This window comes from Photobacterium alginatilyticum (assembly GCF_009910675.1).
Classification (GTDB): domain Bacteria; phylum Pseudomonadota; class Gammaproteobacteria; order Enterobacterales; family Vibrionaceae; genus Photobacterium; species Photobacterium alginatilyticum.
Map to the genome: position 1 here is coordinate 1 of NZ_RSEJ01000031.1, position 109,651 is coordinate 109,651.

At 45.6% G+C, this 109,651-nt stretch carries 111 protein-coding genes and 2 pseudogenes; 35 read left to right on the forward strand and 78 right to left on the reverse strand.

Annotated features, from left to right (window positions below):
• Positions 1 to 173, forward strand: a pseudogene (locus EIZ48_RS29525) (IS5/IS1182 family transposase); the annotation flags it as partial.
• Positions 174 to 212: 39 nt separating this feature from the next.
• Here EIZ48_RS29525 and EIZ48_RS23185 read toward each other — a convergent pair.
• From EIZ48_RS23185 to EIZ48_RS23205, 6 genes are all read right to left on the reverse strand, one after another.
• A complete protein-coding gene (locus tag EIZ48_RS23185; protein ID WP_160656972.1) occupies positions 213 to 881 on the reverse strand; it encodes a glutathione S-transferase family protein in 669 nt (222 codons plus the stop codon).
• 9 nt (positions 882 to 890) lie between these two features.
• On the reverse strand, positions 891 to 1,436 hold the full coding sequence (locus tag EIZ48_RS23190) for a thioredoxin family protein (protein ID WP_160656975.1): 546 nt from the start codon (positions 1,434 to 1,436) through the stop codon (positions 891 to 893).
• Positions 1,437 to 1,610: 174 nt separating this feature from the next.
• Entirely contained in the window at positions 1,611 to 2,177 is a 567-nt protein-coding gene (locus tag EIZ48_RS23195) for a carboxymuconolactone decarboxylase family protein (RefSeq protein ID WP_160656977.1), read from the reverse strand.
• A gap of 631 nt (positions 2,178 to 2,808) precedes the next feature.
• Positions 2,809 to 3,726, reverse strand: a complete 918-nt coding sequence (locus EIZ48_RS23200; protein WP_160656979.1) for a methyl-accepting chemotaxis protein — start codon at positions 3,724 to 3,726, stop codon at positions 2,809 to 2,811.
• Entirely contained in the window at positions 3,723 to 3,974 is a 252-nt protein-coding gene (nrtS, locus tag EIZ48_RS29110) for a nitrate/nitrite transporter NrtS (RefSeq protein ID WP_192928707.1), read from the reverse strand. The genes EIZ48_RS23200 and nrtS overlap by 4 nt, the downstream gene beginning before the upstream one ends.
• 32 nt (positions 3,975 to 4,006) lie before the next feature.
• On the reverse strand, positions 4,007 to 4,273 hold the full coding sequence (locus EIZ48_RS23205; protein WP_160656982.1) for a hypothetical protein: 267 nt from the start codon (positions 4,271 to 4,273) through the stop codon (positions 4,007 to 4,009).
• 255 nt (positions 4,274 to 4,528) lie between these two features.
• Between EIZ48_RS23205 and EIZ48_RS23210 the strand changes: the two genes are divergently transcribed.
• The gene (locus EIZ48_RS23210) at positions 4,529 to 5,143 is read left to right on the forward strand and encodes a TetR/AcrR family transcriptional regulator (RefSeq protein ID WP_240153073.1); all 615 of its coding nucleotides are present in this window, start codon (positions 4,529 to 4,531) and stop codon (positions 5,141 to 5,143) included.
• A gap of 113 nt (positions 5,144 to 5,256) precedes the next feature.
• On the opposite strand, the gene EIZ48_RS23215 is transcribed toward EIZ48_RS23210, so the two are convergent.
• Entirely contained in the window at positions 5,257 to 6,753 is a 1,497-nt protein-coding gene (locus EIZ48_RS23215; RefSeq protein ID WP_160656985.1) for a carboxypeptidase M32, read from the reverse strand.
• A gap of 484 nt (positions 6,754 to 7,237) precedes the next feature.
• Here EIZ48_RS23215 and EIZ48_RS23220 point away from each other — a divergent pair, with 484 nt between their 5' ends.
• Positions 7,238 to 8,407, forward strand: coding sequence for a D-alanyl-D-alanine carboxypeptidase family protein (locus EIZ48_RS23220; RefSeq protein WP_160656988.1), 1,170 nt, complete (start codon positions 7,238 to 7,240; stop codon positions 8,405 to 8,407).
• Positions 8,408 to 8,620: 213 nt separating this feature from the next.
• Entirely contained in the window at positions 8,621 to 9,514 is an 894-nt protein-coding gene (gene ttcA / locus EIZ48_RS23225) for a tRNA 2-thiocytidine(32) synthetase TtcA (protein WP_160656991.1), read from the forward strand.
• Between the two features lie 69 nt (positions 9,515 to 9,583).
• On the opposite strand, the gene EIZ48_RS23230 is transcribed toward ttcA, so the two are convergent.
• Together EIZ48_RS23230 and EIZ48_RS23235 are read right to left on the reverse strand one after the other, a co-directional pair.
• Positions 9,584 to 9,973 (reverse strand): GFA family protein, encoded by a 390-nt coding sequence (locus EIZ48_RS23230; protein WP_160656994.1) that lies wholly within the window; start codon positions 9,971 to 9,973, stop codon positions 9,584 to 9,586.
• 20 nt (positions 9,974 to 9,993) lie between these two features.
• Positions 9,994 to 10,401: a hypothetical protein gene (locus EIZ48_RS23235; RefSeq protein ID WP_160656998.1), complete on the reverse strand. Its 408-nt coding sequence runs from the start codon at positions 10,399 to 10,401 to the stop codon at positions 9,994 to 9,996.
• Positions 10,402 to 10,814: 413 nt separating this feature from the next.
• On the opposite strand from EIZ48_RS23235, the gene EIZ48_RS23240 reads away from it, so the two are divergent.
• On the forward strand, positions 10,815 to 11,204 hold the full coding sequence (locus tag EIZ48_RS23240; RefSeq protein ID WP_160657001.1) for a PTS sugar transporter subunit IIB: 390 nt from the start codon (positions 10,815 to 10,817) through the stop codon (positions 11,202 to 11,204).
• Here the strand turns inward: EIZ48_RS23240 and EIZ48_RS23245 are convergent.
• From EIZ48_RS23245 to ccoN, 11 genes are all read right to left on the reverse strand, one after another.
• Positions 11,201 to 11,992 carry a carbon-nitrogen hydrolase family protein gene (locus EIZ48_RS23245; RefSeq protein WP_160657003.1) on the reverse strand — a complete coding sequence of 264 codons (792 nt, stop codon included), beginning with the start codon at positions 11,990 to 11,992 and terminating at the stop codon, positions 11,201 to 11,203. The two genes, EIZ48_RS23240 and EIZ48_RS23245, sit on opposite strands and share 4 nt — an antisense overlap.
• A 97-nt stretch (positions 11,993 to 12,089) precedes the next feature.
• Positions 12,090 to 13,031: a universal stress protein UspE gene (gene uspE / locus EIZ48_RS23250; RefSeq protein WP_160657006.1), complete on the reverse strand. Its 942-nt coding sequence runs from the start codon at positions 13,029 to 13,031 to the stop codon at positions 12,090 to 12,092.
• Positions 13,032 to 13,257: 226 nt separating this feature from the next.
• On the reverse strand, positions 13,258 to 14,013 hold the full coding sequence (gene fnr, locus EIZ48_RS23255) for a fumarate/nitrate reduction transcriptional regulator Fnr (protein WP_075768028.1): 756 nt from the start codon (positions 14,011 to 14,013) through the stop codon (positions 13,258 to 13,260).
• Positions 14,014 to 14,087: 74 nt separating this feature from the next.
• Positions 14,088 to 14,765 carry an urease accessory protein UreH domain-containing protein gene (locus EIZ48_RS23260; protein ID WP_160657009.1) on the reverse strand — a complete coding sequence of 226 codons (678 nt, stop codon included), beginning with the start codon at positions 14,763 to 14,765 and terminating at the stop codon, positions 14,088 to 14,090.
• On the reverse strand, positions 14,762 to 14,956 hold the full coding sequence (gene ccoS / locus EIZ48_RS23265) for a cbb3-type cytochrome oxidase assembly protein CcoS (protein WP_160657012.1): 195 nt from the start codon (positions 14,954 to 14,956) through the stop codon (positions 14,762 to 14,764). The genes EIZ48_RS23260 and ccoS overlap by 4 nt, the downstream gene beginning before the upstream one ends.
• Positions 14,949 to 17,342, reverse strand: coding sequence for a heavy metal translocating P-type ATPase (locus tag EIZ48_RS23270; RefSeq protein WP_160657015.1), 2,394 nt, complete (start codon positions 17,340 to 17,342; stop codon positions 14,949 to 14,951). Before EIZ48_RS23270 ends, ccoS begins: the two co-directional genes overlap by 8 nt.
• Positions 17,339 to 17,830: a FixH family protein gene (locus EIZ48_RS23275; RefSeq protein WP_160657017.1), complete on the reverse strand. Its 492-nt coding sequence runs from the start codon at positions 17,828 to 17,830 to the stop codon at positions 17,339 to 17,341. The genes EIZ48_RS23270 and EIZ48_RS23275 overlap by 4 nt, the downstream gene beginning before the upstream one ends.
• 120 nt (positions 17,831 to 17,950) lie before the next feature.
• The gene (gene ccoP / locus EIZ48_RS23280; RefSeq protein ID WP_160657020.1) at positions 17,951 to 18,931 is read right to left on the reverse strand and encodes a cytochrome-c oxidase, cbb3-type subunit III; all 981 of its coding nucleotides are present in this window, start codon (positions 18,929 to 18,931) and stop codon (positions 17,951 to 17,953) included.
• The gene (locus tag EIZ48_RS23285) at positions 18,928 to 19,110 is read right to left on the reverse strand and encodes a cbb3-type cytochrome oxidase subunit 3 (protein ID WP_160657025.1); all 183 of its coding nucleotides are present in this window, start codon (positions 19,108 to 19,110) and stop codon (positions 18,928 to 18,930) included. Before EIZ48_RS23285 ends, ccoP begins: the two co-directional genes overlap by 4 nt.
• A gap of 9 nt (positions 19,111 to 19,119) precedes the next feature.
• The gene (gene ccoO, locus EIZ48_RS23290; RefSeq protein WP_160657028.1) at positions 19,120 to 19,731 is read right to left on the reverse strand and encodes a cytochrome-c oxidase, cbb3-type subunit II; all 612 of its coding nucleotides are present in this window, start codon (positions 19,729 to 19,731) and stop codon (positions 19,120 to 19,122) included.
• Between the two features lie 12 nt (positions 19,732 to 19,743).
• On the reverse strand, positions 19,744 to 21,171 hold the full coding sequence (gene ccoN, locus EIZ48_RS23295) for a cytochrome-c oxidase, cbb3-type subunit I (protein WP_075768020.1): 1,428 nt from the start codon (positions 21,169 to 21,171) through the stop codon (positions 19,744 to 19,746).
• A 276-nt stretch (positions 21,172 to 21,447) separates the two neighbouring features.
• On the opposite strand from ccoN, the gene EIZ48_RS23300 reads away from it, so the two are divergent.
• The gene (locus EIZ48_RS23300) at positions 21,448 to 21,891 is read left to right on the forward strand and encodes a hypothetical protein (RefSeq protein ID WP_160657031.1); all 444 of its coding nucleotides are present in this window, start codon (positions 21,448 to 21,450) and stop codon (positions 21,889 to 21,891) included.
• A gap of 73 nt (positions 21,892 to 21,964) precedes the next feature.
• Here EIZ48_RS23300 and EIZ48_RS23305 read toward each other — a convergent pair whose 3' ends face one another.
• Positions 21,965 to 22,690: an SDR family oxidoreductase gene (locus EIZ48_RS23305; RefSeq protein ID WP_160657035.1), complete on the reverse strand. Its 726-nt coding sequence runs from the start codon at positions 22,688 to 22,690 to the stop codon at positions 21,965 to 21,967.
• A gap of 156 nt (positions 22,691 to 22,846) precedes the next feature.
• On the opposite strand from EIZ48_RS23305, the gene EIZ48_RS23310 reads away from it, so the two are divergent.
• The 3 genes from EIZ48_RS23310 to EIZ48_RS23320 all read left to right on the forward strand — a co-directional run bounded on the left by EIZ48_RS23310 (position 22,847) and on the right by EIZ48_RS23320 (position 27,174).
• The gene (locus EIZ48_RS23310; protein WP_160657255.1) at positions 22,847 to 24,025 is read left to right on the forward strand and encodes an FIST signal transduction protein; all 1,179 of its coding nucleotides are present in this window, start codon (positions 22,847 to 22,849) and stop codon (positions 24,023 to 24,025) included.
• Positions 24,026 to 24,028: 3 nt separating this feature from the next.
• A complete protein-coding gene (locus tag EIZ48_RS23315) occupies positions 24,029 to 26,113 on the forward strand; it encodes an ATP-binding protein (protein ID WP_160657038.1) in 2,085 nt (694 codons plus the stop codon).
• Positions 26,114 to 26,703: 590 nt separating this feature from the next.
• On the forward strand, positions 26,704 to 27,174 hold the full coding sequence (locus tag EIZ48_RS23320) for a phage protein (protein ID WP_160657041.1): 471 nt from the start codon (positions 26,704 to 26,706) through the stop codon (positions 27,172 to 27,174).
• Positions 27,175 to 27,201: 27 nt separating this feature from the next.
• Here EIZ48_RS23320 and EIZ48_RS29115 read toward each other — a convergent pair whose 3' ends face one another.
• From EIZ48_RS29115 to EIZ48_RS23420, 22 genes are all read right to left on the reverse strand, one after another.
• Complete coding sequence (locus EIZ48_RS29115) at positions 27,202 to 27,342, reverse strand: hypothetical protein (RefSeq protein ID WP_192928708.1); 141 nt, start codon at positions 27,340 to 27,342, stop codon at positions 27,202 to 27,204.
• Between the two features lie 2 nt (positions 27,343 to 27,344).
• On the reverse strand, positions 27,345 to 27,758 hold the full coding sequence (locus EIZ48_RS23325; protein ID WP_160657044.1) for a hypothetical protein: 414 nt from the start codon (positions 27,756 to 27,758) through the stop codon (positions 27,345 to 27,347).
• A gap of 100 nt (positions 27,759 to 27,858) precedes the next feature.
• Positions 27,859 to 28,371, reverse strand: a complete 513-nt coding sequence (locus EIZ48_RS23330; RefSeq protein WP_192928709.1) for a virion protein — start codon at positions 28,369 to 28,371, stop codon at positions 27,859 to 27,861.
• Positions 28,368 to 29,465 (reverse strand): hypothetical protein, encoded by a 1,098-nt coding sequence (locus EIZ48_RS23335; protein WP_160657046.1) that lies wholly within the window; start codon positions 29,463 to 29,465, stop codon positions 28,368 to 28,370. The genes EIZ48_RS23330 and EIZ48_RS23335 overlap by 4 nt, the downstream gene beginning before the upstream one ends.
• Positions 29,462 to 30,097 carry a hypothetical protein gene (locus EIZ48_RS23340; RefSeq protein WP_240153074.1) on the reverse strand — a complete coding sequence of 212 codons (636 nt, stop codon included), beginning with the start codon at positions 30,095 to 30,097 and terminating at the stop codon, positions 29,462 to 29,464. Before EIZ48_RS23340 ends, EIZ48_RS23335 begins: the two co-directional genes overlap by 4 nt.
• Positions 30,098 to 30,276: 179 nt before the next feature.
• Positions 30,277 to 30,888, reverse strand: coding sequence for a chemotaxis protein (locus EIZ48_RS23345; protein ID WP_160657049.1), 612 nt, complete (start codon positions 30,886 to 30,888; stop codon positions 30,277 to 30,279).
• The gene (locus tag EIZ48_RS23350) at positions 30,888 to 31,298 is read right to left on the reverse strand and encodes a hypothetical protein (protein WP_160657052.1); all 411 of its coding nucleotides are present in this window, start codon (positions 31,296 to 31,298) and stop codon (positions 30,888 to 30,890) included. The genes EIZ48_RS23345 and EIZ48_RS23350 overlap by 1 nt, the downstream gene beginning before the upstream one ends.
• Complete coding sequence (locus EIZ48_RS23355; protein ID WP_160657057.1) at positions 31,298 to 31,504, reverse strand: hypothetical protein; 207 nt, start codon at positions 31,502 to 31,504, stop codon at positions 31,298 to 31,300. The genes EIZ48_RS23350 and EIZ48_RS23355 overlap by 1 nt, the downstream gene beginning before the upstream one ends.
• Entirely contained in the window at positions 31,504 to 31,656 is a 153-nt protein-coding gene (locus EIZ48_RS23360; RefSeq protein ID WP_160657061.1) for a hypothetical protein, read from the reverse strand. Before EIZ48_RS23360 ends, EIZ48_RS23355 begins: the two co-directional genes overlap by 1 nt.
• Positions 31,653 to 31,922 (reverse strand): hypothetical protein, encoded by a 270-nt coding sequence (locus EIZ48_RS23365; protein ID WP_160657064.1) that lies wholly within the window; start codon positions 31,920 to 31,922, stop codon positions 31,653 to 31,655. Before EIZ48_RS23365 ends, EIZ48_RS23360 begins: the two co-directional genes overlap by 4 nt.
• A 12-nt stretch (positions 31,923 to 31,934) precedes the next feature.
• Complete coding sequence (locus EIZ48_RS23370) at positions 31,935 to 32,786, reverse strand: major capsid protein P2 (protein ID WP_160657067.1); 852 nt, start codon at positions 32,784 to 32,786, stop codon at positions 31,935 to 31,937.
• Between the two features lie 270 nt (positions 32,787 to 33,056).
• On the reverse strand, positions 33,057 to 34,250 hold the full coding sequence (locus EIZ48_RS23375; protein WP_160657070.1) for a DUF6035 family protein: 1,194 nt from the start codon (positions 34,248 to 34,250) through the stop codon (positions 33,057 to 33,059).
• A gap of 123 nt (positions 34,251 to 34,373) precedes the next feature.
• Positions 34,374 to 35,030, reverse strand: coding sequence for a type IV secretory system conjugative DNA transfer family protein (locus EIZ48_RS23380; protein WP_160657073.1), 657 nt, complete (start codon positions 35,028 to 35,030; stop codon positions 34,374 to 34,376).
• 3 nt (positions 35,031 to 35,033) lie between these two features.
• Positions 35,034 to 35,528: a hypothetical protein gene (locus tag EIZ48_RS23385; protein ID WP_160657076.1), complete on the reverse strand. Its 495-nt coding sequence runs from the start codon at positions 35,526 to 35,528 to the stop codon at positions 35,034 to 35,036.
• A gap of 26 nt (positions 35,529 to 35,554) precedes the next feature.
• The gene (locus EIZ48_RS23390; RefSeq protein WP_160657079.1) at positions 35,555 to 36,031 is read right to left on the reverse strand and encodes a hypothetical protein; all 477 of its coding nucleotides are present in this window, start codon (positions 36,029 to 36,031) and stop codon (positions 35,555 to 35,557) included.
• Positions 36,024 to 36,191, reverse strand: coding sequence for a hypothetical protein (locus EIZ48_RS29120; RefSeq protein ID WP_192928710.1), 168 nt, complete (start codon positions 36,189 to 36,191; stop codon positions 36,024 to 36,026). Before EIZ48_RS29120 ends, EIZ48_RS23390 begins: the two co-directional genes overlap by 8 nt.
• Before the next feature lie 14 nt (positions 36,192 to 36,205).
• Positions 36,206 to 38,383: a hypothetical protein gene (locus EIZ48_RS29125; RefSeq protein ID WP_192928711.1), complete on the reverse strand. Its 2,178-nt coding sequence runs from the start codon at positions 38,381 to 38,383 to the stop codon at positions 36,206 to 36,208.
• Positions 38,370 to 38,558: a hypothetical protein gene (locus tag EIZ48_RS23400; protein ID WP_160657082.1), complete on the reverse strand. Its 189-nt coding sequence runs from the start codon at positions 38,556 to 38,558 to the stop codon at positions 38,370 to 38,372. Before EIZ48_RS23400 ends, EIZ48_RS29125 begins: the two co-directional genes overlap by 14 nt.
• Positions 38,558 to 39,058 (reverse strand): hypothetical protein, encoded by a 501-nt coding sequence (locus EIZ48_RS29130; protein ID WP_192928712.1) that lies wholly within the window; start codon positions 39,056 to 39,058, stop codon positions 38,558 to 38,560. The genes EIZ48_RS23400 and EIZ48_RS29130 overlap by 1 nt, the downstream gene beginning before the upstream one ends.
• Positions 39,055 to 39,258: a hypothetical protein gene (locus tag EIZ48_RS23410; protein ID WP_160657085.1), complete on the reverse strand. Its 204-nt coding sequence runs from the start codon at positions 39,256 to 39,258 to the stop codon at positions 39,055 to 39,057. Before EIZ48_RS23410 ends, EIZ48_RS29130 begins: the two co-directional genes overlap by 4 nt.
• Complete coding sequence (locus tag EIZ48_RS23415) at positions 39,255 to 39,542, reverse strand: hypothetical protein (RefSeq protein WP_160657088.1); 288 nt, start codon at positions 39,540 to 39,542, stop codon at positions 39,255 to 39,257. Before EIZ48_RS23415 ends, EIZ48_RS23410 begins: the two co-directional genes overlap by 4 nt.
• Positions 39,539 to 39,757 (reverse strand): hypothetical protein, encoded by a 219-nt coding sequence (locus tag EIZ48_RS23420; protein ID WP_160657091.1) that lies wholly within the window; start codon positions 39,755 to 39,757, stop codon positions 39,539 to 39,541. Before EIZ48_RS23420 ends, EIZ48_RS23415 begins: the two co-directional genes overlap by 4 nt.
• 145 nt (positions 39,758 to 39,902) lie before the next feature.
• Here EIZ48_RS23420 and EIZ48_RS23425 point away from each other — a divergent pair, with 145 nt between their 5' ends.
• Entirely contained in the window at positions 39,903 to 40,163 is a 261-nt protein-coding gene (locus EIZ48_RS23425; protein WP_160657094.1) for a transcriptional regulator, read from the forward strand.
• Positions 40,164 to 40,183: 20 nt separating this feature from the next.
• On the opposite strand, the gene EIZ48_RS23430 is transcribed toward EIZ48_RS23425, so the two are convergent.
• Positions 40,184 to 40,552, reverse strand: a complete 369-nt coding sequence (locus EIZ48_RS23430) for a DUF3693 domain-containing protein (RefSeq protein WP_160657097.1) — start codon at positions 40,550 to 40,552, stop codon at positions 40,184 to 40,186.
• 119 nt (positions 40,553 to 40,671) lie between these two features.
• On the opposite strand from EIZ48_RS23430, the gene EIZ48_RS23435 reads away from it, so the two are divergent.
• The 11 genes from EIZ48_RS23435 (at position 40,672) to EIZ48_RS23485 (ending at position 50,382) form a co-directional block, all read left to right on the forward strand.
• Entirely contained in the window at positions 40,672 to 41,256 is a 585-nt protein-coding gene (locus EIZ48_RS23435; RefSeq protein ID WP_205298612.1) for a 3'-5' exonuclease, read from the forward strand.
• A gap of 2 nt (positions 41,257 to 41,258) precedes the next feature.
• Complete coding sequence (locus EIZ48_RS23440) at positions 41,259 to 41,468, forward strand: hypothetical protein (protein WP_160657103.1); 210 nt, start codon at positions 41,259 to 41,261, stop codon at positions 41,466 to 41,468.
• Positions 41,452 to 42,900 carry a replication initiation factor domain-containing protein gene (locus EIZ48_RS23445; RefSeq protein WP_160657105.1) on the forward strand — a complete coding sequence of 483 codons (1,449 nt, stop codon included), beginning with the start codon at positions 41,452 to 41,454 and terminating at the stop codon, positions 42,898 to 42,900. The genes EIZ48_RS23440 and EIZ48_RS23445 overlap by 17 nt, the downstream gene beginning before the upstream one ends.
• Positions 42,888 to 43,190, forward strand: a complete 303-nt coding sequence (locus EIZ48_RS23450) for a CTX-RstB family phage integration protein (protein ID WP_160657108.1) — start codon at positions 42,888 to 42,890, stop codon at positions 43,188 to 43,190. The genes EIZ48_RS23445 and EIZ48_RS23450 overlap by 13 nt, the downstream gene beginning before the upstream one ends.
• A gap of 130 nt (positions 43,191 to 43,320) precedes the next feature.
• A complete protein-coding gene (locus EIZ48_RS23455; protein ID WP_160657111.1) occupies positions 43,321 to 43,518 on the forward strand; it encodes a hypothetical protein in 198 nt (65 codons plus the stop codon).
• Between the two features lie 24 nt (positions 43,519 to 43,542).
• Complete coding sequence (locus tag EIZ48_RS23460; RefSeq protein WP_160657114.1) at positions 43,543 to 43,791, forward strand: hypothetical protein; 249 nt, start codon at positions 43,543 to 43,545, stop codon at positions 43,789 to 43,791.
• Between the two features lie 659 nt (positions 43,792 to 44,450).
• Entirely contained in the window at positions 44,451 to 45,500 is a 1,050-nt protein-coding gene (locus tag EIZ48_RS23465) for a hypothetical protein (protein ID WP_160657117.1), read from the forward strand.
• A complete protein-coding gene (locus tag EIZ48_RS23470) occupies positions 45,500 to 45,898 on the forward strand; it encodes a DUF2523 family protein (protein ID WP_160657120.1) in 399 nt (132 codons plus the stop codon). Before EIZ48_RS23465 ends, EIZ48_RS23470 begins: the two co-directional genes overlap by 1 nt.
• 3 nt (positions 45,899 to 45,901) lie before the next feature.
• A complete protein-coding gene (locus EIZ48_RS23475) occupies positions 45,902 to 47,344 on the forward strand; it encodes a zonular occludens toxin domain-containing protein (protein ID WP_160657123.1) in 1,443 nt (480 codons plus the stop codon).
• 991 nt (positions 47,345 to 48,335) lie between these two features.
• Positions 48,336 to 49,043 (forward strand): phospholipase D family protein, encoded by a 708-nt coding sequence (locus tag EIZ48_RS23480; RefSeq protein WP_160657126.1) that lies wholly within the window; start codon positions 48,336 to 48,338, stop codon positions 49,041 to 49,043.
• A 361-nt stretch (positions 49,044 to 49,404) separates the two neighbouring features.
• A complete protein-coding gene (locus EIZ48_RS23485) occupies positions 49,405 to 50,382 on the forward strand; it encodes a hypothetical protein (protein ID WP_160657129.1) in 978 nt (325 codons plus the stop codon).
• 82 nt (positions 50,383 to 50,464) lie between these two features.
• On the opposite strand, the gene EIZ48_RS23490 is transcribed toward EIZ48_RS23485, so the two are convergent.
• Entirely contained in the window at positions 50,465 to 50,830 is a 366-nt protein-coding gene (locus tag EIZ48_RS23490) for a DUF3653 domain-containing protein (RefSeq protein ID WP_160657132.1), read from the reverse strand.
• 207 nt (positions 50,831 to 51,037) lie between these two features.
• Here EIZ48_RS23490 and EIZ48_RS23495 point away from each other — a divergent pair.
• Positions 51,038 to 51,988: pseudogene (locus EIZ48_RS23495) on the forward strand (ISNCY family transposase); the annotation flags it as partial.
• Positions 51,989 to 52,367: 379 nt separating this feature from the next.
• On the forward strand, positions 52,368 to 53,963 hold the full coding sequence (locus EIZ48_RS23500) for a BCCT family transporter (protein ID WP_160657135.1): 1,596 nt from the start codon (positions 52,368 to 52,370) through the stop codon (positions 53,961 to 53,963).
• A gap of 164 nt (positions 53,964 to 54,127) precedes the next feature.
• On the opposite strand, the gene EIZ48_RS23505 is transcribed toward EIZ48_RS23500, so the two are convergent.
• On the reverse strand, positions 54,128 to 54,334 hold the full coding sequence (locus tag EIZ48_RS23505) for a YodC family protein (RefSeq protein ID WP_160657138.1): 207 nt from the start codon (positions 54,332 to 54,334) through the stop codon (positions 54,128 to 54,130).
• 338 nt (positions 54,335 to 54,672) lie between these two features.
• Here EIZ48_RS23505 and EIZ48_RS23510 point away from each other — a divergent pair, with 338 nt between their 5' ends.
• A complete protein-coding gene (locus EIZ48_RS23510) occupies positions 54,673 to 55,071 on the forward strand; it encodes a response regulator (RefSeq protein WP_160657141.1) in 399 nt (132 codons plus the stop codon).
• A 157-nt stretch (positions 55,072 to 55,228) separates the two neighbouring features.
• Here EIZ48_RS23510 and EIZ48_RS23515 read toward each other — a convergent pair whose 3' ends face one another.
• The gene (locus EIZ48_RS23515) at positions 55,229 to 55,948 is read right to left on the reverse strand and encodes a PilZ domain-containing protein (protein WP_240153075.1); all 720 of its coding nucleotides are present in this window, start codon (positions 55,946 to 55,948) and stop codon (positions 55,229 to 55,231) included.
• Positions 55,949 to 56,274: 326 nt separating this feature from the next.
• Between EIZ48_RS23515 and EIZ48_RS23520 the strand changes: the two genes are divergently transcribed.
• Positions 56,275 to 56,520, forward strand: coding sequence for a hypothetical protein (locus EIZ48_RS23520; RefSeq protein WP_160657146.1), 246 nt, complete (start codon positions 56,275 to 56,277; stop codon positions 56,518 to 56,520).
• Between the two features lie 94 nt (positions 56,521 to 56,614).
• Here EIZ48_RS23520 and EIZ48_RS23525 read toward each other — a convergent pair whose 3' ends face one another.
• From EIZ48_RS23525 to matP, 4 genes are all read right to left on the reverse strand, one after another.
• Positions 56,615 to 57,097 (reverse strand): PaaI family thioesterase, encoded by a 483-nt coding sequence (locus EIZ48_RS23525; protein ID WP_160657149.1) that lies wholly within the window; start codon positions 57,095 to 57,097, stop codon positions 56,615 to 56,617.
• Between the two features lie 57 nt (positions 57,098 to 57,154).
• Positions 57,155 to 57,568, reverse strand: a complete 414-nt coding sequence (locus EIZ48_RS23530) for a PPC domain-containing DNA-binding protein (RefSeq protein ID WP_160657152.1) — start codon at positions 57,566 to 57,568, stop codon at positions 57,155 to 57,157.
• An 87-nt stretch (positions 57,569 to 57,655) separates the two neighbouring features.
• On the reverse strand, positions 57,656 to 57,961 hold the full coding sequence (locus tag EIZ48_RS23535) for a DUF3634 family protein (protein ID WP_160657155.1): 306 nt from the start codon (positions 57,959 to 57,961) through the stop codon (positions 57,656 to 57,658).
• A gap of 91 nt (positions 57,962 to 58,052) precedes the next feature.
• Entirely contained in the window at positions 58,053 to 58,511 is a 459-nt protein-coding gene (gene matP, locus EIZ48_RS23540; RefSeq protein WP_160657158.1) for a macrodomain Ter protein MatP, read from the reverse strand.
• 318 nt (positions 58,512 to 58,829) lie between these two features.
• Here matP and EIZ48_RS23545 point away from each other — a divergent pair, with 318 nt between their 5' ends.
• Positions 58,830 to 60,539 carry an AAA family ATPase gene (locus EIZ48_RS23545; protein WP_160657161.1) on the forward strand — a complete coding sequence of 570 codons (1,710 nt, stop codon included), beginning with the start codon at positions 58,830 to 58,832 and terminating at the stop codon, positions 60,537 to 60,539.
• 69 nt (positions 60,540 to 60,608) lie between these two features.
• A complete protein-coding gene (gene fabA, locus EIZ48_RS23550; RefSeq protein ID WP_075767995.1) occupies positions 60,609 to 61,124 on the forward strand; it encodes a bifunctional 3-hydroxydecanoyl-ACP dehydratase/trans-2-decenoyl-ACP isomerase in 516 nt (171 codons plus the stop codon).
• 249 nt (positions 61,125 to 61,373) lie between these two features.
• Here fabA and EIZ48_RS23555 read toward each other — a convergent pair whose 3' ends face one another.
• The 11 genes from EIZ48_RS23555 to pepN all read right to left on the reverse strand — a co-directional run bounded on the left by EIZ48_RS23555 (position 61,374) and on the right by pepN (position 80,143).
• A complete protein-coding gene (locus tag EIZ48_RS23555; RefSeq protein WP_160657164.1) occupies positions 61,374 to 61,790 on the reverse strand; it encodes a GNAT family N-acetyltransferase in 417 nt (138 codons plus the stop codon).
• Positions 61,791 to 62,081: 291 nt separating this feature from the next.
• The gene (gene rmf, locus EIZ48_RS23560) at positions 62,082 to 62,255 is read right to left on the reverse strand and encodes a ribosome modulation factor (protein ID WP_075767993.1); all 174 of its coding nucleotides are present in this window, start codon (positions 62,253 to 62,255) and stop codon (positions 62,082 to 62,084) included.
• 171 nt (positions 62,256 to 62,426) lie between these two features.
• Positions 62,427 to 64,499: a DUF3466 family protein gene (locus EIZ48_RS23565; protein ID WP_160657166.1), complete on the reverse strand. Its 2,073-nt coding sequence runs from the start codon at positions 64,497 to 64,499 to the stop codon at positions 62,427 to 62,429.
• A complete protein-coding gene (gene uup, locus EIZ48_RS23570) occupies positions 64,499 to 66,424 on the reverse strand; it encodes an ATP-binding cassette ATPase Uup (RefSeq protein ID WP_160657169.1) in 1,926 nt (641 codons plus the stop codon). The genes EIZ48_RS23565 and uup overlap by 1 nt, the downstream gene beginning before the upstream one ends.
• Positions 66,411 to 66,659, reverse strand: a complete 249-nt coding sequence (locus tag EIZ48_RS23575) for a glutaredoxin family protein (protein WP_075767990.1) — start codon at positions 66,657 to 66,659, stop codon at positions 66,411 to 66,413. Before EIZ48_RS23575 ends, uup begins: the two co-directional genes overlap by 14 nt.
• Entirely contained in the window at positions 66,660 to 68,798 is a 2,139-nt protein-coding gene (gene rlmKL, locus EIZ48_RS23580) for a bifunctional 23S rRNA (guanine(2069)-N(7))-methyltransferase RlmK/23S rRNA (guanine(2445)-N(2))-methyltransferase RlmL (RefSeq protein ID WP_160657172.1), read from the reverse strand.
• 1,104 nt (positions 68,799 to 69,902) lie between these two features.
• Complete coding sequence (locus EIZ48_RS23585) at positions 69,903 to 70,442, reverse strand: cell division protein ZapC (protein WP_160657175.1); 540 nt, start codon at positions 70,440 to 70,442, stop codon at positions 69,903 to 69,905.
• 238 nt (positions 70,443 to 70,680) lie between these two features.
• A complete protein-coding gene (gene pyrD / locus EIZ48_RS23590) occupies positions 70,681 to 71,691 on the reverse strand; it encodes a quinone-dependent dihydroorotate dehydrogenase (protein ID WP_160657178.1) in 1,011 nt (336 codons plus the stop codon).
• Positions 71,692 to 71,948: 257 nt separating this feature from the next.
• Complete coding sequence (locus EIZ48_RS23595) at positions 71,949 to 76,778, reverse strand: NAD-glutamate dehydrogenase (protein WP_160657181.1); 4,830 nt, start codon at positions 76,776 to 76,778, stop codon at positions 71,949 to 71,951.
• A gap of 417 nt (positions 76,779 to 77,195) precedes the next feature.
• Positions 77,196 to 77,417 carry a DUF2835 domain-containing protein gene (locus tag EIZ48_RS23600; RefSeq protein WP_160657183.1) on the reverse strand — a complete coding sequence of 74 codons (222 nt, stop codon included), beginning with the start codon at positions 77,415 to 77,417 and terminating at the stop codon, positions 77,196 to 77,198.
• A gap of 101 nt (positions 77,418 to 77,518) precedes the next feature.
• A complete protein-coding gene (pepN, locus tag EIZ48_RS23605; protein ID WP_160657186.1) occupies positions 77,519 to 80,143 on the reverse strand; it encodes an aminopeptidase N in 2,625 nt (874 codons plus the stop codon).
• 498 nt (positions 80,144 to 80,641) lie between these two features.
• Here pepN and pncB point away from each other — a divergent pair, with 498 nt between their 5' ends.
• On the forward strand, positions 80,642 to 81,838 hold the full coding sequence (gene pncB, locus EIZ48_RS23610) for a nicotinate phosphoribosyltransferase (RefSeq protein WP_160657189.1): 1,197 nt from the start codon (positions 80,642 to 80,644) through the stop codon (positions 81,836 to 81,838).
• 90 nt (positions 81,839 to 81,928) lie between these two features.
• Here pncB and EIZ48_RS23615 read toward each other — a convergent pair whose 3' ends face one another.
• The 4 genes from EIZ48_RS23615 to EIZ48_RS23630 all read right to left on the reverse strand — a co-directional run bounded on the left by EIZ48_RS23615 (position 81,929) and on the right by EIZ48_RS23630 (position 86,065).
• The gene (locus EIZ48_RS23615; protein WP_160657192.1) at positions 81,929 to 82,582 is read right to left on the reverse strand and encodes a lipocalin family protein; all 654 of its coding nucleotides are present in this window, start codon (positions 82,580 to 82,582) and stop codon (positions 81,929 to 81,931) included.
• 252 nt (positions 82,583 to 82,834) lie between these two features.
• A complete protein-coding gene (prc, locus tag EIZ48_RS23620) occupies positions 82,835 to 84,835 on the reverse strand; it encodes a carboxy terminal-processing peptidase (protein WP_160657195.1) in 2,001 nt (666 codons plus the stop codon).
• Positions 84,836 to 84,852: 17 nt separating this feature from the next.
• Complete coding sequence (proQ, locus tag EIZ48_RS23625) at positions 84,853 to 85,497, reverse strand: RNA chaperone ProQ (RefSeq protein ID WP_160657198.1); 645 nt, start codon at positions 85,495 to 85,497, stop codon at positions 84,853 to 84,855.
• Between the two features lie 109 nt (positions 85,498 to 85,606).
• Positions 85,607 to 86,065: a free L-methionine (R)-S-oxide reductase MsrC gene (locus tag EIZ48_RS23630; RefSeq protein ID WP_160657201.1), complete on the reverse strand. Its 459-nt coding sequence runs from the start codon at positions 86,063 to 86,065 to the stop codon at positions 85,607 to 85,609.
• An 84-nt stretch (positions 86,066 to 86,149) separates the two neighbouring features.
• Here EIZ48_RS23630 and EIZ48_RS23635 point away from each other — a divergent pair, with 84 nt between their 5' ends.
• The 5 genes from EIZ48_RS23635 (at position 86,150) to EIZ48_RS23655 (ending at position 94,600) form a co-directional block, all read left to right on the forward strand.
• The gene (locus EIZ48_RS23635; protein ID WP_160657203.1) at positions 86,150 to 87,976 is read left to right on the forward strand and encodes an ABC transporter ATP-binding protein; all 1,827 of its coding nucleotides are present in this window, start codon (positions 86,150 to 86,152) and stop codon (positions 87,974 to 87,976) included.
• A 72-nt stretch (positions 87,977 to 88,048) separates the two neighbouring features.
• Positions 88,049 to 89,245, forward strand: a complete 1,197-nt coding sequence (locus tag EIZ48_RS23640; protein WP_160657206.1) for a paraquat-inducible protein A — start codon at positions 88,049 to 88,051, stop codon at positions 89,243 to 89,245.
• Entirely contained in the window at positions 89,226 to 91,853 is a 2,628-nt protein-coding gene (locus tag EIZ48_RS23645; RefSeq protein WP_160657209.1) for an MlaD family protein, read from the forward strand. Before EIZ48_RS23640 ends, EIZ48_RS23645 begins: the two co-directional genes overlap by 20 nt.
• A 178-nt stretch (positions 91,854 to 92,031) precedes the next feature.
• On the forward strand, positions 92,032 to 93,462 hold the full coding sequence (gene rsmF / locus EIZ48_RS23650) for a 16S rRNA (cytosine(1407)-C(5))-methyltransferase RsmF (RefSeq protein ID WP_160657212.1): 1,431 nt from the start codon (positions 92,032 to 92,034) through the stop codon (positions 93,460 to 93,462).
• Between the two features lie 544 nt (positions 93,463 to 94,006).
• Positions 94,007 to 94,600: an FMN-dependent NADH-azoreductase gene (locus EIZ48_RS23655; protein WP_160657215.1), complete on the forward strand. Its 594-nt coding sequence runs from the start codon at positions 94,007 to 94,009 to the stop codon at positions 94,598 to 94,600.
• Positions 94,601 to 94,703: 103 nt separating this feature from the next.
• Here the strand turns inward: EIZ48_RS23655 and EIZ48_RS23660 are convergent, their stop codons facing one another.
• Together EIZ48_RS23660 and EIZ48_RS23665 are read right to left on the reverse strand one after the other, a co-directional pair.
• A complete protein-coding gene (locus EIZ48_RS23660) occupies positions 94,704 to 95,318 on the reverse strand; it encodes a lytic transglycosylase domain-containing protein (RefSeq protein WP_240153076.1) in 615 nt (204 codons plus the stop codon).
• A 126-nt stretch (positions 95,319 to 95,444) separates the two neighbouring features.
• On the reverse strand, positions 95,445 to 96,704 hold the full coding sequence (locus tag EIZ48_RS23665; RefSeq protein ID WP_338046944.1) for a MipA/OmpV family protein: 1,260 nt from the start codon (positions 96,702 to 96,704) through the stop codon (positions 95,445 to 95,447).
• A 784-nt stretch (positions 96,705 to 97,488) separates the two neighbouring features.
• Here EIZ48_RS23665 and EIZ48_RS23670 point away from each other — a divergent pair.
• Complete coding sequence (locus EIZ48_RS23670) at positions 97,489 to 100,356, forward strand: C25 family cysteine peptidase (protein WP_160657217.1); 2,868 nt, start codon at positions 97,489 to 97,491, stop codon at positions 100,354 to 100,356.
• Positions 100,357 to 100,545: 189 nt separating this feature from the next.
• Here the strand turns inward: EIZ48_RS23670 and EIZ48_RS23675 are convergent, their stop codons facing one another.
• The 10 genes from EIZ48_RS23675 to EIZ48_RS23720 all read right to left on the reverse strand — a co-directional run bounded on the left by EIZ48_RS23675 (position 100,546) and on the right by EIZ48_RS23720 (position 108,414).
• The gene (locus EIZ48_RS23675; protein WP_160657220.1) at positions 100,546 to 101,202 is read right to left on the reverse strand and encodes a hypothetical protein; all 657 of its coding nucleotides are present in this window, start codon (positions 101,200 to 101,202) and stop codon (positions 100,546 to 100,548) included.
• A 428-nt stretch (positions 101,203 to 101,630) separates the two neighbouring features.
• A complete protein-coding gene (locus EIZ48_RS23680) occupies positions 101,631 to 101,975 on the reverse strand; it encodes a carboxymuconolactone decarboxylase family protein (RefSeq protein ID WP_160657223.1) in 345 nt (114 codons plus the stop codon).
• Between the two features lie 145 nt (positions 101,976 to 102,120).
• A complete protein-coding gene (locus EIZ48_RS23685) occupies positions 102,121 to 102,450 on the reverse strand; it encodes a c-type cytochrome (protein ID WP_160657226.1) in 330 nt (109 codons plus the stop codon).
• 2 nt (positions 102,451 to 102,452) lie between these two features.
• Positions 102,453 to 102,929, reverse strand: a complete 477-nt coding sequence (locus EIZ48_RS23690; RefSeq protein ID WP_160657228.1) for a TlpA family protein disulfide reductase — start codon at positions 102,927 to 102,929, stop codon at positions 102,453 to 102,455.
• Entirely contained in the window at positions 102,922 to 103,491 is a 570-nt protein-coding gene (locus tag EIZ48_RS23695) for an SCO family protein (protein ID WP_160657231.1), read from the reverse strand. Before EIZ48_RS23695 ends, EIZ48_RS23690 begins: the two co-directional genes overlap by 8 nt.
• Before the next feature lie 22 nt (positions 103,492 to 103,513).
• Positions 103,514 to 104,623, reverse strand: a complete 1,110-nt coding sequence (locus tag EIZ48_RS23700) for a YncE family protein (protein ID WP_160657234.1) — start codon at positions 104,621 to 104,623, stop codon at positions 103,514 to 103,516.
• Between the two features lie 50 nt (positions 104,624 to 104,673).
• The gene (locus EIZ48_RS23705) at positions 104,674 to 106,332 is read right to left on the reverse strand and encodes an Lcl domain-containing protein (RefSeq protein WP_160657237.1); all 1,659 of its coding nucleotides are present in this window, start codon (positions 106,330 to 106,332) and stop codon (positions 104,674 to 104,676) included.
• Complete coding sequence (locus tag EIZ48_RS23710; protein ID WP_160657240.1) at positions 106,333 to 106,944, reverse strand: cytochrome c3 family protein; 612 nt, start codon at positions 106,942 to 106,944, stop codon at positions 106,333 to 106,335.
• 13 nt (positions 106,945 to 106,957) lie between these two features.
• Complete coding sequence (locus tag EIZ48_RS23715; RefSeq protein ID WP_160657243.1) at positions 106,958 to 107,422, reverse strand: copper chaperone PCu(A)C; 465 nt, start codon at positions 107,420 to 107,422, stop codon at positions 106,958 to 106,960.
• Between the two features lie 11 nt (positions 107,423 to 107,433).
• Positions 107,434 to 108,414 (reverse strand): porin, encoded by a 981-nt coding sequence (locus tag EIZ48_RS23720; protein WP_160657246.1) that lies wholly within the window; start codon positions 108,412 to 108,414, stop codon positions 107,434 to 107,436.
• A 221-nt stretch (positions 108,415 to 108,635) separates the two neighbouring features.
• Between EIZ48_RS23720 and EIZ48_RS23725 the strand changes: the two genes are divergently transcribed.
• Positions 108,636 to 109,523, forward strand: coding sequence for a LysR family transcriptional regulator (locus EIZ48_RS23725; protein ID WP_160657249.1), 888 nt, complete (start codon positions 108,636 to 108,638; stop codon positions 109,521 to 109,523).
• Positions 109,524 to 109,651 lie beyond the last annotated feature (128 nt).

A 109,651-nucleotide genomic window follows, 5' to 3' on the forward strand; every position in this document is an offset into this window, starting at 1 on the left:
GCTATCACTCTCGGTCAATATCCGAAACGGCAATGTCGAGATATAAACGTCTTCTTGGTTCAAGCCTGAGTCTACGAGATTATGATGCTCAAGTAGGTGAAGCCTACGCAGCTGTTCGAGCTTTAAATAAGCTGTCGAGTCTTACCATACCTCAAACAACTAGAGTTGATTAATCCCAAACAAATGTTGAGTCCGTTCAGCTTAAATTCGATTTACGCAACAAAGCCCTTTTCAATCGCAATGTTTCCTCTTTCAGGTTTATTAAAATTGGTTTCATGGGGTATAGCGGCACCACGGGCTAATGCAGGTCGTGCTTCTAACTGCTCATGCCAGCGCTTCAACCCTTCAAATTCGTCGAGGTTTACGCCGGCGAAGTTGTGTATGCGTACCCAACTCCAGTTGGCTATGTCCGCAATTGAATAATTACCAGCCAGAAATTCATGTTCGGAAAGCTGTGCATCCAGAACACCATAAAGTCTGCGAGTTTCATTCTGATAGCGCTCTATAGCTGCAGGGATTTTCTCCGGAAAAAAACGCGTAAAAACGTTGGCTTGACCCTGCATAGGACCAACACCTCCCATTTGAAACATCAGCCATTGAATAACGTTGTAACGATCTTTAGCATTATCAGGTATAAGTTTGCCTGTTTTTTCAGCTAGGTAAAGCATAATTGCTCCTGACTCAAAAATTGTTAGTCCGTTAGCATCATGGTCAACGATAGCTGGGATTCGACCGTTCGGATTAATTGCCACATACTCCGACTCTTTTTGAATACCGGTACTTATGTCGATGGGTTTAACGGAATAAGGCAATTCTAGTTCTTCAAGAGTTGCTGATACCTTCCAGCCGTTGGGGGTTGCCCATGTGTATAAATCAATCATATTTTCTCCTTATTTCCATTTAATTGAACAGCCCATGCTCGGGTGCTGTTTTTCTGGCCCTTTGCCTGTATTGGCAATAAGACGCATCGCGTCTATGAGCTCTCGAGAGCGATTCTGAGGGGGGGCCATACGAGCATCATCAAGGCGGCCTCGATACTGAAGTTCCCCATTTTTGTTGAAGCCGAAGAAATCTGGAGTACAAACAGCTCCATATGCTTTTCCTACGGCTTGGTCCTTGTCGACCAAGTAAGGGAAGGAAAAGTCATGCTGCTTAGCGAATTGTTTCATATATGGCGGGCTATCAATCTCAACATAACTGTAATCATTGGACATGACTGCCAGCACGTTGATGCCTTCAGCCTGTAACTCTCTGGCATCCTTCGCAAGACGGTCAGCAATGGCCTGGACATAGGGGCAATGATTGCAAATGAAGGCAATCAGTAAACCTTGCTCACCCAAGTGTTCGGACATGGTAAAGCTATTCCCGTCCGGATCTGCAAGCGTAAACTCTGGGGCCTTCCATCCAATTTGGACTTTTGGTGTATCTAATAACATGATGACTCCTCTCAAAGATCTGGTAACTGTTATGAACTAATTTATTATTTTGTTGTTATTCAAATGGAGACGGTTTGCTCAATGGTGATGGGTAGAGCTTCTTGTCCAGAAATTAACTGCTTCGGTTTGGAGGTGGCAGCTCAGTTCGTGTGAACCGAGCTGCCACCGATTTAATTAAGCAGCTTCACTTTCGTCAGCTGACCAAGCATTGGCCTTAAAAGCCGAGTCGACAGGAGTTTGGGTGATATGATTGGTATAGTTGGACATGACTTTAAGGCTCGTACCTAATATTACTTCGAGCACGGTTTGCTGGGTATAGCCAGCAGCGAGAAAAGCATCCAAATCATGCTGTTTTACCCAACCTCGACTTTCATTGACTGCAATCGAAAATTGGCGCAAAGCTTCCAACTTAGGATCTGATATTGCAGTGTTGTTGCGCAGTGCAGCAATAACATCTTCGGCTACCTTGGCACCTTGTGAGATTGTAGTATGGGCCGCCATGCAATATGTACAACCGTTTAAACGATTGTTTGTCATCATAATTATCTGCCGCTCAGTTTCATTGAGCTCGGTTTTATTGAATATTCCAGCCAGTGTCATATAGCCTTCTAACAGAGCTGGGGCTTCTGCCATTCCGGCTAGGAGATTAGGGATAAAGCCATAGGCTGATTTTGCTGCGGCAATAAGTGGTTTGCTCGCATCAGAGGCTGTCTCAGCGGTGTGGAAAGTAAAATCAGTCATTTAATTTTCTCCGGATAAATTGGTATGTAGTACCTGGCATGCCTTGTCTGTACCAGTCGGTATAGACTATAATTCACTAGACCAATTGGTCAAGACAAATTGCGAAATAATTTTCACATATGAAGTTAGTGCTATATTTTGGCTGGATTTTTTGTTCTTATTAACGTGCACTTAGGAAGAAAACTAAGCAGTGGTTTGCCTTGATATCAAGAATTGTACGTATCGAGTGTAGTGGTGAGGTTAAGAGGCTCTAAAGGTTGTGAATAGACGCGGAGAATTAATTTAACAGGATTTGTATATATGCACTTTACAGCAAACATATTTTGCATTGTAGAGAAGAGTATGAAAGTTAACCCTCCCTAGGTATCTGAGGAGCCATGTTGTAATAATTTTGATTGGTTTAATATCCGGTCAAAAATAATTGACTGAAAAATGGTTAATTCACTGGTGTTACTTTTTATACCAATAAAACTGTTCTTTTGTTTACTTATCCAGTACAGTCATTTATTAATGTCCCTATTAGAGAATTACCAAATAGATGGTACTGGAGTGCGACCTTTTTTCGCACTCCTGAACTTAATGAAAATGCAGCTCTGCTCCTAAATAGTTGTTTAAAAGTATGATTAATAAATCAGTGATGAATTGATTTATCTTCAATAACCTCCAGAGAGGAAACAATTTGTTGTGCTAGTTTATGGTTGTTCCCAGAAAGCTCAATAGATGTTTTCGTATCTTCTACGAGTTTTTCCATATGTGTTTTTACTTCATTTGATTCTTCTAATTGTTCACTAATTCGGTCGATAACTCTCTCAACAGAATTCTTACTATCAAACGACATATTCATTAATATTTCCATATCTATCATACTTTCGCTTGTCACAACAGAGCTATTTATAATTACATCCTCAACTTCTTTTTGCTTATTAAAAATATCTTCCGAAACCTTAGTTATTGACTGCATTTCGATGTTGATGTTTTCGGCTGACTGGCTTGCTGTATTTGCAAGTAAACGCACTTCGTCTGCAACAACAGCAAATCCTTTTCCATGCTCGCCAGCGCGCGCAGCTTCTATCGCGGCGTTAAGTGCTAGTAGGTTAGTTTGACCTGCTATTCCTTTAATGGAGTCAACTAATTTGCCTACATTATTGTTGATTTCCTCAAGAGAAACTAATAGCTCGCTAAATTGACATATTTTCTCTTTGGACTCTTGTATTTGCATTGCCAATTGGCTAAGTTTTTTTATGGTGTTTGAAGCCGTGTCAGAGGTTTTACTGGAAAATTGATGAGATTCACATGATAGGTTTTTAATTTCTTCTGACTGACTAATAAAACTATTAATTAATTCATAGCTTTGCTGTATAGATTCAAATCGACTCTTTGAAGCTTTGTGAACATTTCCTGCATTTACAAAAATTTTTTGTGCATAATCTGTAGGGTTATTATGACGAATGTTATTATATTGAGTCTCTATATCAATCAGTGCTTCATGTCGTGATCTCTCAATAGTTACAGTATCTTGCGTGTGTTGTTTTTTAAATATTTTTATCATTTGTGAATCTCTTTGTTACGGGCTTGCAGAGTAGCGAATACACTGGCTTGAGTTGAAACACAAAAGGGTACACAATAGGTTAATACAATTTTAAAGAAACGTGTTTTATCAAGATGACCACTCAATAGCATGTCCCCATGGTTAATGAACATAAGAACGGTACCCACGAAAAGGGCAACTTTTATAGAGCGTTTTAATATTAACGTCTCACATGCTGTTTTGAGAAAAATCTGAATTGAATGAGTCATATTGTACCCTTTATCTAATGAATAGTTATTTGCTACATGTAATCACTCTGTGTTGTCGTTATGGGATTCGTTGTATAAAAAAGTGCTCGTTCAAAAGAATGCTTGCCATTGAAATGATCTTGGCAACCAGTGTTGTTAGATATTACGAGTGGTTTGATGTAGCCCTCAAGCTGTGCTGGCATTTCAGTTAACTCTGTAAAATTGTTGAGGGAAGAGATGAAGCCTGACGTTACTGCAGAAATAAGGTGTTTACTTGTATCAAGGACAGCCTCGACGATATGGAAAGTAAATTCACTCATTTCATTATCCCCAGATAGATGGTCTGCAATACCTGGTAAGGCTTGTCTGTATCGATTGGTATAAAATATATTTTATAAACCAATCGGTCAACACAAAGATGGTGTTTTTTTATAATTAGGAGTAATATTTTAGTTCAATATTCGTAGGTGCTTGTTTAATAACGGTTAAAAATAAATGTTAGTAAGCTTGATTAGCTCAGATTACTACCATTGTTTGTGTTGGTTGGTATAATCGTGCTACATTTAAATTGCTCAATGAAAGAGGAGATTACAAAAATGCCCTGGGAGAAATCATTTGATGAAGATGCGGCAGTTGACAAAGCTATGCATTTATTTTGGGAAAGAGGTTTTGAACCTACCTCTTTAGCCAATCTCATTGAAGCTACTGGTATTAATCGAGGTAGTCTATACAACGCCTTCGGAGGTAAGCATCAGCTGTTTGTTCGATCTCTTGTAAAGTATGATAAAGAGAATCGGAAGGCTGTTTTGGGAGAGCTGGAAGCGCTTGATAATCCTAAAAAAGCGATCTTGGGACTTTTTGATGCCATAGTTGAAGAAATGCAAATGGATTCTCAGCGTAAAGGGTGCTTTTTGATCAACACTGCTCTAGAGGTCATGCGGCATCAGGATGAGGTTGCTGAAATAGTAACCAAAGGTCTGCGTGAAACCGAAGCTTTCTTTCGGCGGAGTATAGAGGTGGGTCAGGCTAGAGGTGATATTTCTAAAGAAATTGACCCGGAAGTTACGGCAAAAAATTTGATGGCATTGTTAGTCTCAATACGAGTCTTGGGCAGAGGCGTTTTTTCTAAGGAAGAGCTTGATATTATTGCTAAACAAGCCTCTCGGTTAATTTCGCAACCTTTTCTGTAAATGGATAGAGGGAGCCCCCAACTATCCATGTTTTCTTTTGGATTGGTACGATGGTCAGGTATTCCACCATACCGATCCTCGATACCTCATATAACACCAAGTGCAATTAATTTTTAATCAACTGAGCCCTTCAGATATCGGTTCATTAAGTGCTGTTTGAAGTACTTAGCATTTAACCGTTCACCCGTTGCATCAATCAACAATTGGTCGGTCGATACGGTCGATGCCTTCTTCCAAACATGGCGGTCAAGCCAGTTAAATATTGGCGATAAGTTACGCTCTCGGATCAGGTTTTCGACGTTCATTTCTTTGTGCATCGCTGCCATAAACTGAGCGGCGTACATGGCGCCCAAAGTATATGACGGGAAATAACCAAAGCTGCCGTCGGTCCAGTGGATATCCTGCATACAGCCGTCGGTGTAATTACATCTTGTCGACAGCCCGAGATACTCAGTCATTTTCTTGTCCCAAAGCTCAGGGATATCGGCAACCTCAATGTTACCCTCAATCAAATCACGCTCAATTTCGTAACGCAGAATGACGTGGGCAGGATAGGTCACTTCGTCGGCATCAACGCGGATATAGCCGGGTTTTACACGGGTATTAAATAGCGTTAGGTTCTTGCTGGATAGTGCAGGATCGTTCCGGCGGTCGAAAGCATCAGACGCAAGCGGAGCCAATAAGTCGATGAATGTTTCACTACGTGATAACTGCATTTCAAAAAATAAACTTTGCGACTCATGAACCCCCATTGAACGTGCCTCACCAACAGGTAGGCCACGCCATTGAGCGGGTAAACCTTGTTCATAACGAGCATGCCCAGTTTCGTGGATCACACCCATCAGTGCCGAGGTGAAATCTTCCTCATCATAGCGGGTGGTAATTCGTACGTCGGTCGAAACACCCCCGCAGAAAGGGTGCACGCTGACATCCAGTCGGCCGTGATTGAAGTCAAAGCCAAGCTTGGTCATTACCTCAAGACTCAGCGCCTTTTGCTGCTCAACTGGGAACGGGCCTGCGGGAGTAAGAACGGCTTCGCTTTGCTGCTTCTCTTGAACCTGTTGTATCAAGCTTGGAAGCCAGCTTTTTACATCACTAAATAGCTGATCCAATTCTTTAGTGGTCATTCCTGGCTCATAGATATCGAGCAGGGCATCATAACGGCTTAAGCCGGTAGCCTCGGCGCGAATCTGCGCTTCCTGGCGTGAAAGTTCAACCACTTTCTCCAGGTTCTTACTGAATGCGTGCCAGTTATTATCATTACGTTGTGATCGCCAGGCGTGTTCGCATTTTGACCCCGCCAGTGATTTTTTTTCAACCAGATCGGCAGGCAGTAAGTTACTCATCTGCCAAGCGCGTTTCATTTCTTTCAGACTTACAGCTTGCTCTTTGGTTAATGACTCTGCTTCAGCTTGCTCAAACCACTCTGCCAAGTGAGGAGCAGTAGCGAGCTCATGGTGCATGACTGCGAGTTCAGCCATCGCTTCCGAGCGAGCTTCATTACCGCCAGTTGGCATCATGGCTGCCTGATCCCAACCACATATGGCACTTAGGTGGTCAAGCCTTGAGAGTTTCTGTTGATGTTGCTCTAGCTTTTCATAGAAAGTCATTACCAATCCTTATATTGACTATCAATTGGCAGATAAACATCTTGCCAAGTGTTGTCACCTAGCATAAAAGTTTTTCTCGATTAAGACACGGAATGAGAAGAAAAAATTTAAATTTGCTGAGTAAAATGTGCGACGCAGCATGATCGTTATGCCATTAGTCGATGGTAAGCGCTTGATTTAGTTAATTGTACTTAGGTGCTATCGAATACCAGCAAGTACTAATACATTGAACTGATGTTTATTAGCGTCAATTTCTGCCCATTTTTATTTGCCGGCCACGCCTAGCTTTGAGCTGATTATTCAATCGAGTCAAATTTCGGTAAGGATGCTGAAAACGAACAGTAAGTGTGATATTGGTAACTGGTAATGACAGCGATATGTGTAACGAAATTTACAATATCGTAAGACTTCGTAAAGGTCGCAAGCAATGCTAAGACGGTTAGATATACTGCTTGCATCATCAAAGAGGGCTAGTTACATCATCATGCAAAAGATTTTTAAATTAAATGTTGTACTTGCAGGTGCAGCATTGTTCTCGTCCGCTACGTTTGCGGCTCCTACCGTTATACCAGATGCACCGACTCTTGGCGCAAAAGGGTATGTATTGATGGACTACCATACCGGCCAGGTATTGGTAGAAAGAAATGCCCATGAGCAACTTAATCCGGCCAGTTTAACCAAGCTAATGACAAGCTATGTGGCCGGACAAGAAATGAAGAGCGGCAGTATCAGCAAAGATGACAAAGTAGTGATCAGCCGTAATGCCTGGGCTAGGAATTTTCCTGATTCGTCGAAGATGTTCATCGAGGTCAATACTGAAGTGAATATGATGGACTTATATCGTGGTTTAATAATTCAATCGGGCAATGATGCCAGTGTGGCGATAGCCGAGCACGTTGCCGGTTCGGAGGGTGCGTTTGTTGGGCTGATGAATTCATGGGCAAAGAAGCTGAATATGAACAACAGCTCGTTTGCCAATCCGCATGGGCTCGATAGCAATGAACTTTACTCCACACCCTATGACATTGCGTTATTGGGTCGTGCGCTGATTACCGATTTACCTGATATTTATTCGCTGTATAGCGAACGTTCTTTTACATATAACAAGATTACGCAACGCAACCGGAATGGTTTGTTGGCGGATAAAAGTTTGAATGTTGATGGGATGAAAACCGGATATACCAGCGGAGCTGGCTATAGTCTGGCAAGTTCAGCGACCCAGGGTGACATGCGTCTTATCTCGGTAGTAATGGGGTCAAAGAGTGCGAAAAGCCGAGAAGCTGAGAGCAAGCAGTTGCTTAACTATGGCTTCCGATTCTTCGATACTGTATCTCCTCACAAGAAAGGCGAAGAAGTGCTCAATGAGCGCGTATGGATGGGGGCTACAGATAGTATCTCATTAGGAACAAAGGAAGACTCCTATGTGACATTGTCACGCAATGATGCTAAAAAGCTAACTGCAAATGTGGCACTAAACGACGACTTGGTTGCTCCTATCAATAAAGGTGATGTGGTTGGTAAGATTTTCTACCAAGTTGACGGTGAAGATATCCATGATGTTCCACTCATAGCATTGGAAAGCGTAGAAGAAGGCAGCTTCTTCAGTCGGATGTTCGACTACATCAAGCTGTTTTTTATGGGCTTGTTCAAATAACACAATCTGATAGTGCAAAGAACAAGAAGAGTCGCCAGTTGCGGCTCTTTTTTTGTTTGCCAGTAAGCTATCCTGCTAGGTGTCATCAGAGATTGGCTGACATCACTTCACAGAGTGTTCCCACTTAATACAAAAATCCGTATAATCCACGCCCTATAAAGAATCCATCTAGGAAATCTACAGTCGAATTAATCGACAGTGTGAGAAGTCGCAATGAATCAGAATGATATAAGAAAAGAGACACTTGAATTCAACAAACTCCAAAAACGTCTAAGGAGAAATGTTGGAAATGCCATTATCGACTACAACATGATTGAAGAAAATGATGTTGTCATGGCATGCATCAGTGGCGGTAAAGATTCATTTGCGATGTTGGATATCCTTTTGAATCTTCAAAAAGCGGCACCAGTTAAATTTGATGTCGTTGCTGTCAATCTTGACCAAAAACAGCCAGGTTTCCCTGAGCATATTTTACCTGAGTATTTTGAGACGCTGAATATTCCTTACTATATCGTCGATAAGGATACGTACTCAGTGGTTAAAGAAAAAATCCCTGAAGGCAAGACAACATGTGGCCTGTGCTCAAGGCTGCGTCGTGGTACGCTTTATTCGTTTGCTGAAAAGATTGGAGCAACGAAAATTGCGCTAGGCCACCACTTGGACGATATTGTTGAAACCATGTTCCTAAACATGTTCCACGGTTCTCGTCTAAAAGCGATGCCTCCAAAGCTACGTTCAGATGATGGGCGTAATGTTGTGATCAGACCGCTAACATACTGCCGCGAAAAAGATCTGATCAAGTATGCTGAACACAAAGACTTCCCGATCATTCCTTGTAACCTTTGCGGCTCTCAGGAAAATCTTCAGCGTCAGAGCATTAAAGCGATGCTGATCGACTGGGATAAGAAAACACCAGGCCGTGTGGAAAGTATCTTTAAGTCAATCCAGAACGTTAGCCCAAGCCAGCTGGCAGACAAAGAGCTGTTTGATTTTGTAAACCTGCCACTGGACCGTGAAGGTGAGAGGGCAGAATATGCCTTTAGTGAAGCCATGGTATCCTCAACAAACATCGATGAGTCAATGTTTATTGATGTAACTAACGTATAGTCTAGAGTGAGTTAGAAGCAAGGGCAGCATTGAGCCGCCCTTTGTTGTTTTGGAGAGGCACAATAACTATTAATGTTCATTCTGTGGCAAGCCATCGTCAATTTCGTAGTAATCGCCTTTCTCTGCAACAAAGATATGTTGGCCCAGAGTTGTTTCTGTCGGAGTATCAAAAGACCCCAAGGCAATGCCAGTCCAGTTATGCTTTGTTGTATCGAGGGGATCAAAAAATAGTGAAGAACCGCATTTTGAACAAAATCCGCGTCTAACTTTATCCGATGAATGATGCCAGGAGATATATTCCGAGCCATGAATTAACAAGGAATCACGGGGAACCTCAACACTTGCAAGAAAGTGTCCTGTCCATTTACGGCATTGCTTGCAATGGCATGCATCGGTTGCTTCGAGAGAGCTTGAAACTTCAAATTTCACGGCACTGCAAAGACACGATCCTTTGTGCATTATTAACTCCATTTGTTAGGCTATTTCTGTGTATCCGAAGGGCATGCATCTGAATTCCAAGGCCCATACGAGTCGACACCATTGTCATCTAAGTTAAATTGCATCCCTATGCCATTTTCTCGCATGGCAGTATAAAAAGGGTCTTTTCCATTACAAAATTCATCAAAATATCCAATGCCAGTTCCGGTTTCAAAATAAAAACGATCATCATCGTTGATAATAGTGATCATTAATAGAGATTGGTTTTCGATAAACTCAAATTTAACATCATCGCTGTTAGACTCTTTGGCCAAATTATGCATTGCATCAACTAACTTAGGAGATAACGCCTTTGGCTTATAAGTGTAGTTTTCGTTCGGTGTTGTAGCACAACCAGATAATAGTAAGCTTCCAACGGCAAAGCTGGCCGCTATTATCTTTTTCCTCATGAGGTCATCCTCTGTAATAAAATTGTTATTGCTTGTTTTGAATCAACAACATCTATGTTCAGCACAGTCCTTCTTTGCGTAGACATAAGGGGGGAGAATACTGATTTTAATTGATTGATTTGACTATTGTATAACAATGAATAGGCATACAAATCAGATCCTTATCACTTTTTTTGGAAAGCGTATGAAAGAGGTATGCTAAAACTCAACATATCGCGTTATATTTCACGTTTTCAGGGTTTCCAAATACCAGAAAATCTCAGTAAGAAAATGGGCATTTATCATGTTTATTTCACTATTTTTTTGAAGTATTTCTAACTAATGTGGTTTGGATAAATGCATTGTATATAAATGTACATTTATCTTATAAATTTACTCATATTAAAAATTGGCTCTCTGATAATGAGGTACGAATGAGCATATTTTTTGACCGTCATTTAACTGAAGAGATAAATGGCAGAAGAATAATATCTATTGTTTGTGGTGGAGGTTTAACTTCAAGCATGATGGCACAACGAATGCAAAAGTTTATTGATGAGTCTGAATTACCTTATTATGTTATGTATTCTGGCATTCCAGCCTTGGAAGATACTGACTTTTTAAATTTATATGCTGATAAAATTGAGATGGTGTACGTCTCTCCTCAGGTTCATCACAGTTACCAACAAGCAAAAGAAAGTATGGCATCTTATAACATTCCTGTGTTTAAAATTGAGGGGAAAGTCTTTGGTACCATGGATTATAAAAGAGTTGTGAGTGATGCATTGGCTTGTATCAGAAGCCGTGAAGTGTCCGAAACTTAATTTTTTAGCTGGCTTAAGATTGCATCGCGCTCATGATTTAAGTCTACCTCGATGACTTGCTTGGGGGAGCTTATGTCAACATCAAGTTCCACTGTCGCCAGTGTGTGCGCATCATTAAGTCTGAGGAGATAATTTCCATCAGGAGAGCAGATTTGACTGCACCCACGGTAAACACCTGTCAGATCTTTAGTAATATCTGAGCCAACTCGATTACATGTCACTACATACATACTGTTTTCTATAGCGCGAGCTCGAGAAATTTGGAGGCTTTGTTCGCCGCCAAAGTTTGACGGGTGCAATAAGATATCAACACCAAGTCGAGAGTATTCTCGTACAATCTCTGGAAACCAAAGGTCAAAGCAAACCGCGACTCCAAAAGTAACACCTTGGTGCTCGAAAGTGGTAAGTTGATTACCTCTTGAGAAATACTGCGTATCAATATTGGTTTGACTGATCTTTCTATATCTATCTATTAAGCCGCTCTCATCAATAACCGCGATAGAATTGAAATATTTGCCATTGTCTTCCTCGGCAATGCCGGCAACAATTACAGTATTAAACTTCTTTGCCAGGCTTTGTAAGGACTCGATAGTCTGACTGCCAGCAAACTTTTCAGATAACTCATGTATCTCACTTGCTTCATTAAATATGTAACCAGTGGAGAAGAGCTCAGGCAGTAACACAAGATCACCAATCTCTTTTGCAGCAGTAAGTAAGCTGGATACACGGCTGATGTTCTCACGCTTATTCTTATAACTTACCTCTGTTTGAATGATTGATATCTTCATATTTCCTCTAAGTTGGTGACCGTTGCGTGGTGTTTTTTAAGTTAGTCAGCATAGAAAAACAGCCCCAGAAGGGGCTGCTTGGTAAGCATCAGTTCTATCACTCTGGTTGAGGGCTTAACGGGCTAACATAGCCCTCGGGTTTAAGAGCCAGCAAATCACAGTTAAGGCTGTCAATTGTATGCTCCGCGGTATTGCCGATAAAGACAGCTGACAGCCCGGTTCGACCTGTCGTACCGAGAATGACAAGCTCTGCATCCAGATCTTTCGCTACACTAGGAATAACATCTTCCGGCAACCCTTCAATGACGTGAGTTTGCTCTTCTGGTAGCCCATGCTTGTGACGGAGCGCCTTCATGGAAGTTAAGTGATGTCCTCGTACAGCATCACTGTATGAGGCCGGGTCAAACTCGGGAAGCTCGATAGTAATGTTAACTGGCGTTGCAGGGTAGGCGTTGACCAGGTTGACTTCGGCCCCGAGAATTTCTGCCATCGTTTTCGCTTCAGACACGATTGTGTCGTTTAGCTTTTCATGGGTTTCACTGTCGGCGGCCAAGTTTACGCTGGCAACGATCTTACCATTTTCCGGCCAGCTATGTTCTTTGACCATCAGTACAGGGCAGGGGCACTTACGCAATAAATGCCAATCGGTTGGAGTGAAAATAACCGAGCCTAGCTTGTCGTGATCATGAGTGGCCTTGATAAGAAGGTCATGGGCATTGCTGAATACTTCGGCAATAATGGCTTCATAAGGTCGGTTGTGCCACACCACGGTGATATCAATGTTAAAGCCATCATCCACATAGGGCCGAGTGATATCTTTTAGCCACTCTTCTCTTTGTACTATCACGCCTTTACGCATCGCTAGCCGCTCGTCGGAAGAGAGCATGGAGGTCATTTCATAAGAGAAATCATAGATAGCGAGGAATAGAGTGATTTTTATATCTTGCGATCTTTTGGCCAGATCGACAGCGCGAGACAACGCTGGCTGGTGATCCTGAGCCGGATCGGCAACGACGAGAATATTATTGTACTTGGTCATAATTGCCCCCTTACACAAATCGTGTTGGCATCAAAACCAGTCTCTGATCCCTGTAGTAAGGATACTATCTATTGCCCTGAATACCATTTAAAGCAAGTAGATAAATCAGATTGGCCTATTAACTGTAACGTATAGGAGGAGTTATGGGGAGCTCAGAAAGGCGATAAATATAAAAAAAGTGATACGGCTCAAGCTCGTATCACTTTCTTTGTAATGGCTAAATCACTTATGCAGCAGTATTTTTGCTAACACCTGCAAGACGCGCTAACTCTTCGTGATCAAGAATTGTGATGTACTTTCCTTTTACACTCAGCATTTCAGACTTTTGGAAGCGCCCCAACAAGCGGCTGATAGTTTCTACAGTCAGGCCTAGGTAGTTACCAATGTCACCGCGCGTCATTGTTAGACGGAATTCACGAGGTGAAAAGCCACGCTGAGAGAAACGAAGCGATAGGTTGTATAGGAAAGCAGCAAGGCGCTCTTCTGCATTCTTCTTGGAAAGCAGCAAGATCATTTCCTGATCACCTTTAATCTCATTACTCATCAAACGCATAATTTGTTGACGAAGTTTTGGCATTTTCCCTGACAAGTCATCAAGGATCTCAAACGGAATTTCACACACCATTGATGTTTCTAGTGACTGAGCGAAACTCGGGTGCATCATTTCGTTGATAGCATCAAAACCCACAAGATCGCCTGCCAGGTGGAAGGCCGTGATCTGCTCATCACCTTGTTCTGTGATGGTGTAGCTTTTGATAGTACCTGAACGAATTGCGTACAGTGATTTGAGTTCATCACCCGCTTTAAAAAGCTCTTGTCCTTTCTGGATTGGCTTCTTGCGTTCGATGATTTGATCTAGCTGATCGAGCTCAGACTCATTCAAAGTAAATGGAATACACAACTGACTAATACTGCAATCCTGGCAGTGGATTGCACATCCGCCTGACTGGATACGTTTGGTTGTAAGTTTGTCTGAAATCATAAGCCTGTCTAACCAATTTGATGTAGGTCAATATTTTAACATATTATGAAGCAATATGACGAGTATTAAAAAGCCTACAACATTTGTTTGATTGCGATATAACCAGTATGAACCCCATAGAGCAATAACAACAAGGCACTGGCACGTTTGAAATAAAGGTTTCTCAGCAGGTTCTGCAGTTGCTGGGCCATTGACCCTACTGCAATCATTGCCGGAAGTGTCCCTAAACCAAAGGCTAGCATCATGGCTGCGCCGGATAGGGCGCTACCGGAAACAGCGGCCCAGCTTAGGGTTGAATATACAAGTCCACATGGCAGCCACCCCCATAGCAAACCGAATGGTAATGCCGCAACAGGCGACTTCAGCGGCAGCAGGGACTTAGCCTTGGGTGATACAAAACGCCAGAGATACTGGCCAAGGCGTTCTATTTTGGTGATGCCCTGCCACCACTGTCCGATGTATAGCGCAAGCAAAATCATCATGATGGCAGCAAACAACCTAAGTGATACAAGCCCTGTCGAGTATCCACCGAAAGAGGCGATGCCGGCAAACGCACCACCAATGATGGCACCTGCAATGGCGTAAGAGATAAGACGACCGGTGTTGTAGCATAGTAAGTATGGCCAACGGCTTGCCTGCTGCTGCCCTGGCATACCCAAGGTAAGTGCGGCAGCTACTCCGCCGCACATCCCGAGACAGTGACCAGCACCCATTAAGCCGATAACAAAAGCCGCGTAAAAATCAATATTCACGACACGTTTTCACTTTCTTTCTTGTTTGCTCGAGGCTTGCTCTGTTCGGGGTCATCCTCGTCAAACAAGATGTCATAACCCTGTCGCTCCAGATCTTCAAACTGTTCACTTCTGACGGCCCAAAGAAAAATGCCTACAGCGATACAAACAAATACGATCGCAATTGGTATTAACAAGTAAAGACTAGCCATTTTCTTTTAATAACCTTAAAGAATTAGAAACAACAATGATCGAGCTTGCCGACATACCTACAACCGCAATGTATGGAGCGACAAAACCAGCGACCGCCAATGGCAAGATAACGAGGTTGTAGCCTAGCGCCCAAGCCAGGTTTTCTCGAATAATCTTTCTGGTTTTTAGTGCTAGCTCTCGAGCACGTAAAATACGTAATAGCTGATCACCTAGCAATACCATATCTGCTGAGGATTTGGCAACATCAGTACCGCCGCCCATGGCGACAGAGAGATGGGCTCCGGCCAGAACAGGGGCGTCATTAACACCATCACCAATCATTAAGGCAACGTTGTCTTTATCAAGGCTGCGAAGATACTCAAGCTTGCCTTCCGGAGTGGCTCCGGCAATTAAGTTATCAACGCTTAGCTTATCAGCCACAGTCTGAGCATTAGCTGAATGGTCGCCGGTCAACATGGTGACCTTGATACCGGATGCCTGGAACTGCTCTATAAGCTCTTTGCTGTCTTCTCGGATAGGATCATCAAGCTTGAAACCGGCAATAAGCTGGTTATTGCAAGATAGCCATACCTGAAAACGGTTGTCGCACAGCTTTAATTGCTCTGCTTTGTCTGGGTGATGCTCAAGAACAAAAGCGGCCTGACCAATGCGCCATTCGTCACAGTTTAAAGAACCTTTTAGGCCACAGCCGATAACATTTTCTACTTCATCAAACGCTTTGCTACTGTCGCGATAACCGCTAAAGGCTCTTGCAATAGGGTGGTTTGCAAAACGTTCCATTTCAGCAGCATAAGCCAGTGCTTCTGTTTCTGTTAAATCGCCAAGTAGTTGTGTTTCGACAAGTCGGATATTGCCCTCGGTCAGCGTGCCTGTTTTGTCGATGACCAACTGGTTCACTTTACAAAGTGTCTCCAGAACATGCCCGCGTCGAAGCAGGATACCCAGACGTCCAAGGCTTGATGTCGAGCAGGTGAGGGCTGTTGGTGTAGCCAGAGAAAGAGCACATGGGCATGTTGCTACAAGCACCGCCAAGGTGATCCACAGGGCATCTTCAGGTTTCTGCTGATGCCAGAAAAGCCAGGTACAAGCCGAAATAATCAGAATACCTGCGACAAAGTAACGGGCAACGATGTCAGCTACTTCAGCTACTTTAGGTTTGGATGACTGAGCTTCGTCCTGCAGACGTACAATGTTGGAAATAAGGGAGTTCTGCCGATCTTTGGTTACGCGCAGAGTGATATTTCCATCACCGTTAATGGTACCTGCGAATACGGAACTACCTGAGCTTCTTGGAACCGGCATTGGCTCGCCGGTCAGCATCGATTCATCGACAGCTGTTTCACCTCGGATGATTTCACCGTCGGCAGGCAGGCTTTCACCTGGCAGAACAGTAATAATGTCACCGACTTTTAGCGTTTTTGCAGCAACCTGAGAGCCATCTTCTAGTGTGGCCATAGTCGGGACTAACTTGAGCAGGTTGGCACTTGCAGCCGCAGCCTGCCGGCGTGCACGCATTTCAAGGAAACGCCCCAAGAGCAAGAAGAAGGTGAACATCGAGATTGACTCGAAGAACACCTCGCCTTTTTCCATAACGGTGGCATAAAGGCTGGCAACATAGGCAAAGAGTAAAGCGATAGAGACGGGAACATCCATCCCTAATGTTCGGGCGCGCAGGTTACGCCAGGCATTGAGATAAAACGGTAAGGCAGAATACAGAAGAACAGGGGTGGCAAAAATCAGGCTAACCCAACGAAGGTAGTTTTTAAATTCCGCATCAAGGTCTCCAAAAATCTCAAAATACAGGGCGACGGCCAACATCATCACCTGCATGGTGGCAATACCTGCAATACCAAGTCGGTACAGGTAGCTCTTCATTGTTCTGTGGTATTGCTGTTCCTGGGCATCAGCCTCAAAAGGGGCAGCTTTATAACCAAGCTGATGGATCACAGAAAGAAGGTGGCTAAGTTTGGCTTGGGTTGGATCCCAGTTAAGTAAAGCCCGGTGAGTTGTGGTGTTAACGCGGATGGAGATAACGCCGGGTTCTCGTTTTAATTGCTTTTCTATCAACCATGCACATGCTGCACAGGATACGCCATCGAGTGAGAGGGAAACTTCTTTGCTGTCATCAAACTCACGAACAAACTCTTGCTGAATTTCTTCGTGATCATAGAGCAATAGAGATTGGAGTTGCTGAGGAACTAAATCAGCTTTCTCGGCTGGCGCCGTTCGGAATTCGTAATAAGAGGTGAGGCCGCTCTCAACGATAGTTTGCGCGACCGCTTCACAACCCGGGCAACACATGTCACGCGTTTCGCCCAGTATTTCTACTTGATGCTGGCAATCCTGTGGAACAGGATCGCCGCAATGGTAACAGTCTTTTGTCATTCCTTATCCTGCCCGTACAACGAAATCGGGTCGAATGTCGGTAGGTTAACGCGTCCTTGCAACATCCAGTCGCCATCAAATGGCTCTACTTCAACAAACCATGGGCCTTCAAGTTGCTCAGGAGAGTTGAAACGATAAGCGCCACTTAAATCGGCACTGACCATTTGCGTAAAGTCTTTATTGGCTAGGGTACGATGCGTAAAAGTGACACGCAAGTTAGGGTTAGTCTTGAGATCACCTTTATCAAAATTAACCACAATATCGGTATCGGCAACACTGACTGATGCTTTTAAATTCAGCGCATCAGCAACGCGGAGACGAGAAAGGTCTAAATTTATCGCTTTGCCTTTTTTATAATAATCTTCTGCAACAAGGTCGACTTGGTTCTGAGAGAATATGTAAACAGCTGTCAGGCTGTACATTATTGAGATTGCAGGAATGGCGAAAACGAACCAAGGCCAAAACTGCTTATACCATGGTTTACGCATAATGATTACCTTTGAAGCTTTGATGGAAAGAGCCCCTGAAATTAACAGGGGCTTGGTCTTATGTCTCAGTTTTTATTACTAATTTTTCAATCAATATGTAACCGAGTATTAACCATGTTGTTACTTGTCGGTGTCGTTACCCAAACCCCAGACATAGGCAGAAATTAGCTGAACTTTATCTTCACCTAGAATATCTTTCCATGCTGGCATTACACCCAGACGACCGTGAGTAATAGTGGCTTCAACCGCACGGCGAGAGCCGCCGTATAGCCATGTATTATCTGTTAGGTCAGGTGCACCAAATGCTGGGTTACCTTTACCGTCAGTGCCGTGACAAGCCGCACAGACAACGAAACGTTGCTTACCGGCAGCGGCTTCTTTGGCGTTGACTTTACGTCCTGACATACCAAGTACATAGGTAGTGACTTCTCTGACACCATCTTTTCCTAGAGAGTCAATCCAAGCTGGCATAACACCTTGGCGACCTTCCATGATGGTTGTCTTGATAGTTTCTGCTTCACCGCCGTACAGCCAAGCGTTATCAGTTAGGTTAGGGTAACCTAGCTGACCACGCGCATCCGAACCATGGCACTGTGCACAGTTTTGGATGAACAGACGCTGGCCCACTTTGATCGCTTCAGAATCAGCTGCGATTTCAGTGATAGGGCGAAGATTATTACCAGACTCATCATAAGCCAATGTTTTAAAGGTTTCGCCAAACTTAGCTTGCGCTTCGTCTAGTTCTCGAGCGTACTCGTCCAAACGTTTCTCTTTCTGAGCATTAGCAATCGCTAGTTTCGATTCTTCAACAGAACGAACTGTTTGGTTTGAGCTCTGCCACCCCAAGAAACCTTTATAGTTACCTAGACCTGGGTATAGGAATAAGTAAAAAAGGCCAAAGATGATGGTGGCCCAAAACATGTAGGACCACCATTTAGGCAGCGGGTTATTGATCTCACGAATACCATCGTATTCGTGACCCATATCCTCACCTTCCTCGACACCCATCTTGTCTTTGCTGCACCAGACGAGCATAGCAGCAATACCAGCAATAGTGCCGAGTGTGATGATTGTAATCCATAGACTCCAAAATGTAGTCATGCTTCCGAGCTCCTGTCTTTCTCACGCGTTGCCAAATCTTGCTCTTCATCAGCAAATACAAGGTTGGCAGCTTCTTCGAAACGCGATTTTTGGCGTTTACTGTAAGCCCAAAGGACGATACCAATAAAGCTTGCGAACAGGATTATTGTCCAGATGCTATGAATGGTTCCAATATCCATTGTGCCCCCTTATTTCATTGCGTGACCAAGTGACTGAAGGTAAGCAATAATTGCATCCATTTCAGTCTTGCCTTTCACTTCCTCACCAGCATTCGCAACTTGCTCTTCGGTGTAAGGAACACCAAAAACGTCACGGAAAACAGCTAGTTTGTCGGAGGTCAACTTGCCATCAAGCACGTTTTCTTCCAACCAAGGGAAACCAGGCATATTTGACTCAGGAACTACGGCACGTGGATCGCGAAGGTGGACACGGTGCCAGTCGTCAGAATAACGATCACCAACACGCGCCAGATCAGGACCAGTACGCTTTGAACCCCATAGGAAAGGGTGTTCCCACACACTTTCACCCGCAACAGAATAGTGCCCGTAACGCTCTGTTTCAGAACGGAATGGACGAACCATCTGGCTGTGACAAACGTTACAGCCTTCGCGAATGTAAATATCACGACCTTCCATTTCTAACGCCGTGTAAGGGCGTAGATTTTCTACTGGTTCAGTAGTTTGGTCTTGATATAAAAGCGGCGTAATTTCTACCAGTGCACCGAAGCTAATAGCAATGACGATTAGTATCGCTAGAAGGCCGACATTTTTTTCTACAATTTCATGACGATTATTAGCCATTGTCGGAACTCCTTATGCTGGTTGCTCAGTTGCTTTTAGGCTTTCTTTTGGTGCAACAATTGTCTTATATGCGTTGTATGCCATTAGGAACATACCAGCAAGGAAGATTGCACCGCCCAGGAAGCGAACAAAGTAGAATGGATAAGAAGCCTGTAGAGATTCTACGAAGCTGTAGGTTAATGTTCCGTCGGTGTTAACCGCACGCCACATCAGACCCTGCATCACACCTGAAATCCACATTGCTACGATGTAAAGAACCGTACCAATCGTTGCCAGCCAGAAGTGAACGTTGATCAACTTGATAGAGAACATACGTTCCTGACCGAATAGCTTAGGAATTAGGTGATAAACGGCACCAATAGAAACCATTGCAACCCAACCTAACGCACCAGAGTGAACATGACCGATTGTCCAGTCAGTATAGTGAGAAAGGGCGTTTACGGTCTTAATTGACATCATTGGACCTTCGAAGGTAGACATACCGTAGAAAGACAATGAAACAACCAGGAATCGTAGGATTGGATCGTAACGTAGTTTGTGCCATGCACCCGACAGCGTCATGATACCGTTGATCATACCACCCCAAGAAGGAGCAAACAGGATCAGAGACATCACCATACCAAGAGACTGAGTCCAGTCAGGCAGGGCTGTGTAGTGCAAGTGGTGAGGACCAGCCCAGATATACAGAGATACCAGCGCCCAGAAGTGTACGATAGACAGACGGTAGGAGAATACCGGACGGCCTGCTTGCTTAGGTACGAAGTAGTACATCATACCCAGGAAACCGGCTGTCAGTAGGAAACCTACTGCGTTGTGTCCATACCACCATTGAATCATCGCATCCACAGCACCGGAATAAATCGAATACGATTTAGTCATCGATACAGGGATAGCCATGCTGTTCACAATGTGAAGGACAGCTACCGTTAAGATGAAGGCACCAAAGAACCAGTTCGCAACATAAATGTGCGACGTGTTTCGTTTGATCATGGTACCGAAAAAGACAATGGCATAGGATACCCAAACAACTGCAATCGCGATATCAATCGGCCATTCCAGTTCTGCGTATTCTTTACCAGATGTCCATCCCATTGGCAGCGAAATAGCTGCTGCTAGGATGATGGCTTGCCAACCCCAGAAGGTGAACGATGCTAACTTTCCACCGAATAGCCTTGTTTGACATGTGCGCTGTACTACGTAATAAGACGTAGCAAATAGTGCACTAGTACCAAATGCGAAAATCACTGCATTGGTATGCAGTGGACGCAAACGGCTGTATGTCAACCAAGGTAGGTCGAAGTTTAGCGCCGGCCACACCAGTTGAGCGGCAATCAATACACCAACGCCCATTCCGACAATTCCCCATAGTATGGTGACCAGGGTGAATTGACGAACGACCGTATAGTTGTAGTTTTGTTCAAGCTGCTTTACTTGGCTCATGTTGCATGCTTCCAATTTGAATTGTTCAACTACACTCTCTTTCCTTGTGCGAACAACAAGTTGTCGCAATGCCACCCAAAGCTTACTTAACTGCCATGTTGTTTTTTTAAACAACTCAGCATTTAAATTGCTATTTTGTTGTAAAAGTGGCATTTTCACTGCACATAATACTTTACTTAACAAGTGATTGACAGAGTTAAGCCCACACAATGTTTACGGTTAAGCAACATTTATGTGAAAAGTTTGAACTCTGTAACACGGGAAGCACGGTAAATCATGGCTGCGGAGAAGTTAACAAAGGCAAGATTAATCCAGATTTTAATCTTGATGGCAGTATTAATAACGGCATTTGTATGGAGAACAGTCACCTATGAAGAAAACATATCCATAGATGATAGTGCTACCAAGTGCCAGATCACAGCAGAATATTGTGCTGTTGATGGTTCAAATAAAAAGCTCGGGTTATCAGTAAACCCATATCCTGTAGTCGCTAATTCGGAAGTCACTCTACGAATTAGTAACACAAATGTAAAACCAGTTGCTAAAATAGAAGGTGTCGATATGTTTATGGGGACCATTCCTGTCATATTTGAGCAACAAACCGATCACTGGGTAGGCACGTTTAGTGTACCTGAGTGTGTTCACGACACGATGGAGTGGGCTATAACGGTGCAGCAGGGAAGTGAGACTATAATTGCAAAGTTTACTGTACAAAAGTGACTGTTAATTAGTCACTTTTTATTGGAAACTGATCGTTTCATAGGCTTGATGGCTCAAGCCTATCATTTCATGTTTATTCAGCATATATCATCTTTTTTGTGATCCCGCCATCAAGAGTAAAATTCTGACCACTGATAAAGCCTGCATTAGTACTTAATAGGTACTTTACCATAGACGCAACATCCGCAGGGTGTCCGACGCGGCCAGTAAGATGCTGACTGTGATCGATATCTCGTAGCTCTTCATTACTTGTATCAATCCAACCAGGTGATACGCAGTTTACTCTGACATCAGGTCCAAGGCTAACAGCAAGTGCATGGGAAAGGCTCACTAATCCACCTTTAGATGCGCTATATGCTTCTGTATTGGGCTCGGACTGTTTTGCACGGGTTGAGCTGATATTAACAATAGCACCTTTAGATGCCTTAAGCAGAGGGAGACATAATTTTGTCACTAGCATAGGCGCGGTTAGGTTAACCGCTATGATCCGATCCCAATCATGCATTTCCAGGGATTCGACAGGTGCGTTATAGGGGTTAGCAATGGCAGCATTGTTAACCAGACCATCAAGTCTGCCAAACTGTGACTGTAGCTCCTCTACCACAGCAGCAACTTCGTTCTCGCGGGTAACATCCGCTTGGCGGAAACGGATCATAGGGTTGTGTGCCACCAACTCAAAACCGGCTTCTTCATCAATATCTACCGCAACAACGATAACTTCTTTGCAGGCCAGCATTTCACAAATGCCCCGACCAATGCCCCTGGCACCGCCTGTTACCATAACGACTTTGCTAGTCATGCTTCCCTTCATCATTCCAAAATAAGTAATTGTATAGTTTAGCGGTCATTAGCAGTCTGACTTTAGCCACAAAACCATAAAAATGGTATCAGTTTGCTGATTACAAAAGCAAAAATGTCTATGATGAGAGCAACTCATAACAATAAATATGAAAATATGGATATAGCCACAAGTTTTTCTGCTTTCCATGCTGCAGAACATGCTGTTTCGGATGCAATTCGCAAACTAAAAAGTAAAATCATCAACCCCAAGCTGATTCTTGCTTATTTTTCCGAACACTATGATGAGCAGTTTATCCAGCAAGTGTTGGCGGCTGAATTTCCTAATTCTCAGATACTTGGATGCTCCTCGTGTCAGGGCGTAATGACAGATGAAGGGTATAATCGCGGTGAAGGCATTGCCTTGTGGGCGATGTGTGATTATGAAGGTGCATTCGGGAGTGCGATCGTTTCAACAAATCAAAGTCCGTATGACATGGCGCGCCAAGCGCTTTTACGTGCGATTGAGAACAGCGGTCGCCCTGGAGAACTTCCGGCATTGATTTTGCTTCATTCTAGCCCTGGGCATGAAGAAGAAGTTATACAAGGTATAGAAGATGAGCTGGGTATTCCTGTGCCCATTATTGGCGGGAGTGCGGCGGACGATCATGTGAGAGGGAAGTGGAAACTGTTTACCCACGAACAACGGTGTAAAGAGGGGGTTGGGCTCTGTGTCTTTTATCCTTCTTGCAACGTTAGTTACTCATTCCACTCCGGTTATGCCAGTTTAGGAACGAGTGCGATTGCAACGCGCACAGAGGGGCGAGAATTAATCGAGCTTAATCACAGGCCCGCTATAGAAATTTACCAGGAATGGATTGGTCAGCCACTCTCAGGTGAAAATAGCATAGTTTCGAGAAGCTGTTTAAATCCGCTAGGAAGAATTGCTGGCAAAGTTCACGGCTTACCGTACTTCAAGTTGTCACATCCGTTAAAAGTGACACAAAGAGGCGGAATCGAACTGTTTGCAAACGTTGAAGAAGGTGAAGAGCTGTTCTTTATGGAGGGTACAGAAGAGCGGCTTATCACACGGGCGGGCAGGGTAATCGACTCCGCCTTTGACATCGGTAGTGCGAGTCAGGAATTAGACCCGATTGGTGGAATTACCATTTATTGTGCGGGTTGTATGTTACAGGTACAAGACAGGATGGAAGAAGTGGCACAGTACGTGAATAAAGCAATGCATCATACGCCATTTGTCTGCCCCTTTACGTTTGGTGAACAGGGACAGTTTGTCGGTGGTGAAAATGCACACGGGAACCTCATGATATCCGCAGTTTTATTTCATAGGGACTAGTTAATGCCAGGCATTGAATCAGAAAAACTTCAAGAGACATTGCTTGATCTGTTGCGAAGTCAGGAACGCGAAAAGCAGCTTCGGGATGAAAATGCCGCTATTCTGGCAGGTATGTCAGCCATGGCTGGTGCCAACAGCAAAAGACAAGTTTTCAATGGCTTATTGTCGGTATTACGAAAGTACATCGGCTTCGAACATGCGTTGGTCTTAACGAGAGAAGACGAGAATGCACCATTGCAGGAACTTGTTACAACGTGTCGTTTTTTCGAGTCAAGTACCTGGCCAGTCGGCAATACGTTTGTTCGTTCGATGAACGGGGAAAGCATTGCGCTGTTTGCTCCAAGCCAGGTATCAGAGTTTCAGGGGCTACCGCATGAGATGTTTCAGTATTGCCATTCTGTGTTGCTAACAGGAGTTAAAGTCAGTTCAGGCGATGCAGTATTGTTATTCCTGCATTCAGAGCGCGGACAGTTTTCACCCCAATGCCGACGGGTACTTGAGCGATTCAGACCATTACTTGAACGGGCTATTATCGATATTGATTACCGTGAGAGGCTACAATCGTTAGTAACGGCACGAACTCAGGAGCTTATTCACAGCCAGCAGCGGTTTAAAGATTTTGCCAAAACGGTTGGTGATTGGTTTTGGGAAGTCGATACGGATTTACGGTTTACTTATATATCGTCACCGAATCTTGCCAACCATGTTGTCGATAATGACAGCATCCTCGATATATTTGACGAGCAAGAGGCGTTAAAGAAAAAACTAAAAATAAAGTTTGGGATGAAAGAACCTTTTGAAGATCTCGAGTGGCAGTTGCCAGAGAGTGAAGGGGGGTTATGGATTAGTTTTAGCGGAACTCCGTACTTCTCAAAGCAAGGAAAACTATTAGGCTACAGGGGAACGGCAAAAGATATTACAAACCGCAAAAAACGGCTTTTTGAACTTCAGGAAGCCAGAAAACAAGCGGAGTCGGCGAATAAAGCCAAGTCGCAATTCTTGGCAATGATGAGCCATGAGATAAGAACCCCCTTAAATGCGGTTTTGGGCTTTATGGATACGTTGGCGGAATCCGGGTTGAGCAAAGAGCAGGCTCGCTGGGTTAACCAAATGGATCAATCAGCTCAGCTATTGTTAACGATTATCAATGATATTCTTGACCTTTCAAGAATCGAATCGGGTAACTTTGAGCTTTATAATACAGAAATGCAATTGGATGAGAGTATTAATCTCGTTGCAAGCCAACTGCATGAGCAAGCGGTTAAAAAGAATATAGCCCTGAGTGTAAATATATCGCCATCGGTTCCCAAGAAGATGGTCGGTGATAAAAACCGGATATCTCAGGTAATGTTCAATCTGATAGGAAATGCGATTAAGTTCACCAACCAAGGTTCCGTTTCTGTTGATGTTAAGCGAGACAACCAATATGTATCGATAGCAGTGACAGATACAGGCATAGGTATTTCGCAAGAAGCTCAAAGAAACTTATTCAATCCGTTTATTCAAGCCGATGGCAGCATTACAAGGCGGTATGGCGGCACGGGTCTTGGTTTGGCAATTAGCCAACATTTGATTGATAAAATGAACGGAAAGATAACGTTAGAGAGTACACTGCACAAAGGCAGTTGTTTTACTGTTTATATACCGATAACGCAGGCGCTTGATGAATCACAGCTTTATGAGCCTGTTATAGAAAACAGCCTTGATCATTCGCTAAGTATACTGTTAGCAGAAGACAGTAACACAAACCAATTAGTTGCTAAGCTAATGCTGGAAAAACGAGGCCATCAAGTGGTGATTGCCAATAACGGTAAAGAAGCGCTCGATATACTTGAGAATAACCAGCATCAGTTTGACATTGTGCTAATGGATATTTCGATGCCAGTGCTGGATGGGCTTCAGGCAACTAAACAGTTACGACAGAAAAATATAAACATACCGATTATTGCATTAACGGCTAATGCAATGCATTCAGATCAAGTCGAATACAGAAAAGCTGGTATGGATGGATTCTTGGCAAAGCCGATTCTAACGCCAGAACTAAATGCCATGCTCAACAAATACCAGGCGTTAGCCACGACTGAGTAGATTAAAAAGACGCTAGGCTTATAAAAACGCTTAGCGTCATCTTTTTTGTTCAAACTAAAAATAACTAGCTTGGTTTGATTAAACCAAGCTGTAATTAACAGCTGATTTTGAATCACCAGGCAAACTGAACATTTGCAGCAGTGCTTAAAAATAGGTGTTAATTACCTATTTTATGGTAAATTACCAATACTGTTAAATTGTACAGTATTAGAAAAGCAAAGAGAGTAATGCAAAAAGGCAAAGGGGAAAGAGAGTTAGGGAATAGTTGTTTGGATATAAATATCGAACATCTTATTTAACATAATATACATAATGCGTACTGAAGGGTTAAATTTTAACAAATTTTGGCGAGTCTTGAGTCACCCCGGAAACCTTTGTTTTTCATCGGTAAAAATCCTTTGGAAACAGTTATTTAAATTGGATTTTCGTGATTTATCAGAACCTTGCAAAGCTGTATTCATTAACGGGTCACGGCAAACGGTTTGTGTCGTTGATGTCTTTTCGCTTCGATTGATAGCTATGCTCGATTGCATTTGCGCATATTAATCGGAATAAACTTTTATACAGCGATGAATTTTGCGAGGTATATCATGCTCCACGAATCGTTTGTAAAACTGTTTTGGCAGAATTTCACGGCTATTCCTGAGGCTGCTGCTTGGTTTCATGTTCGGCCTGTTACCATCAAGCGCTGGCTTTCCGGTGAAGTTGATGTGAATCCTATGGCTGAAAAGCTGCTGATTATCCGTGCTCGTGGTTACCTGCCGGATGATACCCGCTGGACTGGATTTCACATTGATGAACAGTATTGTGTGATTGTCACCCCGGATGGTCGTCGGTTCAGCCCCCGCGAACTGATGTCATGGTCGTTGAGGTTTGATGAGTATCATGCCCTGAAACGAATGTATGAACTGGACTATATCCCGGCACGTTCAAATGTGGTCACGCCGTTGCCGTTCCGCGGTGGTCGCCGGATTAAAGATATACAAAGTGACACCGTGACAAAAGAAAAGAAGAAGGCTTATCGCAAGGCACGGGCCAAACGTGCGAGCCGACTTCCCTAGCCTCCGGGCATGAAAAAGCCGCCTGAGTCAGGCGGCTTTGGCGTTTATCTGTTTCCAGACCGTCTCCAGTATCGTCAGGCGTTTGTCCATCCGGTACAGAAACAGCAGCATGACCACGCTATCAGGCGATATTCCCATGCTTGCCAGCTCTTTCAGTAATTCTGCCATTGTCAGCCGCTCCCGAACCGTTGCTCAATCCAGCGCTCGACCGCCACGCGCACCATGCGCCGGAAGCCGAACGTGTCGATATAGACCATGCCCAAGCCGTACCAGTAATACTCCGGGATGGTATTGAGCGCCTCAAACCCGAGCGCCACATATTGCGCATAGTCCGGCACAAAGGACAACACCAGCGGTACGGTGGTAATGACCAGCAGATATTCGTCCTTCCAACCACGCTGGGCAATACTCAGCTCGTCGAGCTTGGCGGCATTGGTATCACCTTGCTCAATACGCCGGATGGTCGAGGTGGTCTTGGCCTCGCTGATACGGTCTTTCCGTTCCTGCTCCTTGGCCCGCCTATCCTGCCGCTGCCGGAAAAGCCCGATGCCGCCCGAGACCAGTGTGGTGATCAGCCCAATCATAGCCACCCCACAGAACGCAGTCCCTTGATGGCATACGCGCCGATAACCATCCCGGCGACGCTGACGGCAATCTTGGTTGCAATGACTTTGGTTATAGGACTCATGCCAGCGCGACTCCTTCCATGACTTCACCCATGGTATAGCGGCGGCCGACTTCCATCCGCGCCATGGCCTGAATCAGTACCGCGGCGGTGTTGTCGTTGCGCACGTCGAGCAAGTCATGCTTGCCGTAACCTGTCCAGTTAGAAACCAAATCGGCATAACGGTTGCTGTCGTTTTCGTGGCTCGGGGCAAAGGTATGCACGATGCTCTCGATAGTATTGATACCGCGCTTCTGGTAGCTGCGCAGCACGCGGGTGCCTGCCCGGAAGCCCCATTTATCATCCTCGAAGATGCAGAAACGGCCGTCGCTGCCGACCTGCCCGCGCCAGTTGTTGCGCTTGCTGTATTCGATATTGAGCGGGTTGTTGTTGCGAATCCCGCGGTTTTGTCCTGATGCCATAGTGTCAGTCATCCCTGTGAGGTGTTGCCATGAAAGGCCACCCGGACGGGCGGCCTGTTTGCGGCTGTTGAGCCAAAGTAATACGAGGGCCAACGCCAACAGCCATTTCATCGGTAGAACCCGAGCCCGACAGGCATCGAGCTGTATTGCAGCCAGAAGTTGTACCCGAAGTCGCCCATCCCGTTCAGCTTGGTGTAGTCCGCCTGGCTAAACTCGATGGTGAACGAATCCGGCTTGATGTCCGTCACCTTGGCACTCTTGTAGTCCCGGCAGTTGATAATCAGATGCTGCCGCGGGTCGTACATGTACGGAAAATGGCGGTTGAAGCTGTACTTGATGGTATTGGGGGCCACCGTTTCAAACTTGGCAGCGCCGGATAAGGGGTCGCTGTCAATGAAATGGCCGTAACTGTCAGGCTGGCGGCGATTGATAAACCGGGCCGGACTGTCACCATGCACCCCGCTATGCCAGAGCGCCGCGTCATAGATGTACGCGCTGCCGCCGTTTTCGACCTTGAGGAACAGCGCAAACATACCGGGGCCGGAACGGGCATACTGGTATAAATCAACGCTTTTGGTCTCTACAGTAATCGGTTCATCGATATGATGGTCTTTGTCCATGACATAGGTGTTTTCGCCATATCGCCAGCTCAAGACCATGCTGTTGCTGTAGGGGCTCAGCTTGGCAATCCCCACGGTGACCGTCGAACCTTTCACCCCGGTCAGGGTGAAGCGCCCTTTCAGTGCTGTATGGTCCATGCCGTTCATCGGCACCGTGACCACCTGATACAGGGTAAAGTCCCGGCACAGTACTTGTAACGCGCCGCTTTCCCGGTCTACGGTCTGCTTCCAGCTCATCGGGCGGCCGTTGGCAACCAGTGCCGGATAGCTCTGGGTCTTGTCAAAAGGCACTTCCATGGCCCAGCCATTGGTAACCAGCATCGAGCCGCGGCCGTTGCCCACGGTCAGGGACAAATCCGGCTTCACGCCTGCGGTCATGTGCATGCTGCGGACCATGTGCGCCAAGGCACCAGACTGCGAGGTCCAGCCCTCATTGAACTTCGGATTGACCAGCAGGTTTTCGGCCCCGCCCAGCCCGGCGATTTTCTCGTACAGCTCGGCAACGGTCATTTCCATTAGCTCGGCCAGAAACTCAATCTTGTTGCGTGCGCTGCCCGCGGGCAGCTGATCTTTCAGTGTGCTCATCGGCTCACCTCGATAATTTGAATGGTATCGCCGTCGGTCCCGGCAAAGGTCAGCTCGGCGGTGGTTTCCAGTTTCAGCGGCTCGCCCGGTGTCAGCTCCCAGTCACTGCCGAGGGTCACGGCGTGGGTGTTGGTGGTCGGCACCTTGACCAAAACGTGACAGCGTGACGTATTCTTTGCCAGTACCGCGGCCCCGGCAGAGAGCGTCAGCACTTGGCTGGCAACGCTATCGCCGCCGACAGGCTTGGTTAGTAGCGGCGTGGTAGCGTAGACGCGGACCGCTTGCCCGGTCTCCAGTTTGACCTTGGGCAGTTCGGTAACCCCGACCTGCTGGCCCGCAGCCAGTGCTACATCCGGCAAGTGTGTTACGGCCAGTTGCTGATTGGCAGCCAGCTGGATAGCCGGAAGTTGTGACACGGTCACCTGCTGGCCGTCGGCAAGCTGGACTTTCGGCAGTTGGGAGATAGCAATCACCTGCCCGTCTGCCAGCATCACGGGGCTGGCAATATCAACCTGCTGCCCCGGTGCGAACACCACCGCGGGCATCTGGGTAACATCGACTTTCTGCCCGTCCGTCGGCGGGATATAGCGGCCGAAACCGCAGATAATGGATACTGCCCCAGCCTCGCCCAAGTTCTCGACCGTAATCCGTCCGGTTAACTGGCTGTCGATGATTTGAGCGCCCGGCTTGAGGCGGTATTCGCCGCGTTCGGTACGGATGAGCACGCTATCGGGACAGCTCTCGATATAGAGGAACTCCCCGATTGCCTGAAACTGCTCCTGCTGGCGCGGTTGCATTACGCGGTAGAAGGTCATTTTTTACCCCCGAAAATCGCCATCATGGCCAAGAAGAAGAAAATCAGACCGACCATCATGGTCATCTGCTTGGAGGTGGAAACCTGACCGCCGTCGGCCTTTATCGCCGCGAGGTCTTTAATGGTCGCGAGGTTCTCGGCATTCTGTGTCGCTTGGTTGCCCGCCAGCCCGGCAAGCATCTGTAGGTTTTCACCGTGGGCTGTGCTGACATGTTTCATCGCATTGTTCGACACCTCGGCATTGGCCTTGAGGGCATCCCTGCCGAAATCAAACGACTTGCCGAGTGCCGCCTCGTTCGAGGCCAGTGCATCGCGGCCGAAATCCATGGCCGAATCGACGGTCTCCTTGCCCATGTTCAGGGCCGCTTTGGACACGTCGGCATTGCTGTCGAGTGCCGCCTTGGTCACCTGGGTGTTGCTGGTCAATGCCAGCTCGCCCAACTCGGAAGCCCGTGCCATGGCTCCGTGGTCCGTCATATTGACGTTGATGTTAGAGCCGTTGACACCGGAAATCGCTACGCCGAGGTTATCACCGTCAATAGCGTTCTGGCCGCTGGTATTGGTTGTGGTCGTGGTGTTCTTGCTTGAGCTTTTGCCGCTGCCTCCCATCAGTCGCCCTCCAACAATAAGGACAACACGGTGTCATGGGCCGTCTTGTCAGTAATTGAAAACCCGAATCGCGTGAGGATACGAGTCATCCCCCGGCGCACGGTGTGATATTTGATTTGGCGGTAGCCCTGCGATTTCACCGCCTCAATAATTGTCGGGGCGGCCGCAACCAGCCCGCGCCCGGTCATCGCCAGAATCAGGTAGCTATTGTCATCCGTGACCATGCCCACAAAGCGGACCGAGACGCCTTTACCCTTGAGGTGATACAGACTGGCCTGTTTGCGCCTTACTGCATCGCAGCAAAATTCAAACTCCGCCTTGGCCTGATTCACCCCGTTGAACGCCGGACGCAACAAAGCAAACTGGGCATTGATGTCGGCACGGTTGGGCCGTATCAGTTGAAAACGCATCAGCCCCCCTTGCCCATCAGAAACCACATACCCACGAGGACAACAACCAGCAGCAGCAACAGGTTCGAGCTGCCGCCGCCCATGTTGATATCACCGACACGAAAGCCGGACTCGTTATTGGCTTTAACACCGGATGGCCCGGCAGCCCCGCCGCCCGCGTTAATCGGCATCGAGCCGGAATTGGTAATGCCCGGAATTCCCATCATTACCGCTTCCCCCACACGATGTTGTAGAGCCAGAGGCCCATCACAACGGCAACCAGAATTTTGAGGGTGCGGCTGAACGCCTCACCCGTGAACAACCCGCCGACAAAGCCCACGGTGCCAGCGAGCAACGGCCAGAATAGTAATGGCATCATTTCCCCCTTAGCATCAGGAACATGAGCAGCATCAACAGCGCGAAGCCGCCGAACATCAGGTTGGTCGGCATGGCGTTCACCGGGTAGATTGGCTGCCCGGTCGGTTGCTGCGCTGGCTCCTCGTGGGTGGTGGTGCGGTTTTCTTCCGGTGCGGCCGACGCGACCTTGTCGGCCTCGTTGTCAAACCAAGAGTCGATAAGTTTTTCACCACCGCCGAGAATCGAATCGGTCAGGCCGCCCAAGCTTTCACCTAAGCTGTCAAGCATATCTCCCGCCCCTTATGCCGCTTGCGGCAATGCGTTCACCTGCTCCACTGCCTCGACAATCACCGGCACACTGCCCACGGCGTTTTTGTCCAGCTCGAAGGCCAGCTGCTTGCGGGCCGCCGTATTGAGCATGCCGTCGGCACCGAAGCCGTAGCGGATAAAATCGAGGCTGAACCAGCCCGCACACTGCTCTTTTTTCGACTGGGCCAAATCAAACGCGTTATCTTCCTTGATAACGTTCAACTCTTCGTAGTCGTCACGCAGGACGCGGACACGCTCGATAGAGTTATCCTTGAAATGGATGCGCTTGAGGTTTAAGGCCGGGCTGCGCTCGGAGAAATCAAACGGGGTGCGGCCAGTGGCGGCAGCATGCCAAGTGATTTCATACAGGCGCGGCATGTAATAACGCACGCTCTGTGCAGGCAGTACGTGGGCACGGGCACGGATAGACGGCGGCAGAATTTGCTTGCCGTTTTCATCTACAGCAGGCTTGCTTTTCAGGGTGATATAGACAAACCAGATTTCACCGCCCAAGGTGACAAGGTCGGTCTGGCGGACGCCGATTTTGGTCCGCAGCGTCGGGTCACCGAATGACAGGATATAGCGCCCCGGCTGGGCGTAGTTCTTGCGGTGGGCCTGCAATTCGACCAGTGTTTCGCCGCTGACGCTGTACTTGGGCGAACCGTTTAGCGTTACTTCGACGCGCTCGATATCTTTGGGGTCGAGAATATCGGTCACCAGCTCGATACTGTGGTATGTCGGGCCAGCAACCAGACGCAATGATGCACGGTTGCCCCAGCCGACACCCTCTACCGGGTCAAGCTCTTTGGGGCGCGGGGCAAAAGGAGTATTCAGTAATTCCATGTTTTCCCCTTAGCCAATGGCATCTTCGACGGCGTCGACATTGTTGGATGCCCAAATCATGCCAGCGGCGACCAATCCGGCAATTACAGCCGTAATCACATAGCCTTTCGTTTTTGCACTCATGTTATTTGCTCTCTGTTGTTGAACGTGATGAATTGCCCAACAGAAAAGCAAGCGATTCGGCTTTAAGGCAAACGAAAAAAAGCCCGTAAACCTATAGGTCTACGGGCTTAAAGTAATTTGATTTAACTCACATTAGGAATGCCAATATCAATACTTAACTTCGCTTCGGCAAACCTGACAGTAAACAAAGCAGGCTTTATAGTAAAAGCTATCGTTATTATTACATTTGGGGCAGCACAGGCTATCTAAGCTTTTTGACTTCTCAAGAGTATTAAATATCCGAGTAGATAGTGTCTCCTTGAGGCGCTTGCGCCGCTCTGAAGGGGTCTTTGGTTTAGAGTGAATTGGAGGGTTTTCTTTTACTATAAAAGAAAGGCTTGCCCTCGCTTGAACTCTCAGCTCTTTTTCTTTTAATTGTTGCTGTCTCAGCGCTTCTGCTTCAGCTTCTTTTTGCTGTCGTATTTCCGCCCTACGCTTCATTACAAACGATTCAGCATCTTTTTTTAGCTGCTTTGAATCAACGAAATATAGTTTGCCTTCTGCTTTATCGAATTGAAGCTCCCTTACTGGGACCATGACATGTTCCCAGTAATCATTTATGTATACAGTGTCACTATCCTCAATGATTTCCGGCTTCTTGTAGAAACACTTCAGTATAAGCTCATTAGCTTGTTTGCTGGCTTCTATGGCGTCTTTATCAAAGACTAATGCATTCCCCCTATTAGCATAAGCAATGTCTAGTTCAGAGAATGTCCTCGCTTCAAAATTAAGGAAAACCCAAGCAATATACGCATTGTTTTCTTTGTAAAATTGCTCACGGCTTATGATTACATCAATAAACGTCGTTGATACTTGTAACTCAAAAGCAACCTTTTGATTTGCGGCAATGTATGTTGCTGCTACATCTGGTCTGCGCCATGATTTGGCAATCCCTGTCGGGTTTTCCTCTCGGAATGTTTTCTCAACATTAATATCCTCAAAGGCACTATCCATGCTTAATAAGTTAGCCAATTCGTGCTTGTTATCCCTATGCGTTCGCCCTTCTTTTTGGCCGTTATATTGAATGGCAAGCATCTGCTCTTGAGTAAGATTGCAGGTGGTTTTTATTGGGCAGTCGTCAGAATCTTTTACATGTCTAAAGTAAAAGCCGCCCCCCTTTTTTCCGGCAAGGATTAGGGGTTGAAAGCAAGTTGGACATAAAAGGGTTAACTCTTTTACTTTTGGTCTTAGCTTTCTTCTAATCTCAAACAACTCTTCTTCAGGCTTATCCAGATAGGTTGAAGTATTAACAGTCTCATCTGTATCTGGAATAAATATTTGACTAATGGCTTGAGTAATCACGCCCCCTCCCTTAAACAAGAGTCAACAATAGACACACAGGCTTACAGTTAAGCAACTGGATGTCTATTGTAGTTTCTTGTTGGATGGTAATTCCGTGATATATCCTTAATTATCCTAACAGTGCTACCAGCGAATACGCCCTTTCTCTGTATCTGTGCCGACCTGTTTAATGTAGTCGAAATTATCAAGCAAACTTTGCTCGTTAACCGGAATTCCGGTCAAATCTTCAAGATACTTTCGGCTCTTGGGGGTCTTGGTCTTCATAAGGTACCCAAATTCACAGTTATCGATAATGGTCTTCGACACCTCCTGCCCACGCTGGAACAGGTTAATCGTGTGGATATTGTAAGAGCGCCCTAGCCTCAGTAATTTCCCGTGGTAGCCAGTGGCTTTACCCGGAGATGTTGAGTTCTCGGCCACCTCCTCAAGAATGGCCTTAACAGGCTTGAGGTGCTTGCCGTTACCCACGCTCCAAACGACTTTGCAGAACGCGTCAAAGTCCTTGGCGCTCATCTCTTTGGGCTGATAAGCAATTTTGAAACCTTGGCGTGTTTTTCGTCCGGCGATTGCCGCACTGGCGAAACTTCGCAGGTCTTTATAAACGCGAACGACACGACCTTGTAGCCTGCCGTCATATTCGCGCTTGGGATCATAAATTACGACCTGGTCGGTTGGTTTAATCAGCAGTTTCTTTGCCAGTGAAGATTTACCGGAGCCCGACATGCCAACGACATACGCATGGTTATTATTCAGCTTGTTATTGTTGTTGACGGGCTCCATGGTCTAAGCGGCCTCCTGTTGCTGGTCATCGTTGGCGGCCTGCTTGGTCCTTTCCTTGGCGTCGGCAATATCGGCAGCCTTGAGCTGCTTGACCTGCATCCAGCTGGAGAAGCCGAGCATACCAATAGCGGCAACAGCCATGATTTCATCCATGTAGGCCGCCAGCCAAGGCGGCGGATTGCCACCGTATTTCACAATGAGCGGCGCAACCTTATAGGCAACGCTCTCGGCCTGCTCCGGGTCAAAGGCAAAGTCCGGGTGTATCATGGCTTTCATGGTTTGCTCTACGGTCATCAGACCGATAAACACCATTCCGGCCGCCGCTTCGGTTTCTGCTTTTTGGCTCTCTTCTTTGGCCTTAATCGATGCCGGGTCAAAGTCTTCGTTGTCATCGGCCAGCGTTGACAAAAATGCCTTTTCGTCTTGCTCTGAATGGCTCTCGATAACCGGGTTACCGTCCAGTTCGGCGTCATTTACGGCTTGGTCTTTAGTTTCCATACCTATTTCCTTTGGTTTATGTTTGTTTAAAAACGGGCGATAGCACCGCCGCAAATTGCGCCCAGAACGATGCCGCGGACAATTGCCCACCACGGTTTAGTTTCGGTTTGGGGGGCGGTTGCTGTTCGGCTTGTTGCCTCAGTGTCAGAAGGCGCCTTTTCTTCAGAATCGCGGCTTTCACTGCCTGTTTCTGGCAGTGTCTTCGATGCTTTTTCAGTGATGCTTTCGGGTTCGTCTTGATGCCCATCGGTTAACGGCTCCGTGTCGGCTTGCTCGCTGGCAAGCAATTCATCCATGGTGGCGAAATATTGTGACCAGTTGTCCTGTAGACGCTTGCCTGTACGCTGGTCGGTACCGCAGATATCACAGGTGGTATACAGGAACTTTCCCCGTTTGCCGCGGGCTTGGTGGACTGTTATCACATTGCCACAGCGGCAGCGCTTACCGCCCAGTGTCGGGTTGGTGCTTTTACGAACGGGCCAGCCGTTTACGTCCTTAGCCATGTTTCCCCCTTTGCTCCAGCTCACTCAATTTTTCGTTAACGCCGTTCATCCATGCCAGCACCAAGCGCAGCGGGGCCATGATTTTGCCTGCCATCATGCTGCCCTTGGCCTTGTCGACTTCCTTGCCTAGCTCAGACGTTATCTGCTTCAATTTATCCATTTCGTTTGGTTCCCTTAGACTACTTTCCATTGTTCGTATTCATGGCGAACACGCATATGCTTGGCGTGCTCAGCCTCGATATCACTTTCCGGTGGTATCAGCGGGTCAGTCAGTACGCTGTGCCAGTAGGCCCGCTTGTCTTCAAACCGTCGGTACTGGCTGGCAAACTCGCTGCGGGCGATGGCCTTGGCCTCGCTGACTGATTCGACGTACTCGGTATTGTCATCCACGGTCACGGGGGTCATTGACCAACCGCGTGCCCCAGCCGCCCAGAGCAGAAAATCATAGGCTCTGGTTTCGGCCTGCTCGCCATCGAATGACAGACAAAAAATGTTCTTGGTGTGGGCGTAGACCTCCCGGCTTTTGGTTTGGTCCCGGACCGCCTTCGCTTGGTGCTCAAGCCGGATAATCCGGGCGGTCAGCTTGTTGACGGCCTGCTCGGGTTTATTGGCTTGTTTTGCTATCGCTTTGGCCTTGATGGTTTGGTCTATTTGCTTTTCAAGCCGCTTGAGTCGGCGGTTTAGCGGTTTGCGCCACTGCTCCAGCTTGTAGCCGCATTCCTTGATAATGGCGGTGATGTTGTCGGCCTCGAAGCTGGCAAGACAATCCCATGCCGGAGCACGGCTGCACTGGGCAATGTTGTAACGGTTGCCCTTTATCAGGCCTTGGTCGGCGTTATCGCCCTTGGCGGCATAGCCCACCGCCTTGATGATGTAAGAGCCTGCGGCCATCGGCTTGCGGATTCGCTCCAAGTGGGCAAACCCATTGCCCCACAGCTTTTCGAGCCGTTGCGCCCATGCCGGGAACAAGGGCTCAGGCACTGCCCAGTTAAGCAAAACGTGAACATGGGGATTTGGTTCGCCGTCCTCGTTGGCCGGGCATTCTGCCACCCAGATATAATGAAAATCGGCGGTGTCCTCCGTGGGGCCGAACTCGCTGGGTTTGCTGTGGCCGGGTACATGTTTCTCCGTCTTGTTGCACTCTTTCAAGCCTGTTTCGGGGTTTGTCTCGACGGTATGGCTGGCAACCCAACCGCGCTGATACATTTTCTTTGCCCCGTCGAGGAACCGTGAAACTTCGCGGCCGATAGTAGTCTCGGCTTCTTTGGTGATAGTGAACTCTTGTTCCGGCTTGAGGAATATCGGGGTATATGGCCCGGCAATCTCGCCGCCTTGGTTCATGACCTTGACCATGCCGTCATCCAGAATATCGACGGTTGCCGCGGGGTCTGCGGCTTCGGTATCGATATAGCAATAGGGTCCGGCAATGTCTTCGACACTCGGTGCCATGTTGCGCCGGATTTTGACCGGGGTATTGGTGCCGTCGGTACATTTGAGCTGCGGACGGCCCGACAGCATCGAGCGCGGGCCGCGGGTTTTACTGGCTGGCAGTGGCGGCTTGGGTAAGGTGCAATACGGGGCGGCATCGCCCTCGACCACACCGCCCATAATCCGGTGACGCTGCTCCTTGGAAAATGTCAGGGTCAGGAAGGTACAGAAACCGCCGTGACAGGTAGCAACGTAAGCACCGGATTCAAAAATCTTGCTGACCGCCCGCTTGGTCAGTTTCTCGGTGTAGCGGTCACCTTCCTGCGGAGCCGGCGCACCGCTGCTCGGGGTCTGGGTGTAGAACTGGAGTTTGCATTGTCCCGACCAATCCCGCTGCATCAGTCGAACCATGTTCGGGGTGATTTTGGGCTCAACGACCTTGGCCCGGCCTTTGGGCGACAAAACACGGGCGCAATTCTCGCCCCCAGAAAGCGCGTACAGGGTTTCATGATTGTAGGCGGCCTCTGTACTTACCAGTACGGTATCACCGCGCTGTAGCTTACGCTCCTGTCGCAGAATCTTGTCTAATTGGGCTTGTTGTGGGTGTGTCGGACTTTTGCGCCCTTGGACAAGCCTATTGTTCCCGGCCCTGCGTGCCGCCGCTTCGCGGAGGTGTTCGGCATTAACTTTCGGCAAAGAGCGTTCGTGCGCTTTTTGCATCTCGGCAAGAAAATCGACCTCCCGGCCGGAACGCTCAAGCGCCCAAGCGGGTGAAATAGCCTGCGATGAAATGGCCCCTTCGGGTTGCGGGCCACAAAAATGGAATCCTAAAAAACCGCTATCATAAGCGGCTTGATTGGTGAGAGTCTGGTCATGGGGCTGGACAGCGCCAGCCACATACAGCAATTCATTAGTTTGGAGCATGAATCGCCCCCATAATCCAACTCATCACACCGACAACGGCCCATGCATAAAAAATCGCATCCCCGAATTCATAAGGTGCAATTTCCTTGGGTTTTTCATTTCGTCCGCCTAACCAACCAAAAAAGCAGGCTATAAACCAACCGAAGGCGAACCAGCCAAAACCGAAAGACTCCATTACAGGCCCCCCATCACGTTAACTGCCTGACGGAAGGCGGCAAAGATACGGCGAAACTCAGCGGCATCATTGAGGAAGAAAGCCGCACCTTCACGGTCTCCCTCTAGGCGACGATATTTAGCCAGTGATAGCGACTCTTTCCACTCATCAAGAGCATGTTTTGACATGAAGTCAGCCGTTACTGCCTTGTCTAGCGGAATGGTTACCTCATGTAGCGGCATAGCAGAAACCGCCGCCCCCGAAGGGGCTTTGGTCACTTGCTTTGGGATTCTTTGAATTGAATCATTAATCTGTTGAACGGGAACAAGGCACTTATTCCAGAATTGAACCGGGATACCGTCTGCAATAAACGCCCTTGCGGAATTTGGTGTTAGTTCCAAGGCTTCTTTTTCTATATCAGGCGGCAATGGGCTTTCGTCCTTTGGAACTGCGAAGATGACCTGAAGGTTTTCTCCGTCTGTCAGCAGGAGGTATTTAGTGTTGAAGTCTGCAAACATCATAGCTCCACCTCCAACGCAACGATTAGTAGTTCTGGCTTTTTGCCTTTAGCTTCCAGTTGCTTCGTTATTTTTTCGGCAGCGGATGAATTAAAGAACAGCTTTCCACCTCTGAGGCTCCAAGCGGTTAACACACGCTCGTCTTTGCCAAAGGCATAGAAAAATCTGTCACCTATACGGATAACTTGGGCCTGAGCTTTCATAGCGCACCCCCTTCGACACCGTGAAACTTCTCTAGGGCCGCCGTGAGCTTTTCCGACTGCTCGAAGTCAGGTTTTCTTTTATTGATAGCTACCTTATTTGCGGAACCAATTGCCTTAAATAACCGCGTCAGCATAAGTTCCGGCATTGCCTCGGCATACGCAAAGTTGATTCCTAGAAACAGCGCTGTATGCGCAGACGAAGCTCGATCATTGCTGGCTGCGCGTTCAGCGCGATATGCGTACTTAAATAGCCCTTTTTGTGAAACTAAGTCTGAATATTTCATTGCGCCCCCCCTAACCCAATGCCCGCGATGTAGTGCTTGTATTCGACCTCTTCGGCCTGACGCTCCTCGGCGGTCTTAAAATTGAATTTCTCCCTTAGCTGTTCAATGGCAGCGAGGGATTTCTTGAGTAGTTTCGGGTCGGGGTTCGAACAGCCTGCCATATCCGGACAGGGTCGATGTATCGGACTGGTGACAATATGTTGCTGATTTTCCATAATCTTATCTCCCAATAAGCAAGTGTTTGCATGTGCACTATTAGGATTAGTCAACTTAAAGGAAGCGTCAACCTCACGGAAACTATAGATATGACCAAAATGATCGCCTAGAATTTAACAATCATTGGGATATTTTGGATTCAGAATGACTTATACAAATGAACTATTAGACTTAGTTAAGGATAAGTATTCCCTAGCTTCTGACTATAAACTTGCTCAAAAGCTGGGTGTAAGTCGTTCTCGTTTAAGCAAATGGCGTAACGAAATAAACTCAATGGAATGGGAAATTGCTTTTCAAATCGCCGACCTATTAGAAATCGACGACCAAAATGTTGTTTACGGTTTATTGGAAGATAAATACGAAAACCCTCGCCTAGTCAATGCCTTAACTGCACATCTTTCCTAAAACAAGGCTTTCGACGAATTTTACCCTACTATACATAATGCGCACTCATATATATTCCCAAGTACAGATGTCACTACCAAGCCAGACGCCAAAAAAGCCATGCTAAACGCCTGAATTCCTTGGCTATTGAGCTTTTTTGCAATATCCGCCCACAACTGCTTCAGCTTCGGATTGTCGTTGCGGTCACTGTGACAGCCCAGCAAAGCTTCCCTCGGGTCGATGTTTGCATGTTCCGCCATAAAAACAGCTTCACTATCAGAGATATAGCGTTTGCCTTTGCGCATTTCAGAGATTCTCTGCTGCGGAATATTCAAATCATGGGCAATCTGCTTGTCTTGTACGTAGTTCATGGCCTTTTTATAGCTATCTAACAGGTAATTTGCGTACATAAAAAAATCCTCCTAGCGTATATCATAGCGCTTTAATCACGAAATTTCGTGTATTGCACACACGATGAATCGTGTTTATATTCGATTTCAATCTCTTACAGGTATTGGATTGAATGCATATGAACGGCAAATCACCTGCTCAACTGGCAAAACAATGGCTTGATTCGAACTGCTTGATTTTGGATACCGAAACCACTGGCCTTTACTCTGAGGCGGAAATCTGTGAGTTCTCAGTTATTGATGCGCAAGGCACTGTATTGCTGGATACGCTGGTTAAGCCAACTCGTCCGATTCCTGCCGATGCTACAGCAATTCACGGCATCACTAACGAAATGGTCGCTGATGCACCATCTTGGTTTGAGATTTATCAAGATGTTGTGACGTTGTTGGCTGGTCGTTGTGTGGTTATCTATAACGCGGCTTATGACACTCGATTGATTTCTCAATCTACATATCGTGCTGGCTACAAGCTTAATGACGTTATCACTGACCTTGATGCAATTGATGATAGTGCTGAATGCGCCATGCTCGCCTATGCCGAATTTTACGGTGACTGGGATGAATACCATGAAAACTATCGCTGGCAGCGTTTGACCAATGCAGCAGTCCAACAAAGTGTTGTTGTTGATGGTAAGGCTCACCGTGCATTAGCTGACTGCCGTATGACGTTAGGTGTTCTACGGGCAATGGCTAAGGAAGTCTAACCATGTCTGAGCAGCTCTATTACGAAATCAACGACGACGGTACGGGGTTCGCTTTTATCAGCGGCGAACCTGAGTATTTCCGCTCGTTGGCAGAGCTGCATCAGATTGGTGCTGAATTTTACCCGTCCGGTTATGAGCTTCATCAAGTGACATCGGACAACTGGCAATTACTTTATGACGAGGGGGTTTTTGATAATGAAATCATTAATTGATTACCTCTCGTTTACGTGGTGTCCGGCTGAGCTTGGTCAGATTATTGAGCTGGCAAGAATGGGCGCATCACTAAAGCGTCTGCATAACTCGCTTGAATGTTCAGATGATGATTTTGGTGTTATGGCTGAGTCAACCAACAACAAGTCATACCCTGTTCATATTGTTGAGTTGACCTCCTCTGATATTGCGGTTGAGGGTGTCTATAAACCGTTTAGTTTCCAGTCCGGTGAGGTCGATGTGATGACCTGCGGATATAGCCATCAGAATTTCGATGTATCGAAAGAGTTACGCTGTCACCTGTCAGAATCCGAATTTGTTGTGGGTGAAGACTCTCGCAAGTTTCATGAGGTCAAGCGAGATCTGCTCGACCATTTTGGCCTGAATACGGTTGATGCTTTGTGTCACGGTGAGGTTGACCGCTTTGTCAATCGTCTCAATTTTGGCCTTGGTCTAAACGAGAATGAATGGACTTACTCGCTGCGTCCCGGTGGCTTTTCCGGTTATCCACATTCGGCCAATATTCTCGTTAACGGTCAGCAAGCTGGTTTGTGTGCTTGGGGGGCCAAGAATCACGGCTGCTATGTGTCTTTCTCCGGAGCTGGCTGTGTGGCGTTAGATATGCTGGCCATGCAGGAAGCTATACAGTCCCTGCCCGGCGCTAAAATCACTCGTCTTGATATTGCCTACGATGATTTGGCTGGCAAGAAAAACATCGATACGGCCCGAGAGTTAGCCGAGGAAGGCCAGTTTATTACCCGTGGGCGCCCTTGTTCTTACTCCTACATTGAATCGGGTCATATGGCCAAGGTTTGTGACTATGTAAAAGAGTCTGGCAACACGGAGTCTCTCAAGAAGCGCTATGGCATGATTCCAAGCTTGGGACGCTCGTTCTATGTCGGAAGTCGTGACGCCGGAAAAATGTTGCGGGTATATGAAAAAGGCAAGCAGCTTAAGTCAGAGCAGTATCCTGACTGGGTTCGCTGGGAGCTGGAATTGCGCTCTAAGGACAGGGTTATCCCGTTTGACGCCCTGACCAGTCCAGATAAGTACATCGCGGGTGCATACCCTGCCCTTGCTCATATCTGCGAGGATGAACAATGCACGATTGCTACACACAAGCGTACCTATTTGACCAGTGTCGAGAACGCTGTCAAGAACGGCTCTACCCAGTGTGGCAAGCTGGTTAACTATATGCGCCACTGTCTTGGCCTGACAGCTGAACAAGTGGTTCATCAGCTGACTAATCATCTTGAATTTCACGAGATACCGGACAGGCTGAACACACCGATATATCAAGATTCTGCCGAGTCCGAGGAAATAAAGACTTCTGAAATGATGGTTCTGCATCGTAACGGCCATCAGGAAAATATATTCAACCGCCTGGCACTGGCGGACTTTCATAACAAAGAGGAAATAACATGTCTGGTTTAACTGTATTAGCTTCAGCGGTAACAAAAGGGTCAGGAATTTCCAAGAAGACGGGAACGCCCAAGCCATATTCATTTGCTCAGGTACATTATCTGGTTCCTGCCAAAAGTTTTGTCAATGATGACAACAATATCCAGAAACTGGGCATGGAAGAGAAAACTATCTCGATGAAAGATGATGGCGCCCTATTCGCTCAGTTCTCGGATATTCAGTTTCCATGTAACCTCAAGTTAATATTGGACGCTGACCCTGAAAACCCTTCACGAAATATAGTCGTCGACTTTCAGGCTTAATATGACCAATAACTTTGAGGTTAATTATTATATTATCCAGTCCGAACATGGGAAATCACTTCCAATTTGGATTTGGGATAAATACATACTGCCTAATGTGAAGGGCTAATTTAAAAATCACGGAATCCCGATGCGTTGCTTATCTGAAGGCCAAATAACCGATACCCCAGTACAGGAATGTGCCGGATATATATTGTTTCAGCCTGATGATGTTGCCATGTATCAAAACTTCGATAAAGACTTATTTAGCGAAGTTACTGGACTTCTCCTGCTCTCGTTCTTTGTGGGTCATGCCGCAGGTCGTTTAGTTCGCTGGCTGGGGAAATAATCACTCTTAATAAGGAAATGAGTTATGAAAACTGCACTAATGAACATCCAACAGAATGCCACTCGCAAAGTTGTCAAATATGCGCCTCGTGTCAGCGCTGCTGTGGCTACCTCCTTCTATGCCTTCGCAGCAAACGCGGCCGACTACACAGAGCAACTGAATGCGGCGGGAGTTGAAGCTCAGACCAACCAGAGCACAGTGGTTTCACTGGTTGTCGGTATTGCTGTTATCGGCTTCGGGGCAACAATGTTCCTGAAATGGCTGAATAAATAATGTCTAGTGTATCTCCTGAAATATTATTCGGGATTGCACATTCCATGGCCCTTATTTACGGCTTTGTTTCAGGGGTGCAAACCCACTAATTACCAAGGGGCTTCGGCCCCTTTTTTTATGGCTGACTAAGGGATTAGTTATGCGGTATTTAGTCTTCATTTTGATTTTTTTAAGTTTTAGCTCTTTTGCGAATGCGAAAATGTGGGAGAAGGTTTCTTATTCATCCGGTGGTTTTTATCAAAAAGATTGCGCAACAAAATATGCAGATTTTCAACTTAATGTTATAACAACTCGCCCAGGTTATTCTGGCATTAGTTTTGTTAATCATGGTTGTTCTGCTACTGAAGGTTCTAAGTGGCATTTTTTTGAAGCTTATGGGGCTTTATTCACTTGTCCCGATGGTACTGTTGTGCCTGAATATCCATCAGAAGAATGTGAACCTGAAGAAAATTATTGTTCTTCAGAGCAATATAACCAAGATAAATCGGCTGCTGAGCAACAATGTATTGCGAGTACACCTGAAGATCATAATATGAACTTCAATGCCTCTTGTGATGCCGATACTCAAACAGCTAATTTTCAGTGTGACCATACGCCTATTAATGGCTGTGTCGGTGATGCCTGTCCGAACCCTGACCCCGGTGGTGGTGACAATCCCGGTGGCGGTGACAATCCCGGTGGTGGCGGTGATACTCCCGGTGGTGGCGGTGATACTCCCGGTGGTGGCGGTGATACTCCCGGTGGTGGCGGTGATACTCCCGGTGGTGGCGGTGATACTCCCGGTGGTGGCGGTGATACTCCCGGTGGATACTCCCGGTGGTGGCGGTGATACTCCCGGTGGTGGCGGTGACAATCCCGGTGGTGGTGATGATAATGACCCTTATGCATTTTGTAAGGAGTACCCAGCCCTATGCGAAGACTATGGCGATTGCCCAACGCCTGAAGCGCCTTGGCTTTGTGATACGCGACCTGAATGCGACCCGTCCAATGGGGATATTTGTCTCGATTGTGACCCTGCTGTAGACGGCAGTTGTACTGATACTGACAGTATTATTGCTGCTATTAATGAAGTGAAGTTTGCCGTTCGAGACCACAACAAAACCACCTTTGATGTGAAGAACAACACTAAGGCCGTTGCCGACAATACCAAAAAGGCCAACAATCTGTTGGCTGAGATTCGGGACTTGAACAAGGCTGGCAATGACATCCTCGATAACAAGATGGTCGAGATGATGACCAACCTTGACGGGATTCGAGCGGATATAGCCAAAGGCAGTGGTGACATTGTAACGGCCATCAATAGCAAGGGCTCTGCTGATCCTGACGACTTCATCCGAAGTGATTGCGAGATAGCCGACAACCAAGACCGTCTTATGTGCCTGCGCCTGAATGGCAAATTACCTGACAAGGGAAAAGATCCGTTTGAGGATGTCTTGGGTGAAAAAAGCCTGAAGAAACTCGATGACGATATCGAAACCCTACGCGACGAAATTACCTCTTTGATGGACAAGTTTGCCAATGACCTGGGCACGGTGTCATTACAGGAAGATGGCGCAGTTCCAGTCTTGTCCGCCACATTCACCAAGGCCGGAAGAACATTCAGGGCTGACAACTCAGTTTGGATTGAGCAAAGCGGCACTATCAGGTCGATAGTCCTTGCCGTAGCTGCGCTTGTTGCTTTCGGCATCATTATTTTAAGGAGAAGATAATGAAGTACGTAATCCTAATAACGCTTGTAGGCCTGTCGTTGCCCGCCTTAGCCAATACCTCAAGTGATAATGTTTTCCAATGGTTTATCGGTGTGGCCGACCGCATCGATAACTTCTTTGAGTATGCGCCCTCGTTTATCGAGCGCATGTACTCCTACATCATCCGTTATTCCATCAAGCTGAAACTGGCCATGATGGTCGAGAGCATGCAGTTTGCCTATGGCGTAGCCAAAGAACTGCTTAACGACCTGTCGGTTTATCAGTTCATTGATGCCGCCTTTGCGTCGCTGGACCCAGACATCAAAAACACGATTGCGGCCTATGGTATCGGCTCGGCGGCCATGCGGGTTATCGAGGCAATGACTACCCGCTTCGTGATGGACTTTATGGGAGTGTAACGGATGGCTACGATTATTCGACATGGTCCGGCAGGTTCTTACAAGTCAGCCTGCGCAGTCTGGTTTGATGCCCTGCCCGCGTTGCGTGAAGGCCGCGTGGTTGTCACCAATGTGGAAGGTATGCAGGACATTTCAACCATCGAAAAGCGGCTGGGTGAACGGTTTCCGATGACAGCCAGAGTTATCCGTATCTCTTCGATGAACGAGAACGGTATCCGTCTCTGGCAGCACTGGTACAACTGGTGTCCTATCGGCGCCCTGATACTCATCGATGAGGCGCAGGATATTTACAACAAGACGGCAGGCTTTGATATAGCGAAAAATGTCTATCTGGGTATCGAACCATTCGGCCAGCTGCTGCCCAAAGGTCACGTAGATTTCTATAACAAGGTACTGAACGAATTCCAGCCGGATGAGGTTGCCTTCGATGACACGGGCGAATCCATCGTTGACGAGTCCGGCAATGTTATCCTGCCGAAAAACTTCAATATGGCGTTCATGCGCCACCGAAAATACAATTGGGATATTACCCTGTGTACGCCTGATATCCGGCAGATACCCGCAGAAATCAAAGGCGTTGCCGAGCTGGCCATACACCACAGCTCGAAGGATTCACTATTCCTCACCAAACGCCGTCCGAGACTGTGGGAACATAACCCGAAATCGTCAGCAACCAAACCAACCAAGGATGACACCACCAAAGGCGTTCGCGTGCCCAGGGCCGTTCACCTTATGTACTCGTCCACGGTCACGGGCCAGATAACCAAAAGCGGTGCCGGCTCCTCAATCCTTAAAGAGCCAAAGTTCGTTATCTTTCTGATCACCTTCGTTGTTTGTCTCTTCTTCCTTGGGAACTCTGTGTATGAAATTGTTAACCGTGATTCTGTTAATGCTCCAGTACCGTCTGGAGAAGCTCAGCCAGCACAAGCTGATTCGAATGATCATCAAACTCCTGTGTTACCTGCTCAAACTGGCGAGGCCCGTAGCCAAATGGCTGGGCACTCGCCTACTGATATTCGTATTGGTGTCACTAGTTCTTCGGATAGCGCTCAGTCTGGGAAGCCGCGTCCTTATGTGGATTTGACCGTAACGGCATGGCCTTATGATGTCAGCAAGCTGTATGTTTCGGGGGTTCATTTTCGGGTTGTCGGCGAGCAACGAAAAACCCAGACAACCATTATCTTCGAACAGCATCTAACCGACGGTCAGCGCGGTTATGTCTATAGCGACCAGCTCAAGCCGCTCGGCTTTGAGTTTGTTGTCTTAGACCCCTGCTTGGTACAGGTGGCCTATGGAACAGACATGCAAGTCATTATGTGTAACCCGGTCAACGAGATGACCGACTACCGAGAGGAACGCCAGCAGTTAGCCAGTACAGATGATATGGATTTCAATGTAACGCCGCTGGCAGGCCTTGTCAGCAACGATGAGAACGGAGCAATTTGATGTGGAAGGTATAACACTAACTCCTGAGCAATTTTCCCAGTTGCTTGATGTGATCTTAATTTATTTCTTTGCAGTTACTCTTCTTGCAGTTTTTATAGGGTTGATGCTGTGGGATGCATTTTCATATTTGATAGGTAAGTTGTATGTTTGGTTGAGAGTCAGGCATATAAAAAGGGTGCGCAATATATCTGCCTGATTAATTCAATCAGCGCCACTGCCTAGTGGCGCATGAGAATGGAGGCTCCACCTCGGAGGGCGTCGCTGGGCAGCGGCGCCCTCTTTTTGTTGGTTGATTCGGCTTATTGTTGAACATATAATTATTTTAGTAATGATTATTTTATTATTAGTTTTAGCACTAAAGTCACAATAATATTGTAATTCAAAAACGTTAATTTCATTTTGACGTAATTAACGTAATTTTTTGGTTGCAATTCCTGTAATTAAATCTGAGGGCTTGTTTTTATCCCTTTATATTAATAAAGGGCATTTTTTGAGTGGCTTAAATTGGATTTAAGAGCGTTTTTGAAAATTGCAATGAATATTTCATTTTAAAATATCGCAACATATAAGCAGCTTTGCTGCGTGGCACCTCCTCCAGGTGCGCCGAGTGTAACGGTCTATCCGTGCGGAGCTATCAACATAACTATCAGCAACGTGAAAACACTTCTTCTTGCCAGGCTGGCTTTTGGGTTCAGGGCTCTTCTGCCTATCGGTTCTTTCGGTGAAATATGGTGCGCAGCGTCACCCCGTCTAGTAATACGGGGTGAAAGGTTTTAGGCATACCATGCCCTTCAGCGCGGTCCTGAACTCCCGAAATGTATCACGCGGGTAGATACCTATCATGTCCTTCGGCGTGCAAAGTTGCTCAGCGAGTACAGTTCTTATTTGGACTCCACCGCATTGATCAAAAACACATTTTTATCATGAAGAATTGATTCATGGTCGTGATGTAATATGCTACCAAGCTCATTACTATATACGGATGTCTGTCATGGCTAAGTTTTTGAATACAAGCGCTACAAATTACTATCTCGAGGAACTTATCAAAGGAGCATCAGAACGGTTGATTCTGATTAGTCCTTTTTTGAAGTTGAACGACCGTATTAAGGAATTGCTCGAAGATAAAGATCGCTTAAAGATAGATGTGCGCATTGTTTATGGAAAAAGTGAACTTCAACCTGAAGAGATTAACTGGCTAAAAGAGCTTTCCTTTGTCCGTACTAGTTTCTGTAAGAACCTTCATGCAAAATGCTATCTAAATGAAGATTCATGCATCATTACCAGTTTGAACCTATACGAATTCAGTCAGGTGAATAACAACGAAATGGGTATCTATGTTTCGCGCGATGCTGATTCTGAGGTTTATAAGGATGCATACGAAGAAGCACAAAGGATCATTCGCATCAGTGATGAGGTTCGTATCTCACTTGAGAAGATTACCGAACCTACTTCGTCTGCAGATGAAACTCAGCACGATGATGTTGAACACACTAAGCTAACGACTTCAAAACTAGCCAAAAGCCTTGGTCTGAAAACGAATGAATTGCTAGATAAATTGCTAACTGCTGGTTACTTACAGCTAGTTGATGAAAGACACTTCTTAACGGATGACGGGAAATCTGTTGGTGGTGAGTTTAAATATAGTAAGCGTTTCGGCCCTTACTTTCTCTGGCCCAAAGATGTACTAGACCACGCATAAGTGTACTTTCCTGCTTACAGCTCATTACTAACCTCTTGAGCTGTAGTACTTCATCGTAATAGTAGTAAAGCTAAATTTATGAGCTGTTTAGCCCGGTATTGGCATCAAACGAGATATGCTCTAGTTACTGTCATTTTAGCCTTCAAACTGTAGCAAACTTTCACGGCATAACTGCATGGTTTTCTTATCATAACTGTGTAAAATGTCAGGCAGCATACGATATGAAGCTGAGTTGATAGTTTTACTATGCAAAATCAGCTATTTAACGTAATTGGTATAATGACTTTTAATGTTGGCAATAGTTGTTATACAAACTAAGTTCGTTTGATATAGCCTTAAGTTACAAAAGGATAATTAATTGATGTTTGAGAGCTTTATTCCATCGCCCAACGTTGTAGTAGGTAGTGTCATTGCTGCTCTTATTGTTGCTGGCATAATGGCTTATATAAATAGAAGGGCTTTATTTGTTATTGTTCCTAGATCTTTTTCATATTCAGATTTGTCGGCAGGTCAAATTGTCGAGCTAACGATTATCAATAAAGGTAATAAAAGTGAAGAGAATGTAGAAGTTCAGTTACAATCGAAGCTGAGATACACATTAATAGCTAGTACATTGCCAAGTTTAGATCTTTCACAAGATTGTATGATTAGCCTCCATCGCCTTCCTAAAGGAGAAGACGTTAGTGTTATTTTGAGTGTAGAAGAAGGTGAATTTTCTCAAGATTGTGTATTATCTGTTTCTTCAAAAGAAACAAAAGGAAAAGTAAAAAACAATATTGAGGAGAGTCAACAAACATCATCATTAGAAGTTGCTTTTTTCCTCGTTTTAATTTTTGTTGGTATGCCTGTGTTTGGTTACTTTGGTGGTAATCTTTTTGTTCAAGACATACTTCCTCGACTATCGTCTAGTACTAAAGCTGAAGTTGAGACTGTAGCGAGATTAGAAAATCAAGGTTGGGAGAAAATAAACAAGTTCGTAAAAGCTGTAGGCAGTGATATGAACGCATCAGAATGGCCTATAACAATTTCATTCCCGAAAAGAAATGGTGATTTGCTTTCATTTACTGTAAATATTAAGAATAGGTTACCGGAAAGAGCTCAGTACAATGTATCGCTCACCTCAACTTATGATCAAAATAAATACATTCTTAGTCATAGTATTTTGCCAAATCTAAGAGGTGAATACCTATTGTTACCTAATCAAGATACTTCTGAGAAACTAGAGATATATTTGCCATATGAAGCAAAGAAAAAAATTGTTGTATTTGAGTTCTTTGTTAAAGATTTGAATGGAATCTATACATTTAACTATGTATGGGAATATGACGGCAAGCAGTAATTGCTAGTAGTCAATTAAAACCATCTACAGTTTTGATTGACTACTATAAAGCAGTAAGCAGAGCCGAAGCCCTGCTCTTTTCTTATCGGGAAATCAACCTAGCCACTTTGATGATCTGACTAAGATTTTTTCTATCTGGTTCGGCTCCGATTTCTATCAATGCATTACCTGTGATGATTCGGTTTGGAGTTAATGACCATCGATTCGGTGTAATTAACAAGCCTTTTCTGATACTCCAGCCTCTCCACTCATCGGCTAATGGATCGAGTTCAAGGCCACAATACATTCGCATTAACCTTCTACATTCTGGCGGGATTGGTTTTCCTTCATCCCAAGATGTGACAGTTCTCACACTCTTAAAACAAAGTTTAGCGGTATCTTCTATACTTAATCCGCATCTGAAAAATCGGAAAATATAGTTTTCTGTGAGTTCATGTGTATTTCGCATCAAATCCTTCTTATCACAAAGAAAGGATTCTAATTGATTGTTTTATAGTTGGTTTTTAGTTTTAACATAAGCCAGCATAATGCGCACTCATATATGTAGCCGCAAAGCTAAAATGTCTCTTTTCTGCAAAGTGAAAATGTCCTGTTTTTCCTACGGTGATCAGACTCTATCTGGTCTGTGTGAGATTAACAAACGATGTTGGTAACCATGAATGACAAAGAGATTTTACGCCTGAGTGCTATCCGTGATGTTTGTGAAAAACGTATTCGACGCTCAGATGCTGCAAGTGTTCTTTCATTAAGCGTCCGTCAGATCCAACGTCTGGTGACTCGCTTTCGCCAGCTGGGCGCAGCAGGAATTGTCCATCAGCGTCGAGGCAAACCGTCACCAAACAAAATTCATGAAGATATTCGATGCCAGTGCCTCAGTATTATTCGTGAAATCTATCCAGATTTTGGCCCGACCTTGGCGCATGAAAAACTCACTGAACACCACAATATTTCTATCTCATTAGAAACACTGCGCCAATGGATGATCGCCGACGGCCTGTGGGTTCCTCATGCTAAACGTAAGCCCCGTGTCTATCAGCCTCGTTATCGTCGAGATTGTTTGGGTGAACTCATTCAAATCGACGGTTCACACCATGACTGGTTTGAAGAACGCAGCCCTAAATGTTGCCTACTCGTTTATATCGATGATGCAACTGGCCGCCTGATGAACCTACGGTTCAGTGAAACGGAATCGGCTTTCGATTATATGGTCGCAACTCGTGAGTATCTTGAACAACATGGCAAACCGACGGCGTTTTATAGCGATCGCCATGCTGTCTTCCATGTCAGCAAACGAGATGCTAGCACGGAACGTTTAACTCAATTTGGCCGAGTCTTGAATGACCTCAATATCGAGCTGATCTGCGCCAACAGTTCACAAGCCAAAGGTCGCGTTGAGCGCGCGAACAAAACGTTACAGGATCGCTTAGTCAAGGAAATGCGGTTACAAGGTATTGATACAATTGAACAAGCCAATGCCTGGCTCCCCGACTTCATTGCTGATTTCAACCGCCGCTTCGCCAAGCCGGCACGTTATCCCAAAGACATGCATCGCATCGTCAGAGAAGCACCGGAAGATTTGGACGATATCTTTGCCTGGCAAGAGCTGCTCTGACTTCCCCACTCTACAGCCAATAATCATTTGTAAAAGTCTGCATATATGAACTGAACTAAAGCCCTTGGTTAATAGCAAATGAATCTCACCTGAAATACTTAGAGGACAATTGACTTCTATCTAGAGAACCTTCCTTCCTTGCCTGACAAATAATTAGATATCTAACATTTTAGTCTAAAAGAACAACCAATCGCATGCATAAATACGCGTTTTTATTAGACAATTTCAGAGTAAATTTGGTTTTTCTCGTCATTCTTGTTACTATCTTTCAAAATTTCATTAAGTACTCTAAAGAATTCACCGTTGAGCCATTGGAAAAAAACGGCTCAAAGCCATTGGGAATGCTTAGTGTGCTAATCGAATAAGGATCAAAATGTCACAAATTAGGGACAAATACAGTATCGACAATACTGACTATACCGTCGGCCAGGACAACATCCAGAAATGGGGATTTGATGTTCACAATCCGGTTTTTGGTATCAGTGCAGGACTGATCATTTTCTTTATCGTTGCGCTTCTTGCAACAGAGCCTTCAACAGCCAAAGCAGCACTAGACGGGATCAAATGGCAAATCATCAATAACTTTGATGGTCTGATCATGTGGTCTGGTAATATCTTTTTGATTTTCAGTTTAGCTTTGGTTATCTCTCCTTTTGGTAAGATCCGCATCGGCGGAAGAGACGCTAAACCTGAGCACTCTAATAGTTCATGGTTTGCGATGTTATTTGCTGCAGGTATGGGCATCGGCCTTATGTTCTGGGGCGTCGCAGAGCCAGTGGCTTACTATACGGGTTGGTACGAAACGCCGCTGGGTGTAGAAGCTAATACACCTGAAGCGGCTAAAGTTGCCTTGGGAGCAACAATGTTCCACTGGGGACTTCACCCATGGGCAATGTACGCAATAGTCGCGCTTTCACTTGCATTTTTTGCCTATAACAAAGGCCTTCCGCTTTCAATGCGCTCCATTTTCTACCCTATCCTTGGTGATCGTACCTGGGGGTGGTTTGGTCACATCATTGATATTTTGTCGGTTATCGCAACGCTGTTTGGCCTTGCGACATCGCTGGGCTTAGGTGCGCAGCAGGCCGCAAGCGGAATTAGTCACGTATTTGGTGTCGATGTGGGGATTGGCTTGCAAATTGGCGTGATTATCTTTGTTACCTGTCTGGCTGTAATTTCAGTTATTCGTGGTATCGATGGCGGTGTCAAAGTTCTTAGTAATGCAAACTTACTCATTGCATTCGCCCTGCTATTGTTTGTTGCCCTTGTTGGTTTTGCTATTACGCTGAATACACTACCAACAACTCTCATGGGCTACATTGAAAACATCGTGCCGCTCAGCAACCCGCATGGTCGTGAAGATGAAACCTGGATGCATGGCTGGACTGTATTCTACTGGGCTTGGTGGATTTCCTGGTCTCCATGTGTAGGTATGTTTATTGCGCGAGTATCAAAAGGTCGTACCATACGTGAATTTATCATCGCAGTGATCTTCATCCCTACTCTCATTACGCTAGTTTGGATGTCAGTATTTGGTGGTATTGCCATCGATCAGGTAGCCAATAAAGTGGGTGAACTTGGTGCAAACGGTTTAACAGACATAACTCTGTCTCTGTTCAATGTCTATGAGGCACTACCGTTAAGCACGATGCTTTCAGTGATCTCAATCGTTCTGATCATGGTGTTCTTTATTACCTCTTCAGACTCCGCTTCTCTGGTTATCGACAGCATTACAGCTGGCGGTAAAGTCGATGCACCGGTTCCTCAACGTATTTTCTGGGCAACTATTGAAGGTGCGATCGCTGCTGTTCTGCTCTGGGTCGGTGGTACAGAGGCCATCCAAGCGCTACAAGCAGGAGCTATTTCTACGGCTCTGCCATTCACTATTATCTTATTGACAATGTGTGTGAGCTTACTGATGGGAATGCGAACTGAAATGGCTTACTACAAGGTAGCTTATAGCAAGTAGTAATCGCCGTTAAGACTAAACAAAAACTCCACCATAGCGGTGGAGTTTTTGTATTAACCCTCAGAGCAAACAATCTTTCAGTCAAAAGTTACACGGTAATGCTTCGCGGTATTGTGAATCAATGTCGCCCAGTCTTGCGATTATTCTCAAGTCTGCTGAACCATTTAAGCCATCGCTTCTTGTTGCGCTTCCTCTTGAGGCAAAGGCCCGGCATAGAGACTTAATGCTTGCGATGGAAACTCACACTGCTCTGGGTTCGCGTTGTTTACAAACCATTTGCAACTTATTCGGCTGGAGCCAGATATGCCGACTACAGTCATTAAGGGGCTACCGCTTTTTAAGCGAACAACATCACCGATTTTAAAAGCCATAATCACCTCTCATTAAATTCCTGTTTTTATCATAACAGCTTCAATGTATTTCTATCCGATGGGTTTATCACAGAAAAAAACTTTATATATCTGATATATAGCATGATGACTAGTCATGATATGAAGAAATCACGGCATCACATTTGGTGACAATGTCACCCCTTTCAGAGCCAAATGAGTAATGCATACATTTTCTAAAGTGCAAAAATGAAATTCAAGGTAATGAGTGTTTTGTTACCTATGCATGAATCCTTAACGAAGAGGCTTGTTTCACAACTGTGAGTGTTCTATCTTTATATGCATGTGAATCAATATGATGTGATCAGAGTTGGTTTTAGATGAATAGATTCTTAATTATTGAAGATAATAAGTTAATGGCTGAGGTTTTATCTCAAATCATACGAAAATGTATCTCGCCGAAAGAAATCATCAAGGTGAGCAACATTGCATCAGCACAAAAACTAATTATCGATTCAAGCTATAAGATCGATGCTATTTTTCTAGATTTGAATATTGAAAAACCACTGGATGGTTTAGATCTTCTTAGCTATATCAAGCGTACCTTACCTAACATGCCTGTTGCTATTATTACCTCAGAAAATGAAACTGAAGTTGTTAAGAAGGTACTATCTCACCAGCCGAATGATTACTTGATGAAACCACTATCTGTTCAGAAGGTACAACGCAGTCTGGCAAAATTTAAAGCAAACTCAGGAACCGTAGAGACTGGTTCATAAGCTTAGAGTGAATAGTTACACGGTCACATATTTGTTTGGCTATCTGTTATTTTTCAAAATTGGTAAGTATTAGTGATGATAGATAATTATTTTTTGTAATAAGACTAAAAGTTATAGTGCATTAGGTTGTGAGTAGAGATGATCCCTGTTGCTTCATTTACTGATAATGTTTGAATGATAATTTTGAACCATCAAAAATCAGCTGAGCTAACAATGCTTTTGCTTGCTTCTGGCCATCAAGATCAAACAACATGCCGTAGTAATTCTGAGAGCCTGAGCGATGCACGCTTTTTACCAATCCGGTCAATGTGAACACTTTCCCGCTCGCCGGGTTCTGAATCATAACCACAATAGCCATGTCTTCACGAAGCTGCGGGCCATTAATATCTTGATAGAAACAGCACCCGTTTTTCGATAGATCTTTAAAGTCCACCAGCAGTTCACGTTGCGCTAGTGCTATCTTTCCTTGCAGCTTAACGTCATAGCGAGGCTCGCTGCGTAATTGTAACAGCCCCATTGTTCGTGGAAGCTCTAAAACTAATAAACGTGTTGGTTTTAGTATTGTATACATGATTTGTGTTTTGAAATTGACGATCGCTCCCTCGCCTTTCTCAGAGATAGCCTTAACGGTTAACCAGAAACCTTGATCAAAATATTCATCTATAACAGACTTACTGACTTCTGGGAGCTCAAAGAAAATCTCATCACTACTGTTACTGCCGATAAAAACCGTCTCAATTCGATATAGTCGCCCTAACGGAGTTTTTATACTGATGGTAACCTCACTACCATGCCTCACCATAGCGATTCCCTGGTTGCCGGAAATGGTTTTTTCCCTGCTCTTGGTGGACAACAGATGCTTGTTGAGCTGATTCAATTTCTATCCTGAAATGGTTTTATCATTGGTATCAATGGATTCTAATACCAATAGATAATATTACAAGCACCTCTGTTTTAAGCTTATTCTATATGTTGATTTCTTAACCAACACAAAACTCTCTAATAAAGTGCTATTTATTACTTTTGATTTAAAAGTTATAGTGCATTAGTTTTATAGTATATATCGCGACAAGGCTCATATCGCAATCAAAACCGAGAGATGATTTTTATTCCCTCCCGTAGAGATGCAATCAAATGACTTGATGTAACTAACAAATCAATTAAAATGCCATCTAACTGATTTTCAACGAACAAGCTCCAGATATGGCAATAACCATTCGAGATATCGACAAGCACTATTTCATGATTGAAGACTTGAAAGCGCTAACCAACAGTAACGTAACGACCAAAGCACTAATTAAAGGCGGCTATATGGCCGTAGAGCTGGGCAAACAATACGAAGATGAAAAAGAGCGCCGGTTAAAAGCAGAGGCTGAATTAGCAGCCCTAAGGGAAACCATTAAACAATATTTATCTAGCCAGCAAGCTTTGATCAGTGCAGTAAAATAACAGGTCAATAACAAAGTCTAATTTGGCAGCGTTTGGGGTTGTTACTCTCAGCTAAAAGGAAAGTAACAACCTCGCTCGGTTTACCCAGGCAGGATCATTTATTTTGCTTCATCCACTCTTCGCTGACCGCAATGGCTTCTACCATCGCTTCGACACAAACCGTATCGTCAACCTTTAATAAACAGTCAACCTTAGCCTGTTTCTCGCTATAGCCCGAAACAGTGGCTTCCAAAAGTATCCGACGATTAATATTCACCGGACGTTTGTAGCGAAGGGACAAGGCCCCTGTGGCATACCATAATGGTGTCCCCTTGCCTATTTCTCGCCCCTGTTGCTGATAGGCATAAGCGATTGCAGTACATATACAATGACAATCAATAATTGTCGCAATCACCCCACCATTGAGAAAATGCGTGGGAGCTGCCGTATGAAACGACTGAGGGACAAAATGGCACGCGGCCTTGTTCTCTGCCATCCAGTAGCTCTTGATATGTAGCCCATGGTCATTTTCAGTGCCACAACCAAAGCAATGGTTACCAGATAGTTTATCCTGGAAGTATTCTGGGGTTGAAGCCATCACGATATCCTATGACAGACCGATATCTTTCAGTATATACCATAGGGAATCAACAGCTTACTCGCTTTGCAAATGAGTCTTTTCGACAACAAGCTCGTCAAAACCAGTCTCAGGATCCAGCTTTCGATTGAATGCTAGGTTCCCATAACTAGCCAAGCAGACTTCTGCAGTATAGGAAACTTCTGACCCATCCATTAGATGGCCGCCGTATACAGCACCATTCTTATCTGCAACAGAGATATGCAAATGTACATGTGTCGGCGTCAATGTACCGGACAGGGTCAAAATTTCTAGTGGTCCAGCCAAACTCAATGACTGGCTTTCATCGGCAAGGCGAATATTGGCCGAGACTAAGCAGCCAACACAGCTAAGTATGGAGCCTGCCTGGATTGACTCACGTTTAACGTAATCGAAAATAGCCTCTTTGAGGTCTGCGCCTTGTGTCAAACGGAAAGCATGAGGTATGAGCATAATAAAGCCTGATCAAATACAGTGATAACCACGAAATAAAAATGGCCTCCGAGGAAGCCATTTCTTAAGAATCCCATAAAAAATAGATTAAGCGCGACGACCACGCTTTTTCGGAGAGCTTGTATGAGGAAAAACGTTATGGATACGCTGTTTCACTTTGCTTGGTACACTCTTGGAAAAAACAAGCTTGGTTGCGAAGCGATTCCGATATACCTTTATTTTTCCGGTAAACGGTTGCTTGTGCGCAATGTCTTTACAGCCGATCAGGAATCCATGCGGAATGTTGCCCTTAGACTGAGTTAGCTCGCCATCTTCAAACTTCAGTACCATGATTGGGCGATCTTTGAAAACGAGAAAGATCACAGCAATGGCTAGTACAATGACATATTCCATTCACTTACTCCTTTAAGCGGTTTTCTTTAAGCGTATATTAAAATCTTACATCTGGCCGTTATGCCAGTCCTAGAAAAGCAACAGACAGGTATCATTCGAGATCAATATCTAACAGATCATGCAGGTCATTCTTTATGTCCAGCACCTTCTTGCTTGCCTGTTCGGTCTTATTACTTTCACTCAAGAGATATTCGATTGTATCGGATAGCGTGCAGTCTAGCTCTCTGGATTTCTCTGCCAGTTTCTCCCAGACACGATAATCAAGATCAATGGACTTTTTACGGGTATGAACCTGTTCGGCATTGAAATGTCGTTTCCGCTTGGCACGTATAGCCTGCTTTAGCTTCTTATCAAGGTCCGGCGACATATGCTTGCCGATCCACTTAATGACCTTGGTAGGCTCGTGTTCTATGGCGAGTAAGTCTTGTACAGCCGCTTCGGCCTCACTGGTATCGATGTAGCAGGTGATAGCATCACCTTCCTTCCATTTCTTTACCAAGTACTTCCATTTCCAACCGGCTTCAAGGTTTTCAAGCTGCTGATATTTCATATTCGTAGGAGATTCTCAAAAAAGACTACACTTAAACTGTGACAGTGTAACTGTAGACGGGGAAAAGCTCAATTACCTATTTGATATATTACTGATTGTTTTCAGAGTGTTCCGGACCATTATCATCTTTTCTTGCAACAAATGATACAGGCGAACTCTTATCCTGCACTCTAATCTGAAGCCAGGGCGATAAAAACGAAACGGTACCGATACTGAAAAGCGACAACCCGAAAATATCGTCAATCTCTGCCTATTATGCGGCCATTGATTCCTTTATACTGCTGTCCTTTTCACAGTAACGAAATAAAGCTAAAGCCCATGCATGAAGAATCCTGGCGTACAATGACTCCAGACTACTCAAAGTATCAAGCCATCTTAGAGAAATATGACGATCTAACACCAGCGAAAGCTGGTATTTTGCAAGATCGCCTTACGGATGCCGTACGCCGATTTACCTGTGTTGAATTGCAACCCCGGGTTCTTCGCATTACCGCGCCTGATAACAAGGTCTATCGCGATTACGTTATCGAATTACTGACGCAACATGACGCTCAAAACAAGCAATCCAAGGGCGGTCATCTTGATGCTAGCCCTATTGTGATCGGCGAGAATGTAACAGAACAAAGCCTCTTTGGTGCTGTCTACCCGCCGCTCGACGACAGCAAGCTAGCCAAGCAACAAATAAAACATGGGCTGGTACACCAGGCAAACAATGGCTACCTCGTCTTATCGGTTACCAGCATCCTTAGCAACCCTAGCCTGTGGCCGCGCCTCAAAAGTGTTCTGATGAATGGTAAGCTCGAGTGGCAAGCCTCATCAAACAAGACCCTGTACCCGCTTCCCGCTGCCGAGCAGCTAAACGTAAAGCTCATCCTAATCGGTGATCGTTACCTGATGGCCGAACTTGAAAATGCCGAACCGGATCTCTCCTCTGGTTTTTCAATGTACGGTGAGTTCGAACAAGATTTGGTAATTAGTGAAGAGAGCCTTCCTTTATACCTCTCTTACCTCAAAGCCATTAGCCGTAATGCGCAACTGCCAGATCTGGCCGATCATGACGCACTAACAATCCTACTCAAAACAGGGGCTCGCCACGCCGAGGACCAGACACGTGTTCCTCTGTGCCCTATCTGGCACCAGAGCCTGCTGTGTGAAGCTGCCATTGAGTCTCAGGGACAGAAGATCACCGCGCAGCACCTGGCAGACTCACTCAAGGCCCGCGAATTCCGTGAATCATATTTGCCAGAGCGTGCAATCGAAGATATTCACCATGGCCAGGTTGTTATCAACTGCCAGGGTGAAGAAATTGGCCAGGTGAACGGTCTGACCGTTGTTGAGGTACCCGGCCACCCTTGTGCATATGGCGAGCCGGCCCGAATTTCATGTGTCGTCCATTTTGGCGACGGCGATATTTCGGACGTTGAGCGTAAAGCCGACCTTGCGGGTAACATCCATGCCAAAGGTATGATGATCATGCAGGCATTTGTCAGTACCGCGCTAGATCTAGACCAACCGCTTCCATACTCCGCTTCAATCGTGTTTGAGCAGTCTTACTGTGAGGTTGATGGCGACAGTGCCTCGCTCGCTGAGCTATGCTCATTAGTATCGGCGCTTGCTATTCAGCCAATCAACCAACAGATTGCTGTCACAGGCGCGGTAGACCAATTTGGTCGTGTACAGGCAGTTGGCGGTATCAACGAGAAGATTGAGGGTTTCTATAAGGTGTGTGCCTTCCGCGGCCTGACAGGCAAGCAGGGTGTCATACTACCGAAAACAAACCAGAGCAATCTATGTCTCAACGATGAGGTTATCGAAGCGATCAAGGCGGGTAAATTCCACCTATGGACCGTTGAGAGCGTTGATGAGGCCTTGCCTTTGTTAACAGGTAAAGCTTTCCGAGGTGAAGAAGACGACTCTGAAACCTTACTGGCTAAGATTGCACAGCGCATAGATCACTTCCACCATGGTGATCTTGATAGTGAAGTCAGTTGGTTAGCACGTATCCGTAACTGGTTTGTCCAGAACTGATCCGAGTTGTTTGGCGTACATGTGTAAGCTAAATTGCCTCCATACTTTTCAAGGAGCTAAATAAGTCTGATGAAACGCCAGCAATCTTATAATTACGAAGAACTAGTTGCATGTGGTAAAGGCGAACTACACGGTCCAGCTTTCCCATCTTTGCCATCTGACAACATGTTGATGATTGACCGTATCATTGAAATCACTGACGAAGGCGGTGAGCACGGAAAAGGTTTCATCCACGCTGAGTTGGATATCAACCCTGACCTTTGGTTCTTTGACTGCCACTTTAAAGGTGACCCTGTAATGCCAGGTTGCCTTGGTCTTGATGCAATGTGGCAGCTCGTTGGTTTCTTCCTTGGTTGGGCCGGTGGTGAAGGCAAAGGCCGCGCACTAGGTGTAGGCGAAGTGAAGTTCACAGGTCAAATCCTTCCAGATGCGAAGAAAGTGACTTATGACATTCAGCTTAAGCGCGTTATCAACCGTAAGCTAATCATGGGCGTTGCTGATGGCCGCGTTCTGGTAGACGGTAAAGAAATCTACGTCGCGAAAGATTTGAAAGTCGGTCTGTTCAAAGACACGTCTACTTTCTAAGTCAAAACTCATTGATAAAAGGCCGCTCATGCGGCCTTTTTTGTTACCTCGTAACGGGATTCTTTTCTACTTAACACCCCACTACTTTACAGCCCAACTAGTGACAGCGTCACAGCCGGAGGCAAAAAAAACCACCAGCCAAATCATTAGTTTACTCATGTTGCATCAAACAGATAGCTCACTTAAAGCGGGCTAAGCCATTGAATTATTGAGTTGTATTTGTGTTACAGTGTATCGCCCTGGCACCTATCAAATCACGAGCTTATTGATATCAGATAGAACCCAGGCACTATTACGGGCATCAAAACCTATCTTCGGGTAGTACTCTTCAGCTAAAGGCGCCGCTAACAATACAATCTTACACTCAGGCTTCAGCGCTTCTTTTGTTTTCTTGATGAGATACTTCCCAATGCCCATCGATTGAACACTTTCATCAACGGCTAAATCTGACAAATAACAGCAATAATGATAATCCGTTAGCGACCGGGCAAGACCAACCAGTTTGCCGTCTAGCCAGGCTGTCACCATTAAACTCGCGTTATCAAGCATCCCTTTGACGATAGCCTCACTTTCAAGTGGCCTACGCTCCCCAAGCGATGTCCTACTCAGTAACTCTATAAACTCTTCAGATGTAATTGGATGATTTACTTTATAGTCAACTTCCATACTGCTTCCTCTGAATCTAACAGGTTGCTCTCTTCAGCATTTTTCGAATTGAGAGCGTATACCTGAGTCACATATCAATCCTTGCACTTGTTCAAAGTTCTCAATAAAGCATGTGATTCAAACACAAGAGCTTTGCTCTTGGTGATTCAAGTGAAGGTGCTTTTGATTAAGGGAGTAGATGAAAAGTGAGAGAAAAAAGAATAATGAAAAACGAAATGTGATTTGTCAGAGACTTATAAAGCAAAAGCCCCTTCTCCTGAGGGGCTTAATAAGGGTGATATGAAGGGAGTGTTATTTATAGAGGCCGGTCTGCCGTTCTTCTCTTGCTTCTCGCCAGCCACCAAGCCAATTAGTACGGGCATCCGGAGATTGATACGGACATTCTTCACTGGAACGACCATTGATACCAGCTTTATAGCCTTGAGCCTGTGCGCGTTCCAAACGATCCCGCTTTTGTCTCTTCATAGTGCGATCCTCATCCTTATCAGAGTTTCTTTCATTACAGTTTCATAATGATGGAGTTTTTGTGACTCCACTTATAAGAATTAGCCAAACAGAACTATTGATCAACCCCAGATACAATTCAGGCTCACAAATTGTGAGCCTGAGTAAAAAATAAGCAATTTTAACAAAAAATTACTTTCTGCGTCTGAAACCAATCAAACCAAGCAGTGTCAAAGCAAACAACCCTAGGGAAGCACCTTCACGCTTGATAGTCGACTGCTCCTCAGGACGCTGTTCAATGGTACCACCGACAATAGGAACTAGTTTAACGGCAACTACCTTCTCGTCTGTTGAGCACTGCGATTCTTTAGTCAGACTTTGATAACCGCCCTCACACTTGAATGCTGTTGCTGAGATAATGCCAGCATCATTAACATCCGTCGCATGTGCAATACGGAAAGCGTTATTCTCGGTACTTACGCTTCCACCATTGGTCAAATCGTCCAGCATCCACGCCTTGTTGGACTGAAGCGGCGAACCTTCAATATCGGCCCCAGCCATATAGGTAAATGCACGCTGGCGACGCTGGCGACCATTAACCTGATTGACACTCTCTGAATCCACCCAGCCAACAACCTGATCTTTATTATTGATCGAAGACGGGAACCCGTTAGCACCTTGGAAGAAAATAGTTGAGTCAATCGAGGTGTCAAGTTTCTTCAGCGTTCCAGCAGTATTATCATAAACAAACATCGTTTCAGCATAAGAGCGATTTTCAGAGCTAACATTTTTACTGAAACCAATCACCTTATTGTTGCTGTTAATGTCTGTCGCCATAGAGAACCGAAGTTTACGATCATTGCCTTCTTCAATATCAAGGCCCGGAATAATCGTTCTCTCCCATTGGCCAGAATCTACACTAAAACCTGATTTTGGCTTATAGATAGCAGCTCGTACGGCGTAATAGTCACCTTCGGTCGTATTTACCGAGTTATTGGCAATAGAGTCTGTCGAGAAGCCTGCCGCAACTGGCTGTCCACCAACCAAGGCCACAGCGCGAGCCGATGCCTGGAAAGAACGAATTTGATCATTGTCAGGATCAAGCGCCGGGTAAGTTCTGTTCTGGCTATCAACTCGCTCAGCCAGTGGTTTTGCATTTGCAGAGGCTGCACCTGTATTGTCAACTGTCCAGAAAGCTGCATCATTGGCAAATACCGAGAACTGGCATTCTTTTGTCGTAAACAGGTTGTTCACATCACTGGCAGTAGTCGCACAATTCTCAAATAGACCATCATTGAGTGACAAGCGATCTTTAGCATCGGAATCTGACGGAAGCTTATTATCGTCTGATAGCTTACTGGTACTGAATGACGCACTACCTACAACCAGCAACTGACCGTTGTATTCCACTGCATCCCAGGCCAGAGTCTGCCCCATCTGAGTAACCAACGCTTCGGAGGTCAATACCGGATTCAAGACCGATTTAGTCGGTGTCGCACCGGCATTAACAAAACCACGCTTATTAAACTGGCGAGCATAACGGTTATTGCTTTCAAAATACGCCGAGCTAGTGATACCTAGCTGAAAATCGTTACCAGAGAACTGACCAATACGGTTAACAACACCATTGGTTGTTTCATGAGTGGAAACTTTAGTACCCAGTGCTGCAACTGTTGCCGGATCATAACTGGATGCATCTTCAGCAAAAGTAGTGACTCGTGATAACGCGCCAGCAGTTGCTTCTGTCAACGGGAAAGCATTGGAGTAGAAATTCTCGTTCCAGGCAACATGTTCACGATGAAGACCGCCAAAACCGCTTCCGTCCTGAACATTTTCTTCATTGAAATTAAGACCGTAATAAGCTGTATTTGCCCAGTCATCACATGTATTAAAACCAAGGTTGTTAATACAGTATGAACGCAGGCTAAAGTAATCATTCGATTCCTGACGGTTATCACTGATGAACGGCACTTCATCTCGATAATTAATCCCGTCGCTACCCAAACGGCTTTCGCCGAAGATGGCATAAGTAGAAGCGTCACAACTTTGGGTAAAGCAGTTTTCCGAGCCTGAGCTCGCGACACCCTGAGCATAGAACTCGACACGGCTCTGAACATCAGACGTGTTCTTGCTGTAATACTGAAGCGAACCGACACCACTGCTGGCACCGTCTACTTCTACAACCTGATAAACAGCTGCATTTGCCTGAGTAACACTGGCTATAAGTACTGCCAGTGTCGATAACTTTAACGTCTTATGTTGCATTAGGATTCCTTCTGCATTGCCTCTAGCTCTTCCCAGCGTTCAAATGCTTGCTCAAACTCTTCTTCAGCTTCCGCTAAGCGGCCCAGAGTTGCCTGAGTATCATTATTCACATCCTGGAAGAACGCAGGATCATTGATTGACTCCTGCAGCTGCGCAATTTCATTTTCCAGTTCTTCGATTTTTTTCGGCAGGTCTTCAAGCTCTTTCTGAAGCTTGTATGACAGCTTCTTACCTGAGCGTGAACGTGTTTCCTGACGCTGTTTGTTCTCTTCTTTCTTCTTGGCAGCTTCAATCTGTTCTGCCTGCGCCTTCGCGATTTGTGTCAGCGAGTTTGCACGTTGTTCTTGGGCATCATGGTAACCACCGACGTATTCATCAATGACACCGTTACCTTCGAAAAGCCAGCTCGTTGTTGCTGTGTTATCAACAAATTGACGATCGTGACTAACTAAAAGTAATGTCCCCTGATAATTGGCAAGTATTTCTTCCAAAAGTTCCAACGTTTCGATATCTAAATCGTTTGTTGGTTCATCGAGTACCAATAAATTATTTGGCTTAAGGAACAATTTTGCCAATAACAGGCGGTTTTTCTCTCCACCAGACAAGGCTTTAACCGGTGTACGGGCGCGACGCGGGTGGAACAAGAAGTCCTGAAGATAGCCCAACGCATGGCGAGTACGGCCATTTACCGTGACTTCCTGCTTACCATCTGCCAGGTTATCCATGACCGTTTTTTCAGGATCAAGCACTTCACGATACTGGTCAAAATACGCCGCTTCAATTTTAGTCCCGCAATGGAAGTGACCCTGTGACGCCTCAAGCTGCCCTAGCATGACTTTTAGCAAGGTACTCTTACCACAGCCATTAGGACCAATCAGCGCAATACGGTCACCACGCATCACATTAAAGCTAAAGTCTTTGATAATTGGCTTATCGCCATAGCTATAGGAAATGTGCTCAGCTTCGAAGACGATTTTACCGGAGCGGTTGGCTTCCTGAAGCTGCATGTCCGCTTTACCAACGACTTCTCGGCGCTCACTACGTTCACGGCGTAGTTGCTTCAACGCACGGACACGACCTTCATTACGGGTACGTCGCGCTTTGATGCCCTGGCGGATCCAAACTTCTTCCTGGGCAAGCTTTTTGTCGAACTCGGCATTTTGTTCCGCCTCGACACGCAGCATCTCTTCTTTGGCATCGAGATACTTGTCGTAATCACCAGGGAAAGAAGCAAGCTTACCGCGGTCAAGATCGATAATGCGCGTTGACATCGAACGAATAAATGCACGGTCGTGGGAAATAAAGACGATCGAACCACGGAACTCTTTCAGGAAGCCTTCCAGCCACTCAATGGTTGAGACATCCAGGTGGTTAGTCGGCTCATCGAGAAGCAGAATATCAGGGTCACACACCAAAGCACGCGCCAATGCGGCTTTACGCTGCCAGCCACCAGAGAGGTCTTTTAGCAACGTTCCAGGCTCTAACTGGAGGTGCTCTAGAACCGAGGCAATTTTGTTGTCGAACTGCCAGGCATCGGCATGGTCAATTTTACCTTGAGCACGCGCCAGCTTATTGATGTTCGATTCAGACGGGTCGCTTGAGATGAGATCCAGCAAATGGTGATATTCACGAAGCACCTGACCTATTTCGGCAAGCCCTTCAGCCACATAGTCAAATACCGTTCCCTCTGCATTACGTGGAGGATCCTGTTCAAGACGTGACACTGTAAGTTCTGACTGACGTTGAATGCTACCGTCATCAAGCAACACCTCACCGTCGATGACTTTCATCAGGGTCGATTTACCCGCACCGTTGCGGCCAACCAGACAAACACGTTCGTTTGGCTGAAGAATGAACTCAGCACCATCAAGGAGTGCGTGATCGCCATACGCTAGTTGCGCGTTACTAATTTTAATTAATGCCATTATTGTTTAACCATACTGCAAGCTCGGCTGCATCGAATGGCCAGCCAAGTTCGGAGATTGAATCGGGATGTTGAATTGATAGCACTGGGATGGTGACGCCGTAACGTGAAAAGAGCACGTCATCAAAGGCGATATCCACCACCTGAACGTGCTCCTGTACACCCGCGTCAATGAGCAGGCTATAAGCCTGCTCACAGAGATGACATCCTTCCGTGCTATATAGCGTAATTAGCACTTAGTCTTCCTTGTGTGTAATTATCCAGCAGTTATGGATCTGCTTATTACGCGCAAAATCCATAGGAAGCGTTTTATCAGAAATGTTCTTAGCCTGAAGACCAAGTTCTTCCAGCTTGTCGAAATCCATCTTAAAGTGACGTTTATTGTTCGAGAAAACAATTTGCCCTTCGGGACGCAACATACGCTTCAGGTTTTCCATCAGCATAATGTGGTCACGCTGAACATCGAAACTCTGGTTCATACGCTTAGAGTTCGAGAATGTTGGAGGATCAATAAAGATCAAATCAAAACTCTCGTCCACTTCCTGCAGCCATTGCAGACAATCTGCCTGCACAAACTGGTGCTGACGGCCAACCTGACCATTGAGCTCCATGTTCTCCTGGGCCCAACGCAAATAAGTGTTTGACATGTCAACGGTTGTCGTTGATTTAGCCCCGCCGCAAGCCGCATGAACCGATGCAGAACCTGTATAGGCGAACAAGTTCAGGAAGTCTTTACCCTTGGCCATCTCACCCAACTTACGGCGGGTAACACGGTGATCAAGGAACAGACCAGTATCAAGATAATCGTAAAGATTGACCTTCAATTGAACACCATACTCATTCACTGTCATGTGGCGCTCTGCACTTGATAGCTTCTGGTACTGGCTTTTGCCTTTCTGGCGCTCACGCACTTTCAGGATCACTTTGCTGTTATCAACACCTGTTACCTGAATAGTGGCGCGGAGAATGTCCATGATACGACGACGTGCGGTTTCTTCCGGCACTGACTTCGGCGCAGCATATTCCTGAATAACCAGATAGTCACCATACTGATCAATCGCTGCATTGTAGTTTGGCAAATCAGCATCGTAGATACGATAGCACTCGATACCTTCTTTCTTTGCCCACTTCTTCAGCTTGGTGATGTTCTTCTTCAGTCGGTTAGCAAAGTCAGGGGCAACCTGAGCTTCTTCAAGCGTGCCTTCTTTCTCACCTTCGACCTGCTTAACCGCGCCGCCAGTGATCAAATAACTCTTTAATACACAATCCAGTGCGCCGTTACGCAACTTGAACTGCTTGTCGGCACGCATTCGCAGGCAACTAAGTAGTTCATTAGAAGCTGAGTAGATTGCCGCTGTCGAGCCCGAGAAGGCCAATTTAAGACGATTACCCAGCTCGCTGTATAATGAAATCAGTTCTGGCGTGGTACCCAGACGCTCACCATATGGAGGGTTACAGATGATCACACCATTTTCAAAACCTTCCGGGCAGACTAGCTGAGTTGCATCACCGTACTCAAGATCAATGAGATCTTTCACACCGGCACGGCCAGCATTATCGCGAGCAATGCTCAATACACGACGATCCATCTCACGACCGAAAAATTTGGTTTCAACTTTCGCCGGACCACGGCGTGCTTTCACCTTGGCTTCAGCGTGGATCTCAAGCCAAGCTTCTTTGTCGAAGTCTTTGATAGATTCAAAGCCCCAGCGCTTACGCTTGATACCCGGTGCGATATCAGCAGCCATCAGCGCAGCTTCAATCAACAGCGTACCTGAGCCACACATCGGATCTAACAGTGGCTTATCTTTCGTCCAGCCACTCTTCATCACCAAGGCTGCAGCGTGAGTTTCACGTAACGGCGCCTTACCCGCATCCGTTCGATAACCACGCTGATGTAAACCACTACCAGCCATATCCAGGCCCAGAACCCCTTTCTCACCAGAAAGGCGCATATGGATTCGTAGTTCAGGACGTTCACGGTCAATACTCGGGCGACGAAGATCGGCTTTGGTAAAGCGGTCAACAATCGCATCTTTGACTTTCATTGCGCCGTACTGGCTGTTGCGGATTTCGCGGTTAGTCCCGTTGAAATCAACAATGATACGCGTGTCACTATTGAAATAGTTCGTCCAGTTGATCGCCGCAGCACCCAGGTACAAATCCATGTCATCACGGACATTAAATTCGCTCAGTACCTGAATAATTCGAGATGAAATACGTGTCCACAAGCAACAGCGGTAGGCTGTGGACTGCTCTGCACGGAAACGTACGCCGGCATGGACAACTTGGATCTGTTCTGCACCAAGTTGTGTTAATTCTTCTGCAAGGAGATTCTCAAGTCCTCGTGAAGTGATAGCTAAATATTGATTCATGGAGTTCTTTTCGCACTTATGTTGGTCAGAATTATAACCGAAAACGTCATAAATACCTCGCCCAAAAGGATTTCATTTCGGTTATTTAGCCAAAAAAGCATCAAAACGTGCCATCCATTAACGTGCCTTTTGTTTAGCAACGTCCTACCAGGCAATAGACGAGCAGAAAACACCCAAACACAGACTTAAAAAGTTACCCGAGAAACGACACCCGCTAACCATTACAAGAAAAACTGAACATCACGTCCTAACAATTTCATCACAAGTGGCAACCATTGGATTAGCCAGACAGTAAGTATTAACTTAATCCATTTGTTCACACACAGAAACAAAGATTAACCAGGTCATTGTTTCCCAGGGTCGCATCATTATCAAAACCCCTGTAAGTAATTGTTTACTCACAGACACAAACGACTTAACTAATTGTTTTTAAACACCTAAACAACCATAAAAGAGATAATAAACAAGTCAACAATGTGGTGTTGGAGTTAAACTTCATAGCGTTAGCAAGCCTAAAGTAACTCCCCGATAGTCACTCTTTCCTATTTGGAAATTATTTCCTTTGTGGAAATAATCACAGTGTTGGTCACTTTCAGAAACGAGGAAAAGGAGGAAGATCTTGCCGGAAGATTTTTAATCTAGCACTAAAATACTAGTGTTTTTTTGTCTTTTTATGGCAAAAAGAGGCAAAAAATAATTGCTAATTAATTGATTTTTTTTGACTGAAATCACTTATTTCGCACAAGAAATAGCCATTTTGACTTAACTATTAATAGCCAGCTGAAGAGGAATAAACCTGTTTAGCTACGCTTAGTTAGAGGTTACATGCCGCCAAATTTCAGTTTCGCCATCAAATAGCGCAAGAAAGCATTGAGCTGCAGAACTTTCAGAGAGTCGTCATTGACCTATGTGTGATTGGCCTGAGTAGCGGTGAAATGAATTCTGATGTAAGGGTTAGGATGAAAAAGATAACGAGCTGGCAAACCACTACGGTCCGCTAAGGCGGTGTTCAGAGTCACAGGAGGATGGAAATAAGAACGGGAATGAAGCAAGGTAGCCCGGATAAGCTTAAATCCGCTATAACGCGAAAGTCTTACCCAGCCGCTACCCTACTAGCGCAAAATTGACCGGCATTTCGTTAACAAAGGCCTGCATACGGTCGTTCATGACCTTAATGGTATCGCAGAAGGCCATTTCTTTGGTTGATGTAAGGGCAAGTGGCTCAACGTCTGCCAGCATACACAGGCTCGCACAGCCGCTATTTTCGATAACAAGGTACTTAGCCGCACCAAACTCTGTCTGCAAAGTAACAACATCACCATTTTCAGGCTCGCAGCCACCCTGCTGCGTTTCGAAGAACCAGCTTTTTGGCATCATTGGCTTGTGAAAACGGCTCGCCGCAACGGCATTCAGTGCTAACTCAACTTTACGTGGCGCAGAAAGCTCTAACTGTGCAATGTTTTCTAAAAATCCCTGATAGATAGTTGCATCGTCCACGGTGAAAATTGTGCGCTCGAAAGCGGACGTTACCAGGTGCTTGGTCGGAATGGATACACGGAAGACCATTTCTTCCCCTAAATCCAACATCAGGGAATCATCTTTATGGTCGTAATACCACGTCCATGAATCAGTAGGCTTCAGCATTTAAGTGCTCCAAAATCAGTTCTTTATAGTGCTTATCCAACGATATAGAAAAAACTTTAGAAGAATTTTACTGTGCCTATAACAAAATAAAAGGGGAAATAAGTGGTTGATCTTGCGGTGGTTGGGCTGAAAGTTTGACAAAAATGACGATTAATAAAACTGAAATATAAAGCAGCGATAAAAAAGTGCCTGCCAAGGATCCCCCGACAGGCACTTTTTACTGCAATGATCGTTTTGCCTAGATATTGGTAACTATGTCTTTCACCAATTTCGGACCGTGGTAAATAAAGCCAGAATAGACCTGTACCAGTTGCGCACCTGCCATCATCTTTTCACGAGCGGAAATAGCAGAATCGATCCCTCCTACCCCTATGATAGGCAGTGCACCATCAAGTTCTTCAGCCAGGCGGCGAATAACTTCTGTGCTGCGGCTCTGCAGAGGACGGCCACTCAAACCACCAGCTTCATCACAATGCGGCATGTTTTTAACTAAAGAGCGATCCAAAGTTGTATTAGTGCCGATAACGCCGTCGATCTCATTTTTGATCAAAGACTCTGCGATTTGGACAATTTCCTGATCTTCTAGATCCGGCGCGATCTTCAGCGCTAGCGGTACATACTTGCCATGCTTCTCTGCCAGTTCTTTTTGTTTCTGTTTCAACTGAGACAGCAAATCATCTAACGCTTCACCATATTGTAGCGAGCGTAGCCCTGGTGTATTCGGAGAAGAAATGTTTACCGCAATATAGCCAGCATACGGGTATACCTTCTCCATACAGATCAGGTAATCCTCTGCGCCCTTCTCTACTGGCGTATCTTTATTCTTGCCGATGTTGATGCCAATTACACCATCAAACTTAGCTTTCTTCACATTCTCAACCAGGTTATCAACACCAAGATTGTTAAAACCAAATCGGTTGATAATACCTTCAGCAGGGATGACGCGGAAAAGACGTGGCTTGTCATTACCAGGCTGCGGACGTGGCGTGACGGTACCTACTTCAACAAAGCCGAAACCCATCGCGCCGAATGCATCGATACATTCGCCGTTTTTATCTAGGCCTGCGGCCAAACCAACTGGATTTTTGAATTTGATGCCCATAACTTCGACGGGACGATCAGGAACATGTTGACGATAGAAGAGATCGAGAGGAGTGCCAGTAAAGCGAGAAAAGTTCTGAATAGCTAGATCATGTGCTTTTTCAGCGTCAAGCTTGAAAATTACAGATCGAGCGAGGCGGTAAATCATTGTACCTCCTTAAAAAAGCCCCGTATAAACGGGAGTACATTATTCACAGTTTACTACCCTTATTCAAATGATATTTTCAGCATTTCACTATAAAAACAGTCACTTCTTTGGTTTACAAGGGATTAGAGGGCAAAATAAATTTTAAACTCCCCTCAAAAAGGCAAACGATTTCGTTGCTACTGACAAAAAGGCCGCTCTGCTAGCAGCAGAACGGCCTTTAAATCATGTTGCATGATAATCACAACATGGTGATCAGCTTATGATGATGGACGACAGTTTAAATTCAGCAGCATCAGTTCTCTCAATGCTACCGAGAACTTGGCGAACTCATGAGTAGTACCAACCTTAAACTCGGCAAGAACAGTATCCCAACGGTGAATGGCAGCTTTATGCTGATCCATCCAGTTCTCAATCAACTCTTCTGCCTGCTCTACTTCGGTAGATGTGGTAATCACCGCAGACGTTAGCTGGCGTTGCTGCCAATCGAGATCTTCTCTGAACGAAGCGCGGGCCAACGCTTGCCAGTGGTTTTCAACCGGCTGGTTATGAACCTGCTTGAGGAACCAATGCAATGAAAGATCCGCACCAACAACAAAGTACACACGAGAGATAAAGTCGATATCTTTATCCAGCTCTTTGGCAATCTGCGCAATATCCATTGCTGAATACAGGCTACTCAGACGTGCGATGTTATGTGCAAGATCATCCGGTACACCCTCTTTGATCATGCTGTTAGCCTGTTCATTGTGCTCTTGCACCTCTTCCGTTACAAGGTAACTTTCAAGATTATCCCGCAGCTTCTGAACAATTGGCTGATAGAAGGTGATCTGCTGTTCGATACCTAGCTTGCGATCACGGTTACGCAAAATCCAGCGAGTCACACGACGCAACATCCGACGGCATCGGTAAAGCATTTCATACTGTACTTCTGCCGGGAGAACGTTATCTAGCTCTCGGATCTGGGTAAAGAACTGCTTAAAGTTGAAGATCTCACGACCTACCGCATAAGCAGACGAAATCTCGACTACTGTTGAGCCCGTTTCTTCTTGCAAGCGGGTAACAAAGTTGCACCCCATCTCATTGGACATTTGGTTCGCCAGGGATGTCGCAATCAACTGCTGTTTCAGCGGGTGGTTTTCCATCTGAGAGCGATACTTTTCCTGCAATTCTTGCGGGAAGTAAGCTGGCAGCAAACGTGCATGGTAAGGATCATTGGCAATTTCATCAGTCACCATGTCCTCTTTCAGTACCATTTTGCCATAGGCAACCAGTACAGCCAATTCAGGACGAGTCAGACCTGAACCTGCCTTCTCACGTTCGGCCAGTGTATCGTCATCAGGTAGGTACTCCAGCGCACGATCCAGCTTGCCTTCTTTCTCCAGGTAATGAATGAAGCGGATCTGCTCTTTCAGCAACTGCACCTGCTGCTGTTGGGTAACCGAAATTGACTCACTCTGGCAGTAGGCATTGTCCAAAACAATGTCGCCGACTTCGTCTTCCATGCGTTCCAGCAGCTCATTACGTTGCTTGTAAGTCAGATCGCCACCAGCAACCAGGCTGTTCAGAAGGATCTTGATGTTGACTTCATTATCCGAGCAGTCAACGCCGCCCACATTATCAATAAAGTCGGTGTTGACCAAACCACCACGGGACGCGAACTCAACACGCCCGAGCTGGGTCATACCCAAGTTACCTCCCTCGCCGACTACTTTGGCACGAAGCTCACTGCCGTTAATACGAAGCACATCGTTAGCACGGTCACCTACATCAGTATGTGTTTCGCTCTGCGCTTTGACATAGGTACCAATACCGCCGTTCCACAGCAGATCAACTTCCATCTGCAGGATCATACGAATCAGCTCGTTAGGCGGCATGCTTTGCTTACGTGTACCCAGTAGTTTCTGGATCTGCGGTGTCAGTTTGATCGACTTACTGCGACGCGAGAAGATCCCGCCCCCTTCAGAGATCAGGCTTTGATCATAATCTTCCCAACTTGATCGAGGTAAGTTGAACAGGCGATTTCGCTCTTCCCAGCTTGAAGCTGAGTCCGGATTAGGATCCAGGAAGATATGCATATGGTTAAATGCCGCTACCAAACGGATATGTTTGGAAAGAAGCATACCATTACCAAACACATCACCAGCCATATCACCGACACCGGCACAGGTGAAATCAGTGGTCTGGCAGTTGATTCCCAGTTCACGGAAATGACGTTTCACAGACTCCCAACCACCACGGGCTGTAATCCCCATTTTCTTGTGGTCGTAACCATTCGAACCACCAGAAGCAAAGGCATCACCCAACCAGAAGTTATAGTCATCGGACACCGAGTTGGCCAAATCAGAGAATGTCGCTGTCCCCTTATCAGCTGCTACAACCAAATACGGGTCATCTTCATCATGACGAACAACATTGGCTGGTGGTAGTAGCTCACCATCGACAATATTATCGGTCACATCCAGCAATGCACGGATGAAGCGTTTGTAACAACGCTGACCTTCGGCCCAGATTTCCTCCCGGGTAGACATCTGCGGCTGGCGTTTGCAAACAAAACCACCTTTTGCCCCTACCGGCACGATCACTGTGTTCTTAACTTGCTGTGCTTTGACCAAACCAAGGATTTCAGTTCGGAAATCTTCCTGACGGTCTGACCAACGAAGACCACCACGAGCCACTTTGCCGCCCCGCAGGTGAACACCTTCAATATCAGGCGCGTAGACAAAGATCTCGAAGAACGGTACCGGTGCCGGAATTTCAGGGATTTCCGAAGGACGCAATTTAAGAGAAAGCCAAGGTTTAGGATTCCCCTTCTCGTCCTTCTGGTAGTAGTTCGTTCGCTGCGTCGCCATGATCATGTCCATGTAACGACGAATGATCCTGTCGTCATCGAGACTTTCGACATGATCCAGTTTCTTGTTCAACTTCTTAATCAGATCCTGCTCGGCTTTTTCTGAATGCTTCTTCGCCGGGTTGAAACGTAAGGCAAACAAGGAAACCAGATCTCGCGCCAAATCACTATGGCTAGACAGCGTCTCTTCAATATAGTGCTGACTGAACGGGAAACCCACCTGACGCATATAGCGGGCAAAACTACGTAGAATTGTAATTTCACGACCTGTCAGGCCTGCACAAAGAACCAGACGGTTAAAACCATCACTCTCAATTTCGTTATGCCAAATGGCAGCAAAGGCTTCCTGGAAACGATCACGTGCTTCACTCAAATCAATACCAGTACAGGCATTGTGCAACATGGCGAAATCGAGGATCCAGTAAACCGTCCCGTTCGCCGTCACCACCTGGTACGGAGATTCACCAATCACACGTAGGCCCAAGTTCTCGAGCATTGGCATCACATCGGAAAGGTGAATCGGCTTCTCACGGTGGAAGAGTTTCAGTTTCACAAAGTGAGAATCAACCGCCTCTTCCTGTGGACGGTAGAAAAGCATACCCAGCTTGTTGTCTTCGCTAAGGCTCTCCAGCTGCTCAATATCTGCCACCGCCGACCCCGGCAACATCTGCTCTTTATAAGAACGAGGGAATGCGCGGGCATAGTTTTTCGCCAGTACTGTCCCTTCACTTTCACCGAAGTTAGCGACCAAAGAAGTACTCAGACGATCTTCCCATGCAGAAGCGGCTTCAACCAGGTTATGTTCGATGGCTTTAACGTCTACATCAAAGTTATTATTGTCGACACGCACTATATAATGAGTTCTCGCTAGTGGACTTTCCGAGAAGAAAGTGGTGAATTCAACGTTTTGATCAGATCCAAATGAGTCCCTGAGGATCTCCTGAGTCTTTCTTCGCAACTCGGTGTTGTAGCGCTCCTTGGTGACATACACCATACAGGAGAAGAAACGACCAAACGGATCACGGCGAACAAACAAGCGCAACAAATCGCGATCCTGCATCTGTACGACACCGCAACCTACATCCAGCATTTCTTTTTCATTAGCCTGGATCAGCTCATCTCTTGGATAAGTCTCCAGCAAATTATTCAATGCTTTCCATGAGTGAGAGCCTGCCGGATAACCGCTTGCCTCAAGAATGCGTGACATTTTATTGCTGATCAGCGGAATGTTCATTGCTGTCTGATGGTACGCTGTCGAAGCGTAAAGGCCGGTGAAGCGGTGTTCGCCAATCACATTGCCTTCTTTATCGAAGCGCCTGATTCCAATGTAGTCTGTATATGCCGGGCGATGGATTTTTGATTTGCCGTTGCTCTTGGTCAAAATAAGCAACTCAGGTTTACGGGCCTCAAACCGTGCCGACTCAGGTAGCTCGGAAAGTTTCAGTGACCTTCCCTTTTTCGATTTACTTAGCAGACCAAGCCCGCCCTCGTCACATGGTCTCAGCTCATAGTCGCCTTCAATAGGCACCAAGTCATACTGGTGATAACCCATAAAAGTAAAATTATGTCTGTTCACCCAGTCAAGAAACGCAATCGCTTCTTCACGGTGCGCGTTATCAACTGGTAGCTCTGCCGTTTTCAACTCTTTGACAATGCCCTGCATTTTGCTCTGCATACCTTGCCAATCATTAACGACCAAATCCACATCCTGTAGCACTTGTTCTAGTTCTTCTTTTAGTGCTTTCATCTCTGCTTTTTCGTTGAGACGATCTACTTCAATATGGAAAAGAGTCTGAAGATCACCATCTTTACCACACGCTTCACTGATAGCACCGCTTTCATTCCGTTTAAAGAAATACGGGCCATTTAGCATAAGGTGGCTTGTGATACCAAGGCGGGTTAAGGTCATGCGGACGGAGTCCACAAGGAAAGGACGGTCAGGTGTTACGATTTCGACTACGGTATGCGTTGACTGCCAGCCGTAGCGACTGAGCGACGGATTGTATACTCGTACTGAAATTTGATCTGGTTTATTTTGCGCAAGATGGTGCCACAAACTCAGTACAGCACCATATAAGTCAGATTCATTCCGTTGAAGCAGATCATCATCTGCCAGTTGACCTAGTAATCTTTGAGCAAAAACTTCTACTAATGCCTGCTGAGGGATCTCAATCTTATCCTGGATTAAGCCATACACTTTCTCAAGCAGTACCGGCACTATAGGGTCAGGTGCGGTCATAGCAAATGCTCCATTTGTTATATCTATTATCGATCTAGTATAGGGTTTTATATCAATCCCATGTGCCATTTGGGGACTTAAGGCGCATGGGATCGGTATTCTTTCCGTGAGTGCTATTGTAGGGCGTTTTGTTGCGAATTGGTTACGTTAATAACACTGTTTAGGAAAGAAAAAATCGAATATGTGACTAAGGTTAAGATTTTGGCTGGATGGAACATCTGACATTGGTGAAAAGAGCAGCTGACGCGGTTATTGTTCTTGTAAATTGGTATAACCAATTATTTCTACGATTATTTTTTCTTATATCAAGAGCTAATTTTATTTGCATACCCTTGAAGAATACGCGGTGTTAACGATGGCTTTATCTATACCTTCTCTCGTCAAATGTTAACTAAAAGTTGCGCACAAAGACTGTTGCTAACCTATCAGCTCCAGGGTATCTAAACGATTTTGATTATTCACTGTGATACGGAAGCGACCTTTTACTCCTAGCTGACTTAGAAATGGTCGAAACCGCGACGCTGGAAGTTGTAATTTCAAGCCATTGTCGGTAACGACCACAACGGTACTGGCAGCACCGGAATAGTGGTTCAGGTATGACTGATAAGAGATGTAGACGGAAAAAGTATATGACTTCATAAAAATAAGGAGCTTGGTTCTGGTGGCTAAGGTACTAGGAAAGGACAAATGTAGAGCTTCGAGTGACTATAACTGGTCACTCGAAGCTCACTACGTATAACTTACTGCTCTAACGCTTTATGAACTTTCTCAAACAGGTCTTTCGCCAGGTTCTCCAACTGAGACAGTTTCTCGAGTTCCGCGCGCATTAGTGCCTGTCGCTGCTCATCATACTGACGATACTTCAGGAACGGTTCAATCAGGCGTGAAGCTACTTGCGGGTTGCTAGTGTTCAGTGCCATCAGGATCTCTGCCAGGTACTGATAACCGGAACCGTCTTTCGCGTGGAAACGTACAGGGTTGTTCGCACAGAAGCTAGCAACCAGGCTACGGGTACGGTTTGGGTTCTTCAGATCAAATGCGGCATGAGTCATGGTATTACGAACATTTTCTAATGCGTTCTCTGCCGGGTTCTTACCCTGCAAAATGAACCATTTGTCCATAACCAAACCATCGTGTGTCCACTTCTCACTAAAGTCCGCCATTTGCGCTTCACGGCAAGCGAGACCTGCATTATTTGCCGCCGACATCGCAGCCATGGTATCTGTCATATTATCTGATTGCTGATACTGCTTGGCAGCAAGCTTGTCGCCGTTTTCAGTATTAGCCAGGTAAGACAAACAGGTATTTCGCAATGCACGCTTCGCCATCGCTTCATGGGAAATGCTGTACTCTGCCTGAGCAAGAGTTTGGTAGATAGCCGATAGCTCATCTTCCATTTCGCTTGCCAGTACCGCTTCAAGCTGGCTCACTACCGCGTGGATTGCATCGACATCAACCGTTTTGTACCAACCGGCAATCTCGTTCTCGCTTGGTAGCGTCAGCATTTCGGCAATAAATGCCGGATCCAGTTTCTCGTCTAACAGTACACCACGGAAGGCATCTACCACAGAAGCTGGTAATTCAAATGCTTCACCCTGCTGAACACGCTTAACATTCTCACGGATATATTTTGCCAGCAAAATCTGACCGGCATCCCAGCGAGCAAATTCATTGCGGGCATGAACCATCAAGAATGCCAGCTCATCGTCAGAGTAACCGTATTCCAGTACTACGGGTGCCGAGAACTCACGCAGCATCGAGATAACTGGTTTTTCTTCGACACTATCAAACTCAAAGACTTGCTCAGCCTCTGTAACATCAAGCACATGGTGAACCTTTTCACCGTTACACTGTAACTCAACAACCTCACCGCGGCTGTCATACAGCTCGATATCGAATGGAATATGCAGAGGAAGCTTCTCTTGCTGACCAGCCGTCGGCGGGGTGTGCTGCTTGACTGTGACACGGTAACACTTGCTTTCAGCATCGTAGTCTGTTGCCACATTGACAACCGGCGTACCGGCCTGGCTATACCAGCGGCGGAAGCGAGATAAATCAATACCAGATGCATCTTCCATCGACTGAACAAAGTCATCGCAAGTCGCTGCCGTGCCATCATGGCGTTCAAAGTACAACTTCATCCCGGCCTGGAAGTTTTGCTCGCCCAGCAAGGTGTGCATCATGCGAATAACTTCACTGCCCTTCTCATACACTGTCAGCGTATAGAAGTTATTCATCTCAATAACTTTTTCAGGACGAATTGGATGAGACATCGGGCCACGATCTTCAGCAAACTGCGGCCCACGAACAACACGAACGTTGTTGATACGGTTAACCGGGCGCGAGCCCAGATCAGAAGAAAACTCCTGATCGCGGAATACCGTTAATCCTTCTTTCAAACTTAGCTGGAACCAGTCACGACAGGTCACGCGGTTACCGGTCCAGTTATGGAAATACTCATGGCCGATAACAGCTTCAATACCCTGGTAATCAGTATCTGTCGCGGTTGCAGCATTGGCGAGAACGTACTTAGAGTTAAAGACATTCAAGCCTTTGTTTTCCATTGCCCCCATGTTGAAGAAATCAACGGCAACAATCATGTAGATATCAAGGTCATACTCAAGACCGAAGCGCTCTTCGTCCCACTTCATCGAGTTGATAAGTGACGTCATCGCATAGTCAGCGCGATCCAGGTTGCCTTTATCGACAAAGATCTCCAGCTCGACATTGCGACCACTCATCGTGGTGTAGGTATCGCGAAGCACATCAAAATCACCGGCCACTAGTGCAAACAGGTAACTTGGTTTCGGGAACGGGTCTTGCCACTGTACCCAGTGACGACCATTTTCAAGATCGCCCGAATCAATACGGTTACCATTGCTAAGCAGATAAGGAAACGCCGCCTTATCCGCAATAACCTTAGTGGTAAAGCGCGCCAGCACATCAGGACGATCCAGATAATAAGTAATGCGGCGGAAACCTTCCGCTTCACACTGGGTGCAGAAGCCACCACCGGACTTATACAATCCTTCCAGCAGCGTGTTGGCTTCTGGGTTTACTTCCGTTTCAATAGTTAGCTCAAACTCAGCTGGAACACCGTTGATAGTCAACCCGGTTTCTGTTTCAGCGTAATCTGTCCAAGCTTCACCATTTACCTCGACACGAACGAGTTTTAGGCCATCACCATCTAAAACTAACGGTACCTGCTTGTCTGCAAGACGCTTTATCTGGCTAGTTGCAACAATATGTGTTTCCGTATCATGGAGATCAAACTCGAGGGCAATATCGGTAATGGTATATGCAGGAGCTTGATAATCAGCACGATATTTTGCAGTCGGCTGTGTTGTCGTTGGTTGTTCGGCCATATTGGTTTCCTTAATTATCCGCATGGGGCATTTATGCCGTTGATAAGCGGCTGACACCTGTCATTATTCTGCCTTTAAGTCTCTCAAACAAGGGGCTTTCCCCGTGTTCAATGAGAAACTCATTGCAAAGCCAGAACAGCTGGTGAAGAACTAGACAATTTGATGAAGCGTGGTACTTCGCTCTTTATCAATAACCGTCTGGTTGACACTGCTGTTGTCATCTACCCTACTCGAAAATGGTTATTCGTTTTGACTATACTTTTATAAGTAATCTTTAATAGCACAATCTGACAATTTCTCAGTATCACCCACATATTTATCAGGGTGATTGATGGTGGATTACTCTTTACAAAAATAATATGGTGAGTGGACTTGTTGTTTTCAAGGTTTCGGCGTAAGGTACGCCCCTATTTTTTTAGTCTATTTTGAATGGTTTCAGACAAATTAGGCTCAAAATAATGTAAAATTCTCGGATTGTGATAGACAACTACATTAGCTATGACTGATACAGGACACATTGGGGTTATCGACTCCCTGCTTGATACAGATGCATATAAACTTCATATGCAGCAAGCGATTTTTCATCAATACCCGAATATTGAAGCGGCTGCAGAATTCCACTGCCGAAGCCATGAAGACCTCCGTCCTTACTGTAATGATATCCAGGAACAGGTTAACCGCCTTGCTGATCTTTCCTTTACAGGGGAAGAGCTTGATTACCTAGCGACACTACCTTTCTTCAAAGCAGACTACTTAGACTATTTAAAGAGCTTCAAGCTAGATAGCAACCAGGTAGAGATTGATGCCTCAGGTGAGCAACTGACCATCAAAATCACAGGCAAATGGATTGACGTCATCCTGTGGGAAGTTCCTCTGCTCGCGATTATCAGTGAAGTACGCTCATCAAAGTGCTATCCAAACTCTTCAGCCGATGACGCTATCAAGCAACTAAAAGAAAAGCTTTCAGACTTCTACAGCAAAGCAGAAAGTACTGATCTAAGCCAATTTAACCTGGTTGATTTTGGTAGCCGACGACGTTTCTCCAAAGATGTCCACCACGCCGTGGTTGATTTCCTAAAAGACAACATGCCTGAGTTCAAGGGTACGTCGAACTATCACCTGGCTCGTACTCGCAACCTGACACCAGTAGGCACCCAAGCACATGAATGGTTCCAGGCACACCAGCAACTATCTGGTGAACTGGCGGACTCACAGCAACTGGCTCTCAACCGCTGGCTTCAGGAATACCCTGACTCGTTAGGTATTGCCTTAACTGACTGCATCAATATGGATGCCTTCCTGCGTGATTTTGACTTGCGCCTGTCCAAGCGTTTCACCGGACTGCGCCATGACAGCGCCGACCCTATTGCCTGGGGTGAAAAAGCAATCAAACATTACGAATCGCTTGGCATTGACCCGAAAACGAAGACGCTTGTCTTCTCTGACAGCCTGACTCTTGATAAGGCGCTCAATATCTATAAACACTTCGCCCATAGAGTCAATATTAGCTTTGGTATCGGTACCCAGCTTACCTGCGATCTTCCTGACGTGAAAACCCTGAACATCGTTATTAAACTAACTGAGTGTGAAGGGCGCCCTGTCGCTAAAATATCTGACGAACCAGGCAAGAGTATCTGCCGCGATGAGGGTTATCTGACTCAGCTTCGACAGGCATTTAAAATCGCAAACAGCTAATACAATAAGTATGAGCATTAAAAAAAACAGGCCTGCAAATTTGCAGGCCTGTTTTTTTCAATCTGAAATAGCGCTCAAACAATATGCTCCCTACTCTCTTCGCATAATCGCTTCCATTCCAAATTGCTTATTCGTCAATGTCAGGGTATCTGAGCCAAGTAAAAACTGGCTATCATGCTGGCCATCTTCGTAAATTAATACAATGCGGTCATCTTCAATAAAATATATTCCCTGATGCTCTTTTTTCTTCCCATTAGATCCAGATACCTCGGCTGAGAATAAAAAGTCTGGACGCAAAGAAATAGATAACTCAGAAACACCATCTCCGACATCATTGCCTGAAATACGCGATGAGCGCCAGTTACCAGGAAGGTTTTCAGGTGCGAGCTTGGTAAATCTTGCACCGTCAAGCAGGAACTGGTTGTAACTCAACATATAGCTATGCTGTTGTTCTGGTTGACCTTTTGCTAAAAAAGTTAACGTTGTTTCATCAATATCGTATTTACCGTCCCATTCTTCAACGGTACCGTCAACCTGCAGTAATCGTATTACAAATCGATAGGACGATTTGAACTTTATATTCATTGCACGATAGCTCGTTCCTTCACTATCAACACCATCATCAGTATTACTGAACCAATACCAGTCACCTAGCAGCAGTGGGTAATCAAACTCTGTTAAATCATCGGCATACAAGTGAGAACTAAAGGATAAGACAATTGCAAATAGAAATGATTTAAGCATAGTGCTACCCCAACAACGAAATAAAGTTCTTCTTAAACCCTAGCCTGCAATACTATTTTGCGCTTAGAAATATGATTAATCTCACATAATTTGACCGTTAGTCTCAACAATGAGACACAATCAATAGCTGCTGATTCTGCCCTTAATAAGAAAAAACAGTAGGTATAAAGTAAGGCTTGATATTTCAGAGAGGTGTCAAAATAAACAAAAACGGCACCAAAAGATTGATGCCGTTTTATTACGAGGTATTAATTAGCTAGAGACTCTTACCAAGTCAGCCGTGATTGCAACGGCTTCATCCAGGTAGGCATCAGGCGCTTCATAGTCCTTTGGAATGTCATCCAAAGAAGCAAATGTTTTCTTGCCTAACGCTTTTTGACGCTTATTAAGGCGTGCCAAACGTTCTGCCTCATCTCTCTCTTGCTCGGCTATACGTTTTTTCTCATTCAGCGAGATAGTATTAATATCTTTATCTTTTTTATACTGGTTGATGTCTTCCTGTATAAAACCGAATTCCATATCTTTACTGATTCGCGCTTCATGCTTCGATTTCAGTGACGGTAGCATAGCAGAGAAGTTATAGATCTTCTGATAGCTTGCTGGCTTGATGCTATCCCACGGTAACGCGTTATCCTCGACACTCTCACCGGTTTCAGCCGGATCAATCGCAGTCGGGAACGGCACATCAGGAACAACACCTAAGTTTTGCGTGCTTCCGCCATTGATACGATAGAATTTCTGAATCGTATATTGCACATGGCCAAGAGGCTTATCAAACAAATCGTAGATATGATTCAACGAACGATGCTGTTGAACCGTACCTTTACCGAATGATTGCTCACCAAGTACGACTGCACGACCGTAATCTTGCATAGCAGCTGCAAAAATCTCGGAAGCAGATGCACTGTAGCGGTTAACCAGTACCGTCAACGGGCTGTCAAAGTAAACACGATCATCCGAATCACCGTTAACTTTTACCCGACCGTAACTATCACGCACCTGCACTACAGGGCCACTGTTAATGAACAGCCCGGTTAATGCAGTCGCCTCAGTCAGTGCACCACCACCGTTGTTGCGCAAGTCAATAACAATGCCGTCAACCTGCTGGTCATTCAGCTTACCGATCTCTTTTTTGGTATCTTCAGACAAGCCGACATAGAAGCTAGGGATCTCAATCACACCAACTTTTCTGCCCTGCGAGAATTTAACCGAAGACTTCACGGCACGGTCTTCAAGACGGATCTTGTCGCGCACAATAGTGACATCGTAACTTTTTGAATTCTTACCCTCAGGCAAGATTTCCAGCTTAACCTTACTCCCCTTAGGGCCTTTAATGAGCTGAACAACATCGTCCAAACGCCAGCCGATCACATCAACCATCTCTTTGCCGTCTTGGGCAACACCAATGATTCGATCACCAGCCGCCAGCTTCTTGGAAGCCGAGGCCGGGCCACCAGCTACCAGCGAGCGGATAACGGTATAATCGTCAACCACCTGCAACACTGCCCCAATCCCTTCAAGAGACAAGTTCATCTCTGCCTGGAACTGTTCGGCGTTACGCGGTGACAAATAGCTGGTATGTGGATCAACCTCACGAGCAAATGCATTCATATAGATCTGGAATACATCCTCGTTGTGAGTCTGGGTCAGGCGCTTCAACGCATTATTGTAACGCTTATCCAGTGTTTCTTTGATTTCCTTCCACTCTTTACCCGCAAGCTTCAGGTTAAGCGCATCGTATTTAACTCGCTTACGCCACAACTCGTTCAATTCATTACGATCTTTTGCCCATTCAAGCTCAGAACGATCCAGAACAAAGTCTTCATCGATATCGAAAGTCATTTCTCTATCCAGTAGCATCAATGCATACTGGTAGCGATCATAACGACGCTCTAACAACTTGTTAAACATGTCATACGCAGCCGTAGACTCACCTCGTTTGAGCTGATCATCTAACTGGTATTCCCATTTTTTAAATTGCCTGATATCGGAAGCTGTAAGGAAGCTTTTGTTGAAGTCCAGCATTTCGATATAGCGATCGAACACACTGGCAGAGAATTGGTCATCAAGAGTGAATTGCTTGTAGTGCGATCGGGTAAACCGCGAAGCTATCCTTTTACTTGCTGTAGCGTGCTGCTTTTCAGGAGCAAGCTGCGGCAAATCACTTAACGAATACTTGGCCTCTAGGGCCTGAGCTGAAGCTGCTAGCATCATGCCAGCAGCGATCAGTGAGAAACGGAATCGACATTTCATACGTCGAGCATTCTCCTTTACGAACGAAGGTGCTCCGCTTTAACTACCATGGTCAAACCATTGTTTAAACGAACACGCACATCGTCTTTATTGATTTCAACGATAGTCGCCGGCATGTTTCCGTTACCCATGTTAACACTAACGTTCTTGCCAACTTTCACTTCATCAGCTGTCAGTGCACGGGTCGTTTCAGCAGGCTTTTTATTTAGCTTAGTCGTTTTTTGCTTAGTGCTCTTTGGTTTAGATGATTTTGCACGAATTTTTTTCGCTTTCGCTTCACCATCTTTGCTTGCAGCAGCTTTCGCCTCTGCCTGCTCTTTACGACGAGCTCGTACTTTAGCCTTGCTCTCTTCAAGTGCCTTCTTAGCGTGTTCTACGTGCTCTTCTTCCAACACGCCACACTCGTTACCATCAAGGTCGACACGACTTGCACCGGCTTTAACACCATGAAGGTAACGCCAGGAAGAAGTATATTGACGCAGAGCTGTACGCAACTGAGTTTTACTTACTTTGGGATCTTCATTCAAACGCTCAGCGAGCTCTTGGAAGATACCAATTTTTAGAGGCTTTGCTTCACCTTCAACAGTAAAACATTTAGGGAAACGCTCAGCAATGTATGCAATCACTTCTTTACTGTTCGTTAGCTTTTCAGAGTTTTCCATGGACTTTCCTGACAAATGCGAGTGAAACTCGCCGTTAGTACTTTGATCAAAAAGAAATAGTCTCGCTATTATAGTTACCTAATGCTGAAAAACCACCGAAAGCATGCAATTAGAGCCTTTTTTGTAGTTCCTCGACCAAACTTACTAGTCCATCCTCGTCAGATTGGTCAAATCTTGATAAATTTGGGCTATCAATATCCAACACTCCATATAGCTCCCCTTTTACAGTAAACGGGATCACTATCTCAGAATTGCTCGCAGCATCACAGGCAATATGTCCTTCAAACTGGTGCACATCAGCAATACGCTGAACACGATTTTCTGCAATTGCTGTCCCACATACACCACGGCCAACGGGAATACGTACACAAGCCGGATTACCCTGAAATGGTCCAAGTACAAGCTGGTCACCTTTCAGAAAGTAGAAACCAGCCCAGTTAATATCTTCTAACTCCATATAGAGTAAGGCACTAATATTAGACATATTAGCAATGAGATCTGGCTCGCCTTCGATCAGTGAAACCGCCTGGTTAGTGAGTCGTTTGTAAAATGCTGATTTATTATCCATGGCTTACTCCTTTTATAGCCGTTAGAATGGCGATCCTCATTAGTAATAGGAATCATTATCACTGTGAAAGGCAATTCGAATCAAATGATTAACTGGTCTTGGCTGATAAAGCAAGCAAAACATCACCGCCCCAGACTGGTAGCGGCAAATATCATCGCGCTGGTCGCTACGTTAATCAGTGTCCCTATCCCGCTGCTGATGCCCTTGATGGTTGATGAAATTTTGTTGGACAAGCCGGCTGGCGGGATTCAATTTCTCAACGTTTTTCTGCCTGAATCATTGCAGCAATCAACCGCCTACATCCTCCTTGTTCTTCTCCTTGTTGTTTTAATGCGGGCAGGCAGCCAGGCGTTGAATATTCTCCAAAGTCGCCAGTTCACGCTAGTTGCCAAAGATATTACCTACAAAATGCGCCAGCATCTCATCGACAAACTTGGTCGGATCAGCATGCGCCAATACGAGGAGAGAGGTAGCGGCGGAATCACTTCACACCTTATAACCGATGTCGAAACTATCGATAAGTTCGTCGGAGATACCTTAAGCCGTTTCCTCATTGGCTTACTGACCGTCGTAGGTACTGCTGCTATTCTGCTATGGCTGAACTGGCAACTCGGCCTGTTCATTTTGTTGGTCAACCCTGTTGTCATCTATGCCTCCAAGATGATGGGGAACAGAGTTAAAACCCTTAAGAAGAAAGAAAACCAGGCTTTCGAAAAATTCCAGCAACGCCTGGTCGAAACACTTGATGGGATCTATCAGCTTCGGGCCGCCAACCGCGAACGGGATTTTCTTACCCAACTAAAGTCGAGCGCCAACGACATTCGACATGATGCCGACAAGTATGCCTGGCAGTCGGAAGCCGCCGGACGGATATCTTTCCTTTTGTTCCTTATTGGTTTCGAGCTGTTCAGGGCAATGGCGATGCTCATGGTGCTGTTTAGCGACTTAACCATTGGCCAGATGTTTGCTGTCTTTGGCTACCTATGGTTCATGCTCGGTCCGGTTCAGGAGCTGCTTGGAATTCAGTTTGCCTGGTACAGTGCCTCTGCAGCCATGCAACGCCTAAATGGCCTGATTGCCCTCGAAGAAGAGGTTCGACCAACCCCGAAAGTCAATCCTTTCAACGAGGGTGAAGCGCTTCAAATCGATGTGCATGATCTGCATTTTGCCTATGATGAAGACAAAGAAGTCCTTCGGGGCCTTAACCTGACGATTCCTTCCGGCAAACGTGTTGCACTTGTTGGCTCGTCAGGCGGCGGTAAATCAACGCTCATTCAGCTGTTATTGGGGATTTACCAAAAAGATCATGGGGACATCTTTGTTAATGGCTGCCCCATTGAAGATGTGGGTTACGAGGCGCTGCGTAACAAAATGGCCGTTGTGCTACAGCACCCGGTGCTATTCAATGACACCCTGAGACACAACCTAAGCCTGGGAGCGCAATTTAGTGATCAGGAGCTATGGCAGGCACTTGAAATAGCCCAAATGGCCGATGTTACCCAACGCCTGACCGACGGCCTGGATACAGAAATCGGCCGTCAGGGCATTCGCCTTTCAGGTGGGCAACGTCAACGGCTGGCTATCGCCCGGATGATTCTCGCTAACCCTGAGTTTGTTATTTTGGATGAGGCTACATCGGCACTGGATACCGCCACTGAAGCAGCTTTACATACTGCTCTTAATCAGTTTTTAGCCAACCGGACCACACTGATTGTGGCACACCGTTTATCTGCGGTTAAGGAAGCTGATTTAATCTACGTGCTCGAAGATGGTCAGGTAAGTCAAACTGGCACTCATTCTGAGCTAGTGAATGAAGAGGGCCTGTATCAAACATTATATGGCTCGGTACAATCTGCTGATAGTTCAACAGCTAATGAGCAACTACCTGTAGCCAGATTGAATGTAAAATAATATAGTGTTCATTTTTTACGACCCCGATTAAAAACTGCTTAGTTTTTGATCTATTTAAAGGATTAAACAACCATGTCAATGGCAAGACTCTGCCCCGGTTGCGACTTACCTGTTATGCCTCAGGTCGCCCTTCAGGGACAAAGTGCCTATTGCCCGCGCTGCAATACACGCCTCTATCGCGGCGGGCATTTTCACTTTACTGGTGAGCTGGCCATTGCCCTGACATGTTTAATCCTTTTTATTCCGGCGCATGTATTCCCGTTAATTACCATTCGCCTCTTCGGGGTAATGATCCCGGCATCCCTTCCCTCCGGAACGATTACGCTCGCCTCTAACTTTCCGGCTGTTGCCATACTCATCCTGTTCTGCAGTACCATAGCACCGCTGCTGGTCTGCTTATCGGTACTTGGCGCGCAAGCCGGATTAAAGTTCAGACGCTTCAAGCTCTTTCGCACCTCGGTGTGGATTATCGAACACCTAAAATACTGGGCGATGTTTGATGTCTTTCTGGTCAGCCTGGCAATATCCTGTTTCAAGGTTCAAGACTATGCAGATATTTACGTCGGCCCTGGGCTGTACTCACTAATCCTGTTACAGGTCCTGATGTCGCTGCTTATCACCCGCATCAGTGTCAACCGTTACTGGGAAGCCTGGCAGCCAGAGACAGAGCACAAACCGAATGAGCTAAAGGCCCATTGCCATACTTGTCACCTTACCCAGGCTCATACCGATACCTGCGTTCGTTGTGCATCGCCACTGTATCTCCGTATGCCTCATTCCATTCAAAAAACGTGGGCACTGCTAATTGCCGCGACAGTTTTCATTTTCCCTGCAAACCTTTTTCCGATATCTATTTTTCTGAATAACGGCAAACGGGTTGAAGACACGATTTTCTCTGGCGTAGCCACCCTGGTAAAAACAGATATGACAGGCATCGCCATTATTATCTTTATTGCCAGTATCGTTGTGCCGGTCGCCAAGATTCTGGGTTTGGCCTATTTGCTTTTGGCCATCCAATTCAAACGAAAAATTAACCACCTTCACCGTATGAAACTCTATCGAGTCGTACAGTGGATCGGAAAATGGTCGATGATGGATCTATTTGTGATATCCCTTATGGTAGCCTTAATCGACCGCGACCAACTTCTTGATTTTACACCCGGTCCGGGAGCAATTGCCTTCGGGGTAGTGGTGGTTCTCACTATGCTTGCAGCAGAGAGCTTAGATTCTCGTCTGATATGGGACAACTATGAACAACGGACAAAATAACCAACAACCAGAACCGGTTAATATCAAGCGCGACCGAGGAATATCTCCGTTATGGATCCTCCCGCTACTTGCGCTTGTCCTTGCCGGCTGGCTCGTCTTTAAGGCTGTCAATGAAGCCGGACAACGAATTAAAATCCACTTCAATGATGCTGCAGGCCTAACTGCGGGACGTACGACTATCCGTTATCAGGGCCTGGAAGTTGGTATAGTGCGTGATGTAAGCCTTTCGGACGACCTTCAAAGCATATATGCCGAAGCGGACATCTACCCTGAAGCGGTTCAGGTTCTGAAAGAAGGGACTCGTTTCTGGCTGGTAAAGCCTAAAGCGTCAATCACCGGTATTTCCGGTCTCGATGCCTTGGTATCGGGCAACTACATTGCCCTGCAGCCCGGAGAAGGTAAAGCAGCCTATGAATTCTCCGCCCTCGACAACCAACCGTCTGATACCCCTCTCGGACAGGGGCTTAAAATACAGTTACGGGCACCAAACCTTGGCTCCGTCAGTATTGGCTCTCAGGTGTTGTATAAAAAGATCCCTGTGGGTGAGGTCTATAACTACACGCTCAGCAATAACAGAAAACGAGTACTGATCGACATTCTGATCAAGCCTCAGTTTGCCGAGCTGGTCACCAACAAAAGCCGCTTCTGGAATGTGAGTGGTATGAGCGCCAATGTCGGCTTCAACGGCATTGATGTCCAGTTTGAAAGCCTGTCCGCGATGATTGGTGGTGCGATTGCCTTTGATTCTCCCGATGAGGGCATTGCCATTGAGCCCAACCACCTGTTCCGCCTTTACCCTGATTTGAATACTGCAGGCCGAGGCATCGCTATCACCATCGATCTGCCTGACGGTAATGATATCAGCACCACAGGAGCGCCGATCATCTACAGAGGTTTGGAAATTGGACAGATCTCTGCGCTACGACTAGACGAGGAAAGACAAAAGATTGTCGCCCATGCAGCAATAGAACCGAGTATGAGCGATTTGCTGACGACGGGGTCTCGGATGCTGCTTGAAGAAGCTGAAGTCTCTCTAACCGGTGTGAAAAATATCGGTAACCTGCTCCGTGGCAACTACCTCACCTTGATACCAGGCGAAGGCGAAAAAGCGCGCCAGTTTAAGGCCATCACTCAAGATGAACTACAGGAACAGCAACCTGGTGTTGCCAACTTCTCTCTGTACGCCGACAGCAGTCATGGAATAGAGCGCGGCACAAAACTTAAGCACCGCGGTATTGAAGTCGGCCGGATAAAGAAAGTGCAACTTGAAGGCAAGCGTGTTCGCTTCGATGTTATCGTTATGCCTGAACACACCTCGTTGGTTCGCTCTGCTAGTCGCTTCTACCTTGATGGTGGGATTCAGGCCAGCCTTAGCTCCAAAGGCCTGGATGTAAATGTACCGCCTGCCGATCAACTGATCAGCCAAAATATCAGCTTTACCAGCGCTGGTAGCACCAAGATCCAAAAAAGCTACCCGCTGTATAAGAATCAGCAACTCGCCAAATTGGCTGCCGAAAGCCTGCACGGCACCGCGAAACTAACCTTGTTTGCTGATGAGCTTCCACCAGTATCAGAAGGCAGCCCTATCCTTTACCGAAACCTGCAGGTTGGTGAGGTGAAGAGCTACGCCCTATCGCGTGACGGCGTCACTATTTCTATCGCCATTGACAACAAGTATCGCCATCTGATCAAACCAGATACCGTTTTCTGGAACCGCTCAGGCGTTGAAGTTGAAGCCGGCCTAGACGGTGTAAATATCAAAGCAGATCCAATCAGCACCTTGATTAAAGGCGGCATTGCCTTCGACGAACTTGCAGGTGTATCAAACAAAGCAGGTAAACAATATAAGCTCTACCCTAGCCTCAAAGATGCCAAAGGCTTTGGCCTGCTTATCACGATGACGGCTGACAATGCCAAAGCCATCTCCGTCAATTCAGATATCCGCTATCAGGGCGTCAATGTCGGCAAGGTTATCGAGACGACCCCCGATTTTACAGCGGGCAATGTTAAAATTACAGCTCGCTTATTCCCCAAGTATGCGGAGCTGCTGGCCAAGTCCAACAGTTACTTCTGGGTCGTTACGCCAAAAATCAGCCTGACCGGTGCCAAGAACCTGGATACATTATTGAGCAGCTATATCGCCGTGGCACCTGGCGATGGCCATTACTCGCAAACCTTCGAACTGGGAACCGCTGAAATCGCCAAATCAGGCTTAACGGTTATCCTGGAGAGTGAAGAGCGAAGCTCGATTAACGAAGGAACTCCGCTTCTTTATCGCGACATCCAGGTCGGCCAGGTTGTAAAGGTCTCGTTAGGTGAGCTGGCTGATCGTGTCATTCTGGAAGCTCAGGTTGAAGAAGAGTATAGCCACCTTGTTCGCACCGACACCGTATTCTGGAATGTCTCCGGTCTTGATGTCACTATCGGGCTAACAGGTGCATCCGTGCAATCCGGTACAGTCGACAGCTTGATACGCGGCGGTATAGCTTTTGCCACCCCAGAAAAACAACCGCTGTCTTCAATAGCCAAGCCGGAAACCCACTTCTTGTTGAACAAACAAGCCAAGCCTGAATGGAAAACATGGCGAACCGCAATACCGCGCCATTAGCAAGACTGCATTTCGCAAATAAAGCATGTTAGTTAAAAAGGAGCGCATTGCGCTCCTTTTTTTGTCGTTAATTGGTGCTTTCACAAAGACTGAGACTAACCCACTCGTTGCAATCATCGATTATTTATAGGCTTTGTTATAGAATCTCGGCTCATTGCTAGTTAAACGAGATAGTCCCTTGCATCCTAATATCCACATCCCTGAAGCCTTCATTGAGCAAATTCGTCAGATCATGCCAGAACACCTGAATCTGGATGAGTTTATTGCCTGTTGTAAAACGCCACTACGCCGAAGCATCCGGGTAAATACGCTTAAAATCAGTGTGGAAGACTTTCTGGCCCGCGTCGCTGATAAAGACTGGACGCTGACACCAGTTCCTTGGTGTGAGACAGGCTTCTGGATAGAACGAGAAGATGAAGAGACAGTATCTCTAGGCAACACTGCAGAGCATATGGCCGGGCTGTTCTACATTCAGGAAGCCAGTTCAATGATGCCGGTCACCGCTCTGCTAAAAGACAACGATGGGCTTGATTGTGTGCTGGACATGGCTTCAGCACCCGGCTCAAAGACAACCCAGATTGCCTGCGCAATGAATAACAAAGGGGCATTGGTTGCAAACGAGCTCGCCGCTAGCCGTATCAAGGTGCTTCACTCCAACCTGCAACGTTGCGGTGTGTACAACGCATCCCTAACCCACTTTGACGGTTGCGTATTTGGTGGCTGGGCACCGGAGTCTTTTGATTCTATCCTGCTTGATGCCCCATGCTCAGGCGAGGGCGCGATTCGTAAAGACGATGACGCAATGGAAAACTGGAGCCTTGAGTCAGTCGAAGAAATTGCAGCAGTACAACGCAACCTTATTGTCAGCGGCTTCCAGGCACTAAAGCCTGGTGGTGTGATGGTCTACTCAACCTGCACCCTCAATTTAAGTGAAAACCAACAGGTCTGCCATTATCTAAAAGATACCTTCGGCGATGCCGTACAATTTGAACCGTTAGATACGCTCTTTGAGGGAGCAGACAAAGCGCTGACGGAGGACGGTTTCCTCCACGTTTACCCTCAAATTTTCGACAGCGAAGGTTTCTTTGTAGCCCGGATCCGAAAACTGTATTCCGTCGAATCGCCAAAAGTCAAAAAGCGCATGGGCAAATTCCCGTTTAGCCTTGCCAAGAGCCAAGACCAGCAAGCTATTGCGAAAACGATCAAAGCTGATCTTGATATCAACTTGCCTGAGGACAGCGAGGTATGGCTTCGAGATAAAGAAGTGTGGTTATTCCCGGCTAAACTGCGCAACCTGCTTGGTGAGATTCGTTTCCAACGCATTGGCATTAAGCTCGCTGAACAGCACAAAAAAGGGTACCGCTGGCAACATGAAGCCATTATGTCACTGGCCACCGGTGATGAAACGGTCGCGATTGCCCTGACTTCCGAACAAGCGAAAGAATGGTTTATGGGACGTGATATTCGACCTGAAGACCTGTCTGGTAAAGGTGAGGTCATCGTCACATATCGAGACTACCCTATTGGTATCGGAAAATGGGTCGGTAACCGAATCAAGAACGGCCTCCCTCGCGAATTAGTCCGTGACAACAATTTATTCGATATCTAACTGGTATTACGCTGCGAACGATAAAGCATCACTTTCAGCACAATATAAATGACATCAATAATATATGGCAGCAGTGTCAGAGGCGAATGACATTCTCAGTGCTTAAACTGGCAAATTGTACTGCTTGAACTACCATTGATAGTGTAATTGATCTCCATTTACTAACCAGTTAGCGCAAGGCTCTCACGAGCCATTCCCCTAAGCCCGAGACAGGAGTCGTTTCGGGCTATTTTTTGTCTTCAATTTGCAATTTCGCCGTCAAACCACATTACCAGGCAGATATGTACAGCATTTTTAACGCTATGCTCAGTATGTTGCACAATTTTTTCTAACACTGTCTGAGCCCCACCCCCAAAAGCACACAGCAACACGATAAAAATAACCACCATAGAAACCGTAAAGCATTGAAAGTTTTTAATAATCATTTAGCATTTTCTGCCATTCAAGTTTTTCGAACAACTTGGACGACTTTTTCCGCTATCTTCATCATCTCCCAGTCAATATAGTGAGTCTCAAGCCAACACAAAGCGCAAAGGAAATTACCATGTCAAACGTACTTGTTTTGAAATCAAGCATTCTAGGCGATTATTCTCAGTCAAACGCATTAATTGATCACTTAATCGCATCCTGGGAAACAAAAACTAGCTCTGTTATCGAACGTGATCTAGCAGCGAATCCCCTGCCTGTTCTTGATGGTGAAATTGCTGGCGGCCTTCGCGGTGGCGATAACCTGACTGCTCGCCAGAAAGAAACACTGGCTCTCTCTGACCAGTTGATAGAGGAAGTAATAGCAAGTGATACGCTGGTTATCGCTGCGCCAATGTATAACTTCACCATTCCAACACAGCTTAAAAACTGGTTTGATTTGATTGCACGTGCCGGTGTGACATTCTCTTACACAGAAACAGGTCCAGTTGGCTTATTAACTGACAAAAAAGTTATTGTTGTTACCACACGTGGTGGTATCCACAAAGACGGGGCAACCGATCTGATGGTTCCATACCTTAAGACGATTCTCGGTTTTGTTGGCCTTACAGATGTTGAGTTTGTTTATGGCGAAGCCCTTGCGATGGGTGACGAATTTGCAACTAAAGCAATCGCTGACGCTAAATCTGAACTCGAGCAATTAACAGCCTAATTAAGCGCACTCCTGAATTTCCACTGTTTTTCGACAGGCCACTTCATGGCCTGTCGTTTTTTATCGGTAAATACTCTAAGGTTATTGTTCACTTTTTTACATATCAGTGATGAAAAAGTGATGGAAACGAAACCACAGGCGGGCTTATAGACGCAAACGACTTCATACTGCTCTTCACCTTGACAATATATTGCTGTGTTTCTTTAAAAGGAGGGACACCCTTATACTTTCGAACCGAACCTTCCCCGGCATTATAAGCTGCCAACGCTAGTTCAATATTACCGTCATACTTTTCCAACAGGCGAGCTATCATGGCAGTACCGACTTTAATATTCTGATCGGGCGAAAATGGGTCTATCTTCCAGTGACGGGAGTTCATGTCCATCAACTGCATCAGCCCTTTTGCACCTCTGTGGCTTATTGCGTCAGGGTTAAAATTAGATTCGGTTTTAATAATGCCAAGTACCAAGTCCGCCGGTACATTGTAGTGTTGAGAGTAACGCAATACCATGCGATAGAACTTCGGTTTGCTCTGCACCGAATGATCGGAGAAAAGCCCCTGCCCCCAGTCAACCTCACTAGCCGGACTATCATATATCAAAGACGATACGGGAATCTTCTGGTCATCACTAATAAGGTTAAGAAAAGCCTGATTATCGGGTGAAGCATTCACAGCCTGTGCAGCAAGCACCAAAATTAAGTAAGCGCAATGTCTCATTCTTTACCCATACTGACAGACATCTAGATACCAGAAAAACAGATCGACTTTAGTGTCCTTTTAGCCGGCCCGAAGTGTAAAACAATCTCCGGGCCCTGCCTAGTTAAACAACAATCTCAGCATCAATCAAAGATCAAATTGCAGATAAATTGTGTTGTAATTACTACCGCCTTTGATCCGTCCAAACTGCGAAGCGCTTTCAAAAATGGCTGAGCGATGATGCAAGCTGTAACCTAACCATACCCCGTCTAATGGCTTATAGTTAAATAAATCGCCTAAATTCACATCAAATGAAAAGTCTAGATAGTTCAGCAAGTTACTTGGCTCGTAACCTTTTCTATCCATCTCGCTTTGTTCTATATACGTTATATTGTCAACGTAAGACAAACCTTCCGCGACGCCAAAACGCCACTCTACAGGCCACTCAACGGTATAATAGGCTTTGACTGCGACAACATACTCTTGGGTGGAGCTCTGAACATCAGAGCTCCAATGCCAGACAAACCCCGGAGTAAGGTAAATATCGAGCGGGAGCCCAAACAGTTCATCAGTTAACGGATGTCCGTAGAAGAGTGATGTTAACTTGTTATCGAACTCATCTTTTACCCGGTTACCAGAAAAGATTTCGCCGATATTAGAAGGCGTTGCCCACCCATGCGCCACACGTAAGTAGGGAGAATTACTTAAGGATGACTTTCTGGGCTTGTTAGCATCATTAAAGAATCCAAAGCCCAGGTAAAGCTCACCCTGCCAATCTGAATTCACGATTTCTGAATCACGAATGTTGCCATCAAAGTAAGTGGCATGAGCACCAGCCAGAAGATACAGATTCGAGGTGACATGGTAACTTCCTGAAGCACCAAGTTTCAAATCCGCACCGGCATTAATAGACTCCAGCGTCAGGCCATAATAATAACTGTTATAATCGGACTCTTTCCAAAGTAACGATGCCTCTGGCCTAAAACGCCAGTCACCATAGCTGTATATACCACCAACAGACGCCTGAGAGCTGATCCTACCATCGGGATCCGTTAACAGCTCCAATTCGCTATAGAGGTTGTCATCAAACTGATACTTAAGCTGAAGCCCAATATCCCCTGTGTCACCACCAATCTGATTCTGAAACGAAGACGGTATATCAATAAAATGCATGCGGACTAATGCATTCACCTCCCACTCATCCTGACGAAACAGGTTCACCCCTCCCTCAGTACCGCTAAGAAAGAAGCGATCACCGCGGTAGAACATCATCGGCACAAAAGTCGATACTGTTGAGTCTTCAACAACCTGTTCGGTGGCATAGGGTATTGAAGCATTACGCACAACCGCGGCTATGCCCCATGTTTGCTCTCCATCCCGCTTTACCCTTAAATCATCAACGGAGATAAATCCATTAGAATTGCTTTCCCTGACAACGTCTCTCAGCTCATCTTCGCCTTCTGCCAAGGTACCTGCAAAAGCAATCACCGGAATACAACAGATAAGCCCCACCCAATACTTCAACAAACCCTGTCCCCATTATATTTATCATTTTAATCTTAATAATTTAGCGTACTTATTCGTATGAAGTACAACTTTTTAATTGTAACTCAAGTGCTTTCTCCCTCCTCACAACAGTTAAGGGTAGCAGCAACATGGGTCCGATTGGAGTAAGCTCCTATAAAAGTGTCACCATACGAACAACTGATAAAATCATAAGCAAATATTTCTGCGAGTAATGTCAAATTTGTATTACAAACCAATCTAACACACGCAATTTTTTGCGGCGCAATTTTAATTTCATGGTATATATAAACCAGCCATAAGATCTGAACCATTTAATTAATCTATCAATTAAAGGCAAGCCGACAAATAACAAAGCAATCAACAACAAATAATAGTTACCTCAATATAAAACTGGTGGATAACTTATAAGGATATTTATTCACACTCTTAATCCTCATCCATTTAAATGGAGATATAAGCGTGCGAATAAATAGTAATTGATAATCACCCTGCGGTGATTCATCTGTTGCTTATCAAACATAACAAATTAAAGTCAGTGAAAAGTTACACATGTAATTAAAGACAATATTGTCAATAGCCGACATAAGCATTTAAAACATTAATCCAACTGCATTATTTGCAGCACTTTTACCTATCCTAAACACAACTCATACAGGAGTATATAATGAAGCTGAATAAAACGAGGCTCCTCATAACCCTCGCGCTATTTTCACATTCCGCAATTGCCGTCAAACACGTTGATGCTTCTCTTTTCAATGAGCGAGTCATCACCTTTGAGCAACCCATTGATGTCGCTCCTACTGTAGAATCAGCACAGCCAGGCAAATACTTTTCGCTAATGACACTTGATAGCAAAAGAGCAATATTTGAGGCTAAGCTAACATCACTAACAATGGCTAAAGTAAAGATGGCTGATGGCAATATATATGATCGCATCATATTGCCAGATGGCGGCAGTCCTGCCGAACCGGGAAAACCGAATTTAACCGGGTATAGGCAATTAATCCGTATTCCTGATGGCGCCCAGCTCAATATCGTTGTAGACAATATTGAGTGGTCAGAAACATATACCGATACCATCGTAGACCCTGTTCAATTGCCTTTCCCTGATGTTGTCGAAATGGATGGGACTCGTCCTGATCAAAACATGCCTTTCGTGAAAGATGAAGCAGCTTATGGACTGATCACAGATAGCAAAACACAACCAGTGGATGTTGTCGAAACTGTCCGTGTTCGTGGCAAAAGTTACGCTGTGATATCTTATCGACCGATTGAGTTTAGCCCTGTAGAAAAAACTGTCCGCTTCGCGAAAAAAGTCCGCTTTCATGTCAACTACACGCTTCCTGAAAGTAACGGGTCTAAATCTAAGCGTAGTGACAACCTAGGGTTTGATGCTCCATCTGACTCGGTTATTGACATTCGTACCAAAGCAAACCAAGCAACGGATCCGGCTTTTGAATCAAGCCAATCCGAACATGATGCTACCTTAACGCCAGCACAAAAAGCAGATTACTTAATCATTACCGCAGATCGATTCAAAGACGCAATAGCACCTCTTGCTGCATGGAAACGCCAAAAAGGCTACAACGTCCACGTTGCGACAGTCACAGAAACCGGTAATACACAAGAGCAAATAAAGAACTACATAACCAATGCTTACAGCGCGGGGACAATGACATCTTACGTCTTGTTTGTTGGCGATCACGAAGATATTCCAGGCTGGGAAATTGTTGGTCACGGCTACCACGGCAAGAACCATAAATGGCATACTGACTTCGAATATACGTTAGTTGATGGTGATGATAAGTATCCTGACTTGGTTCTGGGTCGCTTCCCTGGCGATACTGAAACCCAAATAACCAGTATGGTCGCTCGTACCTTAAGCTACGAAAAAACGCCGGTCGATTCAGATCGCTATAATGATATTTTACTTGCCGGGCAATATCAGGACAACGGCGGTAACAGAGTTGCTGATAGGATGTTCATGGAAGATCTACATCGAGTCGCTGACTTCCTGGGCCCTGACTATAACTTCTTTGGTGGACCTGGCGACCTGTTCAATAAAGGCTATCAAATCCATACCGCCCTGCAGTGGGACGCCGATTTATCTAAAGAATTGAAATATGGTGGCTGGGATTACGGTAGCGCCAGAGTTACTCCCCCAAGCCCAGTTCCGCAGGCTTGGAAAAACCAAGGCAATGGTAATCATGTTCAAATATCTGATGCCATTAACCAAGGTGTTGGCCTCGTACTGCACCGAGATCATGGATATGGCAACGGCTCCGGCTGGGCAGACCCGCACTATACCGCTACCGAAGTCAGTGCGCTGGCCAATGGTAACATGTCACCGGTAGTATTTAGCCTGAACTGTGCAACTGGCTGGTTTGACGGCAAAGATTCATTTGCAGAATCCTGGATGCGCAACCCCAATGGCGGTGCCATTGGTTTTACAGGTGCTGCGCGGGTTAGCTACTCGGGTTACAACGACTTGATGCATGCTGCGATTATGGATAGCTTCTGGGATGATTACGACGGCAACTGGTCCAGTAACATTTATCCTGTATCCTGGCGACCGGCTATGGCTATGAACCGTGCCAAGCACCGTCTGTTTAACCATTACGGAACCAGTGGTACAGCACTTTCAACGGCTCGTTTCTTTAGTTGGTTTGGCGATCCTGAGCTAGAGTTGCGTACCCAACGCCCTCAGGCATTAACCGTCACCTACCCTGATAGCCTTTCTAGTGGAAGCAACGCTTCATTCGATGTGATTGTCCAAAGCGGAGACAACAGACTAAAAGATGCACGGGTAGCGTTAGTATCAACGTCAGGTCAATCCCATGTAATGACAACCGACGAAAATGGTATTGCGCACTTTGAACTGACGTCCAACGAGCCAATGACTCTGACTGTAACAGAGCATAATGCACCAGCTTATGAAGGGGAAATAGCTGTTGGCGGTAACAGTATGGTCGCCAAAGTCAGTGACACTCAAACTGCGCCTGCTCGCCAGTGGGTTACGTTAGATGGAACAAAATCGGTTATCGCAGAAGGCACGAATGTTCACTATCAATGGACACAGGTTCAAGGCCCTCAGGTACGGATTGATTATGCAGATAATAACTATGCCTACGCGATCACGCCAGATTACAGCACCACTCTCAAGTTTAAGCTGACAATTACTGATGAAGCTGGAAACAGTGATTCAGCTATTCAAACCGTTATTGTAAAAGCCGGAAACGAAGATAGAAATAAAGCACCTATTGCAAGTGTCGCTAAAGAGCAGGTTGCCACTTTCTCTCAATGGGCAGCCCTTGATGGAACAAAGTCATCAGATCCGGATGGTTCTATTGCCAAATATCAATGGAGTCAAATTGCAGGGCCTGAAGTTAAAATGGCCTATCCGTCGAGCAGCTATGCGTACGCATTGACGCCTGAGGTAAATACCACACTCAAGTTCCAGTTAACCGTCACTGACGACAAAGGAAAAACATCATCGTCAACACATTCTATTATTGTGAATGGCCAAAAGTAAATGATAAAAGGCACTAATTTAATAGTGATATAAGATCATATCATTATATTGGATTGTGCTGATATAAATAAACAGGGAGGCTACTTGTAGCCTCCCTGAGTTATTTTTACTATTAAATAAACCTCATTTCGCGTGTAGAAACCAATATTTCATTAAATAGATATCAGATAACTTATGAAAATATTGATATCAAACCACACTGCTTTCCTCTTGCAGTAACTTTGCAGTTTTTTCTTTAAACAAAGCCATGGACCCTTCGAACTCTGGGATTATCGTAAAAGTCTGAGAGGTTGACTGATAACGCCCAATCTGACGTTGTGCCGGACGAAAAGTAAAAATAATGTCATCTTGCTCTTTGCTAATGCCAAACTCATCATCCCGATACTGCTGTTGATTACCACTGAAACAGCCTTCAAAATACTGCAGTAACTCATGTGCTTGCGGTGATTTAAAATTCTTATCACCAATCGTAGCTGCATTGGTATCCGATACCAATACGCGATAACTATGCTCGCTGTACTTCATGATATCAAATAGCTTACGGCGCTGTGGTTGAGTTGGCTTTGTTGCGACATGCACACGCCCCCGGGCTTCATAGCGAATAATACCTGTCGCCGTCATTAAGTTAACAATTGTTATCTCATCACAGGCACCATGCATTTCTTTAGGTAGTAATTCCGCAACTGCCCGATGATACTGACGATTACTCAAATCAGAACGATTCAAATTGAGTAAACTGCCATCACGTAGAATATATCCCCCATCCTTTTTAATCTTTGTAACCCCAAAATGTGCTACCAGTTTGTCTAATAGCGCGTCATTAAATTGTTGTTCTTGTTGAATCATACCACTCATCTATTTACAAACTACGCAATGCCTCAGAAGCTCTTATCATTCACCAGAGCAATTTTAAATTCAGTGCGTAAACTCTCATTATGCAAATAAGGTATATTATGCAATGACTTAGCAGCAGATCACCAAAAGAATACTCTTTGTTAAAGGGAATGGGCAGCGTATTATTTCACTCGAAGCCCTGGACGTTAGATAAAGCTGATCTATACTGAATATTGGAAAGCGTATCTTTCTGCCAATAGGTCTTTTGAGATGAGGGGAAAGAGTAGCAACCATGTAAGTTTCTGGGCTTGTAGCATGGTCAACGAGAGAGAAGCAGAACCCTGTAATAGCTAACTCTCGACGCGCTTTTCATACTCTTTTCAGATATGCACCTGAAACCCGCTAATGCAGCGGGTTTTTTGTTGTCTCTTGTTTTCAAACTACACTTCCCAGTCAGGATCGGTCGACTGAAAAGTCTCAATTTTCTCATCCGCCCAGCTCAGCGCTGCCATCACACAAGGAAAGCCCAGTGTACTTGTTAGCAGGATGAGCGTATGACGTATTTCTTCGGCACTTGCACCCGCTTCTAGTGCCCGCTTAGTATGGCTATGAACCGCACCTTCAGAGCGAATGGCTGCTGCCGCCGCGAGTTGAATCAACTGTGCTGATTTCTCATCCAGTGGCCCTTCCAGCTTCGTTGCCTTGCCAAGCGCCTCTAGTGCATTGAGTAAATCCGGGTGACGCTTTTTGATTTTAAGATACTGATTGGAAGGGTTACCTGCCATGAGTCTTTCCTCGTATAATGAAGTTGATCATTAGTATAGACAGTTATAGCCGCCACACTTCTACGTATTACATTCCATAATTTACGAACTGAGAATACAACATTTAAAGGAACCGGATCTCAATTGCTCATCTAGACATAATCTATTATTTAAAGTTGCCTGAGGCTAAATATCTAGCAATTAAACGAATATCCTCATCGCTGTAGTGTTTCATTGCGATTTCCATTGACATAAATAGTCCATTCTTACGTTTTTTTAGCTGGTAATCTTTCATCTGATTGACCAGATACATCTCTGTCTGTCCACCGATTTTAGGATACATCGGCATTACAGGTTCATTACCCGTTTCACCGTGACAGGTTGCACAGCCCCCCTTACCCGGAGACATATAAAGCTGTTTGCCCAATTCAAGTTCTGCATCTGCAAGAGCTGAATAGCTAATGCATGCAAACAGCATCCAGAGTATTACTTTCATGGCTATAACTCCCCACTTAAACAAGTTAGCCAACGTTCGATAACTTCAGGTTCATGTTTGATATAGCCTGAATAGCGATACTTCACGACACCATCAACAACAACTAAAGTAGCAGGGAGCCCCTGAAACCCTAGTTTATTAATTGTGCTTATATCTGGCTCGATGGTTTTTGGTAGTCGCTGAATTTTCAACTGCTCAAATCGAGAATCAATAGCAGCCTGGTTATCCCCAATATGAACGGTTTCAACCCTAAAGTGCTTGCTGGTGGCGATGCTATTTAATGCCGGTAGCTCTTTAAGACATGGCGGACACCATACAGCCCATAAGTTCACTAAACTCACTGGGGCCGTTAATTCCGTTAGCGTGTATGGGGCATGGCTTTGCTCAAACCCTTGTGGTGTAGAACAATTACTTGCGTAAGCAGGTATACTAACAATCAACGCTAAGTTAATCAGTACAGCTTGTTTGAAGTTATTCATTGATATGCCTTTTCAAGCTTTGTCCGATTTTTGCTCCGCCTTCGCCATAACCAAAAACGTCAATCAGTTCACGATCTGGGCCGTAGAAGTAGATATATGCAGAGTGGAATACTTCATAATGTTTTGGCAGTGGTGGATAAATAGGCTTGCCTTCGAGTGAGTAACCATAGGTCGCATTTAAATTCTTCGCAACGACTTTGATTTGATCTTGTGTTCCAACTAACCCAGTCATTTTTGGGTCGAAGTACTTGACGTACATATCCATATTGGTGACAGTGTCACGATTTGGGTCTATAGAAATAAAAATTGGTGTGACTTTATCAGCATCCTCACCCAACACGTTTACCGCAGTCGCTAGATCAATCACAGTTGTTGGGCAAATATCAGGACAGCTCGTATAACCAATACCAATTAAAAGATATTGCCCCGACCAGCTTTCTTCAGTCACCGTACCCAGGTTGTACTCTTGAAGCTCAAACTGGAGAGGTTTAGCCATAGCTCCGCTGTTGACCATAGTGATCGCAAACGCGGTAAAAGCAAGATAAGAGAGAATCAATCGCATAACAATTCCTTAGTTTGCTATTCTAATGGCAAACGGTGTTGGTAATACCCATGACTAAAAGGTTCGGAGCTTTAAGCCGGGTATCAATTTCATGTAGAACCTTGTTAGTGCGAATATCGAAAACAAAAAGCTTGGAAGACCCCTCTTGTGTTGCAAACAACGTTTTAGAATCAGATACCACCACCACTTCTTTCAGCTTATGTTTTAGCGGAACAGATTGAACAGGCTTATCAGAAGCAAGCTCGAAAATATCCAGCGCGCCTTTTGACTCGATAATGCCCATGGTTTCAATCCATCCCGTACGGACAGATTTGGGTGAGCCCGTCAACTTGAACTCTTTCACTACTTCGCCCCCCCAAGATTCAATCACCTGTGCCGAGCCGTTTTCACTGGCAAGCACTATATATTCAGAGTCTGAGCTCACGTAGGGACGCCAGGGTGTAGAGTCGAATTTAAAGGTATTGAATTCCATCTCCATCGATAAGTCCCAAACTACAACGGAATTATCCTTATATTGTGAAGCTAGGGCTAAACGTGCATCTGGAGAGAGGGTGAGATCAGATACTGCGCCTTCGCCAACTTCGATGTAACGCTTTTGTCCGTCATGGTTACGATAGACCAGTGTGCGACCACTTGTACTTTCAGAGACATACAAATTGTACCCTCCGTTATCGAAGTTCATGCTGAATGGCGATTTGATATCGGTAATTGAAGTAACGTATTCACGCTGTAACGGCTTGATGATTTCGATGCGATCTTTCATTGCAACGGCGAGCTGCGCTTCGTCTGAATGGAAAGCGATTTCGCTTGGTACGCTCGCAACCCCCATTGCCCAATGTTCTTTCTTTACCAGGTCGAAGACATAAACGATCGGGGTTTTTCCATCAATATAAACCAATAAATCCTGTACATCGGACACTTCAATATGGGTAGGTTGCGCTTTCAACTTAATTTGATCGGTATAAGAGAAGTTAAAGGTATCTATCACCGCCACTTTGTCAGAGGCTTCATCAGAGATAAATGCCCAGCGAGCACCATCGTCATAGCGCCCTGGAACATCCGCATTCGCATTAAACGCGACGGTGCCAATAGACAGCGCCGTTGTCCAAACTAACAAAAAAAATCTATTCATAATATGCCTCAAACTGAACAGAAGCCCCGCAAGGGGCTTCATACCTTAGGTTATGGATTTCGAATACAACGGGTATAGAACTCAGAGTCTTTCGACATACCAAAACCTTGGCCAGTGAGGTAACCATGTGCCCAACCTTCGTTATCACCAGTAAAACGAAGATCTAACTGTTCTGGAGATTGGTTCTTCTTACGTGGTGGCAGTGGACGTACGTGTATCGTCGGGCCTGCTGTATCAGAAGTACTGCTCCAGAAAAAAGACTTCACCGGAGTATTTGGGAAAAACTCTTCCTCAATCGCAGGGGACACTTTGTTGTAGTTAACGATAGAATTCATCTCTTTGATGTTTGGCGTGCGCCAGTCATCGTAACCCGCAGACTCCAAATTTTGGCAGTATTGAAGCGCGTCATCGAATTTACGTTTTACGTAGTCGATATTTTGCTGCCACATACGGTTGGTGACTTTTTCTGTAACAGTGCCATCTCCGTTATCTACGTATTGCATGTTGTGGTAGGCAGAGTCATTGTCCGCTCGCACACAACGTACAAGTTTGGTTGATGCTGTGTGCTGACCCATGATGTGTGCATCAGGAAAGCCAACGTGCCAAACGTGATCATGGCGGTCACTGGTCGGGAAGGTCCAAATATCAGAGTTCTGACGTGGCATATTCAGGAAGACATCGGTATTAATCGCTGGACGAAATTCCCCCATATCAGAGATGGAGAACAATTCCTTCATTAGTGGATAGCGCCAGTCTGTATAACCGTCTATCTCTAGGTTTTGACAGTATTCGCGCCCTTCCACCGCCGTCATCCAGATACGAGACGAGTCACGTTCCCACATCAGTTTAGTGCTGTTGTCGATAACCACTTTACCTGATTCAGAAATCGTGTAGCTTGGCTCGTTGCCTTTATAGTCAGAGTCTTCGCCAAAAGTATCGGTAAAGTTTTGAATCTGACCTGTATCAGGAAGCTTAAACCCTTCTGGCGCAGGCATGCCGATACCTGTAATGAACTCCTCTTTCTCAATCGGTTTCACGCGTTGGCCTGAGACATAAGAAGCTACGTCACGGTAGTCCTGCTCAGATAGCATCTTAGCGTACGGAACCATGATGCCGGCTGACGCGCCGTTGGTGCGTTTGCCATCGCGATAAGCCAACATCTGTTCATAGAGGTAGGTCGGCATCTGTCCTTTCAACGGCGGAAAGCTCTCCTGCGTAGAAGCGCCCTGCTCTCCGTGACAGGCCTTACAGGTTTTGTCGTAAAGCTCTTTACCACGTTTGAACCCTTCGCTCTCTAATACATCTGGCATTGGGTTGTATTTCATCTTTTGAGCACCTAAAAGAATCGCAGTAGAAGCCATGTCGCGCGGTGGGTTAGCATAAACAATCTCTTTCATCTGGGAAGAGATCCCTGCGTGGCGTTCATTGTCCATCGCAAACCACTGATCCAAGAGCCACTGTGGATTAAAACCTTCTAATTTCGGGCTTAGTGTCTCTGGTACTTCTTCTCTAGCAGGGCGGTGACAGCCTAAATAACAACCAAACGCTATTCGTTTCGCTGCTTTCATGTCTTTAGGCGAGTTTCTCAAATCTTCAAACGTACGGTTGATGGTGTAATCACCGTAGCCATTGTCGATATCTTCTGCTGCGAACGCATTGCCAGCCAAAATTATGCCAGTTACAAGCGGTAATATAGTCAATTGTTTCATTTATAGGCCCTCCGTCGCCATAACTGTACGAATGCGTTCTTCTTCACGTAAGCGCATCTTGCGTTTTAGGTTAGGATGGGCAATATCGTAGTGACAGCCTGAACATTTCCAAGACGGATCGTTGTCTTGGTTATTGAATGCAAGATTGTGTGAGAAATCAGATGCCAGTGAGTTTTCATCAGCACCTTTTGCACGCTCCTCCAAACCGCGGTGACAGTTAACACAACCAGAATCGAAAACATACTCGGCGCGATTTGGGTGCAACTCTTCGTAGTCAAGTGAATCCATACCAAGTACAAATTCCCCCCAAAGATGGCGAGTTCCCGATGTACCTTTTACCCAAAGTTCCTCAACCACATTCGATTCTGGTAGGTGACAGTCAACACAATCAGCCACAAAACCATGCTGATTGTTGCCACCGTGGATTGATTGCGCAAAGGTTTCGGCCATTGGCTCCATGGTATGACATGAGGCGCAAAATTCGTTTGAGCTAAAGACATGCAGCACTTCGGTAGCTGGCAAGGCGGAAAAAAGGCCAACCGCCACACCGGCCAAGCTAACCGCCAGCAGAACGGAACGCTTTACCTGCTTAATTTGTTGGATTAATTTCATACCCTACCCTCGCTTAAGGTTTCTGGGTTAACACAGAAGCTTTAACCACTTTCGCTTCACAAGATTGATCACTGAGGTAGGTCAACCACAGAGTTACTGGGTAGGTTTCGCCAGCCACCGGACGTTTGTGTAAATCCATTAGCATGAAATGCAAACCACCTTTTTGAAGTTTGGTTACGCCATCTTTTTTGAGAAACAGCTTCGGAATTCGCTGCATTTTCATGACACCATCTTTCATTTCTGTCTTGTGCATCTCGATACGGTTGGACAGCGCGGGAATATCTGCCCCTAGAATCGCTTCTGGTGAAGGGGTACGCATTGCTTTTACTTCATCTGTTATCTTAAGCTCGGCGTTAAAAAATAGCGCAGTACGGCTAACACCTGGTGCGGGCTCGACAATCACACAATCTGAGATGGTGACATCTGCAAATACCGGTAATGCAAAAAGTAATCCTAGAATTGCCACTAGTTTGTTCATTTTGTGCTTCCTTAGAACTTAAGGTTCAAACCAAGGTTAATGTTATCGTTGCGGTTTTCACCGTTGCCTTTGCCGTCTTCCGCATACTCAGCGAGTTCGAGGTAAGTTGAGAAATGCTGATCAAACGCATAGGTTGCGCTTGCTAGGTACAAGGTTTCATCCTCTTTTAATGCATCCTCAAAATTTTTGTATTGTGCGCCTAGTTTGAACGTTAATTTGTCCAGAGAATATTTTCCTGAAACGCCATAAATGGTGCTATCTCCTTGAGGATCGTCGATGTTAAGCTCGACCAAACCGCCAGCATAGAAGTTGCCTGTGGTATAAGACGACGACAGTGCGTAGCGAACATAAGGTTCTGATTGATTGCCTGGCATTTGCTTTTCATCGATTTGTGCACGGTTAAGTACCAGGTCAAAGTTTTCAGTCACATAAAGAAGACGAAGCCCGAAAATATCTACATCTTGTTCGTTATTATTATTTGGGCTGATAACAGCAACTTTTGCGTAGATGTTGTTCCACTTTGGGGTCATATAGGCCAGTTGGTTATTACCATTTTTTCCCTGGCGAAACAGCGCAACATTGCTGGACAGGTGCATGTTATTGCTTTCAAAGATATCTACTCTCGAATAAAGATCTTTATATGTCCCTGTCGTACCGTTACCAAAGAAAATGCCTCCTAGGCTCTTGTTGACCAAGACCAGATTGGCTTCGCTTACGCGAATATCAAAGTCTTGGTCCTCGGGAGCTGTTTTGGTCAGATCTTCAGAATATTCACCTTCTAGCTTGTACAGAATGGTAACGAGATCCGTTTTGTGTTTACCTTTTATTCCCGCAGTCGCTCGCTGAATCTCCGATTGGTAATCCTGATTATCTTCCCAACGAACTTGTCCCAGGATGTCACCGTAAAAAGTGGGAGTTATATAAGTATTTGCGGTGGCAGCCGCTGAAGACAAAGCAAGAGCTGAAAAAAGTAAAGTGTGTTTTAACTGCATAAATAGACCTACTCTTAATGGGGTAGTTACTAAAATTTGTTTCGAATTATATAGAGTTATGAAATTGGCAATACGCATGTCGGTAATAGCAGCTATTCAGAAAATGAATAGCTGATATGAGATCAAAGAAAGTATCGAAATTTTTTCAGCTTTAGTGATGAGTGAGGAAAATTGACATAAAAGTCAGTAATATATTCGAGCAGTCGAATGAGGTTATTAATATGGATATCGAAGCAGTAAAGATGTTCTGTGCATTAGCAAAAAAACTAAACTACACAGAGACAGCCAAGGCGCTCGACGTAAGCCAACCAACGCTAAGCCGGAAGATTAAAGCTCTCGAAGAAAGTCTAAATGCTACTTTGGTGTTTCGTCGTGGCAGTAGCATAAGCCTTACTCCGCAAGGTGAAACATTTTTAGAATCTGCAGGGCAAATTCTCGAGCTTATAGAGCATACCGTTGAGAAACTTCACATTGAACGAAAAGGGATATGTGGGCAATTGCGTATTGGCTGTTTACATCCAATGGCAAGATTTCTGGCAAGGCATTTTTTGTCTGATTTCCATGAAAAGTATCCGAATATTCAAATTCACTTTCACACACTAACACCGAGAACGCTGAACTTATTCGAAGACGTCGACTTGATGATTGCACCATTTTGGCCAAATGATGAATACGTTGTATGCCGTAAGTCGTTACCTTTCGAAAGATGTTGTTATGCATCACCAAAGTACATTAAAAAATATGGTGAACCTAAGTTTGTTAATGATCTAGAACTGCATCAATGCATTACTCAAACTAACACACCGTATGTAGAACGTCATTGGAATCTGACAAATAGAGAAGGTCAATCACGACAGTTTGAGGTCACTGGAGATATGACAACCAACTCTATTGATATAGCAATCGATCTTGCTGAAGAAGGGTTTGGCATTGGGTTGATTCCAGTAAACCAAGTTCGTGAAAAAGTAAAAACTGGTAAGCTTATACAACTATTTAATGGTGATTGGTCAGAGAAAGGTAATCTATATATTTTATATAAGCAGAGCATTCACACACCGAAGCGTTTCAAGATATTTATCGAAGAGTTTGAAGTGAAGTGGCATAGTTAATTTGGCCACCTGATTAGAGGTGATATCATCACCTCGGAAGTTAACAGGTGACACAATGACAAAACGTAGTAGAAGAACATTTAGCCCCGAGTTTAAACTTGAAGCCGCACAGTTAGTTCTTGACCAAG

Bases quoted from the DNA above. Each gene is read 5' to 3' on its own strand.
- EIZ48_RS23520 (WP_160657146.1), top strand. From the start codon at position 56,275: ATGGCAATAACCATTCGAGATATCGACAAGCACTATTTCATGATTGAA.
- EIZ48_RS23510 (WP_160657141.1), top strand. From the start codon at position 54,673: ATGAATAGATTCTTAATTATTGAAGATAATAAGTTAATGGCTGAGGTT.
- EIZ48_RS23505 (WP_160657138.1), bottom strand. From the start codon at position 54,334: ATGGCTTTTAAAATCGGTGATGTTGTTCGCTTAAAAAGCGGTAGCCCC.
- EIZ48_RS23455 (WP_160657111.1), top strand. From the start codon at position 43,321: ATGCGTTGCTTATCTGAAGGCCAAATAACCGATACCCCAGTACAGGAA.
- ccoN (WP_075768020.1), bottom strand. From the start codon at position 21,171: ATGAGCCAAGTAAAGCAGCTTGAACAAAACTACAACTATACGGTCGTT.
- ccoP (WP_160657020.1), bottom strand. From the start codon at position 18,931: ATGACTACATTTTGGAGTCTATGGATTACAATCATCACACTCGGCACT.
- rlmKL (WP_160657172.1), bottom strand. From the start codon at position 68,798: ATGAATCAATATTTAGCTATCACTTCACGAGGACTTGAGAATCTCCTT.
- EIZ48_RS23500 (WP_160657135.1), top strand. From the start codon at position 52,368: ATGTCACAAATTAGGGACAAATACAGTATCGACAATACTGACTATACC.
- EIZ48_RS23385 (WP_160657076.1), bottom strand. From the start codon at position 35,528: ATGGAAACTAAAGACCAAGCCGTAAATGACGCCGAACTGGACGGTAAC.
- EIZ48_RS23480 (WP_160657126.1), top strand. From the start codon at position 48,336: ATGGCTAAGTTTTTGAATACAAGCGCTACAAATTACTATCTCGAGGAA.
- EIZ48_RS23390 (WP_160657079.1), bottom strand. From the start codon at position 36,031: ATGGCTAAGGACGTAAACGGCTGGCCCGTTCGTAAAAGCACCAACCCG.
- EIZ48_RS23535 (WP_160657155.1), bottom strand. From the start codon at position 57,961: ATGGAATATGTCATTGTACTAGCCATTGCTGTGATCTTTCTCGTTTTC.
- EIZ48_RS23680 (WP_160657223.1), bottom strand. From the start codon at position 101,975: ATGGCAGGTAACCCTTCCAATCAGTATCTTAAAATCAAAAAGCGTCAC.
- EIZ48_RS23420 (WP_160657091.1), bottom strand. From the start codon at position 39,757: ATGGAAAATCAGCAACATATTGTCACCAGTCCGATACATCGACCCTGT.
- EIZ48_RS23215 (WP_160656985.1), bottom strand. From the start codon at position 6,753: ATGACTTTCTATGAAAAGCTAGAGCAACATCAACAGAAACTCTCAAGG.
- EIZ48_RS23485 (WP_160657129.1), top strand. From the start codon at position 49,405: ATGTTTGAGAGCTTTATTCCATCGCCCAACGTTGTAGTAGGTAGTGTC.
- EIZ48_RS23460 (WP_160657114.1), top strand. From the start codon at position 43,543: ATGAAAACTGCACTAATGAACATCCAACAGAATGCCACTCGCAAAGTT.
- EIZ48_RS23450 (WP_160657108.1), top strand. From the start codon at position 42,888: ATGTCTGGTTTAACTGTATTAGCTTCAGCGGTAACAAAAGGGTCAGGA.
- EIZ48_RS23445 (WP_160657105.1), top strand. From the start codon at position 41,452: ATGAAATCATTAATTGATTACCTCTCGTTTACGTGGTGTCCGGCTGAG.
- EIZ48_RS23425 (WP_160657094.1), top strand. From the start codon at position 39,903: ATGACTTATACAAATGAACTATTAGACTTAGTTAAGGATAAGTATTCC.
- EIZ48_RS23725 (WP_160657249.1), top strand. From the start codon at position 108,636: ATGGATATCGAAGCAGTAAAGATGTTCTGTGCATTAGCAAAAAAACTA.
- EIZ48_RS23410 (WP_160657085.1), bottom strand. From the start codon at position 39,258: ATGAAAGCTCAGGCCCAAGTTATCCGTATAGGTGACAGATTTTTCTAT.
- EIZ48_RS23400 (WP_160657082.1), bottom strand. From the start codon at position 38,558: ATGGAGTCTTTCGGTTTTGGCTGGTTCGCCTTCGGTTGGTTTATAGCC.
- EIZ48_RS23660 (WP_240153076.1), bottom strand. From the start codon at position 95,318: ATGAGACATTGCGCTTACTTAATTTTGGTGCTTGCTGCACAGGCTGTG.
- EIZ48_RS23345 (WP_160657049.1), bottom strand. From the start codon at position 30,888: ATGGGAGGCAGCGGCAAAAGCTCAAGCAAGAACACCACGACCACAACC.
- uup (WP_160657169.1), bottom strand. From the start codon at position 66,424: ATGGCATTAATTAAAATTAGTAACGCGCAACTAGCGTATGGCGATCAC.
- EIZ48_RS23490 (WP_160657132.1), bottom strand. From the start codon at position 50,830: ATGCGAAATACACATGAACTCACAGAAAACTATATTTTCCGATTTTTC.
- EIZ48_RS23705 (WP_160657237.1), bottom strand. From the start codon at position 106,332: ATGAAACAATTGACTATATTACCGCTTGTAACTGGCATAATTTTGGCT.
- EIZ48_RS23350 (WP_160657052.1), bottom strand. From the start codon at position 31,298: ATGCGTTTTCAACTGATACGGCCCAACCGTGCCGACATCAATGCCCAG.
- EIZ48_RS23435 (WP_205298612.1), top strand. From the start codon at position 40,672: ATGAACGGCAAATCACCTGCTCAACTGGCAAAACAATGGCTTGATTCG.
- EIZ48_RS23695 (WP_160657231.1), bottom strand. From the start codon at position 103,491: ATGCGATTGATTCTCTCTTATCTTGCTTTTACCGCGTTTGCGATCACT.
- EIZ48_RS29130 (WP_192928712.1), bottom strand. From the start codon at position 39,058: ATGATGTTTGCAGACTTCAACACTAAATACCTCCTGCTGACAGACGGA.
- EIZ48_RS23185 (WP_160656972.1), bottom strand. From the start codon at position 881: ATGATTGATTTATACACATGGGCAACCCCCAACGGCTGGAAGGTATCA.
- EIZ48_RS23310 (WP_160657255.1), top strand. From the start codon at position 22,847: ATGGATATAGCCACAAGTTTTTCTGCTTTCCATGCTGCAGAACATGCT.
- EIZ48_RS23355 (WP_160657057.1), bottom strand. From the start codon at position 31,504: ATGATGGGAATTCCGGGCATTACCAATTCCGGCTCGATGCCGATTAAC.
- EIZ48_RS23525 (WP_160657149.1), bottom strand. From the start codon at position 57,097: ATGGCTTCAACCCCAGAATACTTCCAGGATAAACTATCTGGTAACCAT.
- EIZ48_RS23210 (WP_240153073.1), top strand. From the start codon at position 4,529: ATGAAAGAGGAGATTACAAAAATGCCCTGGGAGAAATCATTTGATGAA.
- rmf (WP_075767993.1), bottom strand. From the start codon at position 62,255: ATGAAGAGACAAAAGCGGGATCGTTTGGAACGCGCACAGGCTCAAGGC.
- EIZ48_RS23640 (WP_160657206.1), top strand. From the start codon at position 88,049: ATGTCAATGGCAAGACTCTGCCCCGGTTGCGACTTACCTGTTATGCCT.
- EIZ48_RS23720 (WP_160657246.1), bottom strand. From the start codon at position 108,414: ATGCAGTTAAAACACACTTTACTTTTTTCAGCTCTTGCTTTGTCTTCA.
- ttcA (WP_160656991.1), top strand. From the start codon at position 8,621: ATGAATCAGAATGATATAAGAAAAGAGACACTTGAATTCAACAAACTC.
- fnr (WP_075768028.1), bottom strand. From the start codon at position 14,013: ATGATTTCAGACAAACTTACAACCAAACGTATCCAGTCAGGCGGATGT.
- EIZ48_RS23615 (WP_160657192.1), bottom strand. From the start codon at position 82,582: ATGCTTAAATCATTTCTATTTGCAATTGTCTTATCCTTTAGTTCTCAC.
- EIZ48_RS23335 (WP_160657046.1), bottom strand. From the start codon at position 29,465: ATGAGCACACTGAAAGATCAGCTGCCCGCGGGCAGCGCACGCAACAAG.
- EIZ48_RS23230 (WP_160656994.1), bottom strand. From the start codon at position 9,973: ATGCACAAAGGATCGTGTCTTTGCAGTGCCGTGAAATTTGAAGTTTCA.
- EIZ48_RS23595 (WP_160657181.1), bottom strand. From the start codon at position 76,778: ATGACCGCACCTGACCCTATAGTGCCGGTACTGCTTGAGAAAGTGTAT.
- EIZ48_RS23205 (WP_160656982.1), bottom strand. From the start codon at position 4,273: ATGAGTGAATTTACTTTCCATATCGTCGAGGCTGTCCTTGATACAAGT.
- EIZ48_RS23670 (WP_160657217.1), top strand. From the start codon at position 97,489: ATGAAGCTGAATAAAACGAGGCTCCTCATAACCCTCGCGCTATTTTCA.
- EIZ48_RS23235 (WP_160656998.1), bottom strand. From the start codon at position 10,401: ATGAGGAAAAAGATAATAGCGGCCAGCTTTGCCGTTGGAAGCTTACTA.
- EIZ48_RS23635 (WP_160657203.1), top strand. From the start codon at position 86,150: ATGATTAACTGGTCTTGGCTGATAAAGCAAGCAAAACATCACCGCCCC.
- EIZ48_RS23320 (WP_160657041.1), top strand. From the start codon at position 26,704: ATGCTCCACGAATCGTTTGTAAAACTGTTTTGGCAGAATTTCACGGCT.
- EIZ48_RS23545 (WP_160657161.1), top strand. From the start codon at position 58,830: ATGCATGAAGAATCCTGGCGTACAATGACTCCAGACTACTCAAAGTAT.
- EIZ48_RS23470 (WP_160657120.1), top strand. From the start codon at position 45,500: ATGAAGTACGTAATCCTAATAACGCTTGTAGGCCTGTCGTTGCCCGCC.
- EIZ48_RS23300 (WP_160657031.1), top strand. From the start codon at position 21,448: ATGGCTGCGGAGAAGTTAACAAAGGCAAGATTAATCCAGATTTTAATC.
- matP (WP_160657158.1), bottom strand. From the start codon at position 58,511: ATGAAATATCAGCAGCTTGAAAACCTTGAAGCCGGTTGGAAATGGAAG.
- pncB (WP_160657189.1), top strand. From the start codon at position 80,642: ATGACTGATACAGGACACATTGGGGTTATCGACTCCCTGCTTGATACA.
- EIZ48_RS23365 (WP_160657064.1), bottom strand. From the start codon at position 31,922: ATGCTTGACAGCTTAGGTGAAAGCTTGGGCGGCCTGACCGATTCGATT.
- EIZ48_RS23305 (WP_160657035.1), bottom strand. From the start codon at position 22,690: ATGACTAGCAAAGTCGTTATGGTAACAGGCGGTGCCAGGGGCATTGGT.
- EIZ48_RS23440 (WP_160657103.1), top strand. From the start codon at position 41,259: ATGTCTGAGCAGCTCTATTACGAAATCAACGACGACGGTACGGGGTTC.
- EIZ48_RS23710 (WP_160657240.1), bottom strand. From the start codon at position 106,944: ATGAAATTAATCCAACAAATTAAGCAGGTAAAGCGTTCCGTTCTGCTG.
- EIZ48_RS23555 (WP_160657164.1), bottom strand. From the start codon at position 61,790: ATGGAAGTTGACTATAAAGTAAATCATCCAATTACATCTGAAGAGTTT.
- EIZ48_RS23475 (WP_160657123.1), top strand. From the start codon at position 45,902: ATGGCTACGATTATTCGACATGGTCCGGCAGGTTCTTACAAGTCAGCC.
- EIZ48_RS23245 (WP_160657003.1), bottom strand. From the start codon at position 11,992: ATGAAGATATCAATCATTCAAACAGAGGTAAGTTATAAGAATAAGCGT.
- EIZ48_RS23200 (WP_160656979.1), bottom strand. From the start codon at position 3,726: ATGATAAAAATATTTAAAAAACAACACACGCAAGATACTGTAACTATT.
- ccoS (WP_160657012.1), bottom strand. From the start codon at position 14,956: ATGGCTAGTCTTTACTTGTTAATACCAATTGCGATCGTATTTGTTTGT.
- EIZ48_RS23190 (WP_160656975.1), bottom strand. From the start codon at position 1,436: ATGTTATTAGATACACCAAAAGTCCAAATTGGATGGAAGGCCCCAGAG.
- EIZ48_RS23360 (WP_160657061.1), bottom strand. From the start codon at position 31,656: ATGATGCCATTACTATTCTGGCCGTTGCTCGCTGGCACCGTGGGCTTT.
- EIZ48_RS23415 (WP_160657088.1), bottom strand. From the start codon at position 39,542: ATGAAATATTCAGACTTAGTTTCACAAAAAGGGCTATTTAAGTACGCA.
- EIZ48_RS23370 (WP_160657067.1), bottom strand. From the start codon at position 32,786: ATGGAATTACTGAATACTCCTTTTGCCCCGCGCCCCAAAGAGCTTGAC.
- uspE (WP_160657006.1), bottom strand. From the start codon at position 13,031: ATGACCAAGTACAATAATATTCTCGTCGTTGCCGATCCGGCTCAGGAT.
- ccoO (WP_160657028.1), bottom strand. From the start codon at position 19,731: ATGGCTAATAATCGTCATGAAATTGTAGAAAAAAATGTCGGCCTTCTA.
- EIZ48_RS23700 (WP_160657234.1), bottom strand. From the start codon at position 104,623: ATGAATAGATTTTTTTTGTTAGTTTGGACAACGGCGCTGTCTATTGGC.
- pyrD (WP_160657178.1), bottom strand. From the start codon at position 71,691: ATGATTTACCGCCTCGCTCGATCTGTAATTTTCAAGCTTGACGCTGAA.
- EIZ48_RS23690 (WP_160657228.1), bottom strand. From the start codon at position 102,929: ATGAATAACTTCAAACAAGCTGTACTGATTAACTTAGCGTTGATTGTT.
- EIZ48_RS23195 (WP_160656977.1), bottom strand. From the start codon at position 2,177: ATGACTGATTTTACTTTCCACACCGCTGAGACAGCCTCTGATGCGAGC.
- EIZ48_RS23565 (WP_160657166.1), bottom strand. From the start codon at position 64,499: ATGCAACATAAGACGTTAAAGTTATCGACACTGGCAGTACTTATAGCC.
- EIZ48_RS23645 (WP_160657209.1), top strand. From the start codon at position 89,226: ATGAACAACGGACAAAATAACCAACAACCAGAACCGGTTAATATCAAG.
- EIZ48_RS23655 (WP_160657215.1), top strand. From the start codon at position 94,007: ATGTCAAACGTACTTGTTTTGAAATCAAGCATTCTAGGCGATTATTCT.
- EIZ48_RS29125 (WP_192928711.1), bottom strand. From the start codon at position 38,383: ATGCTCCAAACTAATGAATTGCTGTATGTGGCTGGCGCTGTCCAGCCC.
- EIZ48_RS23270 (WP_160657015.1), bottom strand. From the start codon at position 17,342: ATGACAAAAGACTGTTACCATTGCGGCGATCCTGTTCCACAGGATTGC.
- EIZ48_RS23330 (WP_192928709.1), bottom strand. From the start codon at position 28,371: ATGAAATGGCTGTTGGCGTTGGCCCTCGTATTACTTTGGCTCAACAGC.
- EIZ48_RS23675 (WP_160657220.1), bottom strand. From the start codon at position 101,202: ATGATTCAACAAGAACAACAATTTAATGACGCGCTATTAGACAAACTG.
- EIZ48_RS23220 (WP_160656988.1), top strand. From the start codon at position 7,238: ATGCAAAAGATTTTTAAATTAAATGTTGTACTTGCAGGTGCAGCATTG.
- EIZ48_RS23585 (WP_160657175.1), bottom strand. From the start codon at position 70,442: ATGCTGAAGCCTACTGATTCATGGACGTGGTATTACGACCATAAAGAT.
- EIZ48_RS23240 (WP_160657001.1), top strand. From the start codon at position 10,815: ATGAGCATATTTTTTGACCGTCATTTAACTGAAGAGATAAATGGCAGA.
- prc (WP_160657195.1), bottom strand. From the start codon at position 84,835: ATGAAATGTCGATTCCGTTTCTCACTGATCGCTGCTGGCATGATGCTA.
- EIZ48_RS29115 (WP_192928708.1), bottom strand. From the start codon at position 27,342: ATGGCAGAATTACTGAAAGAGCTGGCAAGCATGGGAATATCGCCTGAT.
- EIZ48_RS23685 (WP_160657226.1), bottom strand. From the start codon at position 102,450: ATGAAAGTAATACTCTGGATGCTGTTTGCATGCATTAGCTATTCAGCT.
- EIZ48_RS23380 (WP_160657073.1), bottom strand. From the start codon at position 35,030: ATGGAGCCCGTCAACAACAATAACAAGCTGAATAATAACCATGCGTAT.
- nrtS (WP_192928707.1), bottom strand. From the start codon at position 3,974: ATGACTCATTCAATTCAGATTTTTCTCAAAACAGCATGTGAGACGTTA.
- pepN (WP_160657186.1), bottom strand. From the start codon at position 80,143: ATGGCCGAACAACCAACGACAACACAGCCGACTGCAAAATATCGTGCT.
- EIZ48_RS23630 (WP_160657201.1), bottom strand. From the start codon at position 86,065: ATGGATAATAAATCAGCATTTTACAAACGACTCACTAACCAGGCGGTT.
- fabA (WP_075767995.1), top strand. From the start codon at position 60,609: ATGAAACGCCAGCAATCTTATAATTACGAAGAACTAGTTGCATGTGGT.
- EIZ48_RS23430 (WP_160657097.1), bottom strand. From the start codon at position 40,552: ATGTACGCAAATTACCTGTTAGATAGCTATAAAAAGGCCATGAACTAC.
- EIZ48_RS23275 (WP_160657017.1), bottom strand. From the start codon at position 17,830: ATGCGTAAACCATGGTATAAGCAGTTTTGGCCTTGGTTCGTTTTCGCC.
- EIZ48_RS29120 (WP_192928710.1), bottom strand. From the start codon at position 36,191: ATGGATAAATTGAAGCAGATAACGTCTGAGCTAGGCAAGGAAGTCGAC.
- EIZ48_RS23285 (WP_160657025.1), bottom strand. From the start codon at position 19,110: ATGGATATTGGAACCATTCATAGCATCTGGACAATAATCCTGTTCGCA.
- EIZ48_RS23325 (WP_160657044.1), bottom strand. From the start codon at position 27,758: ATGATTGGGCTGATCACCACACTGGTCTCGGGCGGCATCGGGCTTTTC.
- EIZ48_RS23530 (WP_160657152.1), bottom strand. From the start codon at position 57,568: ATGCTCATACCTCATGCTTTCCGTTTGACACAAGGCGCAGACCTCAAA.
- EIZ48_RS23715 (WP_160657243.1), bottom strand. From the start codon at position 107,422: ATGAACAAACTAGTGGCAATTCTAGGATTACTTTTTGCATTACCGGTA.
- EIZ48_RS23315 (WP_160657038.1), top strand. From the start codon at position 24,029: ATGCCAGGCATTGAATCAGAAAAACTTCAAGAGACATTGCTTGATCTG.
- proQ (WP_160657198.1), bottom strand. From the start codon at position 85,497: ATGGAAAACTCTGAAAAGCTAACGAACAGTAAAGAAGTGATTGCATAC.
- EIZ48_RS23600 (WP_160657183.1), bottom strand. From the start codon at position 77,417: ATGAAGTCATATACTTTTTCCGTCTACATCTCTTATCAGTCATACCTG.